At 71.2% G+C, this 114,187-nt stretch carries 97 protein-coding genes and 4 pseudogenes (1 of these 101 cut by a window edge); 34 read left to right on the top strand and 67 right to left on the bottom strand.

All coding sequences use genetic code 11. The features are described from left to right. Positions 1-873 carry the 3' portion of an ABC transporter family substrate-binding protein gene (locus tag ACIQTO_RS08155; RefSeq protein ID WP_402384515.1) on the top strand. The gene continues 837 nt to the left of window position 1, outside the view, so 873 of the gene's 1,710 nt are visible here — the last part of the coding sequence; the start codon falls outside the window, past its left edge; it ends in the stop codon at positions 871-873. A 64-nt stretch (positions 874-937) separates the two neighbouring features. Here the strand turns inward: ACIQTO_RS08155 and ACIQTO_RS08150 are convergent, their stop codons facing one another. From ACIQTO_RS08150 to ACIQTO_RS08035, 24 genes are all read right to left on the bottom strand, one after another. Further along, positions 938-1,957 (bottom strand): ABC transporter ATP-binding protein, encoded by a 1,020-nt coding sequence (locus ACIQTO_RS08150; RefSeq protein WP_402384512.1) that lies wholly within the window; start codon positions 1,955-1,957, stop codon positions 938-940. Then, positions 1,950-3,050 carry an ABC transporter ATP-binding protein gene (locus tag ACIQTO_RS08145; RefSeq protein ID WP_402384509.1) on the bottom strand — a complete coding sequence of 367 codons (1,101 nt, stop codon included), beginning with the start codon at positions 3,048-3,050 and terminating at the stop codon, positions 1,950-1,952. Before ACIQTO_RS08145 ends, ACIQTO_RS08150 begins: the two co-directional genes overlap by 8 nt. 15 nt (positions 3,051-3,065) lie before the next feature. Continuing rightward, the gene (locus tag ACIQTO_RS08140) at positions 3,066-4,058 is read right to left on the bottom strand and encodes an ABC transporter permease (protein ID WP_402384507.1); all 993 of its coding nucleotides are present in this window, start codon (positions 4,056-4,058) and stop codon (positions 3,066-3,068) included. Continuing rightward, positions 4,051-4,995 (bottom strand): ABC transporter permease, encoded by a 945-nt coding sequence (locus tag ACIQTO_RS08135; protein WP_402384504.1) that lies wholly within the window; start codon positions 4,993-4,995, stop codon positions 4,051-4,053. Before ACIQTO_RS08135 ends, ACIQTO_RS08140 begins: the two co-directional genes overlap by 8 nt. Before the next feature lie 93 nt (positions 4,996-5,088). After that, on the bottom strand, positions 5,089-6,735 hold the full coding sequence (locus tag ACIQTO_RS08130) for an ABC transporter substrate-binding protein (RefSeq protein ID WP_402384501.1): 1,647 nt from the start codon (positions 6,733-6,735) through the stop codon (positions 5,089-5,091). Positions 6,736-7,147: 412 nt separating this feature from the next. Then, entirely contained in the window at positions 7,148-8,278 is a 1,131-nt protein-coding gene (locus tag ACIQTO_RS08125) for an ABC transporter ATP-binding protein (RefSeq protein ID WP_402384498.1), read from the bottom strand. Continuing rightward, positions 8,271-9,320: an ABC transporter ATP-binding protein gene (locus ACIQTO_RS08120; protein WP_402384496.1), complete on the bottom strand. Its 1,050-nt coding sequence runs from the start codon at positions 9,318-9,320 to the stop codon at positions 8,271-8,273. The genes ACIQTO_RS08125 and ACIQTO_RS08120 overlap by 8 nt, the downstream gene beginning before the upstream one ends. A 15-nt stretch (positions 9,321-9,335) precedes the next feature. Continuing rightward, positions 9,336-10,250, bottom strand: a complete 915-nt coding sequence (locus tag ACIQTO_RS08115) for an ABC transporter permease (protein ID WP_402385218.1) — start codon at positions 10,248-10,250, stop codon at positions 9,336-9,338. Positions 10,251-10,326: 76 nt separating this feature from the next. After that, positions 10,327-11,253 carry an ABC transporter permease gene (locus ACIQTO_RS08110; protein ID WP_402384493.1) on the bottom strand — a complete coding sequence of 309 codons (927 nt, stop codon included), beginning with the start codon at positions 11,251-11,253 and terminating at the stop codon, positions 10,327-10,329. Positions 11,254-11,370: 117 nt separating this feature from the next. Then, positions 11,371-12,990 (bottom strand): ABC transporter substrate-binding protein, encoded by a 1,620-nt coding sequence (locus ACIQTO_RS08105; protein ID WP_402384490.1) that lies wholly within the window; start codon positions 12,988-12,990, stop codon positions 11,371-11,373. A gap of 173 nt (positions 12,991-13,163) precedes the next feature. Then, positions 13,164-14,183, bottom strand: coding sequence for an ABC transporter ATP-binding protein (locus ACIQTO_RS08100; RefSeq protein ID WP_402384487.1), 1,020 nt, complete (start codon positions 14,181-14,183; stop codon positions 13,164-13,166). Beyond that, positions 14,176-15,225 (bottom strand): ABC transporter ATP-binding protein, encoded by a 1,050-nt coding sequence (locus ACIQTO_RS08095; RefSeq protein WP_402384484.1) that lies wholly within the window; start codon positions 15,223-15,225, stop codon positions 14,176-14,178. The genes ACIQTO_RS08100 and ACIQTO_RS08095 overlap by 8 nt, the downstream gene beginning before the upstream one ends. Before the next feature lie 19 nt (positions 15,226-15,244). Continuing rightward, entirely contained in the window at positions 15,245-16,183 is a 939-nt protein-coding gene (locus ACIQTO_RS08090) for an ABC transporter permease (protein ID WP_402384483.1), read from the bottom strand. After that, entirely contained in the window at positions 16,176-17,120 is a 945-nt protein-coding gene (locus ACIQTO_RS08085; protein WP_402384480.1) for an ABC transporter permease, read from the bottom strand. The genes ACIQTO_RS08090 and ACIQTO_RS08085 overlap by 8 nt, the downstream gene beginning before the upstream one ends. A gap of 90 nt (positions 17,121-17,210) precedes the next feature. After that, entirely contained in the window at positions 17,211-18,845 is a 1,635-nt protein-coding gene (locus tag ACIQTO_RS08080) for an ABC transporter substrate-binding protein (RefSeq protein ID WP_402384478.1), read from the bottom strand. Positions 18,846-19,275: 430 nt separating this feature from the next. Further along, complete coding sequence (gene typA / locus ACIQTO_RS08075) at positions 19,276-21,144, bottom strand: translational GTPase TypA (protein WP_402384475.1); 1,869 nt, start codon at positions 21,142-21,144, stop codon at positions 19,276-19,278. Positions 21,145-21,514: 370 nt separating this feature from the next. Beyond that, positions 21,515-23,290, bottom strand: coding sequence for an ABC transporter family substrate-binding protein (locus tag ACIQTO_RS08070; RefSeq protein WP_402384472.1), 1,776 nt, complete (start codon positions 23,288-23,290; stop codon positions 21,515-21,517). A gap of 84 nt (positions 23,291-23,374) precedes the next feature. Then, positions 23,375-25,969 (bottom strand): SpoIIE family protein phosphatase, encoded by a 2,595-nt coding sequence (locus ACIQTO_RS08065; RefSeq protein WP_402384470.1) that lies wholly within the window; start codon positions 25,967-25,969, stop codon positions 23,375-23,377. A gap of 221 nt (positions 25,970-26,190) precedes the next feature. After that, positions 26,191-28,773, bottom strand: a complete 2,583-nt coding sequence (locus ACIQTO_RS08060) for a SpoIIE family protein phosphatase (protein WP_402384468.1) — start codon at positions 28,771-28,773, stop codon at positions 26,191-26,193. A gap of 460 nt (positions 28,774-29,233) precedes the next feature. Beyond that, the gene (locus ACIQTO_RS08055; RefSeq protein WP_402384466.1) at positions 29,234-29,641 is read right to left on the bottom strand and encodes an NUDIX domain-containing protein; all 408 of its coding nucleotides are present in this window, start codon (positions 29,639-29,641) and stop codon (positions 29,234-29,236) included. Positions 29,642-29,651: 10 nt separating this feature from the next. Further along, positions 29,652-29,804: an SPOR domain-containing protein gene (locus ACIQTO_RS08050; RefSeq protein WP_402384464.1), complete on the bottom strand. Its 153-nt coding sequence runs from the start codon at positions 29,802-29,804 to the stop codon at positions 29,652-29,654. Positions 29,805-30,028: 224 nt separating this feature from the next. After that, positions 30,029-31,546, bottom strand: coding sequence for a DUF4190 domain-containing protein (locus ACIQTO_RS08045; protein WP_402384461.1), 1,518 nt, complete (start codon positions 31,544-31,546; stop codon positions 30,029-30,031). A gap of 163 nt (positions 31,547-31,709) precedes the next feature. Beyond that, the gene (locus ACIQTO_RS08040; RefSeq protein WP_402384458.1) at positions 31,710-32,528 is read right to left on the bottom strand and encodes a methyltransferase domain-containing protein; all 819 of its coding nucleotides are present in this window, start codon (positions 32,526-32,528) and stop codon (positions 31,710-31,712) included. 169 nt (positions 32,529-32,697) lie between these two features. Then, a complete protein-coding gene (locus tag ACIQTO_RS08035; RefSeq protein WP_402384456.1) occupies positions 32,698-34,080 on the bottom strand; it encodes a hypothetical protein in 1,383 nt (460 codons plus the stop codon). A gap of 171 nt (positions 34,081-34,251) precedes the next feature. On the opposite strand from ACIQTO_RS08035, the pseudogene ACIQTO_RS08030 reads away from it, so the two are divergent. Continuing rightward, positions 34,252-35,390 (top strand): annotated as a pseudogene (locus ACIQTO_RS08030) (dihydrofolate reductase family protein). Positions 35,391-35,455: 65 nt separating this feature from the next. Then, positions 35,456-36,118: an HAD-IA family hydrolase gene (locus tag ACIQTO_RS08025; protein WP_402384453.1), complete on the top strand. Its 663-nt coding sequence runs from the start codon at positions 35,456-35,458 to the stop codon at positions 36,116-36,118. Between the two features lie 125 nt (positions 36,119-36,243). On the opposite strand, the gene ACIQTO_RS08020 is transcribed toward ACIQTO_RS08025, so the two are convergent. Both ACIQTO_RS08020 and ACIQTO_RS08015 read right to left on the bottom strand, forming a co-directional pair. Then, the gene (locus ACIQTO_RS08020; protein WP_402384451.1) at positions 36,244-36,498 is read right to left on the bottom strand and encodes a Txe/YoeB family addiction module toxin; all 255 of its coding nucleotides are present in this window, start codon (positions 36,496-36,498) and stop codon (positions 36,244-36,246) included. After that, the gene (locus ACIQTO_RS08015; protein ID WP_402384448.1) at positions 36,495-36,770 is read right to left on the bottom strand and encodes a type II toxin-antitoxin system Phd/YefM family antitoxin; all 276 of its coding nucleotides are present in this window, start codon (positions 36,768-36,770) and stop codon (positions 36,495-36,497) included. The genes ACIQTO_RS08020 and ACIQTO_RS08015 overlap by 4 nt, the downstream gene beginning before the upstream one ends. A gap of 366 nt (positions 36,771-37,136) precedes the next feature. Here ACIQTO_RS08015 and ACIQTO_RS08010 point away from each other — a divergent pair, with 366 nt between their 5' ends. Both ACIQTO_RS08010 and ACIQTO_RS08005 read left to right on the top strand, forming a co-directional pair. Then, positions 37,137-37,406, top strand: a complete 270-nt coding sequence (locus ACIQTO_RS08010; RefSeq protein ID WP_402384445.1) for a type II toxin-antitoxin system Phd/YefM family antitoxin — start codon at positions 37,137-37,139, stop codon at positions 37,404-37,406. Next, entirely contained in the window at positions 37,399-37,662 is a 264-nt protein-coding gene (locus ACIQTO_RS08005) for a type II toxin-antitoxin system RelE/ParE family toxin (protein ID WP_054221840.1), read from the top strand. The genes ACIQTO_RS08010 and ACIQTO_RS08005 overlap by 8 nt, the downstream gene beginning before the upstream one ends. Before the next feature lie 133 nt (positions 37,663-37,795). Here the strand turns inward: ACIQTO_RS08005 and ychF are convergent, their stop codons facing one another. Then, positions 37,796-38,869 (bottom strand): redox-regulated ATPase YchF, encoded by a 1,074-nt coding sequence (ychF, locus tag ACIQTO_RS08000; protein ID WP_402384442.1) that lies wholly within the window; start codon positions 38,867-38,869, stop codon positions 37,796-37,798. A 75-nt stretch (positions 38,870-38,944) separates the two neighbouring features. Beyond that, positions 38,945-39,334: a VOC family protein gene (locus ACIQTO_RS07995; RefSeq protein ID WP_402384439.1), complete on the bottom strand. Its 390-nt coding sequence runs from the start codon at positions 39,332-39,334 to the stop codon at positions 38,945-38,947. A gap of 115 nt (positions 39,335-39,449) precedes the next feature. Between ACIQTO_RS07995 and ACIQTO_RS07990 the strand changes: the two genes are divergently transcribed. Further along, positions 39,450-40,160: a DUF6542 domain-containing protein gene (locus tag ACIQTO_RS07990; RefSeq protein WP_402384436.1), complete on the top strand. Its 711-nt coding sequence runs from the start codon at positions 39,450-39,452 to the stop codon at positions 40,158-40,160. A gap of 162 nt (positions 40,161-40,322) precedes the next feature. Here ACIQTO_RS07990 and ppgK read toward each other — a convergent pair whose 3' ends face one another. Beyond that, positions 40,323-41,072: a polyphosphate--glucose phosphotransferase gene (ppgK, locus tag ACIQTO_RS07985; protein WP_402384433.1), complete on the bottom strand. Its 750-nt coding sequence runs from the start codon at positions 41,070-41,072 to the stop codon at positions 40,323-40,325. A gap of 166 nt (positions 41,073-41,238) precedes the next feature. Then, on the bottom strand, positions 41,239-42,213 hold the full coding sequence (locus tag ACIQTO_RS07980) for a 4-hydroxy-3-methylbut-2-enyl diphosphate reductase (protein WP_402384430.1): 975 nt from the start codon (positions 42,211-42,213) through the stop codon (positions 41,239-41,241). Between the two features lie 87 nt (positions 42,214-42,300). On the opposite strand from ACIQTO_RS07980, the gene ACIQTO_RS07975 reads away from it, so the two are divergent. Then, on the top strand, positions 42,301-43,644 hold the full coding sequence (locus ACIQTO_RS07975; RefSeq protein WP_402384428.1) for an APC family permease: 1,344 nt from the start codon (positions 42,301-42,303) through the stop codon (positions 43,642-43,644). A 10-nt stretch (positions 43,645-43,654) separates the two neighbouring features. Further along, positions 43,655-44,869: an exodeoxyribonuclease VII large subunit gene (gene xseA, locus ACIQTO_RS07970; RefSeq protein ID WP_402384425.1), complete on the top strand. Its 1,215-nt coding sequence runs from the start codon at positions 43,655-43,657 to the stop codon at positions 44,867-44,869. On the opposite strand, the gene ACIQTO_RS07965 is transcribed toward xseA, so the two are convergent. Further along, positions 44,860-45,351, bottom strand: a complete 492-nt coding sequence (locus ACIQTO_RS07965; protein ID WP_402384422.1) for a GNAT family N-acetyltransferase — start codon at positions 45,349-45,351, stop codon at positions 44,860-44,862. The two genes, xseA and ACIQTO_RS07965, sit on opposite strands and share 10 nt — an antisense overlap. Positions 45,352-45,443: 92 nt before the next feature. Here ACIQTO_RS07965 and ACIQTO_RS07960 point away from each other — a divergent pair, with 92 nt between their 5' ends. Together ACIQTO_RS07960 and ACIQTO_RS07955 are read left to right on the top strand one after the other, a co-directional pair. Continuing rightward, entirely contained in the window at positions 45,444-45,695 is a 252-nt protein-coding gene (locus tag ACIQTO_RS07960; protein WP_402384421.1) for an exodeoxyribonuclease VII small subunit, read from the top strand. A gap of 156 nt (positions 45,696-45,851) precedes the next feature. Further along, positions 45,852-46,454 carry a malonic semialdehyde reductase gene (locus ACIQTO_RS07955; RefSeq protein WP_402384418.1) on the top strand — a complete coding sequence of 201 codons (603 nt, stop codon included), beginning with the start codon at positions 45,852-45,854 and terminating at the stop codon, positions 46,452-46,454. Between the two features lie 78 nt (positions 46,455-46,532). On the opposite strand, the gene ACIQTO_RS07950 is transcribed toward ACIQTO_RS07955, so the two are convergent. Further along, on the bottom strand, positions 46,533-47,069 hold the full coding sequence (locus ACIQTO_RS07950; RefSeq protein WP_402384415.1) for a DUF4245 domain-containing protein: 537 nt from the start codon (positions 47,067-47,069) through the stop codon (positions 46,533-46,535). Positions 47,070-47,284: 215 nt separating this feature from the next. Between ACIQTO_RS07950 and glpX the strand changes: the two genes are divergently transcribed. After that, on the top strand, positions 47,285-48,325 hold the full coding sequence (gene glpX, locus ACIQTO_RS07945) for a class II fructose-bisphosphatase (protein ID WP_402384412.1): 1,041 nt from the start codon (positions 47,285-47,287) through the stop codon (positions 48,323-48,325). 105 nt (positions 48,326-48,430) lie between these two features. On the opposite strand, the gene ACIQTO_RS07940 is transcribed toward glpX, so the two are convergent. Together ACIQTO_RS07940 and ACIQTO_RS07935 are read right to left on the bottom strand one after the other, a co-directional pair. Further along, positions 48,431-48,823: a WhiB family transcriptional regulator gene (locus tag ACIQTO_RS07940; protein WP_402385215.1), complete on the bottom strand. Its 393-nt coding sequence runs from the start codon at positions 48,821-48,823 to the stop codon at positions 48,431-48,433. Between the two features lie 258 nt (positions 48,824-49,081). Then, positions 49,082-49,819, bottom strand: coding sequence for a DUF1707 domain-containing protein (locus tag ACIQTO_RS07935; protein ID WP_402384409.1), 738 nt, complete (start codon positions 49,817-49,819; stop codon positions 49,082-49,084). A gap of 156 nt (positions 49,820-49,975) precedes the next feature. Between ACIQTO_RS07935 and ACIQTO_RS07930 the strand changes: the two genes are divergently transcribed. Further along, complete coding sequence (locus ACIQTO_RS07930) at positions 49,976-51,643, top strand: fumarate hydratase (protein ID WP_402384406.1); 1,668 nt, start codon at positions 49,976-49,978, stop codon at positions 51,641-51,643. An 81-nt stretch (positions 51,644-51,724) separates the two neighbouring features. Here the strand turns inward: ACIQTO_RS07930 and ACIQTO_RS07925 are convergent, their stop codons facing one another. Further along, complete coding sequence (locus tag ACIQTO_RS07925; protein WP_402384404.1) at positions 51,725-52,483, bottom strand: GntR family transcriptional regulator; 759 nt, start codon at positions 52,481-52,483, stop codon at positions 51,725-51,727. Positions 52,484-52,687: 204 nt separating this feature from the next. On the opposite strand from ACIQTO_RS07925, the gene ACIQTO_RS07920 reads away from it, so the two are divergent. Then, complete coding sequence (locus ACIQTO_RS07920) at positions 52,688-52,993, top strand: hypothetical protein (protein WP_402384401.1); 306 nt, start codon at positions 52,688-52,690, stop codon at positions 52,991-52,993. A 153-nt stretch (positions 52,994-53,146) separates the two neighbouring features. Here the strand turns inward: ACIQTO_RS07920 and ACIQTO_RS07915 are convergent, their stop codons facing one another. Beyond that, entirely contained in the window at positions 53,147-53,395 is a 249-nt protein-coding gene (locus ACIQTO_RS07915) for a hypothetical protein (protein ID WP_402384400.1), read from the bottom strand. A gap of 222 nt (positions 53,396-53,617) precedes the next feature. On the opposite strand from ACIQTO_RS07915, the pseudogene ACIQTO_RS07910 reads away from it, so the two are divergent. The 4 genes and pseudogenes from ACIQTO_RS07910 to ACIQTO_RS07895 all read left to right on the top strand — a co-directional run. Beyond that, a pseudogene (locus tag ACIQTO_RS07910) lies at positions 53,618-53,866 on the top strand (winged helix-turn-helix domain-containing protein); the annotation flags it as partial. 66 nt (positions 53,867-53,932) lie between these two features. Next, on the top strand, positions 53,933-56,593 hold the full coding sequence (locus tag ACIQTO_RS07905; protein WP_402385212.1) for a BTAD domain-containing putative transcriptional regulator: 2,661 nt from the start codon (positions 53,933-53,935) through the stop codon (positions 56,591-56,593). Positions 56,594-57,176: 583 nt separating this feature from the next. After that, positions 57,177-57,944 (top strand): class I SAM-dependent methyltransferase, encoded by a 768-nt coding sequence (locus tag ACIQTO_RS07900; RefSeq protein ID WP_402384397.1) that lies wholly within the window; start codon positions 57,177-57,179, stop codon positions 57,942-57,944. Positions 57,945-58,015: 71 nt separating this feature from the next. After that, entirely contained in the window at positions 58,016-59,980 is a 1,965-nt protein-coding gene (locus ACIQTO_RS07895; RefSeq protein WP_402384395.1) for a SpoIIE family protein phosphatase, read from the top strand. A 72-nt stretch (positions 59,981-60,052) separates the two neighbouring features. Here the strand turns inward: ACIQTO_RS07895 and ACIQTO_RS07890 are convergent, their stop codons facing one another. Further along, positions 60,053-62,326, bottom strand: coding sequence for an MMPL family transporter (locus ACIQTO_RS07890; RefSeq protein WP_402384393.1), 2,274 nt, complete (start codon positions 62,324-62,326; stop codon positions 60,053-60,055). A gap of 155 nt (positions 62,327-62,481) precedes the next feature. Between ACIQTO_RS07890 and ACIQTO_RS07885 the strand changes: the two genes are divergently transcribed. Next, entirely contained in the window at positions 62,482-63,108 is a 627-nt protein-coding gene (locus ACIQTO_RS07885; RefSeq protein ID WP_402384391.1) for a TetR/AcrR family transcriptional regulator, read from the top strand. Positions 63,109-63,196: 88 nt separating this feature from the next. Here ACIQTO_RS07885 and ACIQTO_RS07880 read toward each other — a convergent pair whose 3' ends face one another. Then, positions 63,197-64,147: a LysR substrate-binding domain-containing protein gene (locus ACIQTO_RS07880; protein WP_402384388.1), complete on the bottom strand. Its 951-nt coding sequence runs from the start codon at positions 64,145-64,147 to the stop codon at positions 63,197-63,199. Positions 64,148-64,339: 192 nt separating this feature from the next. On the opposite strand from ACIQTO_RS07880, the gene ACIQTO_RS07875 reads away from it, so the two are divergent. Then, complete coding sequence (locus ACIQTO_RS07875; RefSeq protein WP_380577449.1) at positions 64,340-64,891, top strand: peroxiredoxin; 552 nt, start codon at positions 64,340-64,342, stop codon at positions 64,889-64,891. 5 nt (positions 64,892-64,896) lie between these two features. Beyond that, the gene (locus ACIQTO_RS07870; protein WP_402384385.1) at positions 64,897-65,439 is read left to right on the top strand and encodes an alkyl hydroperoxide reductase; all 543 of its coding nucleotides are present in this window, start codon (positions 64,897-64,899) and stop codon (positions 65,437-65,439) included. Between the two features lie 84 nt (positions 65,440-65,523). Here the strand turns inward: ACIQTO_RS07870 and ACIQTO_RS07865 are convergent, their stop codons facing one another. The 4 genes from ACIQTO_RS07865 to ACIQTO_RS07850 all read right to left on the bottom strand — a co-directional run bounded on the left by ACIQTO_RS07865 (position 65,524) and on the right by ACIQTO_RS07850 (position 71,017). Next, positions 65,524-66,990 carry an AI-2E family transporter gene (locus ACIQTO_RS07865; RefSeq protein WP_402384383.1) on the bottom strand — a complete coding sequence of 489 codons (1,467 nt, stop codon included), beginning with the start codon at positions 66,988-66,990 and terminating at the stop codon, positions 65,524-65,526. Positions 66,991-67,472: 482 nt separating this feature from the next. Then, positions 67,473-68,231 carry a transglycosylase SLT domain-containing protein gene (locus ACIQTO_RS07860; RefSeq protein ID WP_402384380.1) on the bottom strand — a complete coding sequence of 253 codons (759 nt, stop codon included), beginning with the start codon at positions 68,229-68,231 and terminating at the stop codon, positions 67,473-67,475. A 431-nt stretch (positions 68,232-68,662) separates the two neighbouring features. Further along, positions 68,663-69,997 (bottom strand): PhoH family protein, encoded by a 1,335-nt coding sequence (locus tag ACIQTO_RS07855; RefSeq protein ID WP_380577444.1) that lies wholly within the window; start codon positions 69,995-69,997, stop codon positions 68,663-68,665. A gap of 225 nt (positions 69,998-70,222) precedes the next feature. Then, positions 70,223-71,017 (bottom strand): isoprenyl transferase, encoded by a 795-nt coding sequence (locus ACIQTO_RS07850; protein WP_402384377.1) that lies wholly within the window; start codon positions 71,015-71,017, stop codon positions 70,223-70,225. A gap of 405 nt (positions 71,018-71,422) precedes the next feature. Between ACIQTO_RS07850 and ACIQTO_RS07845 the strand changes: the two genes are divergently transcribed. Further along, a complete protein-coding gene (locus tag ACIQTO_RS07845; RefSeq protein WP_402384375.1) occupies positions 71,423-73,015 on the top strand; it encodes a chitinase in 1,593 nt (530 codons plus the stop codon). Positions 73,016-73,139: 124 nt separating this feature from the next. On the opposite strand, the gene ACIQTO_RS07840 is transcribed toward ACIQTO_RS07845, so the two are convergent. After that, positions 73,140-73,853: a prepilin peptidase gene (locus ACIQTO_RS07840; RefSeq protein WP_402384373.1), complete on the bottom strand. Its 714-nt coding sequence runs from the start codon at positions 73,851-73,853 to the stop codon at positions 73,140-73,142. Between the two features lie 129 nt (positions 73,854-73,982). On the opposite strand from ACIQTO_RS07840, the gene ACIQTO_RS07835 reads away from it, so the two are divergent. The 3 genes from ACIQTO_RS07835 to ACIQTO_RS07825 all read left to right on the top strand — a co-directional run bounded on the left by ACIQTO_RS07835 (position 73,983) and on the right by ACIQTO_RS07825 (position 76,898). Beyond that, complete coding sequence (locus tag ACIQTO_RS07835) at positions 73,983-74,732, top strand: hypothetical protein (RefSeq protein WP_402384370.1); 750 nt, start codon at positions 73,983-73,985, stop codon at positions 74,730-74,732. A gap of 100 nt (positions 74,733-74,832) precedes the next feature. Beyond that, positions 74,833-76,047: a pyridoxal phosphate-dependent aminotransferase gene (locus ACIQTO_RS07830; protein WP_380577439.1), complete on the top strand. Its 1,215-nt coding sequence runs from the start codon at positions 74,833-74,835 to the stop codon at positions 76,045-76,047. A gap of 281 nt (positions 76,048-76,328) precedes the next feature. Continuing rightward, positions 76,329-76,898, top strand: a complete 570-nt coding sequence (locus ACIQTO_RS07825) for an RICIN domain-containing protein (protein WP_402384366.1) — start codon at positions 76,329-76,331, stop codon at positions 76,896-76,898. 163 nt (positions 76,899-77,061) lie between these two features. Here ACIQTO_RS07825 and ACIQTO_RS07820 read toward each other — a convergent pair whose 3' ends face one another. Continuing rightward, positions 77,062-78,888 (bottom strand): phosphoenolpyruvate carboxykinase (GTP), encoded by a 1,827-nt coding sequence (locus tag ACIQTO_RS07820; RefSeq protein WP_402384363.1) that lies wholly within the window; start codon positions 78,886-78,888, stop codon positions 77,062-77,064. 276 nt (positions 78,889-79,164) lie between these two features. Here ACIQTO_RS07820 and ACIQTO_RS07815 point away from each other — a divergent pair, with 276 nt between their 5' ends. Further along, positions 79,165-79,848, top strand: a complete 684-nt coding sequence (locus tag ACIQTO_RS07815; protein ID WP_402384361.1) for a hemolysin III family protein — start codon at positions 79,165-79,167, stop codon at positions 79,846-79,848. Here ACIQTO_RS07815 and ACIQTO_RS07810 read toward each other — a convergent pair. Beyond that, positions 79,819-80,520, bottom strand: coding sequence for a hypothetical protein (locus ACIQTO_RS07810; RefSeq protein WP_402384358.1), 702 nt, complete (start codon positions 80,518-80,520; stop codon positions 79,819-79,821). The two genes, ACIQTO_RS07815 and ACIQTO_RS07810, sit on opposite strands and share 30 nt — an antisense overlap. A 305-nt stretch (positions 80,521-80,825) precedes the next feature. On the opposite strand from ACIQTO_RS07810, the gene ACIQTO_RS07805 reads away from it, so the two are divergent. Together ACIQTO_RS07805 and ACIQTO_RS07800 are read left to right on the top strand one after the other, a co-directional pair. Further along, the gene (locus ACIQTO_RS07805; RefSeq protein WP_402384355.1) at positions 80,826-82,421 is read left to right on the top strand and encodes an MFS transporter; all 1,596 of its coding nucleotides are present in this window, start codon (positions 80,826-80,828) and stop codon (positions 82,419-82,421) included. Between the two features lie 8 nt (positions 82,422-82,429). Then, positions 82,430-83,086 (top strand): TetR family transcriptional regulator, encoded by a 657-nt coding sequence (locus tag ACIQTO_RS07800; protein WP_402384352.1) that lies wholly within the window; start codon positions 82,430-82,432, stop codon positions 83,084-83,086. 103 nt (positions 83,087-83,189) lie between these two features. On the opposite strand, the gene ACIQTO_RS07795 is transcribed toward ACIQTO_RS07800, so the two are convergent. Both ACIQTO_RS07795 and ACIQTO_RS07790 read right to left on the bottom strand, forming a co-directional pair. Further along, positions 83,190-84,050 (bottom strand): hypothetical protein, encoded by an 861-nt coding sequence (locus ACIQTO_RS07795; protein ID WP_402384349.1) that lies wholly within the window; start codon positions 84,048-84,050, stop codon positions 83,190-83,192. An 8-nt stretch (positions 84,051-84,058) separates the two neighbouring features. Next, positions 84,059-84,715 (bottom strand): papain-like cysteine protease family protein, encoded by a 657-nt coding sequence (locus tag ACIQTO_RS07790; protein WP_402384347.1) that lies wholly within the window; start codon positions 84,713-84,715, stop codon positions 84,059-84,061. Between the two features lie 265 nt (positions 84,716-84,980). On the opposite strand from ACIQTO_RS07790, the gene ACIQTO_RS07785 reads away from it, so the two are divergent. Further along, the gene (locus ACIQTO_RS07785; protein WP_402384345.1) at positions 84,981-85,913 is read left to right on the top strand and encodes a hypothetical protein; all 933 of its coding nucleotides are present in this window, start codon (positions 84,981-84,983) and stop codon (positions 85,911-85,913) included. Between the two features lie 30 nt (positions 85,914-85,943). Here ACIQTO_RS07785 and ACIQTO_RS07780 read toward each other — a convergent pair whose 3' ends face one another. The 3 genes and pseudogenes from ACIQTO_RS07780 to ACIQTO_RS07770 all read right to left on the bottom strand — a co-directional run bounded on the left by ACIQTO_RS07780 (position 85,944) and on the right by ACIQTO_RS07770 (position 89,349). Then, entirely contained in the window at positions 85,944-86,264 is a 321-nt protein-coding gene (locus ACIQTO_RS07780; protein WP_402384342.1) for a GNAT family N-acetyltransferase, read from the bottom strand. Positions 86,265-86,282: 18 nt separating this feature from the next. Continuing rightward, positions 86,283-88,408 (bottom strand): annotated as a pseudogene (locus ACIQTO_RS07775) (thioredoxin domain-containing protein). Positions 88,409-88,956: 548 nt separating this feature from the next. Next, on the bottom strand, positions 88,957-89,349 hold the full coding sequence (locus ACIQTO_RS07770) for a hypothetical protein (protein WP_402384340.1): 393 nt from the start codon (positions 89,347-89,349) through the stop codon (positions 88,957-88,959). A gap of 215 nt (positions 89,350-89,564) precedes the next feature. Between ACIQTO_RS07770 and ACIQTO_RS07765 the strand changes: the two genes are divergently transcribed. Together ACIQTO_RS07765 and ACIQTO_RS07760 are read left to right on the top strand one after the other, a co-directional pair. Next, a complete protein-coding gene (locus ACIQTO_RS07765; RefSeq protein ID WP_402385209.1) occupies positions 89,565-91,289 on the top strand; it encodes an NAD(P)/FAD-dependent oxidoreductase in 1,725 nt (574 codons plus the stop codon). 193 nt (positions 91,290-91,482) lie between these two features. Then, on the top strand, positions 91,483-92,535 hold the full coding sequence (locus ACIQTO_RS07760) for a 5-methyltetrahydropteroyltriglutamate--homocysteine methyltransferase (RefSeq protein ID WP_402384339.1): 1,053 nt from the start codon (positions 91,483-91,485) through the stop codon (positions 92,533-92,535). A gap of 333 nt (positions 92,536-92,868) precedes the next feature. Here ACIQTO_RS07760 and ACIQTO_RS07755 read toward each other — a convergent pair whose 3' ends face one another. The 5 genes from ACIQTO_RS07755 to ACIQTO_RS07735 all read right to left on the bottom strand — a co-directional run bounded on the left by ACIQTO_RS07755 (position 92,869) and on the right by ACIQTO_RS07735 (position 96,547). After that, on the bottom strand, positions 92,869-93,108 hold the full coding sequence (locus ACIQTO_RS07755) for an NUDIX domain-containing protein (RefSeq protein WP_402384336.1): 240 nt from the start codon (positions 93,106-93,108) through the stop codon (positions 92,869-92,871). A gap of 280 nt (positions 93,109-93,388) precedes the next feature. Continuing rightward, positions 93,389-93,862 carry a hypothetical protein gene (locus ACIQTO_RS07750; RefSeq protein WP_402384334.1) on the bottom strand — a complete coding sequence of 158 codons (474 nt, stop codon included), beginning with the start codon at positions 93,860-93,862 and terminating at the stop codon, positions 93,389-93,391. 811 nt (positions 93,863-94,673) lie between these two features. After that, the gene (locus ACIQTO_RS07745) at positions 94,674-95,552 is read right to left on the bottom strand and encodes a S8 family peptidase (RefSeq protein WP_402384332.1); all 879 of its coding nucleotides are present in this window, start codon (positions 95,550-95,552) and stop codon (positions 94,674-94,676) included. Between the two features lie 370 nt (positions 95,553-95,922). Next, positions 95,923-96,162: a hypothetical protein gene (locus tag ACIQTO_RS07740; RefSeq protein WP_402384329.1), complete on the bottom strand. Its 240-nt coding sequence runs from the start codon at positions 96,160-96,162 to the stop codon at positions 95,923-95,925. A 181-nt stretch (positions 96,163-96,343) separates the two neighbouring features. Next, entirely contained in the window at positions 96,344-96,547 is a 204-nt protein-coding gene (locus ACIQTO_RS07735) for a cold-shock protein (protein ID WP_402384327.1), read from the bottom strand. Positions 96,548-97,437: 890 nt separating this feature from the next. Here ACIQTO_RS07735 and ACIQTO_RS07730 point away from each other — a divergent pair. Next, a complete protein-coding gene (locus tag ACIQTO_RS07730; protein WP_402384324.1) occupies positions 97,438-98,757 on the top strand; it encodes a hypothetical protein in 1,320 nt (439 codons plus the stop codon). A gap of 743 nt (positions 98,758-99,500) precedes the next feature. Here ACIQTO_RS07730 and ACIQTO_RS07725 read toward each other — a convergent pair. The 6 genes from ACIQTO_RS07725 to ACIQTO_RS07700 form a co-directional block, all read right to left on the bottom strand. Next, the gene (locus ACIQTO_RS07725) at positions 99,501-99,992 is read right to left on the bottom strand and encodes a translationally-controlled tumor protein (RefSeq protein ID WP_402384321.1); all 492 of its coding nucleotides are present in this window, start codon (positions 99,990-99,992) and stop codon (positions 99,501-99,503) included. A 641-nt stretch (positions 99,993-100,633) separates the two neighbouring features. Beyond that, positions 100,634-101,293 carry a hypothetical protein gene (locus ACIQTO_RS07720; protein WP_402384320.1) on the bottom strand — a complete coding sequence of 220 codons (660 nt, stop codon included), beginning with the start codon at positions 101,291-101,293 and terminating at the stop codon, positions 100,634-100,636. A gap of 280 nt (positions 101,294-101,573) precedes the next feature. Continuing rightward, on the bottom strand, positions 101,574-101,765 hold the full coding sequence (locus ACIQTO_RS07715; protein WP_402384317.1) for a hypothetical protein: 192 nt from the start codon (positions 101,763-101,765) through the stop codon (positions 101,574-101,576). Positions 101,766-102,183: 418 nt separating this feature from the next. Further along, positions 102,184-102,612 carry a hypothetical protein gene (locus ACIQTO_RS07710; protein WP_402384315.1) on the bottom strand — a complete coding sequence of 143 codons (429 nt, stop codon included), beginning with the start codon at positions 102,610-102,612 and terminating at the stop codon, positions 102,184-102,186. Positions 102,613-103,081: 469 nt separating this feature from the next. Beyond that, a complete protein-coding gene (locus ACIQTO_RS07705) occupies positions 103,082-103,285 on the bottom strand; it encodes a cold-shock protein (RefSeq protein WP_402384312.1) in 204 nt (67 codons plus the stop codon). 657 nt (positions 103,286-103,942) lie between these two features. Further along, on the bottom strand, positions 103,943-104,182 hold the full coding sequence (locus ACIQTO_RS07700; RefSeq protein ID WP_402384309.1) for a hypothetical protein: 240 nt from the start codon (positions 104,180-104,182) through the stop codon (positions 103,943-103,945). Positions 104,183-104,775: 593 nt separating this feature from the next. Between ACIQTO_RS07700 and uppS the strand changes: the two genes are divergently transcribed. Further along, on the top strand, positions 104,776-105,522 hold the full coding sequence (gene uppS / locus ACIQTO_RS07695; protein WP_402384307.1) for a polyprenyl diphosphate synthase: 747 nt from the start codon (positions 104,776-104,778) through the stop codon (positions 105,520-105,522). An 8-nt stretch (positions 105,523-105,530) separates the two neighbouring features. Further along, positions 105,531-106,220 carry a hypothetical protein gene (locus ACIQTO_RS07690; RefSeq protein ID WP_402384304.1) on the top strand — a complete coding sequence of 230 codons (690 nt, stop codon included), beginning with the start codon at positions 105,531-105,533 and terminating at the stop codon, positions 106,218-106,220. A gap of 484 nt (positions 106,221-106,704) precedes the next feature. Here the strand turns inward: ACIQTO_RS07690 and ACIQTO_RS07685 are convergent, their stop codons facing one another. Continuing rightward, the gene (locus ACIQTO_RS07685; protein WP_402384301.1) at positions 106,705-106,911 is read right to left on the bottom strand and encodes a cold-shock protein; all 207 of its coding nucleotides are present in this window, start codon (positions 106,909-106,911) and stop codon (positions 106,705-106,707) included. Positions 106,912-107,377: 466 nt separating this feature from the next. Here ACIQTO_RS07685 and ACIQTO_RS07680 point away from each other — a divergent pair, with 466 nt between their 5' ends. Further along, the gene (locus ACIQTO_RS07680) at positions 107,378-108,523 is read left to right on the top strand and encodes a DegT/DnrJ/EryC1/StrS family aminotransferase (protein WP_402384298.1); all 1,146 of its coding nucleotides are present in this window, start codon (positions 107,378-107,380) and stop codon (positions 108,521-108,523) included. Positions 108,524-109,319: 796 nt separating this feature from the next. On the opposite strand, the pseudogene ACIQTO_RS07675 reads toward ACIQTO_RS07680, so the two are convergent. The 5 genes and pseudogenes from ACIQTO_RS07675 to ACIQTO_RS07655 form a co-directional block, all read right to left on the bottom strand. Continuing rightward, positions 109,320-109,475 (bottom strand): annotated as a pseudogene (locus ACIQTO_RS07675) (DUF255 domain-containing protein); the annotation flags it as partial. Positions 109,476-109,550: 75 nt separating this feature from the next. Further along, on the bottom strand, positions 109,551-109,823 hold the full coding sequence (locus ACIQTO_RS07670) for a hypothetical protein (RefSeq protein WP_402384295.1): 273 nt from the start codon (positions 109,821-109,823) through the stop codon (positions 109,551-109,553). A 127-nt stretch (positions 109,824-109,950) separates the two neighbouring features. Continuing rightward, positions 109,951-111,624 carry a DUF262 domain-containing protein gene (locus ACIQTO_RS07665; protein ID WP_402384292.1) on the bottom strand — a complete coding sequence of 558 codons (1,674 nt, stop codon included), beginning with the start codon at positions 111,622-111,624 and terminating at the stop codon, positions 109,951-109,953. Between the two features lie 2 nt (positions 111,625-111,626). Beyond that, complete coding sequence (locus tag ACIQTO_RS07660) at positions 111,627-112,655, bottom strand: hypothetical protein (protein ID WP_402384289.1); 1,029 nt, start codon at positions 112,653-112,655, stop codon at positions 111,627-111,629. Further along, positions 112,642-113,904, bottom strand: a complete 1,263-nt coding sequence (locus ACIQTO_RS07655) for a DUF3696 domain-containing protein (RefSeq protein WP_402384287.1) — start codon at positions 113,902-113,904, stop codon at positions 112,642-112,644. Before ACIQTO_RS07655 ends, ACIQTO_RS07660 begins: the two co-directional genes overlap by 14 nt. Positions 113,905-114,187 lie beyond the last annotated feature (283 nt).

Here is a 114,187-nt window from a genome sequence, read left to right as displayed (position 1 = left end):
GCCTTCGCCAAGGGTGAGATCGACCTCTTCAACAACGGCCCCGACGTGGCCGGCTACCAGCTCGTCAGGAGCACCAGGGGCGCCGCCGTGCGCCGCGCCGGCGGGCCCGATTTCCGCCAGTTCACGCTGAACAGCAGGAGCCCCGTCCTGACCGACCCGGCCGTCCGGCAGGCCCTGTTCCAGGCGATCAACCGGGACGCCATCACCCGCTCCGACCTCAGCGGCCTGGACTGGCCCACCGTCACCCTCAACAACCACCTGCTGGTGGCCAACCAGAACGCCTACCGGGACAACTCCCTCGGCCTCAGCCGCTACGACCCGGCCGACGCGGTCCGCAAGCTGGACGCGGCCGGCTGGAAGCTCGACGGCGACGTCCGCAAGAAGGACGGCCGGGAGCTGAACCTGCGGATGGTCATCCCGGCCGGCGTCACCCAGGCCCAGAACGAGGCCGCCGTCACCACCCGGATGCTCAAGGACGTCGGCGTGAAGGTCACCACGGTGACCGCCGCCGCCAACGAGTTCTTCGACAAGTACGTCAACCGGCACGACTTCGACATCGCCGCCTACTCGCTGCTCGGCACGCCGTTCCCGGCCAGCGGCAACCGGGCCAACTTCGCCCAGAACGGCGGCACCAACCACTCCCAGACCGGCAGCGCCGCCGCCGACGCCGCCCTCGACCGGGCCTCCGCCGCGACCGACGCGGCCGGCGCCTTCGAGGCCATCAACCAGGCCGACGGCGAGCTGTGGAAGGTGGCCGGGGTCCTGCCGCTCTACCAGCGCCCGCAGCTGTACGGCGCCCGCGCCGACCTGGCCAACATCGGCGCGCAGGGTCTGTCCGACATCGTCTGGGAGAACGTCGCCTTCCAGAAGTGAACCGGCCCGGGACGCACCGGGCCCCGGGGTCGGTCCGACCCCGGGGCCCGGCCGCGCCGGGCGGTCAGCCCGCGCCGATCACGTCCCGGACCTCGGCGAAGTGGCAGGCCGACTCGTGGGCGGCCGGGCCGCTCAGCGTGGCCGGCACCGCCAGCAGCGGGACTTCGGTGGAGCAGCGCTCCTCCGCCTTCCAGCAGCGGGTGCGGAACCGGCAGCCGGACGGCGGGTTCGCCGGCGACGGCAGGTCACCGCTGAGCAGGATCCGTTCCCGGGCCTCCCGGCCGGTCGGGTCCGGCACCGGCACCGCGGAGAGCAGCGCCTGGGTGTACGGGTGCGTCGGGTGGGAGTAGATCTGGTCCTCCGTACCGATCTCGACCATCTTGCCGAGGTACATCACACCGACCCGGTCGGAGATGTGCCGGACGATCGAGAGGTCGTGCGCGATGAACATGTACGACAGCTCGAACTCGGTCTGCAGCTGCTCCAGCAGGTTGATCACCTGGGCCTGGACCGAGACGTCCAGCGCGGAGACCGGCTCGTCGCAGATGATCAGCTCCGGCTTGAGCGCGAGGCCGCGGGCGATGCCGATGCGCTGGCGCTGACCGCCGGAGAACTGGTGCGGGTACCGGTTGATGTACTCCGGGTTGAGACCCACCACGTCCAGGAGGTCCTGGACGGCCTTGCGGCGGTCGCCCTTGGGAGCCACCTCGGGGTGGATCTCGAAGGGCTCGCCGATGATGTCGCCGACCGTCATGCGCGGGTTGAGCGAGGTGTACGGGTCCTGGAACACCATCTGGATGTTCCGGCGGACCGCCTTCAGCGCCGCGCCGGAGAGCCGGGTGATGTCCTCGCCCTTGAACAGCACCTGGCCGGAGGTGGCCCGCTCCAGGTTCATCAGCACCTTGGCCAGCGTGGACTTGCCACAGCCGGACTCCCCCACGATGCCGAGCGTCTCGCCCTTCATCAGCTCGAAGGAGATGCCGTCGACCGCCTTCACCGCGCCGACCTGCTTCTTGAGGACGATCCCCTGGGTCAGCGGGTAGTACTTCACCAGGTCCCTGACCTCCAGGATGGGCTCAGCCATGGAGGGTCTCCTTCCAGAAGTGGCAGGCGCTGCGGCGACCCGGCAGGTCGGCCCCGTCGGCGTCCAGCACCGGCACCAGCCGCGGGAGTTCACTGCGGCAGCGGTCGGCCGCCCGGTCACAGCGCGGGTTGAACGCGCAGCCCTCGGGGATCCGCAGCAGGCTCGGCGGCAGACCCTGGATGGCGTAGAGGTTCTGGCCCTTCTGGTCCAGCCGGGGGATCGAGCGGAGCAGGCCCTTGGTGTACGGGTGCGCCGGTCGCGCGTACAGCTCGTGCACCGGGGCGGTCTCGACGATCCGGCCGGCGTACATCACGGCGATCTTGTCCGCGACGTCGGCGACCACACCGAGGTCGTGGGTGATCAGGATCAGGCCCATGTTGAACTCGGCCTGCAGCTCCGCCAGCAGGTCCATCACCTGGGCCTGCACGGTCACGTCCAGCGCCGTGGTCGGCTCGTCCGCGATGATCAGGTCCGGCTCCAGCGCCAGCGCCATCGCGATCATGATGCGCTGGCGCATACCGCCGGAGAACTGGTGCGGATAGTCGCCCACCCGCTGCCTGGCGGCGGGGATGCGCACCCGATCCATCAGCTCGACGGCCTTCTCCTTGGCCTCCTTGCGGGAGGCCCCCTGGTGCACCCGGAACATCTCGCCGAGCTGGTAGCCCACGCTCAGTACCGGGTTCAGCGAGGAGAGCGCGTCCTGGAAGATCATCGCGATCTTCCGGCCGCGCACCGCCCGCCGCGCCTTGGAACTCATGGTGAGCAGGTCCTCGCCCCGGAACCGGATCGAGCCTGCGGTGATCTTGCCGGGCGGCATGTCCAGGATGCCCATGATCGCCTGCGCGGTCACCGACTTGCCCGAACCGGACTCCCCCAGCACCGCCAGGGTCTCCCCCGCCGACACCGAGTAGCTCACGCCGTTCACGGCCTTGGCCACGCCGTCCCGGGTGTGGAACTCGATGTGCAGGTCGTCGACCTCCAGCAGCGGTGTCCCGGGTACCAGGCTCTCCCGGCCGCCGCCGATCACCTCCACCGCGTCCCGGCGCGGGGCGCCGTCCTTCGCCTGCTTCGACAGCTTCGTCGTGTCACTCATCGTCCGCGGCCCTCCTCAGCGCAGCTTCGGGTCGAGGGCGTCGCGCACCGCGTCGCCGAGCATGATGAACGCCAGCACCGTGATGCTCAGCACGATGGCCGGGAAGAGCAGCACATGGGGCGCGGTCAGGAAGCGGGACTGCGCGTCACTGATCATCAGGCCCCAGGAGATCGCCGGGGACTGGATGCCGATGCCGAGGTACGAGAGCGCCGCCTCGGCCCCGATGTAGACGCCCAGGTTGATCGTCGAGACCACGATCACCGGGGCGACCGCGTTCGGCAGGATGTGCCGGGAGACGATCCGTCCGGTGCCGGCGCCGAGCGCCTTGGCCGCGACCACGTAGTCGTTGTGCTTGTTGGAGAGCACCGCCGAGCGCATCAGCCGGTAGATCTGCGGCCAGCCGAGGACGGCCATCACCGCGGAGACCGTCCAGGCGTTGCCCTTGCCCCAGGTGGACATGATGAGCATGCCGCCGAGCAGCAGCGGGATGGCGAAGAAGATCTCGGTGACCCGGGAGAGCAGGCTGTCCCAGACCCCGCCGATCCAGCCGGCCCAGAGGCCCAGCGTGCCGCCGACGGCGACCACCAGCGAGGTGGTCAGGATGCCGACGATGATCGAGTTGCGGGCGCCCCAGACGGTGCGGGTGTAGATGTCGCAGCCCTGGACGTCGAAGCCGAACCAGTGGTCGGCGCTGGGCCGCTTCAGCGAGTCGGCCAGGTTGCAGAAGCCCGCCGACCTCGGGTCCCCGTCGGTGAACAGGTGCGGGGCGACGGCGAGCGCCACCATGAACAGCGCCAGGAACCCGCCGATCAGGAACAGCGGGTTGCGCCGCAGGTCGTACCAGGCGTCGGTCCACAGGCTGGCCACCCGCTCGTTGCCGGCCTTGCCGCCCTTGCCGTCCTTGGTGAGCGTCCCGGCTCCGGCGGCCGGCCCGCTCCCGGCCGATCCGGTTCCGGGCTGCCCGGGGATCGTCGCCTTCGTGTTCTCGCTCTTCGTCGGCTCACTCATAGCGGATCCTCGGGTCCAGGACGGCGTACAGCAGGTCGACCACCAGGTTGGCGAACAGGTAGACGAGCACCAGAGCGCTCACGATGCCCACCACGATGGTGCGTTCCCGCAGGTAGACGGACTGGAAGAGCTGGTGTCCGACCCCGGGGATGTTGAAGATGCCCTCGGTGATGACCGCACCGCCCATCAGCCCGCCCAGGTCCATGCCCAGGAAGGTGACGATCGGGATCAGCGCGTTGCGCAGCCCGTGCCGGACGACCACCCGCAGCGGGCCGAGTCCCTTGGCGACCGCCGTGCGGACGTAGTCCGCCCGCATCACCTCGATCAGGCTGGTCCTGGTGAGCCGGGCGATGTACGCCAGTGAGGTGGAGGCGAGGACGTAGGCCGGCAGCAGATAGGACCGGAAGCCGGCGTCCTCGTTGAACGAGACCGGGAAGAAGTCGATCCCGTAGTCGGTGTTGAGCTTCACCCCGAGGACCAGTTGCAGCACGAAGCCGATCACGAAGACCGGGATCGAGATGACCATCAGGGTCGAGATCAGCACCACGTTGTCGATGAACTTGCCGCGCCGCAGGGCCGCGACCACACCCGCGGTGACTCCCACCACCATCTCGATGACCAGCGCGGTCACCGCCAGGTTGATGGTGTACGGGAAGGCCGTCTTCATGACGTCCACGACCTGGTTGCCGCGGTAGTCCTCCCCGAAGTCGCCCTTGAACAGGCCGACCAGGTAGTCCCAGTACTGGATGAAGAACGGGTCGTCCAGGTGGTAGCGGTCCCGCAGGACCGCGACGACGGCGGGGTCCTGCCGCTTCTCACCGGCCAGTGCCGTGATGGGGTCGCCAGGCAGCAGGAAAACCAGTGCGTAGATCAGGAACGTCGCGCCGAGGATCACAGGTATGGCCTGGATGATTCGGCGGACCACATAGCGGCCCATGCGGCCTCCTCGTGGTTCGGGGCACGCCTGTGCCGGGCGGCACGGGGGTTGCCCGCACCGCCCGTCAGCTCGTGCCGGTCAGCTGGGACGCGGTCAGGCCAGCTCTACGTCGGCGAGGTCGATGCGGTTCTGGGCGTCGATGACGACGTTCTTCACAGCCTTGGTGTAGGCACCGGAGGTCATGTACGTGTAGACCGGGATGTACGGCAGTTCCTTGATCAGGATGTCGTCGGCCTGCTGGTAGAGCTTGATGCCCTCGGTGTCGCTCGTCGCGCTGTCGGCCTTCGCCAGCAGGGCCTCGAAGTCCTCGTTGACGTAGCCGCCGTAGTTGGAGCCGTTGTCGATCGCGATCTTGGAGAAGATCGGCCGCAGGTAGTTCTCGATCGACGGGTAGTCCATCTGCCAGGCCATCCGGAAGGCGCCGGAGTACTTGTGGTCGCCCAGCGCGGTGAGGATCGCGCCGAACTTCTCGAACGGCTTGAAGGTGACCTCGACGCCGAGGTTGTTCTTCAGCTGGTTGCCGACCGCCTCGATCCACTCCTTGTGGCCGCCGTCGGCGTTGTAGCCGATCTCCAGCGTGTTGCCGGGCAGGCCGCCGGCCTGGGTGAAGAGCTCCTTGGCCTTCTTCGGGTCGTACTTGGCGACATCGCCCATGGCGCCCTTGCGGTACCCGGGAATGATCGGGCTGATGAAGTCGTCGGCCGGGACGCGGGTGCCCGAGAAGATGGTCTTGGTGATCGTTTCCCGGTCGATCGCCATCGAGATCGCCTTGCGGATCTCCGGATTCGCGAACGCCGGATTGGTCGAGATCGGGAATCCGAGGTAACCGACCCCGGATTCCGGCTTGTAGATGTAGCGGTCACCGAACTCCTGGGCGACGCTCGACATCGCCGAGACCGGGAGCTTGTTGGTGATCTGGATGTTGCCCGCGCGCAGGTCGTTGTACGCGGTCTCCAGCTTGTCGTAAATCTTGAAGGTTACGGAATCCAGCTTGGCCTTTCCGTCGGCCGCCGGGAAGTTCTCGTACCGCTTCACCTTGATCTGCTTGTTGTGCTCCCACTTCCCGTCCATCTGGAACGGGCCGTTTCCGATCGGCGCGTCCTCGAAGGCCTTCGGGTCGGTGAAGAACGCCTTCGGCAGCGGGAAGAACGCGGTGTAGCCGAGCATGGTCTTGAACTGGGAGAACGGCGCCTTGAGCGTCACCGTGAAGGTCTTGTCGTCGACGACCTTGAGGCCCTTGAGCTTGTCCGTGGCGGGCTTCTTGTCCTTGCCCGGGGCCAGCTCGTCGGAACCGAGGATCTTGTCGAAGAACGGCAGGCCCTCGTTCGCGTTGTCCTGGTTCGCCCCGAAGTTCCAGGCGTCGACGAAGCTCTGCGCGACGACCTTCTCGCCGTTGTGGAAGGTGTAGCCGTCCTTGAGCTTGATCGTCCAGGTGGTCGCATCGGGACTCTCGATCGACTCCGCGGCCCGGAGCTTGGGCGAGTTGTCCTTGTTGTCGTAGTCGATCAGGCCGACGAAGAGCGCCGAGAGGACCGAGGCACCCTCGGACTCGGCCGTGTTCTGCGGCACCAGGCCGTGCTGCGGCTCACCCGACTCGATGCTGATCGAGCCGCCCTTCTTGCCGGATCCGCCGCTCGCCTGGTCCGAGGACTTCTTGTCACTGCCGGTGCTGCACGCGGAGATCGCAAGCGCGGTGCAGGCCGCCAGCGCGGTCCAACGCATCGTCTTGGTGAGCCTCATTCAACTGCCTCTCGATTTAGGGGCTTACGAACGAACGGCGCCCCGCCAGTCGGTGTGCCGGGCATGGCGAGGGTCGACATCTCAGGGCCGATCCGCACAGTTGGCGAGGTGACCACTGATACGCGCAGAGCAACTATCGATCACCCGACCCCTCCGGCGGAATCCGCGTCACATCTCTTTTCAATTACATGCTCAGACCAAGTCGTGACAATGCTCGCCAAATTCCTGCATATCGCACCCGGAAGGCCGGACTCCGGTTTCCGAATACCGAACAATAAGTTCCGGTATTCGATGCTTTACGGAGCGTAATGATCATTTCCGGAGCCGGAATTCCGGCGTTTCCGCAGGACAACGCAAGGGCGCGCCCTCCGGATGGAGGACGCGCCCTTGGTGCGGGGTCAGCAGGACTGTGTCAACTGGATTCCGGTGCGGGCGCCGCGCCGCCCTCGCGGCCCTGCCCGCCGTCGCCGGCCCCGCGCTCAGCCGCGAAGTGGCAGGCCGAGTCGTGCCGGGCGAGCCCGTCCAGCCAGGCCGGAGCGGCCAGCAGCGGCACCTCCGCGGCGCACCGCTCCTGGGCCTTCCAGCAGCGCGTGCGGAACCGGCAGCCGGACGGCGGGTTCGCCGGCGACGGCACGTCCCCGACGAGCACGATCCGGTCGCGGGACTCACGCGCCGTCGGGTCCGGCACCGGCACCGCGGAGAGCAGCGCCTGGGTGTACGGATGCGTCGCGTGGTCGTAGATCTCCAGGTCGGACCCGATCTCCACCATCCTGCCGAGGTACATCACGCCGACCCGGTCGGAGATGTGCCGGACGATCGAGAGGTCGTGCGCGATGAACATGTACGAGAGGTTGAACTCGGTCTGCAGCTGCTCCAGCAGGTTGATCACCTGGGCCTGGACCGAGACGTCCAGTGCGGAGACCGGCTCGTCACAGATGATCACCTCCGGCTTGAGCGCCAGCCCCCGGGCGATGCCGATGCGCTGGCGCTGACCGCCGGAGAACTGGTGCGGGTACCGGTTGATGTACTCCGGGTTCAGGCCGACCACGTCCAGCAGGTCCTGGACGGCCCGGCGGCGGTCGCCCTTCGGCGCCACGTCGGAGTGGATCTCGTACGGCTCGCCGATGATGTCGCCGACCGTCATCCGCGGGTTGAGCGAGGTGTACGGGTCCTGGAACACCATCTGGATGTTCCGGCGGACCGCCTTCAGCCCCGCGCCGGAGAGCCGGGAGATCTCCTCCCCCTTGTAGCGCACCGACCCGCCGGTGGCCGGCTCCAGGTTCATCAGCACCTTGGCCAGCGTGGACTTGCCGCAGCCGGACTCCCCCACGATGCCGAGCGTCTCGCCCTGCATCAGGTCGAAGCTGACCCCGTCGACGGCCTTCACCGCGCCGACCTGCTTCTTGAAGACGACGCCCTTCGTCAGCGGGAAGTGCTTGACCAGATCCCGGACTTCGAGGATCGGCTCGCCGCGCGGCACCTCCTGCGCGAACGTCACCTCCTGCGGCACCGCGGGCCCGAGCGGGCTGGCCCCGTCAGCCATGGAGGGTCTCCTTCCAGAAGAAGCAGGCGCTGCCCCGCCCGGGCAGCTCGGTGCCGTCGTCCGCGGTGACCTGGAACAGCTTCGGCACCTCGGCCCGGCAGATGTCCTGGGCCCGCGGGCAGCGCGGGTTGAAGGCGCAACCGGGCGGGATCCGCAGCAGGTTGGGCGGCAGTCCCTTGATCGCGTAGAGCTCCTGGCCCTTCTGGTCCAGGCGCGGGATCGAGTCCAGGAGACCCCTGGTGTACGGATGGGCCGGCCGCGCGTACAGCTCGTGCACCGGGGCGGTCTCGACGATCCGGCCGGCGTACATCACGGCGATCTTGTCCGCGACGTCGGCGACCACACCGAGGTCGTGGGTGATCAGGATCAGACCCATGTGGAACTCGGCCTGCAGCTCCGCCAGCAGGTCCATCACCTGGGCCTGCACGGTCACGTCCAGCGCCGTGGTCGGCTCGTCCGCGATGATCAGGTCCGGCTCCAGTGCCAGCGCCATCGCGATCATGATGCGCTGGCGCATACCGCCGGAGAACTGGTGCGGATAGTCGTTGACCCGGTCCTTCGCCGCCGGGATGCGTACCCGGTCCATCAGCTCGACGGCCTTGGCCTTGGCCTCCTTGCGCGAGGTCCCCTGGTGGGCCCGGAACATCTCGCCGAGCTGGAACCCGACGCTCAGCACCGGGTTGAGCGAGGAGAGCGCGTCCTGGAAGATCATCGCGATCTTCTGGCCCCGGATCTTCCGCCGCTCCTCCTTGCCCATCGTCAGCATGTCCTGGCCCCGGAAGCGGATCTCGCCCTGGGGGATGCGGGCCGGCGGCATGTCCAGGATGCCCATGATCGCCTGCGCGGTCACCGACTTGCCCGAACCGGACTCCCCCAGCACCGCCAGGGTCTCCCCCGCGCGGACGCTGTAGTTGACCCCGTTGACCGCCTTCGCCACACCGTCCCGGGTGACGAACTCCACGTGCAGGTCCCGGACGTCCAGCAGCGGCCCCTCGTAGGGCGCCTCCCGCTTCGGCTTGCCGGTGTCGACAGCTGTGGTCACGATGAGTCCCCTCGCTCAGCGAAGCTTCGGGTCGAGGGCGTCGCGCACCGCGTCGCCCAGCATGATGAAGGCCAGCACCGTGATCGACAGCGCCGCGGCCGGGAAGAACAGCACGTACGGGGCCGTCCGGATGACCTTCTGGGCGGAGGCGATGTCGATGCCCCAGGAGATGGTCGGGTCCTGCAGGCCGATGCCGAGGAAGCTCAGCGTGGCCTCGGTCGCGATGTAGCCGCCCAGCGCGATGGTGGCGACGACGATGACCGGGGCGAGCGCGTTCGGCAGGATGTGCCGCACCATCAACCGCCCGGTGCCCGCGCCGAGCGCCCGGCCGGCCACCACGTAGTCCGACTGTTTGACGGTCAGGACGGCGCCGCGCATGACGCGCGCGATCTGCGTCCAGCCGAGCACCGCGAGGGCGATCACCACGCTCCACACCGTGCGGGCGGAGAAGGCGCCCAGCAGGACCAGCGCGCCGAGCAGCAGCGGGATGCCGAAGAAGATGTCGACGATCCGGGAGATCACGGCATCCACCACGCCGCCGAAGTACCCGGCGACCATCCCGGTCAGCCCGCCGAGCAGGGTGACCCCCAGGGTCACGAAGATGCCGACGGTGATCGAGGCCCGGGCCCCGTAGACCACCCGGGCGTAGATGGACCGGCCCTGGCCGTCGTAGCCGAACCAGCCGGCGCCGAAGAAGTCCGTCCAGTCCGGGCGCTTCAGGAAGTCGTTGACCAGGTCGGCCTTGCGGGGGTTGGCGTCGGTGAACGCCCAGGGGAAGATCGACATCACGATCAGCAGCACGATCAGCAGTGCCGAGATCAGGAAGATCGGCCGCCGCCGCAGGTCCCGCCAGGCGTCGCCCCAGAGGCTGCGGGCCTCCTCGCGCTTGGCCGGGTCGCCCTCGACCAGGGTCTCCTGCTCGACCGCCATGCCCTGCTCGCCGGCGTAGTCGAGGTGGTCGACCCCCGGCGCCGGATGCGGCTTGAACTCGCCCTCGTCACGCAGGTCAGGCATAGCGGATCCTCGGGTCCAGGACCGCGTAGAGCAGGTCGACGATCAGGGAGGCGACCAGGTAGACGATCACCAGGACGGTCACGATGCCGACCACGGTGGGGCCCTCCTTCTGGTTGATCGCCCGGTACAGCACGTTGCCGATGCCCTGGACGTTGAAGATGCCCTCGGTGACGATCGCGCCGCCCATCAGCGCGCCGAGGTCGGTCCCGAGGAAGGTGACCACCGGGATCAGCGAGTTGCGCAGCAGATGGCGGGTGATGACGGTGCGCCGGGGCAGGCCCTTGGCCACCGCGGTGCGCATGTAGTCGGCCCGCAGGTTCTCCCCGATCGACGTCCGGGTGAGCCGGGCGACGTACGCGAGGGAGAGCGAACCCAGCACGATCGCGGGCAGGATCAGCTGGGAGAGGTCCGTGGAGTCCTGCACGGTCGGGGTGACCCACCCCAGATTGGTCGCGAAGATCGTCTGGGCGATGTACGCCAGGACGAACACCGGGATCGAGATCACCACCAGGGTCAGGACCAGCACCAGGGTGTCCTGGATGCTGCCGCGCTTGAGACCGGAGACCAGGCCGAGCGTCAGCCCGACGATCAGCTCGAAGGCGAAGGCCATCAGGGCCAGCCGGATGGTGACCGGGAAGGCGTCCGCCATGATGTCGGTGACCGAGCGGCCGGTGAAACTCATTCCGAAGTCGCCCTGGAAGAGGTTCCCCATGTAGTGCAGGTACTGCTTCCAGAGCGGCTGGTCGAGGTAGTACTTGTGCTTCAGGTTGGCCACCACCGCCGGGTCGGCGGCCTTGTCCCCGAACAGCGCGGCGACCGGGTCCCCCGGCAGCGTGTAGACCATCAGGAAGATCAGGAATGTAGATCCGAAGAACACCGGGATCATCTGCAGCACCCGCCGCAGCACATAACTTCCCATCCGAGCCTCCTTCCTAGGTGACTGGTCGGCCCGTGACCGGGTGCGGAGGGCCGTCGGGCCGAGTGCCCGGGCCCCGCCCTCCGTGCGGGGAGGGCGGGGCCGGCGCGAGGGGCTGGATCAGCCCTTGACCTCGACCTGGGTCCAGGCCGGGTTGCCGAAGGAGTCGAAGGCCACGTTCTGGACCTTGGTGGAGTAGCCCGAGTTGGTGCGGTAGTACCAGAGCGGGATGGCCGGCATGTCGTTGGCCAGCACCTTCTCCGCCTGCTGGTAGCCGGTCACCGTGTCGCTCACGCTGGCGGCCCGGTCGGCCTGGTCGGCCAGCTGGTCGAACTGCGGGCTGCTGTAACCGAAGTCGTTGGACGCGGCGCCGGTGCGGTAGACGTCGGCCATGAAGTTGGCGTTCAGCGGATAGTCCTGCACCCAGCCGGTCCGGAAGGCGCCGCTGATCTGGTGGCCGGTGATCGCCGCACGGGCGGTCTTGAAGTCGGGCTTCGGGTCACCCACGCAGTCCACGCCGGTGCTCTGCCGGATCGAGTTGCAGACCGCGTCCACCCACTCCTTGTGGCCGCCGTCCGCGTTGTAGGTGATGGTCAGCCTGTTGCCGGGGACGCCGCCGCCCTCGGTGACGAGCTGCTTCGCCTTGGCCGGGTCGAAGTTGCAGAAGTCGCCGCACTGGCCGGCCTTGTAGCCCTCCACGCCGTCCGCGACCCAGGCGGAGGCCGGCGCGCGCGAGCCCTGGAGGACCGTCTTGGTGATGGTCGGCCGGTCGATCGCCATCGACAGCCCCTGGCGGACCTTGGCCTTCTCGGGGCCGGCCCACTCCGGCTGGTAGAGCGTGAAGCCGATGTTCTGGATGGCACCCTGCGGCGAGTCGATCGCCCGGTCTCCGAGGTCGCTCTTGTAGGTGGCCAGCGCGGACGGCGGCACCTGGTCCATCACGTCGAGGTTGTTGGACTGCAGGTCCGCGTAGGCGGCCTCGGCCGTGTTGTACATCTTGAAGACGATGCCGCCGTTCTTCGGCTTGTCCACGCCCTGGTAGTTCGGGTACGCCTTGGTCACCACCTGCGAGTTGTGGTCCCAGCTGACGAACTGGTAGGCGCCGTTGCCCACCGGCTTCTGTCCGTACCCGGCCGGGTCGTTGAAGAAGGCGGTGGGGAGCGGGGAGAAGGCGATGTAGCCGAGCTTGTACTCGAAGTACGAGACCTTGTTCCGCAGCTTGATGGTGAAGTGCGTGTCGTCGGTGACGGTCAGCCCGGACATCTTGGTCGCGGTCGGCTGGCCACTGGCCGGGTGGACGTCCTGGTAGCCCTCGATGTCGGAGAACCAGGAGCTGTTGATCTGGTTGTTGCTGGTGGTCGCGCCCCAGTTCCAGGCGTCCACGAAGTTCTGCGACGTGACCGGAGTGCCGTCGTGGAACGTCCAGCCGCTCTTCAGCGTGACGTTGAAGGTCTGCGAGTCACTGGTGTCGATCGAGTCCGCGACCTGCATCCGGATCTTCGCGGTACTGGGGTCGTAGTCGACCAGCCCCTTGAACAGGTTCTGCAGGATGCGGCCGCCACCGGTCTCGTTCGCGTTCGCGGGCTGCAGGGGGTTCTGTGGCTCGCTGCTCTGGTAGCTGAAGGTCTTGCTGCTGTCCGACGAACTGCCGCCTCCGCCGCTACTGCTGCACCCACTGGCCACCAGGGCCACAGATGTCGCAGCGGCGAGGACCCATCGAGCACGAGTGGCTGCGGGCATGGAGGTCCCTCCTCAAGGTGTGTGTCGCATCACACCCCATGAGAAGCGCGGCCGCCCGGCGGCGCGAGTCGGGTACCCCCGGACGGGTGCAGGGACCCCGCGGGAAGTTGACGGAACGCCGGAAGGGCCCGTGGCTCGAAAGCCGCGGGCCCTTCCGGGGAACGCCTCGGGGATCAGACGGCGGCGACCGTCTCCCGGACCTCGGCGAAGTGGCAGGCCGACTCGTGGGCGGCCGGGCCGCTCAGCGTGGTCGGGATCGCCAGCAGCGGGGACTCGGTGGAGCAGCGCTCCTCCGCCTTCCAGCAGCGGGTGCGGAAGCGGCAGCCGGACGGCGGGTTGGCCGGCGAGGGGATGTCGCCGGTCAGGATGATCCGGTCGCGGGACTCGCGCGCCGTCGGGTCCGGCACCGGCACCGCGGAGAGCAGCGCCTGGGTGTACGGGTGCGTGGCGTTCTCGTAGATCGCCTCGTCGCTGCCGATCTCGACCATCTTGCCGAGGTACATCACGCCGACCCGGTCGGAGATGTGCCGGACGATCGAGAGGTCGTGCGCGATGAACATGTACGACAGCTCGAACTCGGTCTGCAGCTGGTCCAGCAGGTTGATCACCTGGGCCTGGACCGAGACGTCCAGTGCGGAGACCGGCTCGTCGCAGATGATGATCTCGGGCTTGAGCGCGAGGCCGCGGGCGATGCCGATGCGCTGGCGCTGGCCGCCGGAGAACTGGTGCGGGTACCGGTTGATGTACTCCGGGTTCAGGCCGACGACGTCCAGGAGGTCCTGGACGGCCTTGCGGCGGTCGCCCTTGGGAGCCACCTCGGGGTGGATCTCGAAGGGCTCGCCGATGATGTCGCCGACCGTCATGCGCGGGTTGAGCGAGGTGTACGGGTCCTGGAACACCATCTGGATGTTCCGGCGGACCGCCTTGAGGGCGGCGCCGGACAGCTTGGAGATGTCCTCGCCCTTGAACAGCACCTGGCCGGAGGTGGCCCGCTCCAGGTTCATCAGCACCTTGGCCAGCGTGGACTTGCCACAGCCGGACTCGCCGACGATGCCGAGCGTCTCGCCCTTCATCAGCTCGAAGGAGATGCCGTCGACCGCCTTGACCGCGCCGACCTGCTTCTTGAAGAGGATGCCCTGGGTCAGCGGGTAGTGCTTGACCAGGTCCTTGACCTCCAGGATGGGCTCAGCCATGGAGGGTCTCCTTCCAGAGGTGGCACGCGCTGCGGCGGCCGGTGAGCTCCGTGCCGTCCTTGTCGGTCACCTGGTGCAGCTTCGGGATCTCCGAGCGGCACAGGTCGGTGGCGACGTCACAGCGGGGGTTGAACGCGCAGCCGGTCGGGACCTTCAGCAGGTTCGGGGGCAGGCCCTTGATCGCGTACAGCTCCTGGCCCTTCTGGTCCAGGCGCGGGATCGAGCGGAGCAGGCCCTTGGTGTACGGGTGCGCGGGGTTCGCGTACAGGTCGTGCACCGGGGCGGTCTCGACGATCCGGCCGGCGTACATCACGGCGATCTTGTCCGCGACGTCGGCGACCACGCCGAGGTCGTGGGTGATCAGGATCAGGCCCATGTTGTACTCGGCCTGCAGCTCCGCCAGCAGGTCCATCACCTGGGCCTGGACGGTGACGTCCAGGGCGGTGGTGGGCTCGTCGGCGATGATCAGGTCGGGCTCCATGGAGAGCGCCATCGCGATCATGATGCGCTGGCGCATACCGCCGGAGAACTGGTGCGGGTAGTCGCCCACCCGCTGCTTGGCGGCGGGGATGCGCACGCGGTCCATCAGCTCGACGGCCTTGGCCCGGGCTTCCTTCTTGGACAGGCCGCGGTGCACCCGGAACATCTCGCCGAGCTGGTCGCCGACGGTCATCACCGGGTTCAGCGAGGAGAGCGCGTCCTGGAAGATCATCGCGATCTTCTGGCCGCGGATCAGCCGGCGCTCCTCCTCCTTCATGGCGAGCATGTCCTGCCCGCGGAAGAGGATCTGCCCCTGGCTGATCTTGCCCGGGGGCATGTCCAGGATGCCCATGATGGTCTGCGCGGTCACCGACTTGCCGGAGCCGGACTCACCGAGCACCGCCAGGGTCTCACCGGCGGCGACGGAGTAGTTCACGCCGTTCACGGCCTTGGCGACGCCGTCCCGGGTGTGGAACTCCACGTGGAGGTCACGGACCTCCAGCAGCGGGGTGCCGATTTCGAGGCGGCCGCTCTTCTGGTTCTTCTCGATCACGGTGGTCATCGGGTCGTCACCTCTTCTCTCAGCGGAGCTTCGGGTCGAGGGCGTCGCGCACCGCGTCGCCGAGCATGATGAACGCCAGCACCGTGACGCTCAGCACCGCGGACGGGAAGAGCAGCACGTGCGGGGCGGTCAGGAAGCGGGGCTGGGCGTCGCTGATCATCAGGCCCCAGGAGATCTCCGGGGACTGGACACCGATGCCCAGGTAGGACAGGGCCGCCTCGGCACCGATGTACACACCCAGGCTGATCGCGGAAACGACGATCACCGGCGCGATGGCGTTCGGCAGGATGTGGCGGAAGGTGATCCGGAAGCTGCCGGCGCCGAGCGCCTTGGCCGCCATCACGTAGTCGTTGTGCTTGTTGGCCAGCACGGAGGCACGCATGATGCGGAAGATCTGCGGCCAGCCGAGCACGGCCATCACGACGGAGACGGTGTAGGCGTTGCCCTTGCCGAGCATCGACATGATCAGCATGCCGCCGAGCAGCAGCGGGATCGAGAAGAAGATCTCGGTGAAGCGCGACAGGATGCTGTCGGTGATGCCGCCGACCCAGCCGGCCATCAGGCCGAGCAGGGCACCGATCACGGTGACCGTGGTGGTGGTGAGCACGCCGACGATGATCGAGTTGCGGGCGCCCCAGATGGTGCGGGTGTAGACGTCACAGCCCTGCACGTCGAAGCCGAACCAGTGCTCGGCGCTCGGGCGCTTCAGGGAGTCGGCCAGGTCGCACGCACCGCCCGCGAGCGGGTTGCCGTCGGTGAACAGCTGCGGCACGGCCGCGATCACCAGCAGGGCGGAGACCAGCACGGCACCGATGATGAAGACCGGGTTGCGGCGCAGGTCGCGCAGCGCGTCGGACCAGAGACTGGCGACCCGCTCGGGCTTCTGCTTCTTCTCCGGGGCGGCCTTCGGGGCCTTGTCCTCGGGGGCGTCGGGGCCCACGGTGATGGTGTCACTCATAGCGGATCCTCGGGTCGAGCACGGCGTACAGCAGGTCCACGAGCAGGGTGGTGATCAGGTAGATCATCACCAGCAGGGTGACCATGCCGACGATCACCGTGCCCTGCTTCTGGTACACGGACTGGGCGAGCAGGCCGCCGATGCCGTGCATGTTGAAGATCTTCTCGGTGATGACCGCACCACCCATCAGACCGCCGAGGTCGGCACCGAGGAAGGTGACGATCGGGATCAGCGCGTTGCGCAGGGCGTGCCGGCCGATCACCCGACGGCGCTTCAGACCCTTGGCGACCGCGGTGCGGACGTAGTCCGCGCGCATGGTCTCCATCAGGCTGGTGCGGGTCAGTCGGGCGACGTACGCGAGCGAGGTCGACGCCAGCACGAAGGCCGGCAGCAGGTAGGCCCGCAGTCCGTCCTCCTCGTTGAAGGAGACCGGGAAGAAGTCGATGCCGTAGTCGGTCTTGAGCTTCACGCCCAGGACCAGCTGGAGCACGAAGCCGGTGACGAAGACCGGGATCGAGATCACGAACAGCGTGCTGATGAGGACCAGCTGGTCGATGAACTTGCCCTTGCGCAGGGCCGCCATGACACCCGCCAGCACCCCGATGACGGCCTCCATGACGAAGGCGACCAGGGCGAGGTTGACGGTGTACGGGAACGCCTCGCTGATCATGTCGGTTACCGCGCGACCGGTCAGGCTCTCGCCGAGGTCCCCCTGGAAGACCCCTGAGATGTAGTTCCAGTACTGCAGCAGGAACGGGTCGTTCAGGTGGTACTTCTGGCGGATCATCTCCGCCACGAGCGGGTCGGCCCGCTTCTCGCCGGCCAGAGCCTGCACCGGGTCACCGGGCAGGTAGTGCACCAACGCATAGATCAGCAGCGTCGCACCGAGCAGGACAGGGATCGCCTGTATCAGTCGGCGGATGACATAGCGGCCCATCAGACCTCCACACTTTCGGACAAGGAAGGGAGGCGGGGGGAACCGGACTGTAGTCCGGCCCACCCGCCCCCGATCGTCTGATTAACCGGATCAGCCGGCGAGCTCGACCTCGTCCAGGTTCATACGGCCCTGGGCGTCGGTGTCGAAGTTCTTGATCTTCTTGCTGTACGCGGCGGAGGACATGTAGGTGTACACCGGGATGTACGGCAGGTCCTGCACCAGGATGTCGTCGGCCTGCTGGTACAGCTTCTGGCCCTCGTCCTGGGTCTTCGCCTGGTCGGCCTGGTTCAGCAGGTCCTCGAACTTGTCGTTGACGTAACCGCCGTAGTTCGAGCCGTTCTCGATCGCGACCTTGGAGAAGATCGGACGGAGGTAGTTCTCGATCGACGGGTAGTCCATCGACCACGCCATGCGGAAGGCGCCCGAGTACTGCTTGCCGCCCAGCGCGTCGAGGATCTTGCCGAACTTCTCGAACGGCTTGGTGGTGACCTCGATGCCCAGGTTCTTCTTCAGCTGGTTCGCGACGGCCTCGATCCACTCCTTGTGGCCACCGTCGGCGTTGTAGCCCAGCTCGATGGTGTTACCGGGAACACCGCCGGCCTGGTCGAAGATCTGCTTGGCCTTGGCCGGGTCGTACTTCGCCGCGTCGCCCATGGCGCCCTTGCGGTAACCCGGGATCAGCGGGTTGACGAAGTCGTCGGCCGGGACGCGGGTGCCCGAGAAGATCGTCTTGGTGATCGCCTCGCGGTCGATCGCCATCGAGATCGCCTTGCGGATCTCCGGCTTGCCGTAGGTGGCCGGGTTGGTGGCGATCGGGAAGCCGATGTAGCCGACGCCGGACTCCGGCTTGTAGATGTAGCGGTCGCCGAACTCGCCCTTGACGCTCGACAGGGCCGAGATCGGCAGCTTGTCGGTGGCCTGGATGTTGTCGGCGCGCAGGTCGTTGTACGCGGTGTCCAGGTTGTCGTAGATCTTGAAGGTGACGCCCTGGAGCTTCGCCTTGCCGTCCGAGGCAGGGAAGTTCTCGTAGCGCTTGACCTTGATCTGCTTGTTGTGCTCCCAGGCGCCGTCCATCTCGAACGGGCCGTTGCCGATCGGCTTGTCGGCGAACGCCTTCGGGTCGGTGAAGAACGCCTTGGGCAGCGGGTAGAACGCGTTGTAGCCCAGCATGGTCTTGAACTGGGAGAACGGCTGCGTCAGCGCGACGGTGAAGGTCTTGTCGTCGACGACCGTCAGGCCCTTGAGCTTGTCGGCGGTGGGCTTCTTGTCCTTGCCCGGGGCCAGCTCCTCGGAGCCGTCGATCTTGGCGAAGAACGGCAGGCCCTCGGCCGCGTTGTCCTGGTTGGCGCCCCAGTTCCAGGCGTCGACGAACGACTGGGCGGTCACCTTCTCACCGTTGTGGAAGGTGTAGCCGTCCTTCAGCTTGATCGTCCAGAGCTTGCTGTCGGCGCTCTCGATCGACTCGGCGACGCGCAGCTTCGGCTCGTTGGTCTTGTTGTCGTACTCGACCAGGCCGGCGAAGACGGCACCGAGAACCTCGGCACCCTCGGACTCCGCGGTGTTCTGGGGAACCAGACCGTGCTGCGGCTCGCCGAGCTGGACGGCGATGGTGCCGCCGCCGGAAGAGGCCTTGTCACTGCTCTTCGAGCTGGTGCTGCAAGCGGTCGCCGCGAGGGCGATAGCGGTCGCCGCGACGATCCACTTGGTCTGGGTTGCACCGCGCATGGGGGATGCCTCCTGAAATCGACTTTCCAACGAGGAGAGCACCACGGTCGGCTGACGCCGCTTCCGTTGTGCCGTCCGCGCTCGTGGTTTCGGCGCGCACCCCTGCGCGTTAACCCTTGACCCGAGCCTGACTGCACCCACTATCCGTCACGTACGGACACGAAAGTGACCACTAGCGATCTCAATTAGGTCACATGAACGGTCGGTAAGTTTCGAAAATCGGACATAAGAGACATACTCAGACAGGCATTAAACGGACAGTCGTCATGAATGACGGACTGTCACGTTCGCTCAGCGGACACCTTGCTGTGTTAAGCGCTATTCCGTTTATACGCGCGTCGACAGCGTGGAGTAGTGAAAAACGATCGCCCCCCTCTCCATTGGAAAGGGGGGCGATCGATTCACGCCAAAGGCTGTTTAAACCCGAGTGTCAGGCCTTCTTGGCGCGCGAAGCCGAACGGCCGCGCTCCTTCTGGTCCAGGACGACCTTGCGGATTCGCACGGTCTCCGGGGTCACCTCGATGCACTCGTCCTCGCGGCAGAACTCGAGCGACTGCTCCAGCGAGAGCTTGCGCGGCGGCACCAGGTTCTCGGTGGTGTCGGAGGAAGCGGCACGCATGTTGGTGAGCTTCTTCTCCTTGGTGATGTTGATGTCCATGTCGTCCTGGCGCGAGTTCTCGCCGACGATCATGCCCTCGTACACCTCGGTGGTGGGCTCGACGAAGAGCGTGCCGCGCTCCTGGATGCCCATCATCGCGAACGGCGTCACGACGCCCGCGCGGTCCGCGACCAGCGAACCGTTGTTGCGCATCCGCAGCTCGCCGAACCACGGCTCGTGGCCCTCGAAGATGCTGTGCGCGATGCCGGTGCCGCGGGTGTCGGTCAGGAACTGGGTCCGGAAGCCGATCAGGCCGCGCGACGGGACGATGAACTCCATGCGGACCCAGCCGGAGCCGTGGTTCGTCATGGTCTCCATGCGGCCCTTGCGGGTCGCCATCAGCTGGGTGATCGCGCCGAGGTACTCCTCGGGGCTGTCGATGGTCATCCGCTCGACCGGCTCGTGGGTCTTGCCGTTGATGACCTTGGTGACGACCTGCGGCTTGCCGACGGTCAGCTCGAACAGCTCCCGGCGCATGGTCTCGACCAGGATGGCCAGCGCCAGCTCGCCACGGCCCTGGACCTCCCAGGCGTCCGGACGCTCGGTCGGCAGCACGCGGAGCGAGACGTTACCGATCAGCTCGCGGTCCAGGCGGTCCTTCACCATGCGGGCGGTGACCTTGTGGCCCTTGCCGCCCTTGCCGACCAGCGGCGAGGTGTTGGTGCCGATGACCATCGAGATGGCCGGCTCGTCCACCGTGATCAGCGGCAGCGCGACCGGGTTCTCCAGGTCGGCCAGGGTCTCGCCGATCATGATCTCGGGGATGCCCGCGACGGCGCAGATGTCGCCGGGGCCGGCCACCTCGGCCGGCTTGCGGGTGAGCGCCTCGGTCATCAGCAGCTCGGTGATCTTGACCTGCTGGACGGAGCCGTCCCGCTTCATCCACGCGACGTGCTGGCCCTTGCGCAGCTCGCCCTGCTCGACGCGGCAGAGCGCGATACGGCCGAGGAAGTTGTCGGCGTCCAGGTTGGTGACGTGCGCCTGGAGCGGGGCGTCCTCGTCGTAGGTCGGGGCCGGGACGTGCTCCAGGATGGTGGAGAAGAACGGCTCCAGCGAGTCGCTGTCGGCCGGCACGGTGCCGTTCTCCGGCTTGGTCATCGAGGCCACGCCGTCCCGCGCACAGGCGTAGACGATCGGGAACTCGATCTGCTCCTCGGTGGCGTCGAGGTCCAGGAACAGGTCGTAGGTCTCGTTGATGACCTCGTCGATCCGGGAGTCCGGACGGTCGGTCTTGTTGATGCAGAGGATGACCGGCAGCTTGGCCGTCAGCGCCTTGCGGAGCACGAAGCGGGTCTGCGGCAGCGGACCCTCGGAGGCGTCGACCAGCAGCACGACCGCGTCGACCATCGACAGGCCGCGCTCGACCTCACCACCGAAGTCGGCGTGGCCGGGGGTGTCGATGATGTTGATCGTGATCGGCGCGCCACCCTCCTTGGGGTGGTACTTGACGGCGGTGTTCTTCGCGAGAATGGTGATGCCCTTCTCGCGCTCCAGGTCGTTGGAGTCCATCATGCGGTCGTCGAGGTGCTGGTGGGCGGCGAAGGCGCCGGCCTGCTTCAGCATGGCGTCGACCAGCGTGGTCTTGCCGTGGTCGACGTGGGCGACGATGGCAACGTTGCGGATGTCATTGCGCGTGGGCATGCGGAGCGGATTCTCCCGGAATCGTGGGTTACGGCGCCCGGCTGCGTGACGCCGACCGGCGATCCCTGTTGATCGCCGCCGCCCGTACCGCCTGCTACTACCGGTCCACCCGCCGGGCAGGACATGCCACGGCTTCCTCCTATGGTACGTGGAACCCTCCAGGTCGGCCGAAACGAGCAGGTCGGGCGGGATCAAGATCACAGATGGATCACCCGCTCTTCACCCGGCGGGCGCCGTGGGAACGGCTCCCGGACACCGGGCGGCCCGACCGCCGCCGCCCCGTCCGGAGCCCGCTCCCCGCCCTGCCGCGCGCCGCTCCGCCCCTCGCCGTCCGCGCGCTCCGCGGGGCCCGCCGCCCGGACGGCTCCGGTCAGCGGGCGAGGAAGCCGACGTCCTGGAAGCGGGGCCGGGTGAACCCCCAGGCGCCGGCGGCCGCGACGTCGTCGCGGACGGCGACCAGCTCGGGGCGCTGGTAGAGCGGGACGGAGTGGCCGAGCTGCCAGATCCGGGTGTCGGCCTCCTGGAGCAGGGCCGATCGGGCGGCCCCGTCCAGCTCGGCGGCGGCGCGGTCGAGGAGCCGGTCGATCTCCTCCGTACCCACCCGGCCGTAGTTGCCGCCGGTCTCCGGGGCGCCGTCCGGGCCGGGCCGGGGCTTGGCGTAGACCGGGCGCTGGTCGGCCGCCGGATCGGGGCCGGCCGGCCAGGCGAACAGCGCGAGGTCGTAGTCCCCGGTGGCCAGGTGGCCGGGGACGAAGGCCTCGGCGGGGACGGGCACCGGCCGCAGGGCGATGCCCACCGCGGCGAGGCCGGCGGTCAGCGCGTCGGCCGTCCGGCGGGCCAGCGCGGAGTCGGCGGGGACCAGCAGGGTGAGGACGAGGGCCCGGCCGTCCTTGGTCCGGGTGCCACCGCTCGCCGGACGCTTCCAGCCCGCCCGGTCCAGCGACCGGCCGGCGTCCACCGGGTCGAGGACGTCGCCGTTGTCGCGGTAGCCGTCCTGGTCGCCGGCCAGCAGGTGGCTGCCGAGCGGCGCCGGGGCCAACCCGAACGGGGTGAGCGCGGCGTCGGCGGTCCGCCGCCGGTCGACGGACCGGGCGAGGGCCTGGCGGACGGCCGGGTCGGTGAGCGGCGCCCGGGCGGCGTTCAGGGTGAGCTGGGTGAGCGAGGCCGCGGCGGCCCGGTGCACGGTGACGCCGGGCAGCGCCTCGGCGCGTCGCAGCGCCCGGACGGCGGCGTCGGCGGCGTCACCCGAGCCGCCGGGCGCCGCCGGGGCCCGGTCGACCGCCGTCGTGATCGGGGCGATGTCGAGCCGGTCCTGGTCGAGGGCGTCCAGCCGGCGCTCCGCCGGGGTGGCCAGGAAGTCGATCCGGTCGGCCTTCGGTGTCTCCCCCCACCAGAGCGGGTCGCGCACCAGGGTGACCCGGCCGCCCGCCGCGTCGTACCCGGAGACCGTGAACGGCCCCGCGGTGGGGTGCCCGCCCGTCCCTCCGGTCAGCGGCCGGTCGAAGGCGGCCGGGGTGGCGGTGTCGACGGCGGGGTACAGCGGCCCGAACAGGTTCTGCCAGCCGGCGCAGGGGCGGCGGAAGACGACCTTGACCTCGGACCGGTCGGCGCCCCGGGTGATCGAGTCGATCGCGTCGTACCCGGCCGGGCGGGCGGCGGTGTACGCGGGGTCCCGGCCGGAGAGCGCGGCCCACTGGGCGGTGAAGTCGGCCACCGAGAGCGGGGTGCCGTCGCTCCAGACGGCGCGCGGGTTGAGCCGGTAGGTGACGACCTGCGGCAGCTGCCCGGGCGGGGTGGACTCGGCGGACTCCAGGTAGTCCGGGTCGGGGACCGGCCGGCCGTGCCGGTCCGGCCGGAACAGCGAGGGGTAGAGGGCGTGCGCCAGCAGCGCCGAATCGGCCGTCGCCGCGGGCGCGTGGACGTTCAGCGTGGCGGGGACGGCGTCCAGGGCCCAGCGCAGCGTGCCACCCTCCCGGATCCCGGCCCGGTCGTACGGGGGGAGGTCACCGGTGACGGCGGTGGGGGCGGCGGAGACGGGGACGGGCTCCGGGGGACGGGCCGGGGCCGGGGCGCCGGAGCAGCCGGCCGGGCCCCCGACGGCGAGCAGCAGCGCGGCGGCTGCGGCGGTGAGCTGGCGGACGCGCATGGCGGCCATCGAACGCCGGGCGGGCGCGGGCGGCCGCACCGACACGGCGGGCCGCCGGGCGAGTGCACCCGGACAGCCGAGCCGCTACAGCGACAGCTCGAACCAGACGATCTTGCCCTTGGGCGTCCGCCGGCTGCCCCAGCGCTCGGCCAGCAGGCTGACCAGCTGGAGCCCGCGCCCGCCCTCGTCGGTCTCCTGCGCGCGCCGCTGGCGCGGTTGGGCGTAGCCGTCGTCCCAAACCTCGCAGACCATGCTGCGGTCGCGCAGCAGCCGGAGCCGGATCTCGCCCCGGCCGTGCCGGAGCGCGTTGGTGACCAGCTCGCTGACCAGCAGCTCGGTGGTGTCGACCAGCTCGTCCAGGCCGCGCGCCAGCAGCCAGCTGCAGGCCAGCTCGCGGGCCTTGGCCACCGAGGTGGGCTCGGGCGGCAGGAACCAGTTGCCGACCGCGTCGTCGGGGAAGGCGTGCACCTTGGCCATCAGCAGGGCGATGTCGTCCTCGCCGTGGTGCGGGTTGAGCTCGCCGAGGACGTGGTCGCAGAGGTCCTCCAGGCCCTTGCCCTCGGCCGACAGCGCGGTGCGGAAGGCACGCAGGCCCTCGTCCAGCTGGTGCTTGCGGCTCTCCACCAGCCCGTCCGTGTAGAGGCCGAGCACGGCGCCGTCCGGCAGGGTCAGCTCGACCTCCTCGAAGGGCTCGCCGCCGACGCCGAGCGGCAGGCCGGGCGGGACGTCGAGCATCCGGGCGGGCTCGTCCGGGCTGAGCAGGACGGGCGGCAGGTGGCCGGCGTTGGCGAAGACGCAGCGCCGGGTGACGGCGTCGTAGACCGCGTAGACGCAGGTGGCCAGGTAGACCTCGCGGGCCTCCTCGTCGGCGGTCGAGGTGAGCCGGCCGTACGGGGTGGGTGAGCCGGCGGGCGCGGAGTCGTCGCCCAGGCCGCGGGCGATCTCGTCGAGGGCGGTGAGCACCTCGGCGGGGTCGAGGTCGAGCATGGCCAGGGTGCGGACGGCGGTGCGCAGCTGGCCCATCGCCACGGCGGCCCGCAGGCCGCGGCCCATCACGTCGCCGATGACCAGGGCCGTGCGGTTGCCCGGCAGCGGGATGACGTCGAACCAGTCGCCGCCGACCTCGGTGTTGTTGTTGCTGGGCAGGTACCGGCAGGCGATCTCCAGGCCGCTGGCGGCCGGGTTGCCCGGGGGCAGCAGGCTGCGCTGCAGGATCAGCGCGCGCTCGTGCTCCCGGCGGTAGAGCCGGGCGTTGTCGATGCAGACGGCGGCGCGGGCCACCAGCTCCTCGGCGATGGCGACGTCACGGGCGTCGAACGGCTCGCTGCCGATCGCGCGGGAGAGCTGGACCAGGCCCAGCACCTGGTCGCGGGCGACCAGCGGCACGATCAGGGTGGAGCGCAGCAGCGGGTCCGGTCCGGGCTCGGGTACGACACTGCGGCCGGTGCGCAGCGCCCGGGCGTGCGGCGAACGGCGCGGGTAGCAGAGCGTGCCGCCGGCCTCGGCGATCGGCAGGCCGGTGACCGAGCCGAGGACCGAGGAGGCACCGCCGACCACACTGGAGACGGCGACCCGGCGCAGCTCGCCGCTGCCGTCGGTGAGCACGCCGTCGCCGTACCGGCCCGCACTGGGGACGGTCTCGCCGGAGAGCAGCGCCGTGTAGAGGTCGACGGTGGCGAGGTCGCAGAACGGCGGGACGACGACGTCCAGCAGTTCCTTCGCGGTGGTCTCCAGGTCGAGCGTGGAGCCGATGTGCGCGCTGGCCTCGTTGAGCAGGGCGAGGTTGCGGCGGACGCCGTCGGCCTCGCGCTCGGCGACGTGCCGGCTGGTGACGTCGGAGACCTGGCCCGCCACGCCCGTCGGCTGGCCGGCCGCGCCGTTGAGGCGGTAGAGCGAGACGGCCCAGAGCCGGTTGCCCTCGCGGGTCGGCACGGCGGAGTGGAAGCGCAGGTCGAAGACGGGTTCACCGGTGGCGATGACCTTGCGCAGCGCGGCGGTCAGCCGGTCGGCCTCGGAGGCCGGGAAGAGGTCGTGCGCGGTCAGGCCTTCGAGGTCGGTGGGGACGAGGCCCACCCCGGAGGCGAAGGCGTCGTTGACCCGCTGCAGCCGGAGCCGGTCGTCGAACAGCACGAAGCCGGTCGGGGTCTGGCCGAAGACCGCCTCGGAGGCGGCGAGGTCGGTCTCGATCCGGCGCAGCCGGCCGAGGTCGACCGCGAGACAGGTGGCGCCGGCGGTGGGCAGCGCGCTGTCGGGCATCAGGTAGAGCTCGGCGAGGCCCTCGCCGCCGGTGGCGTCGCGGTAGGGCGTGGTGCCGACCCACTCCTCGCCGGCCAGCGTGCGCTCCAGCCGGGCGCGGCCGCGCTGCCAGAGTTCCCGCGGGACGAAGGTGGTGATCGGGTCGGCGCCGACCGCCTCGGCGGCGGGCAGGCCGAAGAACTCGGCGGCGCGTTCGCTCCACTGGCTGATCCGGCCGTCGGGGCCGATCGCGAAGGTGGCGACCCGGATGTAGTCGTAGATCGAGCCTGGGTCCCCCGCGCCCCACTGGTGGGCGCCGACCACCGGGCGGACCGCCCGGCCGTGCCCCGCGGACGGGGCGGGCAGGTGCGGCGAACCGGCCTGCCCGGGCACAGCGGCATGACCGCTGCTGCTCGGCGCGTTACGCGCCGGGGTGCTGTTCAACGGACCGACCCCTCCAAACCCGCGACCGTCCGGATGCCGAGAAGACCGAGTATTCATCATCGAGGGGTACGTTCACACGCCCTCAACATCACAACATCAGATCGGGCGAAGGTTTTTGTCCTACCGCCCGCGCAACCACAATGCCACGCCCGCGCCCCCTGCCGGAGTGCGCGCTCCCCCCGGCCGCCTGCTGGCATATGCAGTCCCGTTCTACTCGCGTCCTACTCGGATCCCGACTCGTCGGGCTCATTACCCGGCAGCGCCTGCTCGAACCAGACGACCTTGCCCATGCCCTCCGCCCGGGCGCCCCAGCGCAGCGCGAGCCGGCGAACGAGTTCAAGGCCGCGGCCGCCCTCGTCGGCCGCGGCCGCGTGGCGGGCGCGGGGCGGGTCGGGCAGCGGGTCGGAGATCTCGACCAGCAGGGTCTCACCCAGCGTCAACCGTACTCCGATGGGCGCGCTCGCATAGCGGACGGAGTTGGTGACCAGCTCGCTGACCAGCAGCTCGGCGGTGTCGGTGAGTTCCTCGACGCCCCACTCGACCAGCGCGGCGCGGACCAGCCGGCGGGCCCGGGAGACGGCGGTGGGCTCGGCGGGGAGCGTCCAGCCGGCGGTCGGGGTGCCGGCCTGGCCGTGGCCGAGCCGGGCCAGCAGCAGCGCCACGTCGTCCGGCTCGCGGCCCTGCTCCATGGTGTCCAGCACCGCCTCGCAGGCCGCCTGGATGGAGGCGTGCGGCTGCTGGAGCACGGTGACCAGCCGGCCGAGACCGACGTCGAGGTCCTTGTCCCGGGACTCCACCAGGCCGTCGGTGCACAGGGCGAGCAGGCTCCCCTCGGGGATCTTGAGTTCGACCGACTCGAACGGGACGCCGCCGACGCCGAGCGGCGCGCCGGAGGGCAGCTCGAGGATCCGGCCGACACCGCCCAGCAGCGGGCCGCCGGACCGGGTCGGCTCCTCGTTCTCCCCGCCCGGCACGATCAGCACCGGCGGGATGTGGCCGGCCTTGGAGACCGTCAGCCGGGCCGTGGCCGGGTCGAACACGGCGTAGATGCAGGTGGCCAGCAGGGCCTCGTCCGGCCCCTGGGCGAGGTCGTCGGCCAGCTCGTGGACGTGCCGCAGCAGCACCTCGGGTGGCAGGTCGAGGGCGGCCAGGACGCGGACGGCGGTGCGCAGCCGGCCCATCGTGGCGGCGGCCCGCAGGCCGTGGCCCATCACGTCGCCGACCACCAGCGCGGTGCGGTCGCCGGGGAGCGGGATGACGTCGAACCAGTCGCCGCCGACCTCGGTGCCGCTGCTGCCGGGCACGTAGCGGTAGGCGACCTCGACGCCGGTGGGCTGCGGGACCTGCTGCGGCAGCAGGGTGCGCTGCAGGGTGAGCGCGGCGGTGCGCTCACGGGCGTAGAGCCGGGCGTTGTCGAGGGAGCTGCCGGCCCGGTCGGCCAGCTCGACCGTGAAGGCGAGGTCGTCCCGGTCGAAGCCCTCGCGGTAGCCGGCCCGGCTGACCAGCAGCAGGCCGATCACGATGCCCCGGGCGCGCAGCGGCACCACCAGCATCGAGTGCACGCCCAGGTCGTGGGCGGCCTGCATCTTCGGGTCCCCGGGGTAGGTGACGTCGCTCAGCTGGTCGGCGCCGGAGACCAGTTCGGGGACGCCGGTGCGCAGCACCCGCCCGCAGGCGGAGTCCTCGGCGAAGGTGATCCGGGCTCCGCGCCGGAGCATCACCTCCACCTCGGGGCCGTCCTGGACGGAGGCGGTGCCCAGCTGCAGCAGCGAGGTGCGGCGGTCGTGGCCGTGCCGGGGCAGGTCGTCCCCGTGCGCGACGGCCTGCAGCAGGATCACCGCGGAGTGGTCGGTGAGCCGGGGCACCACCGCGCCGGCCAGCTCCTGGGCGATCCGCGAGGCGTCCAGCAGGTCGCCGACCCGGGAGCCGAACTCGTTGAGCAGCGAGAGCCGGCGCCGGGCGTGCTCGACCTTGGCGACCGCCCGGTACCGCTCGGTCACGTCCATCACGGTGCCGGAGATGCCCAGCACCCGGCCGGCCCGGTCGGTCATCCGGCTGTAGGAGATCGAGCGGTACCCGGAGCGGGCGGTGACCGGTGAGGCGAGGGTGACGTCGATGACCGGCTCGCCGGTGGCCAGCACCTGGCGCTGGATGGCGGTGATCTCGTCGGCGGCCCGCTCGGGCAGGGTCTCGCCGGTGGTCCGCCCGACGTGGTCCTCGGTGACCATGCCGTTCATCTCGGCCAGGGTCTGGTTGACGGCGGTGTAGCGCAGGTCGGTGTCGAGGATCGCGATGCCCAGCGGGGACTGCTCGAACAGCGCGTCGCGGACGGCGAGGTCCCGCTCGACCGCCCGGACGGCCGCCGCCTCGGCCAGGTTGACCTGGAGGAACGGCGTGCCGTCGCCGTCCACCAGCAGCGAGATCCGGGCGTCGACGGTGACCGCCTCGCCGTCACGGTCGCGCAGCTCCGCGAGGCCGGCCCAGCGGCCGTGGCGCAGGGTGTCCTGGATCGCGGCGCGGATCCGGACGACCTGGTCCGCGTCCGGGATCAGTTCGTCGATCCGGCGGCCGACCAGCAGCTCGTTCGGCCAGCCCAGCAGCTCCTCGGCGGCCGGGCTCCAGAGCACCACCCGGCCGGCGGTGTCCAGGATCGCGATGGCCACCTTCACCACGTCGAGCAGGTTGCCCGCGCGCTGGCCGCCGGGAGCGCCCGGCTCGGCTCCGGGGCCGCCCGGGAAGGGCCGGGCGGGGCGGCTGCGGGGGCCCGCCGACTCGGTCGCGTCGGGCACCACCAGGGACGGCACCGGCCGCTCCGGCGGCTGGGCCTCGGGGGTTCCGCCGTCGCCCCGGCGGCGGGCGGCCGGGGGCTGGGGCGGCTGCGGCCGCTGCGGGCGCGCACCACGGCGCAGGCGGGCGCGGGCGGAGGCACTCCCCCCGGTGCCCGTGCGTCCCGCTCCCCCGCCACCGTGACCGGTACTCGACACCGACGGGGCCTCCGGCTCTGGTCGGGATCGGCTTCGCCGGCTGGGGACGGCTCACCGATGGTGACGAATAGTGCCGAACAGTGACATACCCAGCAGAACCCAGGCTATCCCGGCTTAAGGGTCGTCTTTTCCGATTGACCTACCTGGCGTATTGCGCGTGGCGCGGGCAGCTGCTCCCGCGCACGGGGTGTGCGGGAGGGGCGCGCGGGGCGTACCGACGGGCGGCGGGCACCGGACGGCGGGGCGGCAGCGGGGTGACGGTGCGGCGGCGGGCGGGTGCTCAGCCCGCGGTGCGGGCCTCGGTCAGCAGCCGGGTGAGGTGCGGAACGACCTCGCGGTCGTGGTCGAGCCAGTCGAGCCCGTCGAGCCCGTCGGGGCCGAGCCAGCGAAGCTCGTCGTGGTCCTGCAACGGCCGCGGATCACCGGAGAGCAGTTCGGCCACCCAGAGCCGCAGCTCCAGACCCGGGCGGACCAGCCACGCGCCGGGCAGCCGCTCCAGCGCCTTCGCCCGGACACCGAGCTCCTCCAGCAGCTCCCGCTCCAGCGCCTGGGTCTCGGTCTCGCCGGGCTCGACCTTGCCGCCCGGGAACTCCCAGCGCCCGGCCACCTCGGCCGGGGCACTGCGGCGGGCGGCCAGCACCCGGCCCCGGTGGACGAGCGCGCCCCCGACGACGATCCGGTTCTCCATGGCCCCGACCCTATGCGGCCTCGGCCTCCACCCAGTACAGCTGCTTGTGGCCACGGGCCTCGAACTCGGCCGCCAACCGCTCGGCCTCGGCCCGGCCCAACCCCCTGGCGACCACGTAGCGGTTGCCGTTGTCGTCCTGGCGCATCACCCGGCAGCTCTCCATGCCGCCGAGCCTAGGCCCCCTCCGGCCCGGGGCGGGCCGGCGGCCTGCCCGCCCCGGACGAGTGACCCCGGCCCGCGTGGGGGTCGGGCCGGGCCCTCGCGCACGGACGCTACGCCCGGCGCGCTACCGACAGGTACGGGCCCGGTTAACGCCCGGTAAGACGCGGGCCGGACCGCTCCCGCCCTCAGGCCCGGACGCCGGAGCCGGACACCGGAGCCGGGACGTCAGGCCCGGATGTCGCCGACCTGCTCACCGGTCGAGAGGCCGAGCTCGCGGCGGATCTCCACGGTCAGCTTGGCCGACTTGGCGACCAGCGACTTGGCGCGCCGGATCTCGCGTTCGAGCGCGGTCGTGTCGACGGTCCTGGCCGCGCTGTCCCAGGCCGCGGCGGCCTCGCGCTGGGCGGCCGCCAGCTCGGCCACCTTCGGCTTGGCGCCCTCGGGCCAGACCGTCGTCCCCTTGGACAGCTGGTCGGCCTCCTTGCGGGAGGCCTCGGCCATCCGACCCGCCCAGGCCACGTGCTCGGAGCGGGCGTCGGCCACCTCGGCCTCCGGCTCGCTCCAGGAGGCGGTGTTGTACGCCCGGGCGGCCTCCAGATAGGCCAGCTGGGCCCCGGTCAGCCTGCCCCGGTCGGTGCGGACGCTGCCCAGGTGCCCGGCGTCGCGGTCCTCGTAGGCGCAGGTGGCGTAGCGCTCGCCGGACTTCCAGTTGGCCCGGCTCGGGTAGAGGTAGACCTCCGCCATACCGTCCGGCACGGCCCAGAAGTCGAGCGCGTAGTCACTGAGCACCGGCCCGCAGAGGGTGGCGGCGCTCTCCCGGACGCGGCTCTCCCCCGGGTAGGCGATCCCGTCGCTCTCCGGGATCCGGGCGGTGCCGGCCACCTCGCCGTGGTGCGGCAGCGCGCAGGACGCCTTGAGCACCCACAGGACCGTCTGGTCCTCGTCCTCGGGGTAGGCGTCGCCACCGGGCGGGTTGTAGCAGTCGCCGGACTTGAGGGAGGACCAGAGCACGGAGCCCGCGGGCGCCTTCGGGCCGCGGACGGGGCGGTCGGCCTCACTGCTCGCCTCGACACCGGCGGCGAGGATGCCGATGAAGACCAGCAGAGTGACCAGCACCCCGAGGACGCCCAGCACCACACCGGTCACCGCCATGCCGCGGCCGCGCTCGTTGCGCTTGGGGATCTGGACCAGCGCGACGATGCCGAAGGCGAGCGAGAGCGGCCACATGCAGAGCAGGCCGGTGACCAGGGCGGCGACGGAGAAGCCGTTGGTGACCTCGGGAGCCGGGTAGGCGTAGCCGGGCTGGAAGCCGGAGAGCGCGCCGGGCGGGACGGCGGCCCAGCCGGAGGCCGGCGGCGGGCCCGGCGGGACCGGGCCGCCGCCGGTGGCCCACGGGTCGGCGGCGGGAGCGGCGGGAGCGGTCGTACCGGGGAGGGCCCACGGGTCGGCCCACGGGTCGGCGGGGGCGGCGGGGGCCTCCGGCACGACGGGCGCCTCCGGGGCCGGGGGTTCGGCCTCGGCCTTCGTGGGCTTGGTCAGCTCCACGCGCTCCGCGGGCTCCGGAACACCCGCCGGCTCCGCGTCCACCGGCTCCGCGTCCACCGGCTCCGCGTCCACCGGCAGGCCCTCCACGGCCGGAGCGTCGACCGGGGCGGCCGGCGGCGCGGGAGTGTCCGACGCGGCGGCATCCGGCGCGGCGGCATCCGGCGCCGGGACGGGCGCGTCGGACTCGGGCTTGGACACGTGGACTCCCCCGGCCCGGTCACGGGCGTCAACTCGGCAGTTTCGACTCGAACGTTCCGTGGACGGACCGGCGGGCGGACCAGCAGGCGGAGCACGGGAACGGACGCGCGACTTTACCCGATCTTGGCGAACATCCTCTCGCCCTTTTCCGGCCGCCCGACGCTCACCGACGGCGCGCCAGCACCTCGCCGTGCAGCATCGCGAACCAGCCGTCCTCGGCGGCCAGCCAGGCCTGCCACCCGGCGGCGATCCGTTCCAGTTCCGCCCGGTCCGCGTACCCCTCGGCCACCGCCACGTCGGCGATGTCGGAGGCCAGGATCCGGTCGGCCCACAGCCCGCCCCACCACTCCCGCTGCTCGGGCGTCGCGTACGTCCAGCTGCTGGAGGTCGCGGTGACGTCGGTGAAGCCGGCCTCCCGGGCCCAGGACAGCAGCCGTCGGCCGGCGTCCGGCTCGCCGCCGTTGTCCCGGGCGATCCGCCGGTACAGCGCCAGCCAGCGGTCCAGCTCGGACACCTGCGGGTACCAGGCCATGGTCGCGTAGTCGACGTCCCGGGCCGCGACCACACCGCCCTCCGCCGTGACCCGGCCCATCTCCCGCAGCGCCCCCACCGGGTCGGCCACGTGCTGCAGCACCTGATGGGCGTGCACCACGTCGAACTCCCCGTCCGCGTACGGCAGTGCGTGCACGTCGGCGACCTCGAACACCACGTTGGACACGCCGCGGTCCGCCGCGTACCGGGCGGCCGACTCCAGCACCTGGGCCGAGCTGTCCACGGCCACCACCCGCCCGGTGGGGCCGACCAGCTCGGCCAGCTCGGCGGTGATCGTGCCGGGGCCGCAGCCGACGTCCAGCACGGCCTGTCCGGGCCGCAGTTCGGGGCGCAGGTAGGCGGCCGAGTTGGCCACGGTGCGGGAGCGGTGCGAGCGCAGCACGGGCTCGCGGTGGCCGTGCGTGTAGACGGTGGGCTGCTGTCCGGTCATGACGGTCCCCCTGGGGTTCGGTCGGTCCCTGCGGTCGGTTCTCCCGACGCCTCCCGACGCTACTCCTCGTCCCGCATGACGAGAAGATTCGTCTCATATTCTGATCGCCACGCCGCACCGCGAAGCCCCCGCCCGGAGATCGGGCGAGGGCTTCGCGGTGCGGGCAGGGTTAGTTGAGGGTGAACCAGGTGGTGCGGGACTTCTTCCACTCCGGGTGCGTGAGGTCCTTGGCCTCGACGCCGTCGCCGTACAGGTCGGCGGAGCCGTCGTCGGTGATCAGCTGCACCCGGGCCCCGGCGGCGGTGAGGTCCGGGACGTCCGGCACGGCCTCCCAGCCGCCCGCGTCACTGGTCGGCAGGTCCAGCACCTTGACCGGCTGCGAACCGGGCTGACCGTCCCAGCGGTAGAGCGCGTAGGGGTCGGAGTTGTCGTCCGCCGCCCAGGACCCCGCCACGATCAGGTACTGGCCGAGCGCGTTGCGCCGCAGGTCGCGGACGGACAGCCCGCCGAGGTCCAGCTCGATCGGGGCACCGAACGTCGCGTGCGCCGAACCGCCCGGCAGCGAGGAGAAGTTGGTGACCGGGACGATCAGCGCCCGGCCACCGGTGACGGCCGGGGTGAGCGGCGCGCGGAAACCCACGTACGCGGTGGTGGAGCTGCCCGGGGCGAACTCCAGGCCCTCCACGTTGAAGCCGTCGATCTGCTTGGGCACCTCGCCGGCCGCCGAACCGGCCGCGAAGCCGTACCGGTTGCCGTTCGCCTTGTCCCAGGCGATCAGGTCGTCGCGCAGACCGGTGTACTCGCCCGCCAGGGCCAGCTGCGTGGCGGCGCCCGAACCGGTCACGGTGGTGGTGAACACCGTGTGCCGCTGGGTCTTGATCTCGCCGTCCTTGTTGTTGCCCAGCGAGCCGGTCCAGTAGATGGTGTTGCCGACCCGGGTGCCGCCCTCGATGTCGATCTCCTTGGAGACGCCGAGCGCGCTGCTGAAGTCCCAGGTGCGCACCGGCGCCCCCGAGGCGTTGCGGTCGTACAGCCGCAGCACATTGGACTCGTCGTCCGCCACCACGATGTACCCGCCGCCCGCGTCGACGGCCGCCGAGGCGTCGCTGGAGCCGGTCAGGTACCGGCTGTCGGCCGAGCGCTGGACGGCCGGCGAGGCCGCGTAGTGCAGCGTCTTGGTGGCGCTCTTGCCGCCGAGACCGGTCACCTTGACGGTCAGGTCGGTGTAGCCGACGCCCTGCGCGGCGACCGCGAGGGTGCGGTTGCCGGCGGTGCCCGTGACGGTGACGTCACCGGTCCGGGCCACCGAGCTGCGGGTGGTCGCCGAGGCGGCGACCGTCAGCGCGGAGGCGTCGGCACCGCTCTGCGCGACGGTGACGGCGACCGTCGGGTCACCGGTGGCGCCGACCGCGCCGGAGAGGTACCCGGCCGAGAGTGTGATCGTCGGGGTTCCGTACGTCACGGCGGCGGCGGGCCCGGCGGGCAGCGCGAGCACCGGCAGTGCGGCGGCGGCGACGGCCAGCGGCAGCAGGCCGCGGGAGAGACGGGACACGGTGACAGCCCTTCGGAGTGGGGGCGGTGCGAGGTCCGGACCAGGGTGGAGCCCCTCGGCGAACGCCGCCCCTCCGGCAGCGGGCCACCGGACGAACACCTGCCCTCGCGCGGCGCGCCCCGCCGGCCGGGGCCCGTACCGTGGACGGGCCCCCGACAGAACGGTTCCACCATGCCCGGCCGCCGCCCCTTCGTCCTGCTGAGCGCCGCGATGTCGCTCGACGGGCACCTCGACGACGCCTCTCCCGACCGCCTGCTGCTCTCCAACCCGGCCGACTTCGACCGGGTGGACGAGGAGCGCGCCGCCAGCGACGCGATCCTGGTGGGCGGCAACACCCTGCGCGCGGACGATCCCCGGCTGCTGGTCAACGACCCCGCCCGGCGGGCCGCCCGGCTCGCGGCCGGCCGGTCCGAGTACCCGCTGAAGGTCACCCTCACCGCGGGCGGGGCGCTCGACCGGGCACTGCGGTTCTGGCACACCGGCGGTGCCAAGGTCGCCTACACCTCGGACGCGGGCGCCGACCGGCTGCGCCCGGCCCTGGACGGGCTGGCCGAGGTGGTGGCCCTCGGCGGGACGGTGGAGCTGGGCGCGGTCCTGGACGACCTCGGGGCCCGTGGCGTACGGCGGCTGATGGTCGAGGGCGGGAGCAGCGTGCACACCCAGTTCCTCGCCCAGGGTCTGGCCGACGAGCTCCAGCTGGCCGTCGCCCCGCTGCTGGTCGGCCAGTCGGGCGCGCCGCGGTTCGTCCACCCGGCGGCCTTCCCCGGCGGACCGGCCCGCCGGATGCGCCTGCTGGAGGCACGTACCGTGGGCGATGTCGTCCTGCTCAGGTACGCCCCGAAGGAGCCCGCCCCGTGACCAGCGCCCCGTCCGACCTCGCACACCTGCGGCGGGCCGTCGAGCTCTCCCGCCGCTGCCCGCCCTCCACCACGGCCTTCTCGGTCGGCGCGGTGATCGTCGGCGCGGACGGCGAGGTGCTCGCCGAGGGCTGGAGCCGGGAGTCGGACCCGCGCGACCACGCCGAGGAGGCGGCCCTGGCCAAGCTCCCGGCGGGCGATCCGCGCCTGCGCGGCGCGACCGTCTACAGCTCGCTGGAGCCCTGCGGCCGGCGGGCCTCCCGGCCGCTGCCCTGCGCCCGACTGCTGATCGCCGCAGGCGTGCCCCGGGTGGTGGTCGCCTGGCGCGAGCCGGACCTCTTCGTCGTCGACTGCCAGGGGACGGCACTGCTGGAGGCGGCCGGGGTCGAGGTGGTGGAGCTGCCGGAGGCCGCCGAGGAGGCCCGCGCGGTCAATGCGCACCTGCTGGGCTAATCTTTTGTATCCTTACTGAACAATCGACTCGCACGCCCGCACACCGCCCCGCGAGGAGCCGCCCCATGCCCGCCACCCCCCTCACCCTGACCACCCGTGCCCTCCTGCTGGACATGGACGGCACGCTGGTCAACTCCGACGCCGTGGTCGAGCGCTGCTGGCACCGCTGGGCCGACCGGCACGGCGTCGACCCCGCCGAGGCACTCCGGCTCGCCCACGGCCGCCAGGGCCACGCCACCATGGCAGCCCTGCTGCCCGGGCGGCCGGCCGAACTCAACCACGCCGACAACGCCCGGATGCTCGCCGAGGAGAAGGCCGACGTCGAAGGCGTGGTGCCGATCCCCGGCGCCGCCGCCTTCCTCGCCACCCTGGCCGGCCTGCCGCACGCCCTGGTCACCTCCGCCGACGAGCCGCTCGCCCGGATCCGGATGGCCGCCGCCGGACTCCCGCTGCCGCCCGTCCTGGTCACGGCCGAGTCCGTCGGCGCCAGCAAGCCCGACCCGGAGGGCTTCCTCAAGGGCGCCGCCGCGCTCGGCTTCGCCCCCGCCGACTGCCTCGCCCTGGAGGACTCGTCGGCCGGGATAGCGGCCGCCGTGGCCGCCGGCATCCCCGTCCTCGGCATCGGCCCCCGCGCCGCGGCCCACCGCACCATCGCCCACGCCCTCACCCTGGAAGGGGTCACCGTCACCCCCGCCGGCGACGGCACCCTCACCGTCCACCTCGCCTGAGCGCCGGCGGCTACGCGGGCGGTCACCCCCGGCGCGGGGCCGGCACGGTTCGGCGAGGCCACCGAACCGCGATCGGTCCTGGCAGCGCGCGGCCGGGACGATGACCTCCCGGTCGGCACGGGCGGTCAGTAGTGGTACCGAGCCGCGAGAATGACGACCTCCTTGTCCGTCACCAGGTAGACGAGGCGGTGCTCGTCGTCGATCCGCCGCGACCACGCGCCAGGCAGGTGGTACTTCAAAGGTTCGGGCTTGCCGACTCCCGAGAAGGGGTCACGCTTGACGTCCTCGACGAGCTTGTTGATCCGGACCAGCATCTTGCGGTCGTTCTTGAGCCAGGACGTGTAGTCCTCCCAGCCCTGGTCCTCGAAGACAAGCCTCACGCGGCACCTGCATCCGCCGAGTCCGGATCGATCAGCTCGCGCTCCGACACGTCGATGTGAGCCAGGGCGTTCTCGTACGCCTTGAGCAGCCGACGGGCGTTCGCCGGAGAGCGCAGCAGGTACGAGCCCTCGCGCAGCGCCGCATAGTCCTCGGCCGAGACGAGCACGGCATTGCCGTGCTTCGAGACGATCTCGATGGCCTCGTGGTTCTCGTTGACCTTCTTGATCAGCGGAAAGAGTTCCTTGCGGGCTTCGCTCGCGGTGATGGACATGACCTGACCTCATCCCTCAAGTGGTACCTGATAACGTACCACTCTCGACACCCTCCGGCCGGGTCGGACGGCTGCTGGGTGGTCAGGTCTCCCAGCACCATCCCAGCGCGGGACACCGGAAGGGGTCGGCTCCCGACGGAGCCAACCCCTTCTGACCTGCGTGTTTGCCGCGTCAGAGACGTGGTGTCATGTCATCCGCTCAGGCGTTAGAACGGAACGTTCGACACAGCGCTCCCACCTGCGAAAACGTAGCTCCCACCGCTCTCATCCAACGCCGATCCAGCGCCGCACGAGTTCATCCAGCACAAGTGATGGGCCATCGCGAGCCCGTTGTGTACACATGGGACACTCGGTACGCTTGGGCGCATGACGCAGCCGCTGCCCAGAGAGTCCATCCGTGACGTGCGCGCCCACCTGGCCGAGGTCGTGGAGCGCGCGGACCGCGACGACGTACCCACGGTGATCACGCGCCGGGGCAGGGAAGTCGCCGCCGTCGTTTCCATCGAGGTACTGCGCAAGTACCAGGAGTGGGAAGAGCGCGAGATCAATCGGATCATCGACGAGCGCATGGCCAACCCCGCACCCGGCATCCCGATCGAGGACATCATGAGGGAGACGCTGGCGCGCGGTGAGTGAGTACCGAACCGTCTTCCGGCCCGAAGCGCAGGCCGAACTTCGGAAAATCCCTCGCGACATGGCCCTGCGCATCCTGGCCAAGCTGACCGAGTTGGAGACCGACCCGCTCGGTTTCAACACCACCGCGCTCGTGTCCCAGCCCGAGCGCCGCCGCCTGCGCGTCGGTGACTACCGCGTCGTCTACACGATCGACAACGGGGAGCTGGTCGTCTGGGTCGTTCATGTGGGACACCGGTCCACCGTTTACGAGACCTGATTTCCGCTGACCCGCGTCCGGGAATCCAGCACCCACCCGGCACGGGACACCGGAAGGGGTCGGCTCCCGACGGAGCCGACCCCTTCTGACCTGCATGTTTGCCGCGTCAGAGACGTGGTGTCATGTCATCCGCTCAGACGTTGAAGCGGAACTCCACGACGTCGCCGTCCTGCATGACGTACTCCTTGCCCTCGATGCGGGCCTTGCCCTTGCTGCGGGCCTCGGCGATGGAGCCGCAGGCGACCAGGTCGTCGAAGGAGATGATCTCCGCCTTGATGAAGCCCTTCTGGAAGTCGGTGTGGATCACACCGGCGGCCTCGGGGGCGGTGGCGCCCTTCTTGACGGTCCAGGCCCTGGTCTCCTTGGGGCCCGCGGTGAGGTAGCTCTGCAGGCCGAGGGTCTCGTAGCCGACCCGGCCGAGGGTGGCCATGCCGGTCTCCTCCTGGCCCATGGACTGGAGGAGCTCCAGCGCCTCGTCCTCGTCCATGCCGATCAGCTCGGACTCGATCTTGGCGTTCAGGAAGATCGCCTCGGCGGGGGCGACCAGGGCGCGCTGGGCCTCCTTGAACTCCTCGTCGACCAGCTCGTCCTCGTCGACGTTGAAGACGTAGAGGAAGGGCTTGGTGGTGAGCAGGTGCAGCTCGCGCACCGAGGAGGCGTCGAAGCCCGCCTCGAAGAGGGTCTTGCCGGTCTCCAGGATCTTCTGGGCGGCCTCGGCGGCGGCCAGCGTGGCGGCCGACTCCTTCTTCAGTCGGGCCTCCTTCTGGAGCCGCGGCAGCACCTTCTCGATCGACTGGAGGTCGGCGAGGATCAGCTCGGTGTTGATGGTCTCGATGTCGTCCTTCGGCGAGACCTTGCCGTCGACGTGCACCACGTCCGGGTCGACGAAGGCCCGGATGACCTGGCAGATCGCGTCCGACTCACGGATGTTCGCCAGGAACTTGTTGCCCAGGCCCTCACCGACCGAGGCGCCGCGCACGATGCCGGCGATGTCCACGAAGTCCACGGTCGCCGGGAGGATCCGCTGCGAACCGAAGATCTCGGCGAGCTTGTTCAGCCGGGCGTCCGGGACGCCGACGACGCCGACGTTCGGCTCGATGGTGGCGAACGGGTAGTTGGCCGCCAGCACGTCGTTCTTGGTCAGGGCGTTGAACAGGGTCGACTTGCCGACGTTCGGCAGGCCGACGATTCCGATCGTGAGCGACATGAAGCGCAGTCCCGTGGGCTTGGAGGAGTTGGTTCGGCACCGTGCGGGCCGATCCCCCAGTCTACGGGCAGCGGCTCAGGCCCCCGCTGTCGGCAGCGGCTCCAGGAACTCCAGGCGGTTACCGAGGTTGTCGGCGGCGTGGAAGCGGCGGTGACCAGGCAGATTGTCATCCCAGACGACCTCATGACCATGGGCGACCAGCAGCTCGGCGAGCGCGTCCAGCGCCCGGACCTGGAAGCCCGGGTGCCCCTTGCGGGCCGGCCGGAACTCCGGCACGACACCCAGGTGCACCTCGACCCCGCCGCCCCGGAACCAGCAACCACCGCGCGCGGCCAGCACCGGGGGCTTGACCAGCTCCGTCATGCCGAGCACGTCACGCCAGAAGGCACGGCACTCGTCCTCCGCCCCCGCCGGGATGTCGAGCTGGACGTGGTGAAGGCGTTCGAAGGCGAACCCGCTGGTCATGCATCCCCCTGGAGGAGTTGAGCGACGATCACACCAGTACTCCGTCCGGAGACACGGAGCAAGGTACCGACGCCCATTACACAGTGTGGCGATGATCGGACCGTACGTTGGGTGGGTGGAGCAGCGCATCCGAACCCAGCCGCCAGGGCCCAGACGCCGACCGCCGAACGGCGCGGCCGGGGCCGCCGTCCCCGGGCCCGGGCGGGCCCCCGAGACCGCCGAGGCCACCGCCGCGCCCGCGTCCCGGCTACGCCCCGTGGCCGGCGCGCCCGAGCGCGGCCGCCCCGGTGGTGCCCGGCCCCGGCTGCGCCTGCCGTTCGGACCGCGCCCCGGCGAGCGCGACGACCCCCGGGAGGACGCCCGCGGCGGCGAGCGCCGCGGTGAACGCACCGGCGAACGCGGTGGCGGCCGCCCGAACGGCCGCCTCTACGGGCGCCGGCGCAACGGGCGGCCGACCCGGCTGACGGCGGTCGGCACCGGGGTGGCCGCGACCGTCGCGACCGTCGCCCTGGCGGGCCTGGACCGGATGCTCTTCGGCGGTCTCGGGGTGCTGTTCGGCATCGGCTACCTGGTCATCTGCTTCCAGCTGGCGGTCCGGGTGCGCTTCGCCGACCTGCTGGCGGCCCCGATCAGCGGGCCGATCGCCTTCGCCGTCGCCCTGCTGCTGCTCGGCCCGGTCACCTCCTCGGGCGTGACCGCCCAGGTGGTGGCGCTGGCGACGGGCCTGGCCCTGCGGGCCGGCTGGCTGTTCACGGGTACCGGCCTGGCCGCGGCCATCGTGACCGCCCGGTTCGTGGCCCAGCGGCGGATCCACCGCGACCGCTGAGGAGTGGGGCGTCGGACCGGCCGACTTCCCACTCCCCGACGCATCACCTCCCGCGCCCCGCCGGCCCACCCGCTGGCACCCGCTCCGGCACCCGCTCCCGGCCGCCGCTCCCCGGCGCGCGGGCCCGACGGGTCAGGCCCGATGGTTCGGGCCCGACGGGTTTCAGGCGGAGGAGGCCCGGGCCGCCGCCATGGCCGCTCCGACGATCCCGGCGTCGTTGCGCAGCTCGGCCGGGACGATCCGCGCCTCCCGCTCGCGCAGCAGCGGCAGGAACCTCTCGTGCTTGCGGCTCACCCCGCCGCCGATCACGATCAGCTGCGGCGAGAACAGCATCTCCACCAGGTCGAGGTACTCGTCGACCCGGCCCGCCCACTGCTCCCAGCTCAGATCGTGCCGCTCCTTGGCCGCCGAGGAGGCCCGCCGCTCGGCGTCCTTGCCGCGCAGCTCCAGATGGCCCAGCTCGGTGTTGGGCACCAGCGTGCCGTCCACGAAGAGCGCGCTGCCGATGCCGGTGCCGAAGGTCAGGACCAGGACGACGCCCTGCCGGCCGCGGCCGGCCCCGTGGACGGTCTCGGCGAGCCCGGCCGCGTCGGCGTCGTTGAGCACCACGGCCGGCAGGTCGAGCGCCTCACGGAACAGGCCCGCGGCGTCCAGACCGATCCAGCCCTTGTCGACGTTGGCCGCGGTTCTGGTCTGTCCGTCCACCACCACGCCGGGGAAGGTCAGCCCGACCGGTCCCCGGTGGCCGAAGTGCCGGACCACCTCGCGGACGGCGGCGACCACGGCCTCCGGCGCCGAGGGGTGCGGGGTGAGGACCTTGTGGCGCTCCTGGGCGAGCACGCCCCGGGCCAGGTCGACGGGGGCTCCCTTGATGCCCGAACCGCCGATGTCCACACCGAATACCGCCGTCATGACGACCGCCCTCCGCCGTAACCGTTGTCCACAGGACCGCTGTGCACGAGCCCGTCGTCCACAGGCCTGTGCATACCTGTGCACAAAACTACGAGAGCCCGACCGGCCGTGCACAGCGGAAAACCCGGCATCCCGCGAGGGATACCGGGCTCTCCGGGAGGTCCGTCTACAGCTTGCCCGCGGCCTCGGCGCGCAGATCGCGGCGGAGCTCCTTGGGCAGCGAGAAGATCAGGTGCTCCTCGGCGGTCTTGACGGTCGACACGTCGCCGTAGCCGCGCGCGGCCAGCCAGTCCAGCACGCCGTCGACCAGGATCTCCGGCACCGAGGCGCCGCTGGTGAGGCCGACCGTGGTGACGCCGTCCAGCCAGGACTCCTGGATCTCGTCGGCGAAGTCCACCAGATGGGCGGCCTTGGCCCCGTACTCCAGGCCGACCTCGACCAGGCGGACGGAGTTGGAGGAGTTCTTGGAGCCGACCACGATCAGCAGGTCCGTCTCGGGCGCCATCTGCTTGACGGCGACCTGGCGGTTCTGGGTGGCGTAGCAGATGTCGTCGCTGGGCGGGCTGACCAGCAGCGGGAAGCGCTTCTTCAGCTCACCGACGGTGGCCATCGTCTCGTCCACCGAGAGGGTGGTCTGGGACAGCCAGACGACCTTGGACTCGTCGCGGACCTCGACCTTGGCGACGTCCTCGGCACCGTCCACCAGGTGGATCCGGTCCGGGGCCTCGCCCATGGTGCCGACAACCTCCTCATGGCCCTCGTGGCCCACCAGCAGGATGTCGTAGCCCTCGTCGGCGAACCGGACGGCCTCCTTGTGCACCTTGGTGACCAGCGGGCAGGTGGCGTCGACGGTGGCGAGCTTGCCGATCCGGGCCTCGTCGTGGACGGACGGCGCGACGCCGTGCGCGGAGAACACCACGATCGACCCCTCGGGCACCTCCTCCGTCTCGTCGACGAAGATCGCGCCCTGCTTCTCCAGGGTCTGGACCACGTACTTGTTGTGGACGATCTGCTTGCGGACGTAGATCGGCGCCCCGTACTGCTCCAGGGCCTTCTCCACGGCGATCACGGCGCGGTCGACGCCCGCGCAGTAGCCCCGGGGGGCGGCGAGCAGGACACGGCGCTGCGCGGTGTTGGACATGGCTCCATCGTACGGGCGGCAGCGAGCCGCGCCGACGGAAGGCGCTTTCGGGCGGTACTCGGTCACTGGTGCTCAAATGTGGAAGTTATGAGCGAGCGAGTCGACGCCGGCGGCCTGCGGCGCAGCCTGAGTGTCCGCGATCTGATGGTGTACGGGCTGCTGTTCATCGCCCCGATGGCACCGGTCGGGGTGTTCGGCGTGCTGGACGCCAAGAGCCACGGCGCGGTGGCGTCGGTCTATCTGGCGGCGACGATCGCGATGGGCTTCACCGCCTTCTCGTACGCCCAGATGGTGCGGGCGGTGCCGCAGACCGGTTCGGTGTTCGCCTACGCGCGGGCCGGCCTGGGCGAGGGGCCGGGGTTCATCGCCGGCTGGATGGCGATGCTGGACTACCTGCTGATCCCGGCCGTGGCGTACCTGTTCTCGGGCATCGCGCTGAACTCGCTGGTGCCGGACGTGTCGCGCTGGGTGTGGACGGCGCTGGCGGTGCTGGTCACCACCGCGCTCAACCTGGCGGGGGTGCGGACGGCGGCGGCGGTGGGCCTCGGGGTGCTGGCGCTGGAGATCGCGGTGCTGGCGGTGTTCGTGGTGGCGGCCGTGGTGGTGCTGGTGCGGGACGGGGCACAGCGCGGCTGGGACACGCCGTTCACGGCGGTCGGCGGCTTCTCGCTGACCGCCGTGATCTCGGCGGTCTCGGTGGCGGTCCTGTCGTACCTGGGCTTCGACGCGATCGCCACCTTCGTGGAGGAGGCGGTCGGCGCGTCGGCCGCGGTGGCCCGGGCGGTGCTGTGGTGCCTGGTGCTGGCCGGGGTGCTCTTCGTGGTGCAGACGTACCTGGCGGCGCTGCTGGAGCCGCTGACCCCGCAGCAGCTGGCGGCGGATCCGGCCGCGCAGGGCTCGGCCTTCTACGACACGGTGGAGAGCGGGATCGGGCACTGGCTGCACCTGCTGGTGGCGGCGAGCAAGGCGATCGGGGCGGCCTTCGCGGCGCTGGCCGGGCAGGCGGCGGCCGGCCGGCTGGTCTTCGCGATGGCCCGGGAGGGGCGGCTGCCGCGCTTCCTGGCCGCGGTGGACCCGGACTCGGCGGTGCCGCGCCGGGCGCTGCTGGTCGCGGCGGTGATCACGATGGGCGCGGCGGTCTGGGCGGCGAACCGGGACGACGGGCTGGACCAGCTGACCTCGGTGGTGAACGTCGGCGCGCTGACGGCCTTCGCGCTGCTGCAGGCCTCGGTGATCGGCTGGTACGTGGTGAAGCACGGCTCGCGGGACTGGCTGCGGCACCTGGTGGTGCCGCTGCTGGGCATCGCGGTGATCGGCGCGGTGGTCTACGAGGCCTCGCCCACCGCGCAGCTCGCCGGGGCGGTCTGGCTGGCGATCGGGCTCGTCGTGCTGCTCGTCCAGGGGGCCTCCGCTGTCGGCATCCGCCGTTAGCCTCGTACGCATGGCCAACACCAGCTCTCCCGAAGCCCCGCTCCCGGTCGGCAAGGTCTCCGCGCTGATCGGCGGCTGGGTCGACCGGCTCGGCGCGGTCTGGGTCGAGGGCCAGATCACCCAGCTCAGCCGGCGGCCCGGCGCGGGCGTGGTGTTCCTGACCCTGCGCGACCCGCAGGCCGACGTGTCGCTGACGGTGACGTGCTTCCGCTCGGTCTTCGACGAGGTCGCGGACGTGGTGCAGGAGGGCTCCCGGGTCGTCGTGCACGCCAAGCCGGAGTGGTACGCGGCCCGCGGCCAGCTCTCGCTGCGGGCGGCCGAGATCCGGCTGGTGGGGCTCGGCGAGCTGCTGGCCCGGCTGGAGCAGCTGAAGCGGCGCCTCGCCGGGGAGGGCCTGTTCGCGGCCGAGCGGAAGCGTCCGCTGCCGTTCCTGCCGCAGTGCGTCGGCCTGGTCACCGGGCGCGGCTCGGCGGCCGAGCGGGACGTGCTGGAGAACGCCCGGCGACGCTGGCCGGCCGTCCGTTTCGAGGTGCGCAACGTCCCGGTGCAGGGCGTCAGCGCGGTCGAGCGGGTCGGCGCGGCGGTGCGCGAGCTGGACGAACACCCCGAGGTGGACGTGATCATCGTGGCCCGGGGCGGCGGCAGCGTGGAGGACCTGCTGCCGTTCTCGGACGAGGCCCTGGTGCGGCTGGTCGCGGCCACCCGGACGCCGGTGGTCAGCGCGATCGGGCACGAGCCGGACCAGCCGCTGCTGGACTTCGTCGCCGACCTGCGCGCCTCCACCCCGACCGATGCCGCCAAACGGGTGGTGCCGGACGTCGGCGAGGAGCTGGCCAAGGTCCTGGCCCTGCGCGACCGGGGCCGGCGGCAGGTGCTCGGCCGGGTCGAGCGCGAGCGGCACGGTCTGGACGGGGTGCGCAGCCGCCCGGCACTGGCCGCGCCGCACCGGATGCTGGACGGCCGCGGCCAGGAGGTGGGGGCCCTGCTGGAGCGGGCCCGGCGCACCTTGCGGCACCGCTTGGACCACGCGCAGAGCGACCTCGGGCACACCCTGGCGCGGGTGGTCGCCCTCTCCCCCGCCGCCACCCTGGAGCGCGGCTACGCGGTGCTGCAGCGCGCCGACGGCACGGTGGTGACCGATCCGGCCCAGGTCGCGGAGGGCGACGCGCTGCACGCCCGGGTGGCGGGCGGCGGCCTCGACGTGACGGCCGGCCCTCAGTCGTAGGAGCGCTGGCGGGAGAGCGGGACGGAGTGCTCGCCGAAGCCGAGGCTGCGGTAGAGCGCCTCGCCGCCACTGCTGGCGTGCAGGTCGATCCGGCCGACCCGGCGGCTGTCGAACCAGTCGACGAGCGCCTCGGTGCAGGCGCGGGCATAGCCGCGCAGCCGGTGGCCCGGGTCGGTGCAGATGTTGAAGACGAAGCCGAACCGCCCGTCCGGGTTGCCGGGGGCGGGCAGCCGCTGCTCCAGGGTGCCGACGGCACAGGCGGCGAGCGCGCCGGGTCGCCCCGGGTCGTCGACCACGAAGGACGGCATGGTGAGCCGCTCGGCCGGGACGGCGAGACGGTCGCGCAGGATCGCCTCGGTGCTCGCCTGCCAGGGCCCGGGGCCGGCCAGGTCGGCCATCGTGGGCATGGCCTCGAACATCAGGTTGCGCAGCCGGACGAGCTCGGGCGCGTCGGCCGGGACGGCGGGGCGTACGTCGATCATGCGGCGCAGGCTAGCCGCGACGACCGGTCGGGTGCATCCGTTTTCGCCCGGCCGCGGCCGTTCTGTCGGCGCGAAGCCCTACGCTGGCTGGCATGGCTGAGCAGGAGCAGGTGGAGGCGGCGCCTCGGACGCCGGACGACGCGCTGGGGTACGAGCACGCCCGGGACGCGCTGCTGGAGGTCGTCCGGCAGCTGGAGAACGGCGGCACCTCGCTGGAGGAGTCGCTGGCGCTCTGGGAGCGCGGCGAGCAGCTGGCGAAGGTCTGCCAGCGCTGGCTGGACGGCGCCCGGGCCCGGCTGGACGCCGCGCTGGCCGCCGAGGAGGACGGCTCCGCGCCGGAGTGACGCACCCGAGTGACGCGCCGGGTCGTCGGGGGATGACCGGGTGACGCGCATCACAGCACCCCGAGGAACAGTTGAAAGTTCACTTATGTTGGGATCAAGTGATCGGCGCCGCCGGTCGACCAGACGAACCCCGTCCCGCATGAGGTGCAGACAAGCATGACCACCGACGCCCTGGTACTCGACGCCGCCGCTCAGGACCTGCTGTTCCGCGACGCCCGCACCGCGAACACCTTCACCGACGAGCCGGTCTCCGAGGAGCAGATCCGGGCCATTTACGAGCTGGTCAAGTTCGGCCCGACCGCCTTCAACCAGCAGCCGCTGCGCGTCGTCCTGGTCCGCTCGGCCGAGGGCCGCGAGCGCCTCGTCCAGCACCTGGCCGACGGCAACAAGGCCAAGACCGCCGCCGCCCCGCTGGTCGCCATCCTGGCCGTGGACAACGAGTTCCACGAGGAGCTGCCGACCCAGCTGCCGCACTTCCCGCAGGCCAAGGACCTCTTCTTCACCGAGCGTCCGGTCCGCGAGTCCTCCGCGGTGCTGAACGGCGCCCTGCAGGCCGGCTACTTCATCGTCGGCGTGCGCGCCGCCGGTCTGGCCGCCGGCCCGATGACCGGCTTCAACGCCGAGGGCATCAACAAGGAGTTCTTCGCCGACGGCGAGCACTCGGTGCTGGCCGTGGTGAACATCGGCAAGCCGGGCGAGGACGCCTGGTTCCCGCGTTCGCCGCGCCTGGCCTACGACGAGGTCGTCACCACCGTCTGACCGCCGGCACGCAGGAAGGGCCCGCACCGTTCGACCGGTGCGGGCCCTTCCGCATGTTCCGCCGCCGCGGGGGGCGCGCTACTTGAGCGCCTGCGCCAGCTCGGCCAGCTCCTCGTACGAGGCGGTGCCGGTGAGCACGGTGGTGCCGCCGTCGCCCTGGCGGACGAGCGCGCGGGACTTGTCGCCCTGGACCCGCTCCCAGGCCTGCCCGGCCACCTCGGAGCTGCCGTCCGGCTTGCCGGCGGCCACCAGCGCGCCGACCAGCTTGTCGCGCTCCATGTCGCTCTGCTCGACCGCCGCGTACTGGCCGGCGGGGGTGACGAAGCCCAGGTGCCAGGCGTTGCCCCGGCCGCCGCCCAGCGCCGCCGGGTCGTACTTGACCGAGGTGGCGCGCCACGTGTCGGAGAGGCCCTCGGGGGAGAGCAGCGAGTACGGCGCGGCACGCTTCGCCGAGGCCGCGGCCACCTTGTACTCGACCGTGCGCACACCGTCGCCGTCGGCGTCGTGCGGCAGGAACAGGTACCCGACCCAGACCACCAAACCGACGGCCAGCATCGACAGGACCATGTCCCGTACCGACTGCCGGCTCCTCATGCCCTTGCTCTCTCCAGCCACCCCCACATGGTGACTCATCCCTTACGGGCGACCGGCACCCGGGGTGCCCACGTACGGGTGATCCGGGGCGAAGCGGCCGATTCCCGCCCGGGGTGGGGACCCGCGCCACAGACAGTCATCTCGTGGGCAGATACGATCGCAGGACCCTCACCACGGCGTTCGACCTGGCAGTAGTCGGGCGCTCACTGGCCGTCGCGTACAGAGAGGTAACGACGATGACCACGCAGTACCCGCACAATCTCCCCAGCGCCCTTGAGGTCGCTCCCGAGGCTCCCGACCGGAACCTCGCGCTCGAACTCGTCCGGGTCACCGAGGCGGCCGCGATGGCCGCCGGCCGCTGGGTCGGCCGTGGCGACAAGAACGGCGCCGACGGCGCCGCGGTCAAGGCCATGCGCACGCTCGTCTCCACCGTCTCGATGAACGGTGTCGTCGTCATCGGCGAGGGCGAGAAGGACGAAGCACCGATGCTCTACAACGGCGAGCGGGTCGGCGACGGCACCGGCGCCGAGTGCGACGTCGCGGTGGACCCGGTCGACGGGACCACCCTCACCGCCAAGGGCATGAACAACGCCGTGGCCGTGCTGGCGGTGGCCGACCGGGGCACCATGTTCGACCCGAGCGCCGTGTTCTACATGGACAAGCTCGTGGCCGGCCCGGAGGCCGCCGAGTTCGTCGACATCACGGCGCCGGCGGCCGTCAACATCCGCCGGGTCGCCAAGGCCAAGGGCAGTGCCGTCGAGGACGTCACCGTGGTCATCCTCGACCGGCCGCGCCACGAGGGCCTGGTCCAGGAGATCCGCGAGGCGGGTGCCCGGATCAAGTTCATCTCCGACGGCGACGTGGCCGGCGCCATCATGGCGGCCCGCGAGGGCACCGGCGTCGACCTGCTGATGGGCGTCGGCGGCACCCCCGAGGGCATCATCGCGGCCTGCGCGATGAAGTGCATGGGCGGCGTGATCCAGGGCCGGCTCTGGCCCAAGGACGAGGCCGAGCGGCAGAAGGCCCTCGACGCGGGCCACGACCTGGACCGGGTGCTCACCACCAACGACCTGGTCAGCGGCGAGAACGTGTTCTTCGTCGCCACCGGCATCACCGACGGTGAGCTGCTGCGCGGCGTGCACTACCGCCAGGAGACCGCCACCACCAGCTCGCTGGTGATGCGCTCCAAGAGCGGCACGATCCGGGAGATCCACTCCACCCACAAGCTGTCCAAGCTGCGGGCGTACAGCGCGATCGACTTCGACCGCGCCAACTGAACCGACCCTCCCGGCCGCGTTCCACCGCCCCGCGGCTTCGGCGAAATCCCCCTTCGCCGAAGCCGCGGGGCGTTCGCGTACCGCGGGGCGCTCGCCGGCCCCCGCTCAGCCCGCGATCCGGCTGCGGGCGGCCGGGATCCGGGCGGCCTCGTGCAGATCCGCGTCCCGGCGCCTCCGGCGGGCCAGCACCACCCGGCGCTCGGCGGCCGTCAGCCCGCCCCACACCCCGTACGGCTCCGGCTGCGCCAGCGCGTGCTCCCGGCACTCCAGCAGCACCGGGCAGCGCGCGCAGACCTGCTTCGCCTGCTCCTCGCGGGAGAGCCGGGCCGCCGTCGGCTCCTTGGAAGGGGCGAAGAACAGCCCCACCTCGTCCCGCCGGCAGGCCGCGCCGGTGTGCCAGGGGTTGTCGTCGCCCTGCGACTGGGCAGCCGGCGGGCGCTCCAGCACCTGGGCGGCGATGACGGACGAAGTGGTGCGGGACTCGATCGGACGCAGCACGGCCGTACTCCTGACGAGGCTCTCGGACACGGGGAAGCTCGCTCCCCTGCCCGGCTGCGAGCCCCCGCTCTTCACCCCCCGAGCCGGCCTCAGGCCGCCTCCGGTGCGCAGCCGTACAAGAAGCGATGTGCGAGAGGAACTACCCCGCCGTACCGCGATTCATGCACACTGCACGCAATCGACTACAGCCTGCACTCGCCGCAACGCCGAGTGCCCGGGCGGGAGTTGCTTCGGCCCAGGCACCCGACTCGGGCCCGCCTAGTCGGTGCCGAGCTGCTTGCGCACCCATTCCTTGAGCTTCTTGCCCTTGCGTGGCTTGGCCTCGCAGCCCCCGAACACCGCGACTCCCTTGACCCGGACGACCGGCGCGTACGGGTCGGCGGCCGTCTGTTCCTTGACGTCGAAGCCGCCGAAGATGCCGACCCCGCTGCCGTGCAGACTGACGTTCTCCGGCACCTTGATCTCGACACCGCCGAAGATGGCGATCACCTCGATCTCCACCTCGGGCGACTCGAACACGGCGTCGGTCAGGTCGATCTCGACACCGCCGAACACCGCGACCGCCCGCAGGCGCGAGCCGACCCGCCAGCGGCCCCGGCGGGAGGCCCCGCCGAAGATCGCCACCATGGTCGGCGCCTCCTGACGGGCCGGCAGCCGCACCGGTCCGGACGGCCGGTCGGCCGGGGCGCCCAGCGGGGCCTTCTCGAAGGAGATCGCCCGGTGCGCGGGGAGGTCCCGGGTGAGCGGGACGAGATCGCCCAGCGTCTTGGCCCCGTAGGCGGCCTCGATCCGCTCGGCGTGCTCGTCCACGTTCAGCCGGCCCTCGGCGTAGGCGTCACGCAGCAGCTCCGCGACCCGCTCGCGGTCGGCGTCCGAGGCCCGCAGCTCGGCCTCCGCGACCGGGGCCCGATCGGTCCGGACGGGAGGCTCGGCCCCCGGCTTGGTCATGGGTACGGGCGACTGCCCCTGGTCGTCCTGCGACGGCGAGTTGTCCACGGGCCAAGCCTAGTCAACCGGGCAAGTCCCGTACGCGTGTCCGAGTGACCCCGGTCACGCAGGCGGACCTGTCCGCGTGCGACGTTCCGGCGGGTCCTACCCTTGAGGGTGCTTCGCCGACGCAGCCGGATCACTGGAACACTAAGGACCGCCCCCATGGCTCCCACGCCGGATTTCGAGTACAGCGACCTGCTCCCCCTGGGCGCTGACCCGACCCCGTACCGAAAGCTGACCTCCGAAGGTGTCTCCACCTTCGAGGCCGGCGATCGCACCTTCCTCCAGGTCGAGCCCGAGGCCCTGCGGCTGCTCACCGCCGAGGCGATGCACGACATCTCGCACTACCTGCGCCCCGCCCACCTCGCCCAGCTGCGGCGGATCCTGGACGACCCGGAGGCCAGCCCCAACGACCGCTTCGTCGCGCTGGACCTGCTGAAGAACGTCAACATCTCGGCCGGCGGCATCCTGCCGATGTGCCAGGACACCGGCACCGCGATCGTCATGGGCAAGCGCGGCCAGGGCGTGCTGACCCGGGGCGGTGACGAGAGCGCGATCGCCCGCGGCGTCTTCGACGCGTACACCAAGCTCAACCTGCGGTACTCCCAGATGGCCCCGGTGACCATGTGGGACGAGAAGAACACCGGCACCAACCTGCCGGCCCAGATCGAGCTGTACGCGACCGACGGCGACGCCTACAAGTTCCTGTTCATGGCGAAGGGCGGCGGCTCGGCCAACAAGTCGTACCTGTACCAGGAGACCAAGGCGATCCTGAACGAGGCCAGCATGCTCTCGTTCCTGGAGCAGAAGATCCGCTCGCTCGGCACCGCCGCCTGCCCGCCGTACCACCTGGCCATCGTGATCGGCGGCACCAGCGCCGAGTTCGCGCTGAAGACCGCCAAGTACGCCTCCGCGCACTACCTGGACAACCTGCCGACCGAGGGCAACGCCCGTACCGGCCACGGGTTCCGGGACCTGGACCTGGAGGCCAAGGTCACCGAGCTCACCCAGAAGATCGGCATCGGCGCGCAGTTCGGCGGCAAGTACTTCTGCCACGACGTGCGGGTCGTCCGCCTGCCGCGCCACGGCGCCTCGCTGCCGGTCGCGATGGCCGTCTCCTGCTCGGCCGACCGCCAGGCGCTGGGCAAGATCACCGCCGAGGGCGTCTTCCTGGAGCAGTTGGAGACCGACCCGGCGAAGTACCTGCCGGACACCACCGACGATCACCTCGACGACGACGTGGTCCGGATCGACCTCGACCAGCCGATGTCCGCGATCCGCGCCGAGCTGTCCAAGTACCCCGTCAAGACCCGGCTCTCGCTCACCGGCACGCTGGTCGTCGCGCGCGACATCGCGCACGCCAAGATCAAGGAGCGCCTGGACGCCGGCGAGGGCATGCCCAAGTACCTCCAGGACCACCCGGTCTACTACGCCGGCCCGGCCAAGACCCCCGAGGGCTTCGCCTCCGGCTCCTTCGGCCCCACCACGGCCGGCCGGATGGACTCCTACGTCGACCAGTTCCAGGCGGCCGGCGGCTCGATGGTCATGCTCGCCAAGGGCAACCGCAGCAAGCAGGTCACCGACGCGTGCGCCGCGCACGGCGGCTTCTACCTCGGCTCCATCGGCGGCCCGGCGGCCCGGCTGGCCCAGGACTGCATCAAGAAGGTCGAGGTGCTGGAGTACGCCGAGCTGGGCATGGAGGCCGTCTGGCGCATCGAGGTGGAGGACTTCCCGGCCTTCGTCGTGGTGGACGACAAGGGCAACGACTTCTTCCGCGAGACCACCGAGGGCCCGCTGATCACCAGCCTGCGGGTGCGCTCCAAGGAGTAGCCGCGACGCCTCCCGCACGTTCCACCGCCCGCCCCGGCCGCGCACTCCGCGACCGGGGCGGGGCCGCCCCGTCCGGGCGCCTCAGGCGTCGAAGTCGTACTCCAGCACGTAGGACGCCGCGTCGAGCGTCATCTCGTTGAGCTCGACGACCTGCCCCTCGTCGGCGAACGCGGTGCGGCAGATCAGGATGACCGGCGTGCCCGCCGACAGCTCCAGCCGGGCCCCCTCCTCCGCGCTGGGCATCCGCGACCGGACCTCCTCGCGGAAGTGCACCGGTTTGGCGCCGATCTCGGCGAGGCGCGCGTAGGTGCCGCCCGGACCGGTGTCCTCACGGGTGATCGCCGTCCCGGCGACCAGGCCCGCCGGCAGGTAGGAGGTGGACAGCAGCACCGGCTTGCCGTCCAGCACGAACCGTCTGTGCCGCACGCACATCGGCGCGCCCGGGTCGACCCCGAGCACCCGCGCCACGTGCTCCGGCGCCCCCTGCTCGGTGACCGACACCTGGTCCACCACCAGCGTCCGGTTGTCGATGTCCGCCGACCATATCGACCGCCCCGACCCCCACTGCCCCTGCGCGAGCCGCTGGATCCCGCGCCGCCGCAGCGGCCGGAAGTCCCGGACGAAGACCCCCGCGCCCTTGCGCGCCTCCGCGATGCCCTCGCTCTGCAGGACGCCGAGCGCCTGGCGGGCGGTCATCCGGGCCACCCCGTAGGTGTCCATGAGGTCGTTCTCGCCGGGCAGCCGGTCGCCGGCCCGGTACTCGCCGCTGTCGATGGCCGCCTTGAGCGAGTCGGCGATCCGCTGGTACTTGGGCTGTTTCCCGCCGCTGCTGCCGACCATCGCCTGCTCCCTCGTCCTCGCCAGAAATCGTAGGCGTCCCCGCGGCCGCCGGTAAGCCGGTATGACCGGTCAGGCCGTTGACATCTCTAGAGATATTAGCTTCTCTAGAGATGCTGGGTAGTCGCCGAGCAGAACACAGGCACCGACAGCGACCAGGGCCGGCGCATCCACCGCCGTGTCCGCACCAGAGCAAGGAGCACTGCGGTGAGCACCCGTAAGCGCAACGCCGCGGCCTACCGACCGCGTGTGGGTGAACTCGTCCTCGACGCCAGGACCGGACGCACCGGCATCTACATGGACACCCTCGGCGGAGAGCACTACCTGCGGCCCCCGGGGGGCGGCCGCGAGTGGACCGCCCCGCCCGACCGCGTCGGCCCGGCACCGGACCCGTCCCCCGACGACCCCGACCCGGACCGCCCCCACCCCGCGCTGGAGAACCGGGCCCGGCTGAGCGCCCGGCTCGCGGCCCGCAACCGGGACTCACGCCTCAACGAGAGCCGGGTCGCCTGAGGGGCCGCGCCCCCGGCGGGTGGCCGGATCCGGTCACCCGCCGGGGGCGCGGCCCGACCGGGCGGCACGGCGCCGACCGGCCGCGGAACGCGGACCGGGCCGCCCGCCGTGGAGGCGGGCGGCCCGGATCCGGGACCGCGGGTGCTACGGGTGCTACGGACGGCTGTTGATCACGCCGAACGGCTCGTAGGGCTTCTCCGACTTCTCGTCGGCGTGCTCCGGCTCGGCGACCTCGCCGCCCATCAGCTCCTGCGGGTCGACGTGCGCCTCCTCGGCCGGGACGATGTGTCCGGCGACGTTGGCCGCCGCCTCGTCCACCACCTGGGTGTCCGCGGTGACGGGCGAGGTGGTCTCCGGCGCGGCCGACGGTGTCGCGGTGCTGGTGGGCTCGTTCTCGGCCATGGAGTGGCTGCCTTTCAGGTCATCGGGATTCGCTCGCGCCCGACCGAACTCGACCCAGGCGCCCGGACAGTATCGTTGGAGCCGCTAAATGTCCTATAAACATCGCGCCGCTTGTGCTGTTCTCCAGTGTTTGCAGCCGTCCGCCTAAGCTGATGCACCGCAGCGGGACCGCCGAACGCCCCGCGCGTCGCGCCTGCCGTCACAGGTCATCGGGGGAATTTCATGGAGCCTCAGGAAACGCCGCACAGCAACACGCTGCGCTTCCAGGTGCTCGGTCCGGTGCAGGCACGGCGCGGCCAGGAGGCCTTGGCACTCGGGTCCCCGCAGCAGCAGGCGGTACTGACCTGCCTGCTGCTGCAACAAGGCCGACTCGTCACCACGCAGGACCTTGTCGACGGGATCTGGGGAGAAAGGCCCCCACCGCAGGCAATTGCCGCATTGCGGACTTATGTTTCCCGTCTGCGAACCGTCATCGAGCCCCATCGGGAGGTCCGCGCACCCGCCGCGGTCCTTGTGTCCTTGCCCGATGGATACGCCTTGCGGATCTCCTCCGACGCTTTGGATCTGACGGTCTTCGAGAGCACCGTTTCCGAGGCGGCCGCCGCCCGGGCCGAAGGCGATCCGGTCGAAGCGCACCGGCTGCTGGTCTCGGCCCTCGCGCTCTGGGGCGGGCGCGCCATCCCCGGCGTGCCCGGCCCCTACGCCGAGACCCAGCGTCTGCGCCTGGCCGAGCGCCACGTCACGGTCTGGGAGGAGCGGTGCGCGGCCGCGCTGGAGATCGGCCTGCACACCGAGGTGGTCGCCGAGCTGAGCTCGCTCACCGCCGAACACCCGCTCCGGGAGCGGCTGCGCGAGCTGCTGATGCTCGCGCTCTACCGCTGCGGCCGCCAGGCGGAGGCGCTCGGCGTCTACACGGACACCCGGAAGCTGCTGATCGAGGAGCTCGGCGTCGAACCCGGCGCGGGGCTCTCGTCCATGCACGCCCGGATCCTGGCCGGCGACCCCACGCTCACCGCGCCCAACCCGCCCCGGCCCGCGGTCTCCGGCGGCCGCGAGGAGCCGGTCACCGGCACCCCGGCCCAGCTGCCCGCCGACGTCTCGGACTTCAGCGGTCGCGCCGGCCTGGTCGCCGAACTCCGGGCGGTCCTCCAGGGCGCGACCGGTCAGGCCGTGGTGGTGACGTCCCTCGCGGGCATCGGCGGAGTCGGGAAGACGACCCTCGCCGTGCACGTGGCGCACAGCGTCCGGGCCGACTTCCCGGACGGCCAGCTCTACGTCGACCTGCGCGGCGCGGGCGCCTCGCCCGCCGACCCCGCCGTCGTGCTGGGCGACTTCCTGCACTCCCTGGGCGCCGCCGAGGTCCCCGACTCCCTGGAGCAGCGGGCCGCGCTGTACCGGTCCCTGCTGGCCAACCGCCGGATGCTCATCCTGCTCGACAACGCGCGGGACGCCGACCAGTTGCGGCCGCTGATCCCCGGCGTCTCGGGCAGCGCCGTCCTCGCCACCAGCCGCTCCCGGCTGGCCGGGATCCCCGGCGCCCACCTGGTGGACGTCGAGGAGCTGACCCCGGCCGAGGCCCTGGCGCTCTTCTCCGCCATCGTGGGCGAGCAGCGGGTGGCCGCCGAGCCGGAGGCGGCCCTGGCCGTCGTCACCTCCTGCGGCTTCCTGCCGCTCGCCGTCCGGATCGCCGCGGCCCGGCTCGCCGGCCGGCCCCGGTGGAGCGTCTCCGACCTCGCCCGGCGCTTAGCGGACCAACGGCGGAGGCTCGACGAGCTTCAGCTGGGCAACCTCGCGGTGGAGACGACCATCGGCCTCGGCTACGGCCAGCTCCGGCCCGACGAGGCCCGCGCGTTCCGGCTGCTCTCCCTGGTGGACTCCCCCGACCTGCCGCTCGACGCGGCGGCCGCCCTGCTCGGCGAGGACGAGCCGCGCGCCGAGCAGCTGACGGAGGCGCTGGTCGAGGCGAACATGCTGGAGTGCTTCACCCCGGGGCGCTACCGGTACCACGACCTGCTGCGGCTCTACGCCCAGCGGCAGAACGAGAAGTCCGCCGACACGGAGGAGCAGCAGCAGGCGGTGCTGCGCCTGCTGCACCACCTGCTGCCGACCATGCGCAACGCCGCGCGCCTCATCGAGCCCGACGACCAGCTGTTCGAGCCGCTGGACGAGCTCACCGCGCCCGGTCTCGGCCTGCCGGACGACGCCCGGGCCCAGCAGTGGCTCCGGGCCGAGGTCGGCATGCTGCTGAGCACCGTGGAGGCGGCGCTGGGCGGCCCGTCCGCGCTGCTGCGGCCCGCCCTGGACCTGCTGATCACGCTCAACAGCATCGTCGAGGACCCGACGCACGCCGCCCGGGCCCGCCGGCTGCTGGAGATCGCCGACGCCAACGCCCAGTCGCACGGCGACGCCCAGGCGCTCGCCCGGGTCCACTTCGCGCTGGGCACGCTGGAGTACTTCGCCAACAACTTCCAGGGCGCCGAGCGCTCGCTGCGGGCGAGCCTCTCCCTCCAGGACCCCGACGACGTGACGGTGATGCGGTCGATGGTGGCCAACACCCTGGGCATCATCCTGAGCCTCGCCAACCGCGGCGACGAGGCGCTGCCGTTCTTCGAGCAGGCGCTCGGCATCAGCCGCGTGGTCGGCGCCCCGATCGGCGAGGCCCGGCTGCTCGGCAACATCGCCCGGGCCCAGCTGGACGTCGGCAAGAGCACGGAGGCCGTACGGTCGGTGGAGGAGGCCGTCGCCACGGCGCGGCGGTCCGCCAACGGCCCCTGCCTGGCGGACACCCTGTACCAACTCGGTGTGGTGCTGTCCTCCACCGGATCCCCGGGCGAGGCGGTCGACCACCTCCGGGAGGCGCACGCGCTCTACCAGTCCCAGCAGAACCGGCTGCGGGAGGGCTACGCGCTCGCCCGGCTCGCGGTGAGCCTGCTGGCGAGCCACCGGACCGCCGAGGCCGCCGAGGCGGCGGGCGAGTCGCTGGTGATCGCGCAGGAGATCGACGGCGCCTACTGCCAGGGCCTGGCCAACGCCGCGCTGGGCGAGGCACTGCTCGGCCTCGCCCAACCGGCCCGTGGGCTGGCCTGCTTGCGCGAAGCCCACGCGATCTTCACGCGGCTCGGTGTGCCGGAGGCCTCCCCCGTGGCGGACCTCATCTCCCAACAGCACACCGAGCCCTTCCCTCCCCCCGCGCCGTAGGCCCCGCACTCCCCCGTGCTTCCCCCGTGGAGGCCTTCCCCCGTGCGTCAGATGCTCCCGCAGCCCCCCGGCTGCGGGAGCACCCTCAACGCTTCCCCGGCGCTGGACTCCACTGTGCACCGGACCGATTGACGTTCGATAAACGTCGGCTTGTCAGCCAGGCCCCGGAAAGAACCGCAGGTCAGCGGCGTTTCCCACCGCACTCTGCGGCGTGCGGCCGGTCGCCGCACCACCCCGGCCCGCACCCCCGTGCTTCCGCAAGCCGGGCCACACCACCCCAACCGCCACGAGTTGGCCGGAAAGGGACCCTACGACGGAGTGATCACGCATATTCTCAGATGCCAGTACACACACGAGTGCATTCGTCCGGTGGAGCGTCCGGAAACCGGAAACGGCAGCGCGGCGGCGCTCCCGCGGTGCAGAGTGTCTCTGTGCAAAGTGTCAGCGTGCAGTCAGTGTGACGCGGGGAGCGTGACGTACCGCCACCGGCAGCGGGCCGGCGGGGCAACGCGGGCGCCGGCAGGACGGCGGGCCGGCCTCGTCCGGCCGACCGGAGGCCCGGGTGGAAAGGTGCCTCTCAATCGTGACGACCGGACAGATATCGGACCCGTTCCCCCTCGACGAGGACGCGGACGGCGACGACGGGCCCGACGTCCTGCGCCGCCGTGCCGAACGGGCGCTGCAGGCCGTCGCCTTCGACACCATCGGCGCCGGCTACGGCGAGGCCTTCCCCGCCAAGGGTGGCCAGCTCGCCTGCGGCCGCCGGCTGCTGGCCCGGCTGGAACCGGGCGCCGCCGTGCTGGACATCGGCTGCGGCACCGGCGATCCGACCGTCCGGCAGCTCACCGCCGCCGGCATGCGCGTCACCGGCATAGACCTTTCGGACGTCATGCTCACCCTGGCCCGCGAGACGGCGCCGAGCGGGCCGTTCGCCCCCGTCTTCCACCGCATCGACATGTACGACCTGGCCACCGAGCGCGCCGACCGGGCCTGGAACGTCCCCGCCCTGGGCCCGCGGGGCCACGGCGGGTTCGCCGCCGTCACCGCCTTCTTCTCCCTGATCCTCCTCCCCCAGGCCGAGATCCCCACCGTGCTGACCCGGCTGCGCGCGCTCCTGCGGCCCGGCGGGCTGCTGGCGCTCGGTATGGTCGAGGCGGACCTGGATCACGTTCCGCTGCCGTTCCTCGGACGGGAGCTGCGGATCAGCGGGTATCTGCGGGAGGATCTGGAACGGGTCCTGGTGGAGTCCGGGTTCGCCGTCGAGGAGCAGTCGGGGCATCCGTACGCGCCGGCCAGCACCTCGCTGCCGCCGGAGGAGCAGCTGTTCCTGTGCTGCCGACGCGTCGGCTGACCGTTCGCCACACCGACCGACCGCCCGACCAGAAGAGCCAGCACTCCCCACCAATCCCAGGACAGGCAGCCGTGCGCGACCAGCTCAAACCCGAGGCCGGACAGCCACCTGCCCTCCCGGGCCCGCGCCGCCCGTCGCCGGACCCGGAGGGGAACGACGGCCCGCCCGCCGCCGGCCCGGGCAGTGCCGAGCAGGCCGCCTTCGGACAGGCCGCTCCCGGCCGGGCCGTCGGCGCGCCGAGCGGCGCCGCGGCGGCCGCCACCGGACGGTCCGTCACCGGACAGGTCGCCGAGCGGCTCGCCTACCTGGACTCCGCCACCCGCCGGATCAACAGCGCCCTCGACCTGGCCGCCACCCTGCGCAACATCTGCCGGGTGCTCGTGCCGACCCTCGCCGACGCCGCCGTCGTCCACCTGCGCGACCCGCTGCCCAACGTCGAGCGTGAGCCCGGCTTCCCCGACGAGCTGCGGATCCACCACAGCCTCGGCACCCGCCTCGGCCGCCGGGGCCGGCCGACCACCGGCTCCGACCACCGCGGCTCCCACTACGGCACCCGGTACGGCTCGCGCTCGACCGCGGACACCGGGCCCGCCACCCCGGTCACCCGGGGCGGCGCGCTCGCGCACACCCTGCTCAGCCGCCGCCCCGCCGAGGCCGCCGTGCTCGGCGCCGCCGGCACCACCGCCGGCTCCGGCACCGGCACCGAGCGGACCACCGAGCTACTGCGCGAGCTGTACGGCGCGCGCGGACTGGCCCGGCTCGGTCCGGGCTCCTCGGTGCTCGCCCTGCCACTGCGCGGGCGCAAGGCCGTCCTGGGCCTGCTGGTACTGATCCGCCGGCCGCCCGAGAAGACCGGCCGCCCCAGTTTCGACGCCACCGACACCGCCACCGCGGCCCATCTCGCCACCCAGGCCGGGCTCGCCGTCGACACCGCCCTGCGGTACGCCCGCGAGTGGGAGATAGCCAACGAGCTCCAGCGCAGCATGCTGCCGCTGCGCCTGCCCCAGCCGCACGGCGTCCGACTCGCCCAGCGCTACCTGCCCGGTGAGCGCGGGGCGCAGGTCGGCGGGGACTGGTACGACGCCGTGCCGCTGCCCGGCAACCGGGTGGCCCTGATCGTCGGCGACGTGATGGGCCACTCGCTCACCTCGGCCGCCATCATGGGCCAGCTCCGCACCAGCGCCCAGACCCTGGCCGCCCTCGACCTGCCCCCGCACGAGGTGCTCTACCACCTGGACGAACAGGCCCAACGGCTGGGCCGGGAACAACACCTGGCCACCTGTGTGTACGCGGTCTACGACCCGATCGCCAACCGGGTGGTGCTCGCCAACGCGGGGCACGTCCCACCGGTACTCGTCCGGCCGGACGGCACGGCCGAGTTGCTGGAGCTGGATTCGGGCGCGCCGATCGGCGTCGGCGGGGTCGACTTCAACTCGGTGGAGCTGCCCGCCCCGCCCGGCTCCGCCCTGCTGCTCTTCACCGACGGCCTGGTGGAGACCCGCAACCGCCCGCTCAGCGACGGGCTGGAGCTGCTCCGCGCCCGGCTGGCCGCCACCCAGCGGCACACCCCCGAGCAGCTCTGCCAGGAGGCGCTGCGCATCCTGCCGCCGGGTGACCGGGGCGACGACATCGCGCTGCTGGCCGCCTGCTTCGACGGCATCCCGGCCGGGGACGTCGCGCACTGGTACCTCCAGCCGCGCAACGAGACGCCCGGCCGGGCCCGCCGGCTGGCCGCCCACACCCTGCGCCGCTGGGGGCTCGAAGAGCTCAGCGAGGCCACCGAGTTGATGGTCAGCGAGCTGGTCACCAACGCCGTCCAGCACGCCACCCGCCCGGTCACCCTGAGCCTGGTCCGCACCTCCCGGCTGCGCTGCGAGGTCGGCGACGACAGCCCGCTGCTGCCCCGCCCGAGGCGCACCGGTCCGGAGGACGAACGCGGGCGCGGGCTGCAGATAGTGGCCAGGTGCGCCGAGCGCTGGGGTGCCACCCGGCTGGGCACCGGCAAGGTGGTCTGGTTCGAGCAGCGGCTGCCGTAGGGCCGGTCGGGCCCCGCGCCGGACGCGCCGGAGGGCGCCCGGCCGAGGGCCGGACGCCCGTCCCGCACGGCGTCAGACCCGCTCCGGCTCCTTCGCCGGCCCGGTCCCGCCCGTCGGGTCCGCCGTCCCCGTCGTCGGCGCCGCGCCGGCCGCCGGGCCCTCGGTCCCGGCCGCGCCCGTGCTCCCGGACCGCTCCGACTCCAGCCGGGCCATCAGCTGCTCACCCTCCATGTCCACCCGGGGCACCACCTTCTCCAGGCTCTTCGGGAACCACCAGGCCGCCTTGCCGAACAGCGCCATCGCGGCCGGCACCAGGGCCATCCGCACCACGAAGGCGTCCACCAGCACGCCGACCGCCAGCGCGAAGCCGATCGGCTGGACGATCGGGTCGTGGCCGAAGACGAAGCTGCCGAAGACCGCGGCCATGATCAGCGCGGCCGCCGTGACCACCCGCGCGCCGTTCCGCACCCCGGCGACCACCGCGTCCCGCGGCGCCATGCCGTGGACGTGCTGCTCCTTCATCCCGGAGACCAGGAACAGCTCGTAGTCCATCGCCAGCCCGAACAACACCGCGATCAGCAGGATCGGCACGAAGCTCACCACCGGGCCCACCTTCGGCACGTCGATCAGCCCGTCCAGCCAGCCCCACTGGTAGACCGCGACCACCGCGCCGAGCGAGGCCGTGATGCTGAGCAGGAAGCCGGCCACCGCCTTCAGCGGCACCAGGATCGAGCGGAAGGCCAGCGCCAGCAGCACCACCGCGATGGCGCCGATCACCGCCACGAAGGGCGGCAGCGCGTCGCCGAGCTTGGCCGAGACGTCGATGTTGGCGGCCGTGGTGCCGGTGACGTCGATCCGCGCGCCGGTCGAGGCCCGCAGCTCCTCGCGCTGGTCGCGGATCTCCTCGACCAGCTTCCTGGTGTCGGCGTGGTCCGGGCCGGTGGCCGGGATGACGGTCAGCAGGGCCGTGCCGCTCGGCCCGTCGACGGTCGGCGGCAACAACGTGCGCACCCCGTCGAGCGTGCCCAGCTTCTCGGCCACACCCTGTACGGCCTGCTCCGGCCGCTCCGTCCCGTGCGCGTCGACGACGACCACCAGCGGCGCGTTGAAGCCGGGGCCGAAGCTCTCGCCGATCCGGTCGTAGGCGGTGCGGGCGTCGGTGCCGGCGGCCTGCGAGCCGCCGCCCGGCAGGCCCAGGCTGAGGCTGGCGGCCGGTACCGCGAGGACGGCCAGCGTGGCCAGCCCGGCGAACAGCACGGCCGCCGGGCGGCGGACCACGAACGTCGCCCAGCGCTCCCCCAGGGTCGTCCGGCCGGAGGTCCTCAGGGCCCGCCGCCAGACCGGCAGCCGGTCGATGGCCCGGCCGGCGAAGCCGAGCAGCGCGGGCAGCAGGGTGATCGCGACGAGCACCGCCACCACCACGGCGCCGGAGGCGGACAGGCCCATCACGGTCAGGAAGGGCACTCCCGCGACGGCGAGCCCGGCGAGCGCGACCACCACGGTGAGGCCGGCGAAGACCACCGCGCTGCCGGCCGTCGCGTTGGCGCGGGAGGCCGCCTCCTCCGGCTCCAGGCCCTCGGCGAGGTGCCGGCGGTGCCGGGAGAGGATGAACAGGGCGTAGTCGATGCCGACCGCGAGTCCGACCATCAGGGCCAGTACCGGTGCGGTGGTGATGATCTCGAACGAGCCGGAGAGGGCCAGCAGCGCGGCCATCGCCACGCCGACGCCGAGCAGGGCGGTGAGCAGCGGCAGCCCGGCGGCGACCAGCGAGCCCAGGGTGATCACCAGGACCACCCCGGCCACCATCAGGCCGACCGCCTCACCACCCTCGACCTGCGCCATCCGGTTGTACGCGTCGCCGCCGAAGGCGACCGTCAGCCCCGCGTCGCCGGCCGGACCGGCGGCCGCCCGCACCGCGTCGCGCTGCTGGTCGGTGATGTCGGCGAGCGGGCGGTCGAAGGAGACCAGGGCCAGCGCGACCCGGCCGTCCGGGGAGACCGCGCCGGTGGCGTACGGGTCGGGCACCGCCGCGACACCGGGGACGGCGGCGATCCGGCCGACCGCTCCGGTGACGGCCCCGGCCGCCCGCTCGGTGGCGATGCCGCCGGGCTCCGGGGCACTGAAGACCACCTGCGCCGCGCCGTGGCCCTGCTCCGGGAAGGTGCCCTTGATCCGGTCCAGGGTGCTCTGCGCCTCGGTGCCGGGCACCTTGAACTCGTCGCTGGTCTTGCCCGCGAAGGCCCCGGCGGCGCCCCCGACCGCGATCAGCACCGCGATCCAGACGGCGAGCACGGCGCGCCTTCGACGGAAGCAGAAGCGGCCCAGGCGGTACAGGTACGTGGCCATGAGTGAACCCTCGATCACGTCGGTCGGCGGGCAGGTGCCCGAACAGGTCGGCTTCCACCGTAAGGCCAACATTGTCAGGTGACAAAGTTGGCCGACATAATCGATCGACAAATTCACCCGACCGAGTTACTTGACCGTGGCGCTACCCTGGCCCAATGGCACATGTCCCCGCCTCCGAACGACGCCCGCAACTGGTCCGGGCCGCCATCGACCTGATGACCCGCGAGGGCGTCGCCGCCGGCAGCACCCGGGCGATCGCCGCCGAGCTGGGCGTGGCACAGGCGACGGTGCACTACACCTTCGGCACCAAGAAGGACCTCTACCGCGCGGTGGTCGAGCAGCTGACGGCCGAGTTCGTCGGCCAGGTACGCGACGCGGCGCCGGGCGACGGGCCCTTCGGCGAGCAGATCCGGGCCATGGTGCACGCGCTCTGGGCCGGCGCCACCGGCGAGGAAGGGCGATGCGTCCTGCTGGACGAGTTCGCGGCGCTGGCCCTGCGCGACCCCGACCTGCAGGACGTCATGCGCGGACTGCAGCACGAGATCGAGACCACCGCCTCGCAGATGCTCGAAGCGCTCGCCGCCGCCCACGAGCTGGAGTTGGCCCTGCCCGCGCACGACATCGCCACCCACTTCCTGACCGGCTTCGACGGACTGACCGACCGCTACCTGGTGCTGCGCCGCGCGGGCGAGCAACCGGACGCCGAGGCGCTGCGGGCGCTGGATCTGCTGGTCGCCACCACGGTCGGGCTCTGCCTGGGCTCGCCGGCCCGGATCGGCTGACGCCGGGCGGCCACCCGCGCCGCCGCGCGTCCGGACCCGGCGCGGCCGGCGGGCCCCCCGCTGCCCGACCGCCTACCCGCCCGACCGCCTACTCGACGATCCGGACCGGCAGTTCCACCAGCACCTCGCGCAACGAGGCCGCGAAGCGGTCGTACTCGGCACTGCGGGCCGAGCCCGGCCGGGTGGCGAGCCCGATCCGGCGCCCGGGCGCGGGCGCGGCGAAGCGGACGGCGGCCAGCCGGTCGGTGCGGCCCGCCTCGACGTCCAGCGCGGTGGCGGGCAGCAGCGTGACACCGAGGCCGCCGGCCACCAGCTGGACCAGGGTGGAGAGCCCGGCCGCCCGGGTGGTGGAGCCGCCGAGGTCGGCGCCGACCTCGCGACAGATGTCGAGGGCCTGGTCACGCAGGCAGTGCCCCTCCTCCAGCAGCAGCACCTCCAGGTCGAGCAGCACGTCGCGCGAGACGTCGATCCGCCCGGCGAGCGCGTGCCCGGGCGGGGTGACCAGCACGAAGTCCTCGTCGAACAGCGGGATGTCCCGGGTCGGCGAGGACCCGCCGGCCGGGAGGGCGAGCAGCAGGACGTCCAGCCGGCCGGCCGCCAGCCCCTCCAGCAGCGAGGGTGTCCGCTCCTCGTGGACGTGCAGCTCCAGCTCCGGGTAGCGGGCGCGGACCAACCGCAACACGGTGGGCAGCAGGTAGGGGGCGACGGTCGGGATGACGCCGAGGTGCAGCGGGCCGGTGAACGGGCGGCGGGCGGCCTCGACCTCCTCGGTGAGCGACTGCAGGGAGGCGAGCACCCGGCGCGCGTGTTCGAGCACGCGCTCACCCAGCGGAGTGACGATCACCTTGCGTGTCGTACGCTCGACCAGCTGCGCGCCCAGCGACTCCTCCAGTGCCGCGACCGCCCCCGAGAGGGCCGGCTGGCTGGTCCCGGTGGCGGCCGCCGCCTCCCGGAAGTGACGGTGCTCGGCCACCGCGACGAAGGCCTTGAGCTGGGCGACCGTGGGCGACCTCGGACTCCGGGGTGTGGCGCTTCCCACAGCGGCCTCGGGTTTGCGCGCGGCGCCCTTGCGTGGCGTGGGGCGGGAGGTGGGTGCAGGGGTATTGATAACAATCTCCGATCAGACACATCGAGTGTAGCTATTTCCCTGATCAGTCCACGATGTGGAATCGTGGAAGCCGTTCCGCAATCCGGGACAAACTCCCCTCATCTCACTTCAGGAGAAGCGAACGTGCTCACGATCGGTGACAAGTTCCCCGAGTTCGAACTCAACGCCTGCGTCGACCTGGACGCCGCGAACGCCTTCGCCGAGATCAACCACAAGTCCTACGAGGGCAAGTGGAAGATCGTCTTCTTCTGGCCGATGGACTTCACCTTCGTCTGCCCGACCGAGATCGCCGCGTTCGGCAAGCTGAACGAGGAGTTCGCGGACCGCGACGCCCAGATCCTCGGCGTCTCCGGCGACTCCGAGTTCGTGCACCACGCGTGGCGCAAGGACCACAAGGACCTGCGCGACCTGCCCTTCCCGATGCTGGCCGACATCAAGCACGACCTGATGCGCGCCTGTGGCGTCGAGGGCGCGGACGGCACCGCCCAGCGCGCGGTCTTCATCGTCGACCCGAACAACGAGATCCAGTTCGTCATGGTGACCGCCGGCTCCGTCGGCCGTAACCCCAAGGAGGTCCTGCGGGTGCTGGACGCCCTGCAGACCGACGAGCTGTGCCCGTGCAACTGGACCAAGGGCGAGGACACCCTCGACGCCCAGGCCCTGCTGGCGGGCTGACCGACATGGCTCTCGACGACCTGAAGTCCGCCCTCCCGGACTACGCCAAGGACCTCAAGCTCAACCTGAGCGCGGTCATCGGCAACTCCGACCTCCCCGCCCAGCAGCTCTGGGGCACCGTGCTCTCCTGCGCGATGGCCACCCGCAGCCCCGCCGTGCTGCGCGAGCTGGAGCCCGAGGCCAAGGCCAACCTCTCCCCGGAGGCGTACAACGCCGCCAAGGGCGCGGCCGCGATCATGGGGATGAACAACGTCTACTACCGGACCACGCACCTGCTCTCCGACAAGGAGTACAGCAGCATGCGGGCCGGTCTGCGGATGAACATCATCGGCACCCCGGGCGTCGAGAAGATCGACTTCGAGCTCTGGTGCTTCGCGGTCTCCGCCATCAACGGCTGCGGCCAGTGCCTGGACTCCCACGAGGGCGTGCTGAGCAAGGCCGGTGTCGCGCGCGAGGTCATCCAGGCCTCCGTGAAGATCGCCGCCGTGCTGCAGGCCGTGGCCGGCGTCCTCGACTCCGAGGCCGCCCTGGCCGGCGTCAACGCCTGATCCCACGCCACACCACGCGGGCCCCCGCCGGACCTTCCGTCCGACGGGGGCCCGCGCGCGTTCCGGTGGCCCCGGGCCACCGCCCTAGTCGGCGGTGGCCGAGGCCGTCCGGGCGACGGCCGCCTCGCGGGCGGCCTCCATCGCGGTGAACACGGCCTGCCCGGCCTCGTTGCGACGGCGCAGGTGGCCGACCACGGTGTTGGTGACCGCGATCAGCGGGACCGCGACGATGGCGCCGCCGATGCCGCCGATGATCGAGCCGGCGGCCACCCCGAGCACCACACCCAGCGGATGGACGCGGACGGCCCGACCGAGGATCAGCGGCTGGAGGATGTGGCCTTCGAGCTGCTGGACGGCGATCAGCACCACCAGCACCATCAGCGCGGTCCACGGGGAGGTGGTGACGAGCGCGATCAGCACCGCGACCGTCCCGGTGACCAGCGCGCCGACCAGCGGCACGAACGCCCCCAGGAAGATGATCACCGCGAGGGGCAGCGCCATCGGCACGCCGAGCAGCTGGATCCCGATGCCGATGCAGACCGCGTCGATGAAGGCCACGCAGACGGTGCCGCGGACGTACGCGGTCAGGGTCGCCCAGGCCTTCGGGCCGGCGCCGGCCATCGCGTAGCGGGAGTGCCGGGGCAGACCGCGCAGTGCCCAGCCCCAGATCCGCTCGCCGTCGTAGAGCAGGAAGAAGGTGGTGAAGAAGGCGAGCAGGACGGTCGTCAGCACCTCGACGGCGATCTGCGCACCGGTGAGACCGACCGAGGTGAGCTGATCGGTGTTGGTGCTGATCGCCTTGGTGATCTGGTCGGCGAAGTCCTTGATCTGCTGCTCGGTCAGGTGCAGCGGGCCGGTGACCAGCCAGTCCCGAAGGGTCGCGACACCGTCCTGGACCTTGCTGGTCACGTCGGACAGGTTGGTGGTGACCTGCCAGACCACGAACCAGCCGACCAGTCCGATCCCGGCCAGGCCGCTCATGAACACCCCGCCGGCGGCCAGCGAGCGCGGGACGCCGTGCCGGCGCAGCCAGGAGACCGTGGGCTCCAGCAACGCGGAGATCAGCAGCGAGGCCAGCACCGCGAAAGCCACCAGCCGCAGCATGTCGACGACCATGAAGACGACGTAGAGCGCGGCGCCGAGCAGCAGCAGCCGCCAGGTCGACTCGGCGGCCACCCGCAGGCCCCAGGGCACCGCCTCGGCCGGGGTGGCGGGCCGTCCGGGGTGGAGCTCCCGCCCGAAGGCCCCGTGGGTGGGCGCCGGCGGCGGAGCCGGGGCGTGGGTCCGGCCGTGGGCCTCGGCGTGGGTCTGTGCGTGGGCCGGCGCGACGACCTCCTCGCGCGGAGCCGGCAGCGGGGCCGCGGCCTTCACCGCCGCCGTGACCGCGGCCGGGGGCAGCGCCTGATCCGGGACCGGCACCACCGCGGCCGGGGGTTCGTGGTACTCGGCCGCGATCGCGGCCCGCCTGCGCCGCTCGATCACGGCGGCCGCGCTCGCCACCACGGCCATGCCCTTGGCCACGGCCTTGAAGGCCTTCCCGCCCCGCGCCATCCTCGCTACCGCCGCTCCCCGCTGGTCCGCCGTGCCGGCGGTACGCCGTGGGTCCCGCCACGGCCGTCAGGGATGAAACTACCCGCCCGACGCGGCGCGAGTCCGGCGGGCGGGTCGGTTGGCCGCGATCAACGGCGCGGCCCGGGACCGCACCGGCCCCGGTCGATCGGTCAGTATCCGGACAAACCGGTCCGGACCGGATGGTTTCAGCCAACGGGCAACGGGGAGGAGTCCCAACGAGAGCCGGAGCCATCTGTCGGCGGACCGGCCGGTGCGGGAGGCAACCAGGACCCCTTCCCGCGCCCCGCGTCCGCACCCGGGCCCGCACCGCCCGCGAGCGCACTGGTCAGCGCAGCCCGGGCGGGGCGGCCCGCCCATCACGCGGCCATGGCGGCGGGGGGCCCGCCGCACACCACGGCCCCCGACCGCGGAGAGCGGTCGGGGGCCGTGGTGGTGCAGCGCGTTTCCGGTACCCGTGGTTCCTAGTACCAGTGGTGCGACTGCCAGAACGACCAGGCGCCACAGGGGCTGCCGTACCGGCTGTTCATGTAGTTCAGGCCCCACTTGATCTGGGTGGCCGGGTTGGTGCGCCAGTCGGCGCCGGCCGAGGCCATCTTGGTCCCGGGCAGCGCCTGGACCAGGCCGTACGCGCCGGAGCTCTTGTTGGTCGCGGTGTAGTCCCAGCCGCTCTCGCGCTTCACGATCTGGCTGAAGCACTGGAACTGCGCGTCGCTGCCGACGATCTGCTGGGCGATCTCCTGGACCGAACCGGGGCTGACCGAGACCGGCGGCGCCGCCGTGTCGGTGGCGGCCATCGCCGAACGCGCCTTGGAACGGTTGGCGGCGGCCTCGTCGGCCTTCCGCTTGTCCTCGGCGGCCTTGGCGGCCTTCTCCGCGTCGGCCTTGGCCTGCGCGTCAGCCTTGGCCTGCGCGTCGGCGGCGGCCTGCTGGCGCGCTGCCTCCTCGGCGGCCTTCTGCTCCGCGGCGGCCTTGGCGGCCGCGTCGGCGGCGGCCTGCTGGGCGGAGGCCTGCGTGCCGATGTTGTCGCTGATGGTCTGCGCCTGGGCGCCAGAGGGGACTTCGGCAAGCAGGGTCGCACCGGCGACATCGACCGTCTGCGTCGTCTTGCCCTCGCTGCCCGAGGCCACACCCACGACGGCACCGACTGCGGTGACGGCGGTGGCGGAGGCCACAGCGACTCCCCGGACCGAGATCCGAGTCACATGGTTTCCTTCCAGCATCGCCCACGCGTGACCGTACGGGCGCAACATGCCCCTTGTCGCTGCCCTCCGTAGGTGCTGGTCACGGGAGGTACTGACCCGGCGTCCGGAAGCGGTGAGGCGACCGGGCGTTGCGATCGGGCGGCGTACGGCTCATCGGTGTTCAATTGTGCGTCCACCCACCGGAGTTGGCGGACCGTCCGGACCGGGCCCACGGTCTCCCGGGGGCCCTGTCATGCCGTACGCGGGGCCTGACAGAACCCTCACCATGCCGCACCGGGCACTGTCGACGCAATTCCCTGTTGCGTGGCGCATCTCACATTCACCGCACTGGAGTTCTCCGGACGGAAAGCACTCGATGTGATGAAAGGGGCGCGGGCCCGCCCCGTCAGGAGCGGGCCCCACGCCCAGAGTTGACCGTATTGTCCGACTATGACCCCATTACGGGGGGATCACGGGTTGATGTCCTCCAGCATCTCCGTGACCAGCGCCGCGATCGGCGACCGCTCGGACCGGGTGAGCGTGATGTGGGCGAACAGCGGATGCCCCTTCAACTTCTCCACCACCGCCACCACGCCGTCGTACCGGCCGACCCGCAGGTTGTCCCGCTGCGCCACGTCGTGGGTCAGCACCACCCGAGAGCCCTGGCCGATCCGGGAGAGCACCGTCAGCAGGACGTTGCGCTCCAGCGACTGCGCCTCGTCGACGATCACGAAGGCGTCGTGCAGCGAGCGCCCCCGGATGTGGGTCAGCGGCAGGACCTCCAGCATGCCCCGGGAGATGATCTCCTCGATGACGTCCGGAGTGGTGACGGCGGAGAGGGTGTCGAAGACCGCCTGCGCCCAGGGGCTCATCTTCTCCGTCTCGGAGCCCGGCAGGTAGCCGAGCTCCTGGCCGCCGACCGCGTACAGCGGCCGGAAGACCATCACCTTGCGATGCTGCCCCCGCTCCAGCACCGCCTCCAGACCGGCGCACAGCGCCAACGCGGACTTCCCGGTGCCGGCCCGGCCGCCCATCGAGACGATGCCCACCTCCGGATCGAGCAGCAGGTCCAGCGCCACCCGCTGCTCGGCGCTGCGCCCGCGCAGACCGAAGGCCTCGCGCTCGCCGCGCACCAGCCGGACCCGGCCGTCGCCGGTGACCCGGCCCAGCGCCCGGCCCCGCTCGGAGCTGAGCACCAGTCCGGTGTGGACGGGCAGCTCGGCGGCTCCCTCGACATCCACCGCGGCGTCGTGGCCGGCCGCGAACAGCGCGTCCACCTCGTCGGCCGGGACATGCAGCTCGGCCATGCCCGTCCACCCGGAGGTGATCGCCAGCTCGGCCCGGTACTCCTCGGCGAGCAGGCCGACCGAGCTGGCCTTGATCCGCAGCGGGAGGTCCTTGGAGACGACCGTGACGTCGTACCCCTCGGCCTGCAGGTTGCGGGCGACCGCCAGGATCCGGCTGTCCGCCTCCCCACCGGCGACCCGGTAGCCGACCGGCAGTATCGACAGGTCGGAGTGGTTCAGCTCGACCCGGATGGTGCCGCCGAGCTCCCCGACCGGGATCGGCTCGTCGAGCCGGCCGAAGCGGATGCGGTAGTCGTCGAGCAACCGCAGCGCCTGGCGGGCGAAGTAGCCCAGCTCGGGATGGTGCCGCTTGGCCTCCAGCTCGGTGACCACGACCACCGGCAGGACGACCTCGTGCTCCTCGAAGCGGGTCATGGCGAGAGGGTCCGCCAGGAGCACACTGGTGTCGAGAACGTACGTGCGCCGGTCTGGCGTCCGGCGGCTCTTGGAACTGACCACTAGGCCTCCAGAGCGGATGACCCTGCGTCATCCGCGGCAAGCCGGCCCCCGCTGCCCCGGTGGCCTCGGGGCCGGTCTGCTCGGAGTATTCCCAGGCGAGGGGCGGTGCATTCACGTTCTCGGCGAACTGACGGATCATTGCCGGTGAACGTTTGACCTCGCGTCGCGCCCGGGTAGGCCAGCCCTACTGGGGGGTCGGCAGGGGCCGATGGGGGCCGACGGGCGTCACAGCCCCATCCGCCGGTGGCGCTCCTCGTACGCGCGCAGCGCCCGGAGGAAGTCCACCTTCCGGAAGGCGGGCCAGTAGGCCTCGCAGAAGTAGAACTCGCTGTGCGCGCTCTGCCAGAGCAGGAAGCCGGACAGCCGCTGCTCGCCCGAGGTGCGGATGACGAGGTCCGGGTCGGGCTGGCCCTTGGTGTAGAGGTGCTCGGCGATGTGCTCGACGTCGAGGATTTCGGCCAGTTCCTCGATCGAGGTGCCGCGGCCGGCGTGTTCCTGCAGCAGGGAGCGGACGGCGTCGGCGATCTCGTGCCGGCCGCCGTACCCGACGGCGACGTTCACCGTGATCCCGTCGATCCCGGCGGTCTCCTCGGCGGCCCGCTTGAGCACGTCCGCGGTGTGCTGCGGGAGCAGGTCCAGCGCGCCGACCGGGTTGACCCTCCAGCGGCGGGCGGCGGCCAGGCCGGTGACGGCGTCCTCGATGATCCCGAGCAGCGGGACCAGCTCGTCGGCCGGCCGGGAGAGGTTGTCGGTGGAGAGCATCCAGAGCGTGACGACCTTGACGTGGGTCTCGTCGCACCAGCCCAGGAACTCGCTGATCTTGTCGGCGCCGCGCTGGTGGCCGTAGGCGGTCGAGCCGCCGGTCGCCTTCGCCCAGCGGCGGTTGCCGTCGAGGATCACGCCGATGTGGTGGGGGGTGCGGGCGAGGTGGACCTCGACCCGGCGACCGTAGAGGCCGTACATACCGTCCAGCAGGGTGCGCAGACCCGGCGTGCGTTCGACGACATCGCGCAGACCCATGGTTTTCGGCCCCTCCGTACTCATTCACCGGGGTACGTCACGACCCCCGGCGCAGCCTACTCCGGCACGGAGGCAGTGGGTAAAGCCGCAGGTAGCGGTCCGGTCACAGTCCTGTGCGGAGACTGTCGCGGGCGGCGTGGCAGGAGTGGCCGGAAGGCACCCGCGCGAACGCCCGGTGTCCCCCGGGGCTCCGGATACGGAACGGTATCCGGTTCCTTAAGGAATCCGTAAGCCGACGGTTCAATGCTTGACGACCACCAATGGTCTAGTCCAGCTTTTGACCCAGGGCGGAACGAACACCAACCTCCGCCCGGCCCAAGGCAGTACTGCGGACCTCCCCTCCCCCACACGCGGCCGCCGCGCCCCCCACCGCGGCGGCCGCTCCTCCCCCAGGAGCGCACCTCCATGGCCCGTACGCTGAACCAGCCCGCGCACAAGCGCCGGCGCAGCACCCTCCCGGCCCTCGCCGCCGGCGCCACCGCACTCGCCCTCGCCGGCAGCGGTCTCGCCCTCTTCGCCGGCGGCGCCTCCGCGGCCGCCGGGAACCTGGTCTCCAACGGCGGCTTCGACGCGGGCTCGACCGCCGGCTGGGTCTGTACCGGCGCCGCGAGCGTCGTCTCCACCCCGGTCCACTCCGGCACCGGCGCGCTGCAGGCCACCCCGGGCGCCGGGGACACCGCCGAGTGCACCCAGACCATCAGCGTGCTGCCCAACACCAGCTACGCCCTGAGCGCCTGGGTCCAGGGCCCGTACGTCTACCTCGGTGCGCGCGGCACCGGCGGCACCGACCCGAGCAGCTGGTCCAACCAGAACAGCTGGAACCAGCTCTCCTCCACCTTCACCACCGGCGCGAACGTCAAGAGCGTCACGCTGTTCGTGCACGGGTGGTACGGCCAGAGCGCCTACCTCGCGGACGACATCACGCTGAGCGGCCCCGGCGGTACCACCACGCCGAGCCCGACCGCGACGGCCACCCCCACGCCGACCGCCACCGCCTCGCCGACCGCGACCGCCACCCCCACGCCGACCGCGACCCCGACCCAGACCGCCACCCCGACCCCCACGGCGACCGCGACCAGCACCACCCCGCCGGTCACCGGCCTGCCGAAGCACGCGGTCACCGGCTACTGGCACAACTTCGACAACGGCGCGACCGTCCAGAAGCTGAGCGACGTCCAGAGCGCCTACGACATCATCGCGGTCTCCTTCGCCGACGCCGTGCCGACCAAGGGCGGGGCGATCAGCTTCACCCTCGACCCGGCGCTCTCCAAGGCCCTCGGCGGCTACACCGACGCGCAGTTCCGCGCCGACGTGAAGGCCAAGCAGGCGGCCGGCAAGAAGGTCGTCCTGTCGATCGGCGGCCAGAACGGCGCCATCGCGGTCGGCGACGCCACGGCCGCGACCGCGTTCACCGACAGCGCCTACGGGATCATCAAGGACTACGGCTTCGACGGCATCGACGTCGACCTGGAGAACGGGGTCAACCCGACCTACCTCGGCAACGCGCTGCACAGCCTGCAGGCCAAGGTCGGCCCGAACTTCATCCTGACGATGGCCCCCGAGACCATCGGGATGTACAGCACCGCCGGCGCCTACTTCCAGCTGGCGCTGAACACCAAGGACATCCTGACCGTCGTCAACACCCAGTTCTACAACTCGGGCGGCATGAACGGCTGCGACGGCAAGGTCTACAACCAGGGCACCATCGACTTCATCACCGCGCAGGTCTGCACCCAGATCCAGGGCGGCCTGCGGCCCGACCAGGTCGGCATCGGTGTCCCGGCCTCCAGCAAGGCGGCCGGCGGCGGTTACGTCTCGCCGACCGTGGTGAACAACGCGCTGGACTGCCTGGCCACCGGCAACAACTGCGGGAGCTTCGTGCCGCCGGCCAAGTGGCCCACCATCCGCGGCGCGATGACCTGGTCCACCAACTGGGACGCCAACAACGGGAACGCCTTCTCCAACACGGTCGGCCCGTTCGTCCACCAGATGCCGTAACTCCCCCCGGCGCGCCGCTCCTTGAGGGTGGGGCCCGCGCGCCGACGCCGGGGCCCGTCGTACCTGACCGGTACGGCGGGCCCCGCTCGTTCCCCGGGCGCGCCCGGCCCTGCCACGGCCCGGTCTACTGCAGCAGCACCGCCGCCAGCGTCCCGAGCAGCAGGAACGGACCCATCGGCAGGTCCAGTCCGCGTACCGACCGCCGCCGCGCCAGGGCGGCCACCGCCCGGGCCAGCGCCCAGAGCCCGGCCAGCACCGACGCCGCGAAGAGCCCGGTGAAGGCGGCCGACCAGCCGTACCGGCCGAGCAACGCGCCGAGGCCGAGCGCGAGCACGGTGTCCCCCGCGCCCATCAGCCCGAACCAGCCGGGCAGTTCGAACAGGGCGGCGGCGGCGAGCGCCACCAGCAGACAGCGCAGCAGCACGCCCGGCCGGCCGGCCGCCAGCTCCAGCACCACCAGCAGCACCGCCAGGCCCGCCGCCAGCGCCCAGCTCAGCGGGTACGGCAGCCGGCGCACCCGGGCGTCGGTGAAGCCGAGCACCACCCCGGGGCCGGCCGCCCACAGCAGCAGCACGGCGTCGGCCGGGTCCGTGGCCGACAGCGCGGCCGCCGCCACCGCGACGGTCACCGCCTCCACCTGCCAGGCGCCCGGCCCCAGCCGCTCCCCGCAGCCCGGGCAGCGCCCGCCGGGCCGCAGACCGCGCAACTCCCGCGCGCAGCCGGGGCACCGCGTGCGCCACGGCCCGTCCTCCGGCACCGCGTAACGCACCACCAGACCCCGCAGCGCGGGCGCCACCAGCAGACCGCCCAGCACCGCCCCGAGCACGGCCGCGACCACGGCGCCCCCTCTCGTCCACCACCGGAGCCGGTCCACGGGAACCGTCCGGCGCCCGTCGGCGTCCGACCCCTGCGGCGCCACAATTAGACTTCGGCGCCGCACCGACCACATCATCCACGGGGAACCACTGTGACCAACACTCAGAACGCGCTGCGCGCTGCCGTCCCGCTCGCCGCGCTGGCGCTGCTGCTGACCGCCTGCGGGCCCGAGAACGAGGACCCGGCCGGCGCGGCGGGCGCCGGCGGCGCGACCGTCGCCGCCACCAGCACGCCGGGCGCCACCGGGGCCCCGGCGGCCACCGGCGGCACCGCGGGCACCGGCGGCACCGCGGGCACGGCCGGCACCGGCGGCAGCACGCCGAACCCCGTCCCGTCCGCCGCCACCAGCGGCAACCCGATCGGCGGCGCCAACGGGGGCGGCGGCAGCGGGAAGATCAGCTACGACAACCCGCTGGCGCTCACCGCCACCGGCAGCTACCTGGGCAAGACCAAGGCCGACGTCACCCCGGTCTCGGTGGTCAAGGGCACCCTGGCCGAGATCGCGCCGTACAACTTCAAGCCCGCCGACCTCGACGGCAGGACGCCGTACTACGTGACCGTCTCGTTCACCAACCGCACCGGGGCCCCGCTCACCGACGAGTACTTCATGATGCGGTTCAAGGTGAAGTCGGACACCGCGCCCAGCGGCGGCGCCCTGCCGGCCCCGACGATCCTGAAGTCGATCCCGCAGTGCGACTCCGGCAAGAAGCCCGGCACCCTGGCCGACGGCCAGACCCAGCAGCAGTGTGCGGTCTATCTCGTCCCGACCAACACCCCGCCGAAGTTCCTCGCCTTCGGCAGCGTTCTGGACACCGAGCCCCTGATCTGGAAGGCCGGCTGACAGCTCGGCCTGCCGATCGAAGGGGGCCCTGGAGACCCGCCCGGCGCGTGCCCTCACGCACGCGCCGGACCGGTCCGGGATACCCCTAAAGTAGGCAGGCATGCAGGTCATCCAGTCCAGCAAGCTCGCCAACGTCTGCTACGACATCCGCGGCCCGGTGCTCGACGAGGCGATGCGGCTGGAGGAGCAGGGCCACCGCATCCTGAAGCTCAACACCGGCAATCCCGCCGTGTTCGGCTTCGACGCGCCCCCGGAGATCCTCCAGGACATCCTGCGCAACCTCTCCTCGGCGCACGGGTACGGCGACTCCAAGGGGCTGCTCGCCGCCCGCCGGGCCGTGGTGATGCACTACGAGGAGCGCGGGCTGCACGGCCTCACCGTCGAGGACGTCTTCCTGGGCAACGGTGTCTCGGAGCTGATCCAGCTGGCGATGACGGCCCTCCTGGACGACGGCGACGAGGTGCTCGTCCCGGCACCGGACTACCCGCTGTGGACGGCCTCCGTCTCGCTGGCCGGCGGCACCGCCGTGCACTACCGCTGCGACGAGCAGTCCGAGTGGTACCCGGACCTCGCCGACATCGAGGCCAAGGTCACCGACCGGACCAGGGCGATCGTGGTGATCAACCCGAACAACCCGACCGGCGCGGTCTACCCGCGCGAGGTCCTGGAGGGCCTGGTCGAGATCGCCCGCCGGCACAAGCTGGTGGTCTACGCGGACGAGATCTACGACAAGATCCTCTACGACGACGCCGAGCACATCCCGCTGGCCACCCTGGCGCCGGACCTCTTCTGCGTCACCTTCAACGGGCTCTCCAAGGCGTACCGGGTGGCGGGCTTCCGCTCCGGCTGGATGGTGCTCTCCGGCGACCGGCACCGCGCCCGCAGCTACATCGAGGGCCTCACCGTCCTCGCCTCGATGCGCCTGTGCGCCAACATGCCGGCCCAGCACGCGGTGGCCGCGGCGCTCGGTGGCCGGCAGTCGATCAAGGACCTGATCCTCCCCGGCGGCCGGCTGCTGGAGTCCCGGGACGCCGCGTACCGGCTGCTCAACGAGATCCCGGGCGTCAGCTGCGTCAAGCCGAAGGGCGCGCTCTACGCGTTCCCCCGGCTGGATCCGAAGGTCTACAAGATCAAGGACGACGCCCAGATGGTGCTGGACCTGCTGCGCGCCGAGCGCATCCTGCTGGTCCAGGGCACCGGCTTCAACTGGCCCGAGCCGGACCACTTCCGCCTGGTCACCCTGCCCCGGGCCGAGGAGATCACCGACGCCGTCACCCGGATCGGCGACTTCCTCGGCGGCTACACCCAGCCGTGACCGCCGGCCGGCCGGCGTCGTCCCCGGGAGGGCGCCGGGGCCGGTCCGTCCGGGTACCGGCCGGGAAACCCCCTCGTCCCGGCCCGGTCGGGAGACCCCCTCGTCCGGGCCACGGGGCCGTGGGTAGCATGCGGCGTTGAGCCGGCGGCCGCGGGAGATCCTCCCGCGGGCCGGGGGGAACCGCGCGGCGGCATGGGTCACCGTGCGGCGCCGTGCTCGGTGCCGCGGCCCCGCCGTGACCGCCTCCCCCGACCGCTCCGGACCAAGGGGACCGACCCGCCATGACCTCCCGTACCACCGGCTCGCGCCTGCGGACCGCCGCCGCGCTCTCCGGCGCGGCCGTCGCGCTCCTCGCCGCCGTGCCGGCCACTCCGGCCGCCGCCGCCTCGGGTCTGCAGATGCCCAAGTACAGCCCGCTGGTCAACTCCCAGAGCGGCAAGTGCCTGGAGATCGGCGGCTGGCGCACCGACGCGGGCGCCCCCGCCCAGCAGTGGGACTGCACCGGCGGCGCCAACCAGCTCTGGGAATTCGTCCAGGTGCCGCGCAAGGCCGCGTACTTCCTGCGCAACCGCGACTCCGGCAAGTGCCTGGAGATCGCCGACTGGCGCCGGGACGACGGCGCCCCGGCCCGCCAGTGGGACTGCACCGGCGGGGACAACCAGGCCTGGGAGATGGGCGCGGCCGGGAACGTCCAGACCGGCCCGAAGGAGGTCGGTTTCTTGAACTGGTACTCCATGAGCTACCTGGAGGTCGCCGACTACCGGATGGACAACGGCGCGCCGGTCCGGCAGTGGAGCGGGGGCCAGGGCTGGAACAAGTACTGGACCATCGTCAACGCCAAGGCCATCTGACCGGCTCCGGAGGCGGCGGGAAAAGCTACGGCCGGAGTCCCGGTCCGGACGATCTCCTTGGTCGGGGAAAGATCGTCCGGCGGGGCTCCGGCCGTCCTGTCGCTCGGTCGGTGCGCGATTCGTGCCACGCACCCACCACTACTCGCCGGGCTGAGGCTCAGGCTCAGCCGAGGCGGGCGACCAGGTCTCGGTACTCGTCCCACAGCTCGGTGGGCGTGTGGGAGCCGAAGAGCTCCAGGTGGGCCGGGACGAGTGCGGCCTCCTGGCGCCAGATGTCGGCGTCCACGGTGAACAGCAGCTCCCGGTCGGCCTCGGAAAGGTCCAGGCCGTCCAGGTCGAAGCCCTCGACGGTCGGCAGCACACCGATCGGGGTCTCGACGCCCTCGCCGGTGCCCTGCAGGCGCTCGACGATCCACTTGAGCACCCGGCTGTTCTCGCCGTAGCCGGGCCAGACGAACTTGCCCTCGCCGTTCTTGCGGAACCAGTTCACGTAGTAGATCTTCGGCAGCTTGGCGGCGTCCGCCTGGGCGCCGACCTTCAGCCAGTGGGCGAAGTAGTCACCCATGTTGTAGCCGCAGAAGGGCAGCATCGCGAACGGGTCGCGGCGCAGCTCACCGACGGTGCCCTCGGCGGCGGCGGTCTTCTCGGAGGCGATGTTCGCACCCAGGAAGACACCGTGCTGCCAGTCGAAGGACTCCGTCACCAGCGGGACGGCGGTGGCGCGGCGGCCGCCGAACAGGATGGCCGAGATCGGCACACCCGCCGGGTCCTCCCACTCGGGCGCGATGGTCGGGCACTGGGCGGCCGGCACGGCGAAGCGGGCGTTCGGGTGGGCGGCCGGGGTGCCGGACTCCGGCGTCCAGTCGTTGCCGCGCCAGTCGGTCAGGTGGGCCGGCGGCTCGTCGGTGAGGCCCTCCCACCAGACGTCGCCGTCGTCGGTGAGCGCGACGTTGGTGAAGACCGTGTTGCCCCAGAGGGTCTCGATCGCGTTGGCGTTGGTGTCCACGCCGGTGCCGGGGGCGACACCGAAGAAGCCGGCCTCGGGGTTGATCGCGTAGAGCCGGCCGTCCGCGCCGAAGCGCATCCAGGCGATGTCGTCGCCGATCGTCTCGACCTTCCAGCCCGGGATCGTCGGCTGGAGCATGGCGAGGTTGGTCTTGCCGCACGCGGACGGGAAGGCCGCCGCGGCGTACGTGGCCTCGCCGTTCGGCGGGGTGAGCTTGAGGATGAGCATGTGCTCGGCCAGCCAGCCCTCGTCGCGGGCCATGGTCGAGGCGATGCGCAGCGCGTAGCACTTCTTGCCGAGCAGGGCGTTGCCGCCGTAGCCCGAACCGAAGGACCAGATCTCCCGGCTCTCCGGGAAGTGCGAGATGTACTTGGTGCTGTTGCACGGCCACGCCACGTCCGCCTCGCCCTCGGCGAGCGGAGCGCCGACGGTGTGCACGGCCTTGACGAAGTCGCCGTCCTCGCCGAGCTGGTCCAGCACGGCCCGGCCCATGCGGGTCATCACCCGCATCGACACGGCGACGTAGGCGGAGTCGGTGATCTCGACGCCGTACGCGGCCAGCGGGGAGCCGACCGGACCCATGGAGAACGGCACGACGTACATCGTGCGGCCCTTCATCGCGCCGCGGAAGAGACCGCTCTCGCCCTGGAAGACCTCCCGCATCTCGGCGGGGGCCTTCCAGTTGTTGGTCGGACCGGCGTCCTTCTCCTGCTCGGAGCAGATGTAGGTGCGGTCCTCGACGCGCGCCACGTCCGTGGGGTCCGAGGCGGCGTAGTAGGAGTTGGGGCGCTTCTTCTCGTCGAGCTTCCTGAAGGTGCCCTGAGCGACCAGCAGGTCCGCGAGGCGCTGGTACTCCTCCTCGGACCCGTCACACCACTCGATGCGGGCCGGCTGGGTGAGCTCCGCGATCTCGCTCACCCAGGCCAGCAGGCGCTTGTGACGGGTGGGCGCGGATGCGCTGAGAGCGAGGTTCTCGTACGACACGATCGCTCCGTTTCACGCCATCTCGGCACGGAGACGGCGTAGCGGGGGTTTGAGGGTGCTTGCAGCGTAGCTCCGGTCTCCGGCGTCGAATACGGCGCAACGGTGAAGTTGACTCATCTTTTACTACATTCAGTCCGGTTACTTGGTGGTAATCAGTCGCCTCCGGCCGACCAGCACCCCTCGCGGTCGACCCCCGAATACTCCAAAACGTCCAAGTAGTGATGAGCACCACTTCCTACGCGTCAGTAACCTACGGATGCGTAGGTAGCGGGTAGCATGCTGCCCATGACTGCTGAGCTCCTGGAGAGCACGGAGTGTGCCGAGGTCAAGCCGACCTGGCGAGGCTGGCTGCACGCCGGGATGTTCCCCGCCACGGTGGCCGCCGGGATCGTGCTGATCTGCCTGGCCGACTCCACCCCCGCCAAGGTCGCCTGCGCGATCTACTCGGTCAGCGCCTGGCTGCTGTTCGGGGTCAGCGCGGTCTACCACCGCTTCACCTGGGGACCGCGCGGCGACGCCGTACTGCGCCGCCTCGACCACGCGAACATCTTCCTGATCATCGCGGGCACCTACACCCCGTTCACCATCCTGCTGCTGGACGGCGCCGCCCGGCAGCTGCTGCTCTGGGCGGTCTGGTGCGGGGCGCTGGCGGGGATCGCCTTCCGGGTGTTCTGGGTCGGCGCGCCGCGCTGGCTGTACACGCCGGTGTACATAGCGCTGGGCTGGGCCGCCGCCTTCTTCCTACCGGACTTCCTGCGCACCGGCGGGGTCGCGGTGCTGGTGCTGATGATCGTCGGCGGGGTGCTCTACAGCGTCGGCGGCGTGGTGTACGGCCTCAAGCGGCCCAATCCCTCACCGCGCTGGTTCGGCTTCCACGAGGTGTTCCACGCCTTCACCCTCGGAGCCTTCATCGTGCAGTACATCGGGGTCTCACTGGTGGCGTACAGCGCGGCCGGCTGAACCCGGCCCCCCACGACGGGCGGTCGACCGGTCCTGCGACCGGGCGGCCGCCCGTTCCGCTGTCCACTCCGAGCCCGGGCGGCCCGGGCGGCCGCGGTCCGGGCGGTCGTGCGCCGGGCCGCCGTCGTACGCCGGGCGCTCGTACGCCGGGCGCTCGCGCCCCGAGCGGTCCCGGGCGGCACGCTCACGGGCCGCGCGGTCGTGGCCCGGAAAGTCGGACACCAGACGCTCGGCAGCCGGGCGCTCGGCGGCCGGGTACTCAGGGGCCGGGCGCTCGGCAGCCCAGTACTCAGGGGCCGGGTACTCCCGCACCGGGCGGTCCCGGCCCGGGTGCTCACGGATCAGCCGCTCGCGCGCCCCGTACGGGCGGGAGCCGGCCTGTCGCGCGTCCAGGGCCTCGCGGGCCCGGCGGCAGCGCTCGCAGTGCGCGGCGTCCGGGACACCCCGACCGGGGCGGTGACCGCGCTCCGGACGGCGCCCGCGCGGCCCGGCCTGCTGATGCAGCAGCTGCCAGCGCCGGCCGACGTACACCATCAGCAGCAGCACCTGGACCCCGGCGACCCCCAGCACCAACACGGCACCGTTGATCAGGTAGGCCGCGACCACGGCCAACGCGGACGCCACCACCACTGCCGCACCCCAGATCTGGGCGCTCGACTCCCTGCCGGCCATTCGACTTCCCCTTCCTGCGCCGGGCTCGTGGTCGGCTCCTGCCGCCCCACCCCTTCTCCGCTCTCGGCACGCTTCGGCCCGCACTGACCGATTGCCACATCGTATCTACCGTCAGTCACCCGGAGTTGCCCGGGGGCGGCGAACGCCAGATCAACGTTGCGTCAATTCCTTGTGCGGAACGCGCACTTCCAGGACACGTCACGGAGCGTGACAAGGTGCGCGCCGGACCTCCCACATTGACGGTCGGCCTCTTTTGGGAGTTACTGTCATTTGAGAGTGACTCCCTCAAGCGCCCGGAGGTTGCCGTGCCCACGCCTGCCGTCCCCGCCCCACCCACTCCCGCCCCACCCGGACCCGACCCCCGGCGCTGGCTTGCACTGGTCGCCGTCGCGCTGAGCGTCCTGGTCATCAGCTTCGACATGACGATCCTCAACGTCGCCCTGCCGACCCTGGCCTCCCAGCTCCAGGCCACCACCGGGCAGCAGCAGTGGATCGTCGACTCCTACACCGTGGTCTTCGCCGCCGCGATGCTCCCGGCCGGCCTGCTCGGCGACCGGTTCGGCCGCCGCCGCACCCTCACCGTCGGCCTCGCCCTGTTCGGGCTCGCCTCCGCCGTCGGCATGCTGGCCGACAGCCCCGGCACCCTGGTCGCCGCCCGCGCCGCGATGGGCCTGGCCGGAGCCCTGGTCATGCCGATGTCCCTGGCGGTGATCCCCGGCCTGTTCCCCGCCGGCGAGCAGCGCCGCGCCACCGCGATCCTCTCCGCCGCGATCGCCGCCGGCACCCCGCTCGGCCCGCTGATCGGCGGCTTCCTGCTGCAGCACTTCTGGTGGGGCGCGATCTTCATGATCAACGTCCCGCTGACGGTGATCGGCATCGTCGCCTGCGTCCTGCTGCTCCCGGAGACCCGCAACCCCGACGCGCCCCGGATCGACGTGCTCGCCACCGTGCTCGGCGCGGGCGGTCTGGCCGCGCTGACCTACGGCATCATCGAGGGGCCCGAACGCGGCTGGGCCGACCCGCTGGTGCTGGGCATGATCGGCGGCTCGCTGGTCGCCCTCACCGCCCTGGTACTGCGCAGCCGCCACCAGCGCGCCCCGATGCTCGACCTCACCCTGCTCGCGGACCCGACCTTCCGCTGGGCGGCGGTGGCCGCGACGCTGGTCTCGCTGGTGCTCTTCGGGGCGTTCTTCGTGCTGCCGCTGTACTTCCAGAGCGTGCTGGGCGCGGACGCCTTCGGCACCGGCCTGCGGCTGATGCCGATGATGCTCGGGCTGATGGTGGCCGCCAAGCTCAGCGAGGGCCTGGTCGCCCGGATCGGCCCCCGCGCGGTGATCAGTCTCGGACTGACCTCGCTGGCCGCCGCCCTGCTGCTCGGCAGCCGCACCTCGGTCTCCGACGGCTACGGCCCGGCGGCCGTCTGGCTGACCCTGCTCGGCCTGGGCATGGGCCTGTCGCTCATCACCGCCCAGGCCTCCGCCCTGCTCACCCTGCCGCCGGCCCGGGCCGGGGTCGGCGCCGGGCTGATGCAGACGCTCCGCCAGGTCGGCGGCGCGATCGGGGTCGCCGTCTTCGGCAGCCTGCTGGCCGGTTCGTACCGCGGCGCGCTGGACGTCGCCGCGCTCCCGGCCGGTGCCGCGCACCGGGCCGAGCAGTCGGTGGTCGCCGCCGACGCGGTGGCCGCCGCCTCGGGGGACCAGGCGCTGGCGGCCTCCGCGCACGCCGCCTACGTCCACGGCATGACGGTGGTCCTGCTCGTCTCCGGGGTGATCGCCCTGCTCTCGGCCGTGCTGGTCGCGCTGCGGATGCCGGCCGCCGAAGCACGCGGTGCCGAGGCCGCCGACCCCGCCGCGGAGACCGCCACCGAGACCGCCACCGTCCCGGCCGCCGATCACGGATAATCGAAGGTATGAGCGCAACGCAGCCGACCACGGCGCCCCCGGCAGGCCCGGCCCACACGGTCCAGGCGATGCTGGAGGCGCCGCTGTCGCTGCGCGAACGGAAGAAGCTGAAGACCCGCCAGGCGATCCGTCACGAGGCCTACCGGCTGATCGCCGCCCAGGGCTACGAGAACACCACGGTGGAGCAGATCGCGGCGGCGGCCGAGGTCTCGCAGTCCACCTTCTTCCGGTACTTCGCCACCAAGGAGGACCTCGTCCTCACCGACGAGTACGACCCCGCGATGGTCACCGCACTGCTGGCCCGACCCTCTGACGAACCGTTTCTGCGTTCCTGTCGGGAGGCTCTGGTCGGCCTGGTCCGCGCACTGCTCCAGCACGAACGGGACGAGCTGCTCACCCGCATGCGGCTGGTCCACGACGTCCCCGCGCTGCGCGCCAGGATGTACGAGACCGTGAACGACCCGCAGCAGCTCTACCTCGCCGCGCTGACCCGGCGGCACGGGGTCGAGGAGCCGACCTTCGAGATGCGGATCACCGCGGCCGCCATCGGGGCGGCGACCACCGAGACCGTCCTGCGCTGGGCCGAGACCGACGGCGAGCTGGACTTCGCGGACCTGGTCGACCACACCTTCGCCGTGCTGGAGCGCGGCTTCACCGGCCTCTAGCCACGACGGCGGCGGCGACGGCACGGGGGCGGCGACGAGCCACGGGGGCGGAGCCCGGCCGCCGGGCCGGACCCCGCCCCCGCTCACCCGGCGGGCGACGCGACTACCCGCGCCGGGCACCCGCCCGCCGCCGCAGCGCGACGCCCGCACCCACCAGTGCGGTGGCGCCCAGGGCCGCGCCCGCCGTCACGGCGGGCAGCGCGCCGCCGCCACCACGCACGGCGGCCGTCTCCGGCCCGGTGGCGTCCGGCTGGTAGCCGCCGCCCTTGCCCGCCCGGTCGTACGCCGAGCCGGGCAGCTTGTCCCCGTACCGCTGGTGGACCAGCCGCTGGTACGCGGCCAGGGTGATCCCGGCCTCGCCCACCGAGCGCCGCGCCTCGTCGTCCAGCGGCAGCACCCGGCCGGCCCGCAGCACGTACCAGGCGTTGAGCTGGGGCTCGCGGAACGCCGTACCGCCGCCACTGCCCGCCGCCACCGCCGCGTAGTCGGTCTCGTCCCCGCCGGAGGCGATGTTGACCACCCGCCAGTCGCCGCCCTGCTTCACCGTCCAGACCGAGGCCACCTGGCCGTCCGCCGAGACGGCCTTGCTGGCGGTGTACTCGGCCTTCGCCACCGGTGCGCCCGGGGAGCCGGCCACGAAGTCCGCGTCCAGGGTGTAGACGGGCACGGTGTCGCCCGCCAGCCGGGGGGCGGCCGCGCTCGCCGCCCGCGCCTCCTCGGCCGCGCCGATGGTCAGCTGCTGGGTCGGCGGCACGCCCTTGCGGGCGAAGAAGTGGCCCAACCGGTCCAGGACGGCCTGGTCCTGGACCGCGCCGCGGGCCTGTGCGAGGTCGGCCGCGCCGACCGGTGCGGGGGTGCCCGCGGCGGCGCCGGCCGGGGTGTCCGCCTGGGCGGCCGGGGTGACGGCCAGGCCGAGGCCGGCGGCGAGCAGGACGGCGACGGCCGCGTTACGGATGCTGGTCATGGCCGCCCTCACGCGCCGATCCGGTACAGGGAGTGGGTCCAGGAGAACGTGCCGTTGGACACGTAGTAGTTGTAGTCCGCCCAGTTGTAGCGGGTGTTGGAGGGCCACGGGTCGCCCCAGTAGACCCAGTTGCTCCCGGTGTCGTAGCCGTAGACGACGTGCATGTGGCCGCCGCCGGAGCTCCACTGGATCCGGGTCTCGACCGGCCGGTCGGCGTTCACCTCGGTCTGCAGCGTGCTGTAGCGCAGATACCCGGTGACGTAGGAGCCGGGGTTGATGCCGACCCAGCTCAGGCCGTTCTGGACGTCGCCCAGCGTGGCCTGGCTGTTGGGGCAGCTGGAGTTGATCGAGCGGCCGAACGCGGCGTTGCAGAACTGGTTCTGGCTGTAGGTGTAGCCGAACCAGGTGGCGATGGTGTTGCCGCTCGCCGCCCAGCACCAGTTGGTCTGCTGTTGCTGCTGCATGGTGATGTTGAGCTTCTTGAACGTGCCGGCCAGATCGGCCGTACTGCCCGGCGCCGCGGCCGGACGGACCTGGGCGGAGGCACCGGTGGGGGCCGGCGCCGCCGAGGCGGGGGTGGTCGCCGCGACGCTGAGCGCCGGGCCGAGCACGCCCAGCGCGAGCACCGCGACGGCGCGGCGCAGACGTATCCGTGGAACTGGCATGGGGGAGTGTCTCCTTGCACAGCAGAGGAGTGGGGGTTCCTTCTGGGTGCGGTCCGGATCGCGTCACCGAGCATCGCCCCGTTGACAGAAGCTGGTCAACGGCCTTCACAGGCCGCGAAAGCCGGTGTGAACGGCCCGGCCCAGGTGTGAACGCCACCCCCGAAACGCCCGCGCGGCAGGCCCGGACCGGTGACAAACCGCCTTCCACATGTGAATATTCACGACCAACCGGTGTCCGCCCTGCCCGCCCACCGAGGAGGCCGCCATGCAGCGGAGCGACCAGGCCGACCTCGCCACCGCGCTGCGCACCGGCCCGTTCCACGTGGCCCTGCGCACCGCCATCACCGCCCGCGGCCTCGCCCTGCACCGCGTCCGCCGGCACCTCGCCCTGCGCGGCGTTCACGTCGGGGTCACCAGCCTCAGTTACTGGCAGCAGGGCCGTCGCCGGCCCGAGCGCCCCGAATCGCTGCGCGCGGTCCGGGCCCTGGAGGAGGTCCTGGACCTCCCCGAGCACTCCCTCACCCGGCTGCTCGGCCCCCGCCGCGCCAGCCCCGCCGACCAGGCCGGCCCACCCGTCCGCCCGTACCGGGACCTCATCTCCCCGGCCGCCGCCGTCGACGACCTGCTCGCCGCCCTCGCGAGTCCGCGCGACACCGGGCTGCACACCATCACCCACATCGAGCGGATCCGGATCGGCGCCGACCGCCAACTGCTGCGCCGCGACTCCCAGCACGCGCTGCGCGCCCACCGGGACGGCATCGACCGCTACCTGGCCCTCTACCAGGGGGATCCCGGCTGCGACATCTCCCGGGTCGGCGTGCGCGCCGAGGAGAACTGCCGCCCCGGCCGGATCCGCCGCGACCAGGCCCACGACCTCCTGGTCGCCGAACTCCTCCTCGACCGCCGGATGCGGGCCGGCGACACCCACCTGCTCGGCTACGGCTTCGACGCCAGCCCGTCACCCACGCCCGGCTGCGAGTACGTCCGCGGCTTCAACTCCGGCGCCGGCCAGTACGTCCTCCAGGTCACCTTCCACCCCGACGCGCTGCCCGTCCGCTGCCACCGCTTCGCCCTCCGCTCCCCCGGCGAGAAACCGTACGAGACCGAGGAGTTGACCCTCGACGGCCACCACTGCGTCCACCTGGTGGCGACCGCCCTGCAACCCTGCCTGCTCGGCGTCCGCTGGGACTGGGAGTAGCGCGCCCGGGGCGGGCGGCGGGTGCGCCGATCAGCGCCGCAAGCCCACCGTCAGGCAGTCCTCCACCGGCCGGTAACCGAGCTGCTGGTAGATCGAGTTGCTGGTCGGGTTGGCCAGATCGGTGTAGAGCAGCACCTCGGTGGCCCCCTGCGCGAGCGCGTGCGCCGTGGCGGCCGCGGTGACACCGCTCGCATAGCCGCGGCCGCGTCGCTCGCCCGGTGTGTAGACCGGGCCGATCCGCGACATGCCGGCGATCACCGGGCTGTTCCCGGCCATCGCGACCGGGGTGCCGCCGTCCTCCCAGAGGTGCAGCCGCCCGTCCGCCGTCCGCTCGTCCACAGCGGCCGGCACACCGGGGAGCGCGACCCGCTACCGCTCGGCCGCGCCCAGCCGCTCGGCCAGCACCGCCGGATCGGTGGTCGGCGCGTCACAGGCGAAGTGCCGGCAGACGTACGCGGCGGGCGCGCCGCCCACCAGCGGCCGGTCCGCCAGCAGCGGCACCCCGGCGGCCTCCGGCCCGACACCCGGCCAGCCACCCGGCCCGCCGACCGCCGAAGGCCCGCCGACCGCCGTCGGCTCGCCGACCGCGACCACCGCGCCGGGCGCAGTGCCCAGCAGCGCCGCCCGGTGCAGCGCGCCCGTCGCCGGATCCCCGGCCGGGCCGACCACCGCGACCTCGCGCGGGCCGTCCACCAGCGCCTCGGCGACGGCCAGGCCCCAGCCGATGAACCGCGGCGCCCGGGTGGCCAGCGCCCCGACGATGCCGAGCGCCCGCTCGGCGGCCGTGCGGTGGCGCGCCGACCCGGTGTACGCGGCGTAGGTGAGCAGCGCACCGGCGGCGGCCGTCCAGCCGGACGGGGTCGCGTTGTCGGTCGGGTCCTGCGGCCGCCGGATCAGCTCCTCGGCATCGTCGGCGGTGTCGTAGAGCGCGCCGGAGGCCTCGTCGGCGAAGTGCTTCAGCACGGTGTCCAGCAGCCCGCCGGCGAGCTGCAGCCACTCCGCCGCGCCGGTCACGGCGTACAGCGCGAGGAAGCCCTCGGCGGTGTCCGCGTAATCCTCCAGGACGCCCGCGTTGGCCCCGGCCCGGCCGTCCCGGGAGGTGCGCAGCAGCCGGCCGTCGGGCGCGAGGTGGACGGCGAGCAGCAGGTCGGCGGCGCGTTCGGCGGCCTCGACCAGGTCGGGCCGCTCCAGCAGCGCACCGGTCTCGGCGAGCGCGGCGATGGCCAGCCCGTTCCAGGCGGCCACCACCTTGTCGTCCCGGGCGGGCGCCGGACGCTCGGCCCGCGCCGCGAACAGGGCGGCCCGGACCCGCTCGGCCGCCGCGTCGTCCTGCGGGTCGGACAGCAGCTGCAGCACCGAGGTGCCGTGCTCGAACGTGCCCGCCCCGGTCACCTCGTAGAGCTCCGCGGCGAAGGCCGCGTCCGTCTCCCCGAGCACCTCGGCCAACTGCCCCGGCGTCCACGCGTAGTACGCCCCCTCGACCGGGGCGCCGCTCTCCCGGTCCAGGCTGTCCGCGTCCAGTGCCGAGGCGAACGCCCCCTCGGGGGTGCGCAGTTCACGCAGCAGGAAGTCCGCCGTGGAGAGCGCCACCCGGCGGGCGAGCGGGGAGCCGGTGGCCCGCCAGAGGTGCAGGAACGCGCGGAGCAGCAGCGCGTTGTCGTAGAGCATCTTCTCGAAGTGCGGAACGACCCAGTCGGCGTCCACCGCGTACCGGGCGAAGCCGCCGCCGAGCTGGTCGTGGATCCCGCCGCGGGCCATCGCCGCGGCGGTCCGGACGGCCATCTCCAGCGCGGCCGCCGAGCCGGTCCGGGCGTGGTGGCGCAGCAGGAACTCGATCACCATGGCCGGCGGGAACTTGGGCGCGCCGCCGAAGCCGCCGCGCCGGGCGTCGAAGTCCCGGCTGAGCGCGACCAGCGCCTCGTGCAACTCCGCCTCGCCCGGCGGCCGGTGGACCCCGCCGCCGACCGCGTACACCGAGGCCCGCTGGGCCAGGTCGGCCCGGATCCGGGCGGCGACCTCGCCGACCTCCTCGCGCCGGTCCCGCCAGGCCGCGTCGACGCCCTCCAGGACCTGCCGGAAGGACGGCATCCCGTGCCGGGGCTCGGGCGGGAAGTACGTCCCGAAGTAGAACGGGTCCTTGTCGGGCGTGAGGAAGACCGTCATCGGCCAGCCGCCCTGCCCGGTCGCCGCCTGCACCGCCTCCATGTAGACCGCGTCGACGTCCGGCCGCTCCTCGCGGTCGACCTTCACCGCGACGAACCGCTCATTGGCGTACGCGGCCAGCTGGTCGTCCTCGAAGGACTCGTGGGCCATCACGTGGCACCAGTAAATTAGTAGAAGCATAAGTGACAGGACGCATAGCCCACACTCAAGAGGATGGGCACGTCCCGTCGCTTCGCTTCATTCATCGCCTCCTCTCCCCATGGCCACCAATCCACCGGATTGGAAGCGTGCTGGAGGAGATACGGCGACGTCGCGTTCGCGAGTCGGTTCATACCGGCATCGTCGCACGATCCGGACCGCCCAGCCCAGCTCCCGAGCAGTCGGGCCAGGCGGCTTCCTTCATCTTGTGTACTCGGCCGTGACGGCGTCCACCGCGTCTGACCTGCCAAACCCCTAGGGCGACGCCGCCACCCCCCGTGCTGGTGAGGTCCAGCCACCTGCCTTGTCCGGTTTGACCATCTACCGGGTCCAGACACAGGAGGCGATCGGATCGGGCCCTCTCCCGGAGCTCCTGGAGGACCGGCCTCGGTGGTCCCGGGTGAGTTCCAGCCCGAGGGAGAGTTGATCCGACGCGCCCCGGGCAGACAGCGGAGATGGATCGGCTTCACCTCGCGGCACGAGTACCGGGACACCGCCCCGGCTGTGGCCGAGGTTCTTTGCCGTGCTTGCCGCCCCCAAGGAGGGGGACATTCTGGAGTCGACCATCGAAGGACTCGACGCTGCGGCCCGGAAGGGCAAGCACCGGCCCTTGTTCAGTGTTGGCGCTGCGATGTCGTCCCCTCCGGGCTCCCGGAGGGGACGACATCGCAGCGGCCGGCCGTTACGGAACGACCAGGTAGAACGGCTGGTCCGCCGCTGCGCCGTTGGTGCCGGTGGTCACGCGGATCGAGTTGCCCGGGCAGGCGGCGTCGTTGCGTGAGACGCGGACCTCGCTGCCCCAACTGGCGGAGTTGCTCAGGGTGGCGGCCGGAACGGCCTTGGCGGCGTCGATGCCCGAGGTCAGCACGACGCAGTACGAGCCGGTGTTGACCCTGCTGACCGAGGCGATGGTGTTGGTCCTCTGGGAGATGCCGCCGTTACTGCCGACGGAGGCCGCGGCCTGGGTGTAGGGGGCCGTGACGTTGTTGGTGGGGTCGGCAGCCACCGCGATCCCTCCGAAGGCGGCGCCGGCGGTGGCGACGCAGAGACCGGCCAGGACCAGCTTGGTACGCATTCGCACGTGAATCGTGCCCTTTCTGGAAAGGTTACGGCCCAGCGGAAAACCGGGGCGCGCCTCATTTACTCCCGCGCCCCGCATCGCGTCCCAGCCGCATTCACTCCTGCGGACGATCATGATCGTCACAACCACCCGAACGGTCCCCTGAGCCGGCCTTGATCCCGGATCGCCTTCCGCAGCGCCAGCACGACTGGCCCGGCACCCGCCTCGTCGTGCCGAGGCACTGGGCAGCTCGAACCCACCGCATCGAGCGGTCCGGCGCCGTTCCTGGCACTCACCGGTTTGGATGGCGCCGCAGCCATGTCGCCACGGCATCTTGGACGGTATGGCCACCGCACCGGCTGTCGCCTCTCCACCGTGGATCAAGTGGCGCTCGGCGGGGTAGGGCTGGGTGCGTCTGGTTCGGGCGGGGTGGGAAGGGGGCGCTCGTGGGGCCTGTCGGGGTTGATGTTCTAGTCATCGGGGCGGGGGTCCTGGGCCGGTCGATCGCGTTCGCGTTGGCGTCGGCCGAGCCGGGGCTGCGGGTGGCGTGCGCGGGGCGTCGAGGTGCCGGGGCGTCGGAGGCGGCCGGGGCGATGCTCGGCGTGCTCGGTGAGGTCACCGCGAGCGGGTTGCGCACCAGGCACGGCGAGTTGCGGGTGCGGATGGCCGTCGAGGCAGCCGTCCGGTGGCCGAAGTGGCGCGCCCTCGTGCACCAGCACGGCGAGCGCCGCGCCGACGGCGGCCCCAAGGCTCGCGACGGCTACGGCACCGGTACCTTCATGCTGTTGAACGCGGTGTCGGGCCGCCTCGACGAGCGCGCCTTCACCGCGGTGCGGGAGGCGGGCCGGCGGTACGGCCTGCCCGTGGAGAACGTGGACCCCGACGACATGCCCGCCTACCGGCCGCTGGAGAACGACCGGGCGCTGCGGGCCCTCTACCTGCCCCAGGAGGCGTTCCTGGACGCGCGCCGCTGGCTCGCCGCCCTGGACCGGGCCCTCGGTACGCTGGGGAACGTCGTCCGGACTCCGGCCGGCGAGCTGGGCGCTACCGCGGCCGGCTACGCGCTGCACGGCCGGGACGCGGTGTTCACCGCCCCCACCGCCGTGGTCGCGGCCGGCGCCTGGTCGACGCCGCTCCTGCACGCGCTCCACCCCGACCTGACGGTGTGTCCGGTAGTTGCCGCCGAGGGTACGTCGGTCACCCTCGGCGCACCGGCACCGCTGCCCGCGGTGCTGCGCACGCCCAACCGGGCGTACGCCTGCGGCCTGCACGCGGTGCCGCAGGCCGACGGCAGCTGGTACGTGGGTGCCTCGGCCGCTCCGTCGCTCGTCCCGGGCGCTGCCCCGACGGCGGGTGCACTGCGGTTCCTGCTGGACGCGGCGCTCGGACAGCTCCACCACGGCCTGACCGCAACGGCCGTGCATCGGCTGCACCACGGCAACCGGCCGATCGGTGTGGACGGCCACCCGCTGCTGGGCGCGATCTCGGCACCCGGGCTCTCGGTGGCCACCGGTACACACCGGGACGGGCTGCATGCCTCCCCGCTGATCGCCGAGGAGCTCGCCGCGGAGATCCTGGGCGGCCGGCCCAGTGCGTGGCTGGCCCCATGGCAGCCGGAGCGCGACCTGATCTGCGACTGGCCGCTCGCGCAGGCAGTCGAGGAGGCAGCGGCCCACTACGAGGCGCTCACCGCGGAGTCACGGATGCGCCCGCCGCTGACCGGCGACTGGCCGACGGCCCTCGCGGAGCTGTACCGGCAGCGGATGGAGCAGACGTACGCCCGGCTGCCCGAAGGATTCGTCCTGCCGCCGGAGTTGGCCCCGCTGGGATACGAGCACGGACCGGAACTGGCCAAGCTCGTGGCGGCTCACCTCGACCGCCGCCGACGTGCCGCCGCGCCGGCAACACCGCGAGCCGGCGAGGCAATCCATCCGGTGGGCGAAGACCGCGAGTAGCGGGACCGGAGCATGCCGCCGGCGGCGGCCCACCCCCGGGCCGCCCGCCTCCAGGAGCCCACCCGCAGACAGGGCGCAGCGGCACGCGGGGCGTCAACCGGGCCGACGCGCCGGTCACTCGCAGGCGTGATCCGGTGGTGGCGTGCGCGTGTGCGCGGCCGATGCGACGCTGAGGCTTCCTAGGCTCGTCGGCATGAGCATCCCTTCCGAGCCGATCGGCAGCCTTCCCCGCACCGTTGACGTCCTCAACGCCTTGAAGGGAGGTGACGACGCGGCCCTGGCCAAGGCCGTGGACCTGGCCGTCCGCCAGAGTGTCGAGGACTTCGAGGTCACCGGTTCGCCGGTCGTCACCGACGGAGAACAGGGCAAGCCGAGCGCCTGCGCCTACCCGTTCGCCGGAGCCGACAACCTGGCCCCCGACGGCGTCGTCGTCCCCTACGCCGACGGGCACACCCGTCAGCTGCCCCGTCTGACCGCCGGCCCGTTTCGCTACCGCACCTACGCCGACCGGTACGTGCGGGCCGCGCTGAAGCATGCCACGGTGCCGGTGAAGCAGGCCGTCGCCGCCCCCTCCATGCTGAGCTTGCTGTACCCGGCGGACGGTATCGACGGCTACCCGCGCGAGGCGTTCCTCGACGACCTGGTCGACGAGGCGGAGAAGGACATTCGCGGCTGCTTCAAGGCGGGCGCGCACACGGTTCAGCTCGGCTTCGAGGAAGGCCGGCTGTCCCTCAAGCTCGACCCGAGCCGGGGGGTCCTGCAGGACTTCGTGGCGCTGAACAACCGGCTCCTGGAACGCTTCAGCGAGCAGGAACGCGCCGAGATCGGCATCCACACTTCCCCGGGCGCGGACCGGGGCTCCAGCCACAGCCTCGACGTCGACTACGCGGACCTGTTGCCGGACCTGTTCCGCCTCAAGGCCGGCGCCTTCTACCTGCAACTGGCCAGTGAGCAGGACCCGGACCGGGTCCTGCGGGTCATCGCGGACCACCTGCCGTCGAACGTCCGCGTGTTCGTCGGCGTCACCGACCCGCTCGACCCGCGCGTCGAGAGCGCCGAAGAGGTCCGCGACCGCGTGCTGAACGCGGCCCGCCACCTCCCGGTCGATCGGCTGGGCACCTGCGACGACGCCGGCTTCGCCGACTTCGCCGAGGACGAGTCCACCTCGCGTGATGTGGCGTTCGCCAAGATCCGCGCCCGCATCGACGGCACCGCACTCGCCGCGAAGGAACTGGGCGTCGAGTAACGCGCCCTCGACGCGGCCTCCCGAGCCGCGAGAACCTCAAGCGCGAGACCCCCCGGCCAAGTTGAAGATCCTGGTCCGTGGCTACAGCACCGAGGAAGACGATCTGTGCAGCATCGACGCCACAGTCGACTTCACGACCACCTGAGATCACGCCGGGCCGGCCTCGAACCCGGTGGCCGCCGACCAGCCGGGCCGGGGCGGCGCCCCGGCCCGTACTCACGCCTCAGCCCGCTCCGGGTCACGCGGCGGTCGGAGCCCGCCGGGCATCTCGGGCAGCAGGAACGAGTACCGACCGAGCATGTTCACGTGTCGGCGCTCGGCGTCAACCGGACATCATCCCGGGGCGCGCAATCGATGACCGGGAAGATCGTCCAGGACGAGGCGGAGCTCCTTGAGCAGCTCCCGGCGCAACGCGGCCAGCTGGTCTTCTCCGTTCTCGACGAGACCGCCGGGCAGCGAGTGCTGTACCCCGCCAGGGCAAAAAGCCCAGTACCTGCTGGAGCTCGCCGAGCACGACCAGGCCGAGGGCGAACGGCGTGTCCGCGAGGCCGAGGCCGCATTCGAAGACGCCACGGCAGCCCTGGCCCAGGCCGAAGCCGCGCTGACCGACGCCCAAGAGCGGCAGGCCGAGGCGAAGAATGCGGTCGGCCCGGCGCCGGGCACAGTCCACCGCGAAGACCGCGCGGTCCCAGCGTGCGGCCGCCGAGCAGCTCAAGACCTGAGTGGCGCCCGGTCGTCCGGCAGCCGCTACCGGGTTCTGCCCGGTGAGAGTGCGGCGGGCCGGACGGTGCCGTGGTCGGCTGTCCGGCGGCGCCGTCAGTCTGGGAAGCGGCGGTTCAGCGGCGGCCAGTCTTCAGCTGGCGACGTCCACCCTGAGGCTGTAGGAGTCCTCCCAGTCGCGGCTCTCGTCGGTGGTGTTGGAGCTGAGGGAGATCTTCAGCCGGAATTTATTGCCGTCGGCATCGACGCCGTCGTAGAAGCTCTCGCTCCGGGAAGGGAAGCGGTCGATGGTCCGCGACCAGGCAGCCAGCAGGATCGTGACCGTGTCATCGGTGGCGCCCGGTTCGGCATTCGAAAGGGCCTTGTCGATGGCAGCGGCCAGCTTGCTGGGGGAACCGGGAAGGCTGCTGAGGACCTTGGAGGTGCCCGGCTGGCACACGGCGATCGCCTTGTTTCCCTCGTATGACGAAACGTATGTGGTCGGCGCACTCGTTCCGAGCTTCAACGCCTTCCCTGTCTTACTGTCCGTCAGCTTGACCTTGAAGCTCCGCACCGAGGCGGTGAATCCGTCAGTTACGCCACGGTAGGCCAGGTCAGGTCCTGACATTGTCGCCGTGTACACAGGGATCCCCATTTCATCGCGCTCGACAGGTACGAGAGTCCGGTTGAGAGCCCAGCAGGCGCTCCGTGCCGCCGGACGGGCATCAACTTACCAAGATCGAAAACAGTCGGAGCGGAACTGGGATTTCCATCCGAGACCGCCCACTGCAGTGCTATAGACGCGCCCGGCCGGCCGTCCGAATGGGGTGCAGCCGGGCACCACCACCCGGTCCTCCTGGCCCTCCAGCTCCACCTGGCCCTCACACACGGGCGGCCTGCGGCCGCTGGGGGTGCCTGCCTGGCGGCCGGACCGGTGGGTAGCCGGGGCGGGGCCTGGCGGCCCAGCAGCGGGCCGGTGACCGGCGCGGTGGCGGGGTCCGGGCGCCTGCGGCACCGGGGCGGTGGCGAGCGAGCCGGTGGCGGTGGCCTGCGGCCCCCGGGGCGGGATGGCGCCTGACGGAGCGGCAACACCGGTACGACGGACCCGGCCTGACGGCCCGGGAGCAGCCCGGCATCTGCACCGGGTGGCGGCGGACCGCCGCGAGGCCGTGTCCCAGCCCGGGAGCCACACCGGCCACCACGACCACGGCGCGGCCGGACCCGGCGGCGCCCGGCAGGGGCACGCCGCGAGCGGCGGCGTGCCCCTGGCGTGGCCGGGGCGAGGCGGTGCGGTTCCGGCGGCCACGGCATCGGTGGCGACAGCTGAGGCCGCCTTCAGTGCGCTGCGCGGGTCTGAACGCGGGAAGGCCGGGGGACGCTGTGGGCGCCTCGCGCCGTGTGGGCCGGCCCGTGCCGGAGCGGGGAGGCGGTGCCCGGGGTCAGGCGTTGTCGGGGTTGTTGTACGCCAGCAGGTTGCTCGTGCCGGCGGGGATGTCCTTCAGGAGGTCCGTGGTGGCCAGGACGGTGATGGCGGATCCGACGTTGGCGGTGGTGATGTCGGGGGAGGAGGAGATCAGGCAGGCGGCCAGTCCCGCGACGTGTGCGGCGGCCTGTGCGGTGCCGGAGCGGGTCTCGCGCTCCGTGTTGGTCGGGCCGATCCCGGTGGAGAGGATGTTCAGCCCGGGGGCGAAGACGTCGATGGTGGGGCCCCAGTTGGAGAAGTGGGCGCGATCGTCCGCGAGGGTGCTGGCACCGACGGTGAACGCGCCGGGCACGCCGGCGGGCGAGCAGTTGACGGCGTCCTGGTTGTCGTCGCCTGCCGCGACGACGACGAACACACCCTGGGCCACCGCCCTGTCGACGGCCGCGTCCAGGTCGACGTTCTTCTCGGTCTCCTTGGGAGCCAGCAGCGCGATTGAGGGGCGATCGGAGCCCCGGGCGTGCGCCGTGACCCAGTCCAGACCCGCGATCACGTCCTTCACGTCCGCGCCACCGCTGTTCCACGCCACCTTGACGGCCACGATGTACGCCTTCTTCGCCACGCCGTACGTGAGACCCGCAACGATGCCGGCCAGATGCGTGCCCAGCCCGTTGCCGTCTTCGTCCACATCCTGGGGGATGGTCTTCCCCCACGCGGCCCGCCCCTCGAAGTCCGAGTGATGGACGTTGACACCGGTGCTCAGGACGTAGACGTCAACACCGGCACCCGCGGCGGCATCGTCGTAGGTGTACTGGCTGAAGGTCTTGAAGCTCAGCTTGTCCCGGCTGTCGAGCCGCGCCAGACCCCACGTTGCGCCCTTCTGGGTCGTCACAGCCATGTCTTGATCCTCCGTCAGTTGGCATCATCGGTGCGCGCAACCGCGCCCCCGTGATCTTGCCAACCGCCCCGAGCGCCGTTTCCGGATCACAGGCGCCTAAACCGCTCGGATGAGTGGACTCAACGCCGCCGGACCCTTCCAGTGGCTACTCGGCGTAACCGAATCGGCGGCCATCTGACTTCCCGCCAGGTGGCCGCCTCTGGGGAACCCATGATCTTGAACAGGGAACCGCACGCGAACCTCGGGCACGACACCCACCACGACAGCACCTCCCCGGGCCCGGGGACCGGGCCCGGGCGGTGGCCTGGCGGGCCGCCGTCTGGGTTCGACGGGAGCCTTGTCGCGGCGGGCCCGGCGGGTGGTGTGCCGGTCAGCGGCCGGAGTGGTCGATGGCGTTGCCATTGGTGCAGTTGTTGACGTGGTCGGACCCGTAGTGGCCGAGCACGGGTACGACCGCGACCTCCACGAAGCAGACTGCCGCGGCGGTGAAGTTCCAGTTGTTCACGGCGTTCACCCCGTCGCCGAAGTTGCTGTCGTTGTCCGCGTGGGCCGGCGTGCCCAGGGCCAGCAGGGACAGGGAGAGCGCACCAAGCGCGATGATCTTCTTCATGCACGGCGCAACGAGCCACCCGGCACTTGGTCACCGAACAGGGCCCGGACGGAGCAGGCCAGGCAGCCCGGGAACGCAGCCGCGCCCAATGGAACTCCGGCAGCTGTCCCTGCTGCGCCGGTACGCCGACGCCCCGCCGGCGGCAAGGAGCAGCGGGCGGGGCGTCAAGGTACGGGACAGCTCAGACCGGGCGGACGTTCTCCGCCTGCGGGCCCTTCTGGCCCTGCACGACGTCGAACTCGACCTTCTGACCCTCCTGAAGCTCCCGGAAGCCCTGCGCAGCGATGTTCGAGTAGTGGGCGAAGACGTCAGCGCCGCCACCGTCCTGCTCGATGAAACCGAAGCCCTTCTCGGCGTTGAACCACTTCACGACACCCGTAGCCATACTGCTCTCCTCAACGCGCGCAGCCGCCGACGCCCGCACCGCGCGACCGCCATGTCCGCACCGCCCGACTGCGGCCCCGGGGGCCGAAACGCCCCGCGACCACGATCACGGCCGGGCGACGGCTCACAACCACGACTGCTCCTGCCAACCACGCTAGCGCCCCGAGAGCCCCGCAGGCAGCGGACACGAGGGCCTGCCGCACAGCTACGAGGATCACCCACCGGACACGCACCAGCCGAGCGGCGGCCCGCCAACCCGACGCCGGGCACGGAGAGCGGGCGGGGCCCGTCACCGGACGGCGGCCGGGACGGGGCCGGGCCCGCTGCCACACCCGCTCCCCCACAGAATCCCCGCACAAATCCAAGACCCGACAAGGCGGCCTCAACCCGCGGAAATACCAGCCGAATAGGAAACGGAATCCGGAACGGAAACCAGCAGCATTTCCGACGGGCCGCCAATTCGAGAAACCGCCCCGGAGAGCACCCCAGCCCCGGGCCGACCGCCGAACCCCGGCAGACCCGGCGGACCCGGCGGACGACCACCCAAAGTCACCGAAACCGGAACGCCCCGCAGCACCCCGGACAGCCGGACCAGACCCGGGACACCGGTCAGGATTGGTCTACCGAAAGGCGAAACCAGCGCCCGGAATACCGTCAGGTCACAGCACGGAACCCGGGGCCCCCGGGCCGCCCGCAGTTCCGTCACACCCGGCGCCTGACGCAACCACCCAGCCCGGGGACAGTGCCCACCTCGCGGCGGCGGGGATCTGAGACTAGGGGCCAACCGGCGGAACTTCCGACGGATCGTCAACGAACCGGCGATTCCCGGCCCGCCCGCGAAGCGGCGTGTGCTCATGCTCGGGACACACCCCCTTCGCCGCCGGAGCCGCCATGTCCTCGCCCACCAGCCCCGCCCGCGCCCACTGGGGCCCGCCGCGGATCGTCGCCGCGGCACTCGCCGCAGCGCTCTTCGTCCTCGCCGGCGTCGCCGCCGCCGGGATCGACGAGCCGGTGCACGAGGTGATGCAGCACGGCCACCGCCTGGCCGTCGTGCTGGCCTGCTCGGTGGTCGGGCTCGCCCTGGTGGCCTGGCTGCTGCTGCGCCCCCGCCCCGACAGACCGTCCACCCTGGGCTGGTTCAGCGTGAGCGTCAGCGTGCTCTGCCTGCTCGCCACCGTGCTCGTCTGGGCCGCGGTCGCCGCCGACGACACCCTCACCGGCACCCCCGGCACCATGGTCACCACCCAGGCCGCCGCCACCTCCTACCTGCGCGACGACGGACACGACGGCATGCAGCAGATCCCCACCGGCGTGGCGATCCAGACCGCCCAGTTCACCGACGCCAACAACATCCGCCTCACCGGCTACCTCTGGCAACGCCTGCCCGCCGACGCCGACACCAAGACCGCCAACCTCGACCTCCCCGCCGCCGTCGACGGCGGCGCCACCGAACAGGTCTACCTCCACACCAACAGCGACAACACCCGGACCGTCGGCTGGAAACTGCGCACCACCCTGCGCGAACAGTTCGACTACAGCCACTACCCCCTCGACCGGCAGGTCATCTGGTCGACGATGTGGCCCAAGACCCCCGGCACCGTCCTCGTCCCGGACTTCGCCGCCTACCCGCCCTGGGAACCCGAAACGGGCCTCGGCCTCTACACCGGCATGGTCACCGGCGAATGGAACACCCACTTCAGCGCCTTCTCCATGGGCGAGTCCACCACCCGCTCCACCCTCGGCCGCACCGACACCACCACCGACGCCACCATCCCCACCCTGCACTTCTCCGCCGGCGTCACCCGCGAGTTCCTCAGCCCGCTGCTCGACCGGCTCGTCCCGCTGATCGTCATCACCCTGCTGGTCTTCGCCTCGCTCTTCGTCGTCACCACCGACAACGACCGCCGCTCCCTGGCAGGCTTCTCCACCTGGACCGTCATCGGCTTCTGCGGCGCCATGATGCTCGTCGTCGCCGTCCAGCACAGCTCCCTGCGCTCCACCACCGGCTCCACCGGCGTCGTGTACGCCGAGTACTTCTACTTCATCCTCTACCTGGTGATCGCCCTGGTCGCCTTCAACGTGGTCGAGTACACCTCCACCCGCCGCTTCGCCTTCCTCGACTGGAACGGCAACATGGCCGCCCGACTGCTTTACTGGCCCGTCGTCACCACGCTGCTCCTCGGCACCACCGTCGCCGTCTTCCTGCTCTGACCCAACGCACGGCGGCTCACCGGCCGGCCGGTGGCCAGCCCTGTGGGGCCAGGCCACCGGACCAGGGGCCTCAGTTGGCCAGGCTGACCAACCCGGCGGTCCGGTTGGGCTTCAAGCCGGGCCCTAATCCGTAGTGAAGGCGGCTTCAGAGCACCTCGGTTGGGTGAGTTCTGGGCTGCCTGTGGGTGACGGACACCTAGGGACAACCTGGCCCGGGATGCCTTCACAGAGAACGGTGCCGTCACGGTGGTGATGGTGGGTTTCATGGTCGCGTGGGCGGCGGGCTGACACCTATGCACATCCTGACCTGTGAGGTCTCAGGTGAGAGCGGTGCGGTCCGGTGTCTTCGGGCCGCCGCGAAGCCCGCCGGTGATCGTGTTGTCGTGGTGCGAGCCCGTTCCAGGGCTGACCCCTTCTTGAATCCGCGAGCCGTCGAGCTCTGGAACAGATCGGGCCCCTGGGGCGCGCTGGTGTCATGAACGTCTGCTTCCTCCCCCGCCACCGCATGGAAGGTGTCGACGCCCAGATGGTCGCCGCCCAGTTCGAAGAAGTATTCAACGCCCTCGGCGAGTAGAAGCTCCGCCACCGTGCGCACCCGGTCCCGGCCCCACCAGGCGGGGACCGGCTTCGTGCCAGCGCCGGACGAGCCGGCGGCCAGGAACAGCACCGGCGCGACCCCCGCTGGGGGCCGGCCTCGCCCACCGAACGGTACGTCGGGGGCGAGGCGGTGGTACGGCGCAGTGTCAGTGGACCTCGGCCCGGAGCCCCTGCTGGAAGTAGTAGAAGAACGGGGTCTTGCCGTCCTCGCCGGTCTTCATAAGGACGGTCATGGCTTCGGGGTCCGTACTTGCGCCGGTGAAGAACCGGTAGCTGTCGAAGTCGGCCAGCACCGTCTTGACCCACTCCTGGGCCTGCTGGTCCCAGGAGGCCCGCTGGTCCGCGGGCAGGCTCGCCGCCACCCTCTTCAAGTAGGCCTTGATGTGCTTGAGGTAGCTCTTCTTGTCGTACGTCGTCTCGACCAGGCCGTGCGCGTCGACGACGTTGAGCACCGTCACGGTGTCCGACTCGGCCTCGTCGGTGTCCTCCTCCTGGTCCACGCCACCGAAGTCCGCGGTACCGATGGCGGAGCGGGTGACGTGCTTGCCCTCGACCACGTAGCAGACGCCGTCCTCCTTGATCGGGAACGAGTCGGACAGCAGCTCGTCACTGTTGAAAACGTCCGTGTACATCTTCATGGGGATCTCCATTTCCTTGGGGGAAGCTGACGATCCACCCTATCCACTGTGCAACCAGATGATTACTTACTGTTATCATCCTGGGCTGGGTCGAGGCTGGCCAACTGCCCTGTCCCGTCTGGCCCGACAAGGCCGTCCCGTTGGCCAACTACGGAGTCCAGGCACAATCCACCGCTATGTTGTCCCGCAGGTTGTCCCGCACCGTGTGCTGCGCGAGCGCATATTGTCCCCGTTGCGCAGCATGTTGTCCCGCACTGCGCACGCGCAATGAGCGCTCCATCGCTCGCCGCGTGCAGCGCTCGCGGCGCTGCACGGTGCAGCAACGACCGTTCATTCGGTTCGGGTGCTGCTGCAACCGCCGTCGCAGCTTGTCCCGCTTGGGGGCGGCGGGTGGTGCCGCAGTTCCTGCCCGCCGGTCGCACCGCCTGCCGCTGCACGCGCTGCACCGGCGGCCGTGCTGCACCGAGCGGCGCAGCGGACAGAGTGCAGCGTCGACTTCGACCTGGGCTCGGCAACGAGAACGAGGCCGCTCCGCGCACAGCTGGCCCAAGGCGGCTCCGACCGGACCCGCCATCAGCTGACGCCGCATCCCTCCGGTGCGCATTCGGGCAACGGAGTGACCGCCGTACGTGTTCGAATGGCTACGTGCAGTGAAATAGGGGGCCAACCCCCTGGCCGGCCTGTTCACCTCCGAGCCCGCCAAGCCGTCGACCGTGACGCTGTACAGCGGCGCCGACTACACCGGGGAGAGCTGCACCCTGCCGGTGGACGAGCGCACGTACTCGCTGGCCGCGACCGGCCTGCCCAAGATCGCCTCCCTGAAGATCAACTGGGTCAAGAGCCCGATGCAGACCGGCGCGCCCTTCCTGCGGCTCTACACCAAGCGCCCCACATCCCTCCAGGGGGACTACGACGACGGCACCATGGCCACCTTCACGAAGGACACCACCGACACCGGGACGTGGGCCGACGCGACCCACCTGAAGGCCATGTTCGCCACCGACTATGTGGGCGGCATGACCGACAGCTTGGGGATAGTTCTTCAGCGGCGAGGCGCCTTGGCCGACCCACTCGATGACGGCGCACCTCGTCCCCTTGGCCTCGTCGGCCGGGATCTCGACGCGGTAGTAGACGATCGCGAAATCGTCGTCGGGAAGCCCGGCGAGGAAATCGTCGTGACTGGTCCCGATGTCCTTGGTGGTCAGCTTGCTGCCGTCCTTCCCGAAGCGGGCCCAACTGCTGTCGGACCCCGTGGCCCTGATCTCCTCGCATGCCTCTTGGACGTCGGGGGTAATGTCCACGATGGTGTTCCTTGTCACTGACTGGCTTTCAGATGCTCTGCACTGCCTACCAGCAGTCGATCACCGAGCCGGCGCCACGCACGGACCCCCGGGTGGACGCCACCCGGACGGGTGACAAGACGCCCTCGCGCCGCTTCCGGCCGAACGTTGCCAGGCACCGGGTCAGGACGATAACGAACCAACCCGCGTTCCCGCGGCCGGGCCCGAGACCCCATGGCCGTTCGGGTGGTCACCGTTGTGGCCGCCCGGCGCCGGGCGGCCACAACGGTGCGGGCGGTGGTCAGGCTTTGGGAACGTCCTGGCCGGCTGCCTTGGCGGCCCGTTCCGCCACGTCGGAGCCCGCGCCCCTGACCTTGCCTGCGGCTTCGGCGGCCCGCGCAGCGAGGGCCTCGCTCTTCGAAGTGTCCTGCGTGCTCAAGGTGTTCTCGTCGGGCTCGGCGGCGGAGTTCTTGATCTTGTCCTGGATGCCCATGGCGGGATGCTCCTGATGGCTGGTGTCGGGGTGGGTCGGGGCGGTTGCTGCCCGGAGCCGGAGGTGGTCATGCGGTGGGTCGCCCAGACAGCGCAGCGCCTGCCGCCTCACCGGTTTCGGCGCGGCTGCAGGCCGCCGCGCTTGGACTCGAAGGCGGTCAGGCGGGCGACGACGGTGTCCGACTTCTCGGAGTCGACCAGGTCGACGGGGCGGTGGAGCTTGTGTCCGGGCAGCGACGGTTGCGTCCGGTCTCGCCGGCTGGAGGGCAGAAGCTCTTGAGGGTCTCGTCGTCGAAGACCTCGAAGATTCCGATCACCTGGCCGGGCCGGAGGTGATCGCACACCTTCGGCGGCAGGGGAGAGCCGGCGCGCGGACGCGCCGGCTCTCCCGCCGGGTGGTGAGGCTGGTGTGGGACTGGCTACGGAAGGGTGTCGTAGATCGGGCGCTCCCGCTCCGCCCCCAGCACCATCCCCATCCCCGTGTTGTCCAGGCGACCCACAAGGTCGGTGGCGAACATGGCCTTCAGGTGGGTCGCGTCGGCCCACGTCCCGGTGTCGGTGGTGTCCTTCGTGAAGGTGGCCATGGTGCCGTCGTCGTAGTCCCCCTGGAGGGATGTGGGGCGCTTGGTGTAGAGCCGCAGGAAGGGCGCGCCGGTCTGCATCGGGCTCTTGACCCAGTTGATCTTCAGGGAGGCGATCTTGGGCAGGCCGGTCGCGGCCAGCGAGTACGTGCGCTCGTCCACCGGCAGGGTGCAGCTCTCCCCGGTGTAGTCGGCGCCGCTGTACAGCGTCACGGTCGACGGCTTGGCGGGCTCGGAGGTGAACAGGCCGGCCAGGGGGTTGGTCATGAGGGGTTCCGTTCTCTAGAACTGACCCCTCTATTTCACTACATGTAGCGATTCGAACACGTGCAGTGTCGCTGCTGGTTGAGCGCGCACGGGTGCGCGGCGCCGGTTGATGGCGGCAGTGAGAGCAACCTGGACGGCCAGCTGTGCGCCTGGGGCATGATCATCCGTTCGAGTGAACCGGTGCGTGTCGTCGGCTTTCTCTCCCTCCGGACCTGACCTCACCGCAGCCCCCACCGGGGGCCGGTTCCCAGCACGCCCCACAACGCCGTCGCCGTCATCGCGGATGAGGGTCGACAGGCTGTGCGGAGCTGGCGATCACCCCGTCCGCCGGACCAACGAGGCACCGCACCGCAGCAGATACGGCACGACCGCACCGGCGAGCCGGACGACGGTGCGGTCAGGACGAGTACAGCGACGCCCCGCCGGCCGCAAGGGTGCAGCGGGCGGGGCTACGAGGTAAGTGGACGGCTCAGACCGGGCGGATATTCTCCGCCTGCAGGCCCTTCTCGCCCTGCGCGATGTCGAACTCGACCCTCGCGCCCTCCTGCAGCTCGCGGAAGCCCTGGGCGGCGATGTTCGAGTAGTGCGCGAAGACGTCGCCGCCGCCGCCGTCCTGCTCAATGAAACCGAAGCCCTTCTCGGCGTTGAACCACTTCACGACACCCGTAGCCATACTGCTCTCCTCAACGTGCGCAGTCGCCGACACCCGCACCACGCGACCGCCACGCCCGCGCCGCCCGCACCGCCCGCAGCCGCGGCCACCGAAGCGGCCCCGTGACTGCGATCGCGGGCGAGCGGCGGCTCGCAACCACGACTGCTCCTGGCAACCACGCTAGCGCCCCTGAGCACTCCGCAGGCAGCGGACACGAGGACCTGCCGCAACGCCACGAGGAGGACATGCCGGACACGCACCAGCGCAGCGGCACCACAGCGAGGCGGCCGTCTGCCCCTGGTCCGTCACAACGCATTGCGGACGGACGAGGCCGGTTGGCTGCCATCGGTGAACCCGGCAAACCGACCGTCCGGTGCCTCACGCCGGAACAGGCCCGCGGCGGTCTCCGTGACGTTGGCGACGCAGCGCTGTCACCATCGCCCACGGCGCCCGGGCGATGCTCACCCCCTCACGCCGTCCTGCACTGCCACCGGCTGCTGCTGACGCCCCCGGCGCCACCGGGCGGGCGAGCACGTAAGGACGTGGAGTCAACAGACGCGTCCCAGTCGGTGTCACCCATCGCATCGTTGTACGCCGTGGCGGGCCGCCGGCCACCGGCCCCTTGGCGCTTGTCCCGGCCGTCCCCGTCGGGAACAGCCGGGACACTACGCGGGCGTTCTAGCGGCCGCTGTGGTCGATGACGTTGCCGTTGGAGCAGTTGTTGGCATGGTCGCCGACCCAGTCGCCCAGGACCGGGACGACCGCCACCTCCTGCAGGCAGACCGCAGCAGCGGTGAAGTTCCAGAGGTTGGCGGCGTTGACGCCACCACCGAAGTTGGAGTCGTTGTGGGCGTGGGCGGGCACGGACACGGCGGCGGCTGCGAGTGCCATGACCGCCACAGAGATGATCTTCTTCATGCCGACCGCAACGATGCCAGTGCGAAAAGGACACGTCGACGTCCGCCCAACGGATGACCGTCAACCGGATCCTTCCCCCGCTCAACCAAGTCGTCTACCGCCGATGCCCCGTCACCCTGCTGGCCCGGCATCAGCACGCCTACCAAGTGCCGTGCTGCCGGTCACCGCCGCCACCCGGTGTCGGCGCTGCTCGGTTTCGTTCGCGATGTGCTTCTTGCAATTGCGCCGCGTCCATCAGCTCACCGAGGTTGTCCGGGTCGGTGGGCTTGACCCGGGCGAGCCAGCCATCTCTGTGCGGGCACTCCCTGAGATCCGTGTTGGACGACGGGCGAGACCACGGACACGGTGAAAATGGGTACGCCGGGCAGGGGCCCCGCGCCTCCAGGTTCTCTGCAAGGGTCTTCAGCTCCGTGGCGGTTCCGATCGCCTGGACCGGTACTGATCGACGTTCTCCCGCTCGAAGTCCGGCCCTGAGCACCAGCAGACGGCGCCGTGCCCCGCCGTGCGCGTTCAGCCAACAGTGAACACTGTACGTGTTCGAATAACTGCATGTAGTGAAATGGAGAGGTCAGCCCCAGAGAACGGAACCCCCCATGACCAACCCCCTGGCCGAACCATCCGTAATCACCACCCGTGCGCACCCAGGAGTGCCGGCGCATGTCGCTCTCGTTCTCGACGGCAACCGGCGCTGGGCCGCCCAGCGTGGTCTCAGCGTGGACGAAGGGCACCACTTCGGCATCGCCAAGATCCCCGAGGTCCTGCAGTGGTGCGAGGAGGAAGGGGTCGCCATGGTGACGCAGTGGGTCCTGTCCGTCAGGAATCTGCAACGCAGCCCCCAGGAACTCGCCGGTCTCTACCAGTCGTTCACCAGCCTCTGTGAGCGTCTCGCCGAGGCGCAGCGCTGGCGGGTCCGGGTGATCGGAGCCCTGGAGTTGCTGCCCGCACCGGTGGCGCAGGCGTTCGAGGACGTGCAGCGGCGCACCGACCACCTGGAGGGGTTGGAGGCCAACATCGCCGTCGCCTACGACGGCCGGCGGGAGATCGTCAGCGCGGCCAGGTCGCTGGCGCACAAGTACCGCGACCGGTGGCCCGAGGAGCCGGCCGAGGACCTGGCCTGGTGGGAGGGGGAGTTCGCGTCCCATCTGGGCACGGCAGGGCTGGCGGACCCGGACCTGGTGATCCGCACCTCGGGCGAGCAGCGGCTGTCGGGGTATCTGCCCTGGCAGACGACGCAGTCGGAGCTGTACTTCTGCGAGCGGCTGTGGCCCGACTTCTCCCGGGACGACCTGCGTGAGGCGCTCCACAGCTACGCCTCGCGGCAGCGACGGCTGGGGCTGTAGGAGCGACGATGCAGCAGAAGAAGCACTCGCCCGCCACCCCGTCCGACGGCTCCGTCCTCGCGGGGACGCCCGAACACCCGCACCTGCCCGGCGGGCAGCCCGCTCGCCCTGCGGTGGGCGGGCGTCTGGACCGCCAGGCGGTGGCCCGGACCGTCACGGACGTGCTCCAGCCGCGCAACGTCCTGCTCGTCGGCATGCCGGGCATCGGGCTGGCCGCCGCCGGTGACTGGAGTGGCATTCCCTGGGGGCTGCTCGGCGCCCTGTGTGCCGGGATCATTCCCGCGGGCTACATCGAGTGGGAACGCAAACGCGGTACCTGGGGAGATCGCAACATCGTGGACCGCACCAAGCGGCCCCCGATCTTCCTGGTCATCCTGGCCTCCATCGGCCTGGGCTCGGTCATCATGGTCCTCGGTCACGCCCCCACCGGGATCCTGCTCGCGATGCTCGCGCTGTGGGCGATGACCGTCGTCCTGCTGGCCGTGAACCACTTCTGGAAGATCAGCGTCGACAGCGCGGTCGCCTCCGCGATCCCCGCGATGCTCGCCGTGGTCCACTCCCCGTGGTGGCTCCTGGCTTACGGACTGACCCTCGCCGTGTGCTGGTCCCGCGTCGCTCTGACCTATCACACCGTCGCCCAGACCGCGGCCGGCGCCTGCGTCGGCGCCAGCACCGCAGCCGCATTCCTCCTGGCTTAGGACCGGCCCGCAACCCTCATGGCCACGATCGCGACCAGCCCGAACAGCGCGGCCCCCAGAGGCTACGGCCAGGCCACTGGGGGAACAGCGGCCCCGGGGAACATCGAACCGCGGCCGCAACCGAGAACAGTCCTGATGGTTCGACCACTGCTCCGGTGTCCCTTCTCCATGATTCCTTGCCGACAGGCGTGTCGTGGCGTGGGCCGATGCATCCGCGTGACCACCGGCACCGACGGCGTGGCGGCGAACCGGCCGTTCTACTTCCTCGTCCCGTAGCACCCGGCGTTGAGTGGTCCCGTCCGCAAACCCGGACGGGACCACCGCACACGTCCACGCTGTTCCCTCCGGATCACTGCGCCCGAACAAGGGCACCGGCGCCTGCCTGCGATCGCCTCCACCGCACACCCTGCGTTCACTCCTTCAGGGCTACTGCGGGCGGCTTCTGCACGACACGTTTGCGTGGAGCGCCAGGGTTCGGACCAGCTCAGAGGGAGCGGACGCCTTCCGCCTGCGGGCCCTTCTGCCCCTGCGTGACCTCGAACTCCACCCGCTGGTTCTCCTCCAGGACCTTGGCCCCGGTGTTGCTCTGGATGGCATCGACGTGCACGAACACGTCCGCGCCACCCTCATCGGGGCTGATGAAGCCGAAGCCCTTGTCGGTGTTGAACCATTTCACGGTGCCTTGCGCCATCGGTGTCGGCCCTTCACTCGCCTCCGCGGGGCGATCAGGCACGCCCCGGCCGGGGCCCCTCGGGGGCCTGGCAGCAGGAGTCTTTCCTCCCGCAGCAGCGGTGACGGCGCTCCCGCGCGGATCTCACTCACAAGGATGAACCCCCGGGCGCACCGTCAGAAGCCCGTCTGCCCTCGCGATCACCTCGCGGACGGCCGAGATCGCCTGCCTGAGCCCGGTACGAAACCAGGGCTTCCCGGCTCACCGTCGGGCCTGCCGTCGCCGCTGCCCGGCGTCCTCTTCGCGCTTCCGTGCGTACCACCGCTGCCGCTGCGGGCCGGACGCGTCGAGGAGGCGGCGCGCTCCCGAAAGTCCGGGTGTGCGCTCCTCCAGGAGAGTGAACGCGGTGCATGGGTGAGGGTCGCCCGTGGCCGAATTGGATCAAGAAGCGCTTTTGCGCGCCGTCGCACACAGATGGGATCCGCCCATGAGGGTCAGCACCACGCTGCCCGACCGCACCGCCGTCGTCACGATCCCGGCCGAGGGCCATGCCCGGCGGGTGGCCGCCCTGCGGGAGACGATCCACCGGATCATCGACACGGTGATCGACGCCGGGAAGTTCCACCACGGGCCGCAGACCGAGCGGCTCGAAGACGCCCTGTCGCACGCCTGGGGCGGCCATGCGGTGGCCACGACGTCGTGCACGCAGGCGCTGGTACTGGCGCTCGAAGCGGCCGGGACGCGGCCCGGGGACGAGGTCATCGTGCCGGCCGCCACGTTCGCCGCCACCGCCTTCGCGGTAGCCAGCGTCGGGGCCGTGCCGGTGATCGTCGACGTCACCGAGCCCACCCTCACCCTGTGCCCCAAAGCCATGGAAGCCGCGGTCACCGAGCGGACCCGGGCGGTGATCCCGGTCCACCTGCACGGGCACATGGCCGACATGCCTACGATCAACCAGGTCGCCAGCCGGCACGGCCTGACCGTCATCGAGGACTGCGCCCAGGCCCCCGGCGCCAGCCTGAACGGCCGGGCCGTCGGCACCTGGGGGGACTACGGCTGCTTCTCGTTCTGGGTGGGCAAGAACATGGGCGGCCTCGACGACGCCGGCGCGATCCTCACCACCACCGCCGACCGCGCCGCGCGGCTGCGCCGGCTGACCGACATGGGCCGCGACCGCACCGACCGCCACCTGCACCACGTCCCCGGCCACCGGGCCAGACTGGGAGAGGTCAACGCCGGGATCCTCACCACGCAACTGGGCCTGCTGCCGTCATGGACCGAGCGCCGCAACACCATCGCCCGCCGGTACACCGCCGCCTTCGCCGACCTGCCCCTCGAAACACCGATGGTCCAGGACGGGCACGTGCACGCCTTCTACAAGTACGCGCTCGGCTGCGAAGACATCGCCGCCCTCACCGACCACCTCGCGAACGCGGGAATCGAGGCCGAACGCGTCTACCCATACCTCCTGCCCGACCTGACGGCCTTCCAGGGCATCACCCACCGGACCCACGTCACCGAGCAGTCGCACGCGGCCACCCGCAGGCTGTGCCTCCCTGCCTACCCGGAACTCACCGACGCCGAGGTCGACCACGTCATCGGCACTGTGACCGCCTTCTACAGCGGTAGCTGAACCGGACCTGCAGGCCAGTGGCGGTACGAAGCCCGGCGCGCGGGGTCTGTCTGAATCCTCGGGTCTCGGACGGTCCCGCCCCCGCCGCATGCCGGCCTCAAACGGGTGGGACTCACTGCTCGGCGGCGTCCCTGTCCCGCAGGAGCCGCAGGCCGCCGGGCAGATCGGCAGGTCGGGCAGGTGATAGGAGAAGCAGCGGCCGAGCATGCTGACTTGGTGGCGCACGAACGGGGACAGCCGGCCACGTCTTGGTCACGGACCTCGAACCCGTCGGTGCGCAGTCGCTCGACGGCTGAGTCCATGTAGCAGGTGCTGAAGAGCACCAGGGAGACTGCCGGAGGCCCACGCCCTGACAACGGCCGGAGGAGGTCCGCTTGTCCGGCTGCTCTACGACGCTCCTCCCATTCATCACGGTCTGGGCCGCAGCGAAAAACGTAGCCTGCCTGGAGTGACCGGACTGCGTAGTCGTGACAGCCATGAGGCCATGCGCTACGTGAACCCACGTCCGCCACGTCCCACGCGGCCGCCCGTTGGAGCACCCGCCCGAGTGGGCGGCAGCCGCCAGCACGATCGCGCCCGTTCCTGGGTGACACTGCGCCAAGGCTCCGGCAAGTGTCTTCGTGCTCCCGCTATCTGGGGGCCCACGCGTCGGGCGGCACCATTCACCCTGCCGGGCCCTAAGATCCGGTCCATCGGGGCTTCAGCCGCCTGCGCTGCCCAATTTGATCCGCAGCCTTGTTTCGTTCGTAGCTGACAATTGGGAAGAAACTTCCCACTTCTTCGACATCAGCTATTAACACCAATGACAGCTTGAATATCCGACCGACAACAGAACGGGTACGCCGCGCCGCCGAGCCTCCTCGAAGGCCTCCGCCCCCCAAGGCCACCAGTCGACCGGATTCTCGGCGTGCTGAAGCAGATAAGGCGAGGTCACACCAGCCAACCGGTTCATACGCCCCAGCCTCTCACAGCGCCCCGCCCTCAACGGCGGAACCTGCGTGCGTCCACCCGCTTGACCGATGTGCGCTCATCCGCCGTTGCCTGGCATGAGGCGGGATTCCCAGGCCCAGGCAACCGCATGGGTGTGCACCACGATGCCGGAGACATGGTAAGCGGCGACATCATGCAACTCCCGTGCCAGGGCCAGGCGTTCGTCTAACCGCACAGTCTCGGCGGCAGTCCGGCGGCGATGCTCCAGGAAGCACAGGACGATCCCCGCGCCGAGGCCGGCCGACCAGCCCTGGACGCCCAGGTGGAAGTGAGTGACGGCCCAGTTGTCCTCGCTTCCAGCCGCGTCCACCGGGACACCAATGCCACGGCAGAGTGACGTGAAGACGCAGGATCGCGTCGTGCCACTGGTCGGCGACTCCAGGGCCGGAAAGCCACGTTGCGCCTTCGCGGCTGTACAAGCCTGGACTCGCCGACCGTCACTCGGTATCGATGTCGGCCTCCCCGACCTCTTTGTCGGCCGACTCGATGCCCAGGCTCCCAATGAACTGCTTCTCCCGCGCGGCCAACTCCTGCTGGCGCGCGAGGATGAAGTCGGTGTAGTCGTCGGCCTTGAGGTGCTCGATGGACGCGAGACTGACTCCGTGTGAGTCCAGAATGTCGGTCCTTTCCTCCTCCGCGAGCCTGATGAGGGCCTGCCGGATCGACACACCTGGCGGCGTCGTCATGACGATCCGGTTCGCGGGACTGGACGCCCCCGGGACCCCGCTCTGGGTGATGATGTGTCGATAGGTCTCGCTGGGTGCCGTCGCCAGCTGCTCCAGCACGTTGGCTGTGCTGCCATCGAGGTTCTTCCGCTCCGGGAACGTCTGCAGATCCCAGAGGAGGTAGGCACGCACCCGCGCGCTGCGCAGGTCGAAGCGGTCGGGAAAGGCACGGGCCCGCTCACCCGAGTAGCTGAGCCCGCTCGCTCCACGGGCGAATGCCTTCATCTGGCGGATGAAGTTCCGAACCTGGGTAGTGGTAGACCCGGCGAAGGTACCCGCCAGCGACGTGATCCAGAACCAGTTCCGGAGTATGACTCGCTGCTCTGCTTCCGCCTTGTCGGAAAAATGGAAGAAGACGGCGAGCAACATGATCTGGATGTTGTAGGGAACCAGGCGGGCCAGCGGGACCCGGGCCTCGTCCCGCAGGAACGCGACCACCTCCTGCAGGATCCGGTCAGTGTCTTCCACCGCGGTCATGAGCTGGCCCTGGACCTTGCGGGCCATCGTCTCCCAGGAGGTGTCCCGCTGCACATCCTCCTCGCCGGACAGTGCAAGGACGGTCTGGAAGATCGTCATGATCGGGATCTCGCCGAAGCCCGAAGTGGCGACCCGCCCCTTGATCTCCTCCATCTTGTCGCTGAGCGTCTCAGGCCCGATGGTTCCGTAAGTCAGAGCGGAGACCATCTGGTCGGGACGCATCTTCTGGCCGCTGCTGTTGATCCTGGAGAAGACCTCGATAGCCTGCTGGAGAGTGCCACCCTCCATACGCACCACAGAAACCTTGTAGTTCTTCACCCGCTTCGCGATGCGCTCGCTCTCCTTGGTGAGGCGGTCGGCCTCCTCCCGGGAGGCAGAGGCATCAGACAGTTTCCGTGCGTATTCGAGGAAGTCCAGGGTGCCCAGAACGGACCTCATAGGCAGGAAGTTGCCGGGCACCGCATCACCGCTCTTCCAGTGACGGTAGCGCACGCCGTCGTGGTCCGACCGGACGAGCGGCCGGTAGACCCACCACATCCAGTCCTCCTGCTGCGTGGACTGCGGGGCGTCGGCCAAGCGATGGAGGACCCCGAAGAGCGTCGAGAGCCGCTGATGGCCGTCCAGCACATAGGCGACCTTCGCTCCCTCCGCTGCCGACGGGATGCTGCGCCCGCCAATGGTGTCAAGGCTTTCGAGCGGCATGGTGGTCTCCCAGATAAGCAGGCTTCCCATCGGATAGCCGCGCTCCATGCTGTCGAAGAGCTGCAGCATCTGGTCGGGTCGCCATAGGAATGGGCGCTGGAACTTCGGCACCCGCAGCTCACCGCGTGAAATCCGCTCCAACACCTCCTCCAGGAAGTGGACCTCCGGCACCACCGAAATATCCTTTACCACCTCGACGTCTCCCATGCTCAGATCACGCTCCGAATCGTTTCGAACATCGATCGCAATTCCTGATTCACGCCGGGACCCAGGCTGTCCAGATCCCGTTCCGATATGCCGCCGCGCATCACCGCTTGCAGGAACAGGCCCGGCAGGTCCGTTCCAAACCCTTCCTGAAGTGTGATGAGATCCTGCTCCGCCACTCCGTCATACAGATCACCGTGGCGCGATGGGACAGAGTAGGTCGTCCCCGCGCGCCCTGAGTGCCGCCCCTTCTGACCAGCACTCTTCTGCGGCTTCCCCTTAAATCCGTGCTTCATGTCGAAGTGGGCGCGCTGCTCAGGCGAGAAGGTCTTAAGGGACTCCAGCCGCTTGGCCATGGAAGGCATTTCGACAGTTTTCTTCGGCTGCTGGGCCAGGACCCGGTTGGGAATGTAGTTCTCCATTTCCCGGAAGCTGAGGACGTGCGAACTCACGCCTTCGCGGGCCGCGGCATCGGCCTTCTCGTGATTGCCGGTCCGATCCTCGGGGTGGAAGCTGTCGCTGTCGATGACAAGGACCACACGCTTGGTCCTGGAGAACTTCGCAGCCTGGTCGACGGCGTGCCGGGCCGCACCGTCCATGCCGCCTCCGTTGTACACGCCGAGGCGACTGCCCTCCTTGGCGTCGATGACGTCCTCGCAGCCCAGCAGGCGTGCGAGCGCCTCGATCATCTGCCAGTCGTAGATCGCGTTCTCCACGACCAACATGGCCGGCCGCTCCAAGTCACGGATGTCGCCCGCCAGCGTCTCGCCAGCCACCCTGACCACGCCCGTGGTCCCACCGTGCGGTGCCCAGACCTGCGCCATGCTCGCCTTCTGTGCGAGCAGCAGGTAGATCTGTGCCAGGGTCGGGACGTGACGCTGCAAGAACGTCTGGACGACGTCCACATCATGCGGGGAGATCACCCACTCGTGCCGCGCCTCCCTGAAGAACGCGATCAGCCTCAGTATGAGCTCTGCATTCTCGTCACCCTGGCGGTCCCTCAGCAGGTCGACCGGAATCTCAACGCGCATCATCGATCCGATTCGCCTGGGCATCCGCAAGGGCGCGCACCTCCTCGAAGTCCTCCGCGAAAACTCCCCTCGGCCAGTAGTCGAGATTACCGAGGGTATCTACTTCGATCTTTCGCAGGGCAGCGGATCCCTCGGCCTGCTCAACGAAGTAGATCTTCACGTCTTCCGGCCTCAGCTTCCGCTCCGCAACCCGCCGGCGCAGCCTTAGAAGGAAGTTCTCGCTGTGCGTCTCCACGAGGAAGCGCACCTGCGACTCCTGCACGGCGTCGACATAGAGATCGGCGATCGCAGCGTGCGCCGACGGATGGAGGTGGAGCTCGGGCTCCTCCACGATTTCGATCACGGGTTTTGCGGGCGACTCCACCCGGTCCACGGCCCGCTGGATCACTATCGGCAGGAACTGGACCACACCGGTGCCCACGTCATCGATGTGGACGACGAGATCGGTGTCGCGCAGGGACCGCAGCTTGGGAATGTACATCCCAGAGCCGACGTCGGTGACTTCAAGGCGCCACCCGGGCAGAATTCCTGCCAGCAGGACATTGACCTCGCGGACAATTAGACCGCGCCCGTACATCTCATCCGCAGCGAGCATGCCCAGCGCTCTCTCCCCCCGGTAGCCGACGCTTCCCAGAGCTCTGGCCGGGGTCCGGAAGAACCGCTCCGGACTCTCCCTAAACGGACCCAAGTACCGGATCTCGTCAAGCTCTTCTCGAATCATCCTGGTGACTCCGCGGACACCGCCGACGGAGTCCGACCAGTCAGCCGGATCGGGCAGCAGCCCACGGAATCCAACTTTTTGCTCCCGGCCGTCGACAAGATAGGCGCGCTTCTCGGAAGAATAGGCGTCAGGACCAGGAACCCAGGAGAGGTTCGCGACCTCCGACCCGCAGGAGATCTCCAACGAGGAAACCAGATGCATTCCCTGGTTGGCGATGTTCTGGACTTCAGCGGTGACACTGACGACCTTGCCGTCCTCGATGCCGAACGATGCTCCAATATGAATGCGCCCATGGGGTGACGAGCCGTGGATCAGATCAGCAAACGAAGGAGTGAAACCCTGGACCAGATCCAAGTCCAGAGGGTACGGGGAATCGCCGCGGATACCGGTGGACAGGAGCGGGAGGGCTCGCACGACCGCACTCTTGCCGGAATTATTCCGGCCCAGCACCACGGTGATCTTTCCGAGCTCCACCTCCTGCCTCTCTCTGAAGCAGCGATAGTTCTCCAGCGAGAACCGTTCCAACGACACTTGGGCCCCCACTCGGTGAAACCATGTCTGGCGAGGCCGTGCCGGCCTCAGTGAACACCGCTCCAGCGGCGCCACAGCGTAGCTGGAGCAATACTCTCAGATGGCGGAAGCTCAGTGCCTGAGTTTCGCTCTTCCTGCTCCAGCGATACCCGACGATTGCGTCTGAGTCCCACGCTATCCAGCGATTGGCCTCGATCTTGCATGACGGTTCGTCAGCTTGGCTGGCGGGCCGTTTTTGCTTGTCCGGGTGGGTGCTTCTGTGGGCGAGCATGGCGAGGGCCCG

The sequence above is a fragment of the Kitasatospora sp. NPDC091207 genome (assembly GCF_044768625.1).
Lineage (GTDB): Bacteria > Actinomycetota > Actinomycetes > Streptomycetales > Streptomycetaceae > Kitasatospora.
The sequence above is the reverse complement of the archived record's forward strand: the minus strand, read 5'-3'. Positions and strand labels throughout refer to the sequence as shown.

Excerpts from the sequence above, each read along its gene's own strand:
- ACIQTO_RS08150 (WP_402384512.1), bottom strand. The coding sequence starts at position 1,957 with ATGGCTGAGCCCATCCTGGAGGTCAGGGACCTGGTGAAGTACTACCCG.
- ACIQTO_RS08145 (WP_402384509.1), bottom strand. The coding sequence starts at position 3,050 with ATGAGTGACACGACGAAGCTGTCGAAGCAGGCGAAGGACGGCGCCCCG.
- ACIQTO_RS08140 (WP_402384507.1), bottom strand. The coding sequence starts at position 4,058 with ATGAGTGAGCCGACGAAGAGCGAGAACACGAAGGCGACGATCCCCGGG.
- ACIQTO_RS08135 (WP_402384504.1), bottom strand. The coding sequence starts at position 4,995 with ATGGGCCGCTATGTGGTCCGCCGAATCATCCAGGCCATACCTGTGATC.
- ACIQTO_RS08130 (WP_402384501.1), bottom strand. The coding sequence starts at position 6,735 with ATGAGGCTCACCAAGACGATGCGTTGGACCGCGCTGGCGGCCTGCACC.
- ACIQTO_RS08125 (WP_402384498.1), bottom strand. The coding sequence starts at position 8,278 with ATGGCTGACGGGGCCAGCCCGCTCGGGCCCGCGGTGCCGCAGGAGGTG.
- ACIQTO_RS08115 (WP_402385218.1), bottom strand. The coding sequence starts at position 10,250 with ATGGCGGTCGAGCAGGAGACCCTGGTCGAGGGCGACCCGGCCAAGCGC.
- ACIQTO_RS08110 (WP_402384493.1), bottom strand. The coding sequence starts at position 11,253 with ATGGGAAGTTATGTGCTGCGGCGGGTGCTGCAGATGATCCCGGTGTTC.
- ACIQTO_RS08105 (WP_402384490.1), bottom strand. The coding sequence starts at position 12,990 with ATGCCCGCAGCCACTCGTGCTCGATGGGTCCTCGCCGCTGCGACATCT.
- ACIQTO_RS08100 (WP_402384487.1), bottom strand. The coding sequence starts at position 14,183 with ATGGCTGAGCCCATCCTGGAGGTCAAGGACCTGGTCAAGCACTACCCG.
- ACIQTO_RS08095 (WP_402384484.1), bottom strand. The coding sequence starts at position 15,225 with ATGACCACCGTGATCGAGAAGAACCAGAAGAGCGGCCGCCTCGAAATC.
- ACIQTO_RS08090 (WP_402384483.1), bottom strand. The coding sequence starts at position 16,183 with ATGAGTGACACCATCACCGTGGGCCCCGACGCCCCCGAGGACAAGGCC.
- ACIQTO_RS08085 (WP_402384480.1), bottom strand. The coding sequence starts at position 17,120 with ATGGGCCGCTATGTCATCCGCCGACTGATACAGGCGATCCCTGTCCTG.
- ACIQTO_RS08080 (WP_402384478.1), bottom strand. The coding sequence starts at position 18,845 with ATGCGCGGTGCAACCCAGACCAAGTGGATCGTCGCGGCGACCGCTATC.
- typA (WP_402384475.1), bottom strand. The coding sequence starts at position 21,144 with ATGCCCACGCGCAATGACATCCGCAACGTTGCCATCGTCGCCCACGTC.
- ACIQTO_RS08070 (WP_402384472.1), bottom strand. The coding sequence starts at position 23,290 with ATGCGCGTCCGCCAGCTCACCGCCGCAGCCGCCGCGCTGCTGCTCGCC.
- ACIQTO_RS08055 (WP_402384466.1), bottom strand. The coding sequence starts at position 29,641 with ATGGAGAACCGGATCGTCGTCGGGGGCGCGCTCGTCCACCGGGGCCGG.
- ACIQTO_RS08050 (WP_402384464.1), bottom strand. The coding sequence starts at position 29,804 with ATGGAGAGCTGCCGGGTGATGCGCCAGGACGACAACGGCAACCGCTAC.
- ACIQTO_RS08040 (WP_402384458.1), bottom strand. The coding sequence starts at position 32,528 with ATGACCGGACAGCAGCCCACCGTCTACACGCACGGCCACCGCGAGCCC.
- ACIQTO_RS08025 (WP_402384453.1), top strand. The coding sequence starts at position 35,456 with ATGCCCGCCACCCCCCTCACCCTGACCACCCGTGCCCTCCTGCTGGAC.
- ACIQTO_RS08015 (WP_402384448.1), bottom strand. The coding sequence starts at position 36,770 with ATGTCCATCACCGCGAGCGAAGCCCGCAAGGAACTCTTTCCGCTGATC.
- ACIQTO_RS08010 (WP_402384445.1), top strand. The coding sequence starts at position 37,137 with ATGACGCAGCCGCTGCCCAGAGAGTCCATCCGTGACGTGCGCGCCCAC.
- ychF (WP_402384442.1), bottom strand. The coding sequence starts at position 38,869 with ATGTCGCTCACGATCGGAATCGTCGGCCTGCCGAACGTCGGCAAGTCG.
- ACIQTO_RS07995 (WP_402384439.1), bottom strand. The coding sequence starts at position 39,334 with ATGACCAGCGGGTTCGCCTTCGAACGCCTTCACCACGTCCAGCTCGAC.
- ppgK (WP_402384433.1), bottom strand. The coding sequence starts at position 41,072 with ATGACGGCGGTATTCGGTGTGGACATCGGCGGTTCGGGCATCAAGGGA.
- ACIQTO_RS07980 (WP_402384430.1), bottom strand. The coding sequence starts at position 42,213 with ATGTCCAACACCGCGCAGCGCCGTGTCCTGCTCGCCGCCCCCCGGGGC.
- ACIQTO_RS07975 (WP_402384428.1), top strand. The coding sequence starts at position 42,301 with ATGAGCGAGCGAGTCGACGCCGGCGGCCTGCGGCGCAGCCTGAGTGTC.
- xseA (WP_402384425.1), top strand. The coding sequence starts at position 43,655 with ATGGCCAACACCAGCTCTCCCGAAGCCCCGCTCCCGGTCGGCAAGGTC.
- ACIQTO_RS07965 (WP_402384422.1), bottom strand. The coding sequence starts at position 45,351 with ATGATCGACGTACGCCCCGCCGTCCCGGCCGACGCGCCCGAGCTCGTC.
- ACIQTO_RS07960 (WP_402384421.1), top strand. The coding sequence starts at position 45,444 with ATGGCTGAGCAGGAGCAGGTGGAGGCGGCGCCTCGGACGCCGGACGAC.
- ACIQTO_RS07955 (WP_402384418.1), top strand. The coding sequence starts at position 45,852 with ATGACCACCGACGCCCTGGTACTCGACGCCGCCGCTCAGGACCTGCTG.
- glpX (WP_402384412.1), top strand. The coding sequence starts at position 47,285 with ATGACCACGCAGTACCCGCACAATCTCCCCAGCGCCCTTGAGGTCGCT.
- ACIQTO_RS07930 (WP_402384406.1), top strand. The coding sequence starts at position 49,976 with ATGGCTCCCACGCCGGATTTCGAGTACAGCGACCTGCTCCCCCTGGGC.
- ACIQTO_RS07925 (WP_402384404.1), bottom strand. The coding sequence starts at position 52,483 with ATGGTCGGCAGCAGCGGCGGGAAACAGCCCAAGTACCAGCGGATCGCC.
- ACIQTO_RS07915 (WP_402384400.1), bottom strand. The coding sequence starts at position 53,395 with ATGGCCGAGAACGAGCCCACCAGCACCGCGACACCGTCGGCCGCGCCG.
- ACIQTO_RS07890 (WP_402384393.1), bottom strand. The coding sequence starts at position 62,326 with ATGGCCACGTACCTGTACCGCCTGGGCCGCTTCTGCTTCCGTCGAAGG.
- ACIQTO_RS07885 (WP_402384391.1), top strand. The coding sequence starts at position 62,482 with ATGGCACATGTCCCCGCCTCCGAACGACGCCCGCAACTGGTCCGGGCC.
- ACIQTO_RS07870 (WP_402384385.1), top strand. The coding sequence starts at position 64,897 with ATGGCTCTCGACGACCTGAAGTCCGCCCTCCCGGACTACGCCAAGGAC.
- ACIQTO_RS07865 (WP_402384383.1), bottom strand. The coding sequence starts at position 66,990 with ATGGCGCGGGGCGGGAAGGCCTTCAAGGCCGTGGCCAAGGGCATGGCC.
- ACIQTO_RS07860 (WP_402384380.1), bottom strand. The coding sequence starts at position 68,231 with ATGCTGGAAGGAAACCATGTGACTCGGATCTCGGTCCGGGGAGTCGCT.
- ACIQTO_RS07850 (WP_402384377.1), bottom strand. The coding sequence starts at position 71,017 with ATGGGTCTGCGCGATGTCGTCGAACGCACGCCGGGTCTGCGCACCCTG.
- ACIQTO_RS07845 (WP_402384375.1), top strand. The coding sequence starts at position 71,423 with ATGGCCCGTACGCTGAACCAGCCCGCGCACAAGCGCCGGCGCAGCACC.
- ACIQTO_RS07830 (WP_380577439.1), top strand. The coding sequence starts at position 74,833 with ATGCAGGTCATCCAGTCCAGCAAGCTCGCCAACGTCTGCTACGACATC.
- ACIQTO_RS07825 (WP_402384366.1), top strand. The coding sequence starts at position 76,329 with ATGACCTCCCGTACCACCGGCTCGCGCCTGCGGACCGCCGCCGCGCTC.
- ACIQTO_RS07815 (WP_402384361.1), top strand. The coding sequence starts at position 79,165 with ATGCTGCCCATGACTGCTGAGCTCCTGGAGAGCACGGAGTGTGCCGAG.
- ACIQTO_RS07810 (WP_402384358.1), bottom strand. The coding sequence starts at position 80,520 with ATGGCCGGCAGGGAGTCGAGCGCCCAGATCTGGGGTGCGGCAGTGGTG.
- ACIQTO_RS07800 (WP_402384352.1), top strand. The coding sequence starts at position 82,430 with ATGAGCGCAACGCAGCCGACCACGGCGCCCCCGGCAGGCCCGGCCCAC.
- ACIQTO_RS07795 (WP_402384349.1), bottom strand. The coding sequence starts at position 84,050 with ATGACCAGCATCCGTAACGCGGCCGTCGCCGTCCTGCTCGCCGCCGGC.
- ACIQTO_RS07790 (WP_402384347.1), bottom strand. The coding sequence starts at position 84,715 with ATGCCAGTTCCACGGATACGTCTGCGCCGCGCCGTCGCGGTGCTCGCG.
- ACIQTO_RS07785 (WP_402384345.1), top strand. The coding sequence starts at position 84,981 with ATGCAGCGGAGCGACCAGGCCGACCTCGCCACCGCGCTGCGCACCGGC.
- ACIQTO_RS07770 (WP_402384340.1), bottom strand. The coding sequence starts at position 89,349 with ATGCGTACCAAGCTGGTCCTGGCCGGTCTCTGCGTCGCCACCGCCGGC.
- ACIQTO_RS07760 (WP_402384339.1), top strand. The coding sequence starts at position 91,483 with ATGAGCATCCCTTCCGAGCCGATCGGCAGCCTTCCCCGCACCGTTGAC.
- ACIQTO_RS07750 (WP_402384334.1), bottom strand. The coding sequence starts at position 93,862 with ATGTCAGGACCTGACCTGGCCTACCGTGGCGTAACTGACGGATTCACC.
- ACIQTO_RS07745 (WP_402384332.1), bottom strand. The coding sequence starts at position 95,552 with ATGGCTGTGACGACCCAGAAGGGCGCAACGTGGGGTCTGGCGCGGCTC.
- ACIQTO_RS07740 (WP_402384329.1), bottom strand. The coding sequence starts at position 96,162 with ATGAAGAAGATCATCGCGCTTGGTGCGCTCTCCCTGTCCCTGCTGGCC.
- ACIQTO_RS07735 (WP_402384327.1), bottom strand. The coding sequence starts at position 96,547 with ATGGCTACGGGTGTCGTGAAGTGGTTCAACGCCGAGAAGGGCTTCGGT.
- ACIQTO_RS07730 (WP_402384324.1), top strand. The coding sequence starts at position 97,438 with ATGTCCTCGCCCACCAGCCCCGCCCGCGCCCACTGGGGCCCGCCGCGG.
- ACIQTO_RS07725 (WP_402384321.1), bottom strand. The coding sequence starts at position 99,992 with ATGAAGATGTACACGGACGTTTTCAACAGTGACGAGCTGCTGTCCGAC.
- ACIQTO_RS07715 (WP_402384317.1), bottom strand. The coding sequence starts at position 101,765 with ATGGGCATCCAGGACAAGATCAAGAACTCCGCCGCCGAGCCCGACGAG.
- ACIQTO_RS07710 (WP_402384315.1), bottom strand. The coding sequence starts at position 102,612 with ATGACCAACCCCCTGGCCGGCCTGTTCACCTCCGAGCCCGCCAAGCCG.
- ACIQTO_RS07705 (WP_402384312.1), bottom strand. The coding sequence starts at position 103,285 with ATGGCTACGGGTGTCGTGAAGTGGTTCAACGCCGAGAAGGGCTTCGGT.
- ACIQTO_RS07700 (WP_402384309.1), bottom strand. The coding sequence starts at position 104,182 with ATGAAGAAGATCATCTCTGTGGCGGTCATGGCACTCGCAGCCGCCGCC.
- uppS (WP_402384307.1), top strand. The coding sequence starts at position 104,776 with ATGACCAACCCCCTGGCCGAACCATCCGTAATCACCACCCGTGCGCAC.
- ACIQTO_RS07690 (WP_402384304.1), top strand. The coding sequence starts at position 105,531 with ATGCAGCAGAAGAAGCACTCGCCCGCCACCCCGTCCGACGGCTCCGTC.
- ACIQTO_RS07685 (WP_402384301.1), bottom strand. The coding sequence starts at position 106,911 with ATGGCGCAAGGCACCGTGAAATGGTTCAACACCGACAAGGGCTTCGGC.
- ACIQTO_RS07680 (WP_402384298.1), top strand. The coding sequence starts at position 107,378 with ATGAGGGTCAGCACCACGCTGCCCGACCGCACCGCCGTCGTCACGATC.
- ACIQTO_RS07665 (WP_402384292.1), bottom strand. The coding sequence starts at position 111,624 with ATGGGAGACGTCGAGGTGGTAAAGGATATTTCGGTGGTGCCGGAGGTC.
- ACIQTO_RS07660 (WP_402384289.1), bottom strand. The coding sequence starts at position 112,655 with ATGATGCGCGTTGAGATTCCGGTCGACCTGCTGAGGGACCGCCAGGGT.